The sequence below is a fragment of the Streptomyces sp. NPDC059002 genome (assembly GCF_042740435.1).
In the GTDB taxonomy this organism is placed as follows: domain Bacteria; phylum Actinomycetota; class Actinomycetes; order Streptomycetales; family Streptomycetaceae; genus Streptomyces.
On record NZ_JBHYJI010000005.1, the window covers coordinates 55,301 to 164,872 of the forward strand.

Consider the following 109,572-nt stretch of genomic DNA (forward strand, 5'->3'; position numbering starts at 1 on the left):
GCCGGCGGCCCGTCGTACGGCAGCAGCTCAGGACGCTTGGGCGGCCGACCGTCCCCGGACGACCGGCCGGTCAGACGGCGGCCGATCCACGGCACGAGGTGCTGCCGCGCGAACCGGGCGTCGGCGACGCGGCGCGCGGTCCAGTTCGGCGGCACGGCCGTCGGCAGCGGGGCGCGCCAGTCCTCCTGCGGAGGGTGGCCGAGCGCCTGCCACACGGCCTCGGCGACCCTGCGGTGCCCCTCGGCCGTCGGGTGCAGGCGGTCCACGTCCCAGAGCCGCTGGTCGCCGAGGACGGCCGCGCCGTAGAGGTCGACGACCACGGCGTCGTGCCGGGCGGCCAGCGTCTCGATGTGGGCGAAGAGCTCCTCCATGCGCGGGCGGAAGCGCTCCATGACGGGACCGTTCCGGCCGGGGCTGCGCATCAGGACGAGCTGCTTGCAGGAGGGGGCGAGGCGTTCGACGGCCTCTTCGAGCAGGCCGCGGACGCGCTGCATGTCGCACTTGGGGCGCAGGGTGTCGTTGAGCCCGCCCACCAGGGTGACCACATCGGCCCGCATCGCGGCCGCGGCGTCCACCTGCTCGGCGACGATCTGGCCGATGAGCTTGCCGCGTACGGCGAGGTTCGCGTAGCGGAAGCCGGGGCTCTGCGCCGCCATCCGGCCCGCGAGCAGATCGGCCCAGCCGCGGTAGCTGCCGTCGGGGAGCAGGTCAGACATGCCCTCGGTGAAGGAGTCGCCGACCGCGACGAGACTGGTGTAGTTGGCATTCATCTGCATGGCGGGAGCGATCGTATCCCGACGGGCCCTTCGGCGGCGGGCGTCGGGGTCGAAGGACCGTCCGCCGTCGGAGGTGGGGCGCACTCCGTTTCCCGGGGCGCGGGGGATCTGGGCAGCGTGTCGCGTCGGCGGTATGCCATAGGCACCCGTCGTCACGAGAGAGCGAGCCCGCCATGTGGACCGCAGCTTTCTGGAAGGCCACCGCGGAACGCGCGATCCGCACGTTCGCCCAGTCGCTGGCCGCCGTCCTGGTCGCCGGAGCGACCAGCCTCCTGGACGTGCCGTGGGTCCCGGCCCTCGCGACGGCGGGCATGGCCGCGGTCCTCGCGGTGCTCACGGCCGTCGGCGCCTCCGAGGCCGGGGCGGCGGGCCCCGGCCTCACCGAGCGACCCGCCCCGCCCGCGAGTGCGGGCAAACCGGTCCTCTGAGACCGGGCCCGCCCGCACCCCCGCGGCTATCCGCGCAGCACCCGCCCCGCGTCCACCCGCACCTGCGCCCCGCGGAAGCGCTCCCGCAGCCTGCGGTCGTGCGAGACGACGACCAGCGTCCCCGCATACCCGGCGAGCGCCTCGTCGAGCTCCTCGACCAGCGCGGGGGAGAGGTGGTTCGTCGGCTCGTCGAGGAGCAGCAGATCGGCGGGGCGGGTCACGAGGCGGGCCAGGGCGAGACGGCGGCGCTGCCCCACGGACAGCCCCTTCACCGGCACGGCCAGGTCCTCCTCGCGGAACAGCCCGAGGGACAGGAACGCCTCGGTGTGCTCCTCCGGCAGTCCGGGAAGCCCCGCGGCGAACGCTTCGAGGAGCGGCAGCGCCGTGTCGTCGTGCTCGATCTCCTGCGGCAGATGCCCGACGCGGGCCGGTCCGTCCACCGTGCCCCTGTCGGGGACGACGAGGCCCGCGAGGACGCGCAGGAGCGTCGACTTGCCCGCGCCGTTCGGCCCCGTCACCAGGGTCCGTGAGCCGGGTTCGAGGGTCAGTTCCCCGACGTCGAGCCGCTCGCCCACCCGTACGTCCGTGAGCGTGACCGGACGTACGAAGGGATGGTCGCCGCCCTCGACCGCCGCCGCGAACCGCAGCGGGTCCGGAGGCCGCGGCACCGGCTCGGCGCGCAGCCGACGCAGCCGCTCGCGCGCATTGCGTACGACGCCGGAGAGCTGCCCTTCCACCGACCGCTGATGCCCCGCGAACCGGGGCCGTTCGCTCATCCGCCAGCCCGTCGAGAGCCGGTCGGCGCCGCCCTGCGCGAGGCGCTCCTGGCGGGCCACCTCGTCGGCCCACTCGCGATGGCGCTCCTGCCAGCGGCGTCGTGCCGTGGTGCGCTGTTCCAGATAGCCGTGCCAGCCGCCGCCGTACCGCGCCACGGCCCTGCGGTCGCCGTCCACCTCGACGATCGCCTCGGCGACCCGGTCGAGGAAGACCCGGTCGTGGGTGACGGCGACGACCGTGCCGCGGTGGGCGCGAAGGCGCTCCTCCAGCCAGCCGAGCGCCTGGTCGTCCAGGTGGTTCGTCGGCTCGTCGAGCAGCAGCAGCTCCGGCTGCGGGGCGAGGACGCAGGCGAGCGCGAGCCGCGCGGCCTCGCCGCCGGACAGCGACCCGAGCGTCCGTGAACGCTCCAGGTGCGGTACGCCGAGTCCGTGCAGGGCCGCTTCCAGGCGGGCGTCGGCCCGATAGCCGTCCCGGGCCTCGAAGGCGGCGACGAGATCCCCGTACGCGGCGAGTTCGGCGCCGGAGGCGGCGGCCCCGAGCGAGGCCTCCGCCGCCCGGATCCGCCGCTCCAGGTCGCGCAGTTCGGTGAGGGCGTCGTCTACCGCGTCCTGCACGGTGGCGTGCGGTGGCAGCCTGAGCACCTGGGCGAGGTGGCCGATGCCGCCGTCGGACACGACGGCCACCTCGCCGTCGGCGGGCGCGTACTCACCCGCGATCAGCCGCAGCAGCGTCGACTTCCCCGAGCCGTTCTCGCCGATGACCCCGGCCTTCTCGCCGGGGCGCACCGAGAGGGACACGCGTTCCAGGACGGGCCGGTCCGGATAGCCGTACGACACGTCGCGCAGGACCAGTTGACTCAACTCGGGCATCCCCCTCGGTTGTGTACGGGCGGCTCACACGGGCTGGCCGAACAGCTCCCTGAGCACATCCTCCATGGTGACCATGCCGGCGAGCCTGCCGTCCGAGCCGAGCACCGCGGCCACGTGCGTACGGCTGCCGCGCATGGCGGTCAGGACGTCGTCCAGCGGGGTGTTCTCGCGGACCTGGGCGATCTTGCGCATGTCCGGGACCCGGAACGGCAGGTCCCGCGGCGACCGGTCGAGTGCGTCCTTGACGTGCAGATAGCCGACGATCCTGCGGCCCTCGTCGACGACGGGGAAGCGCGAGAACCCGGACTCGGCCGAGAGCCGCTCCAGTTGTTCCGGAGCGACGCCCACGCGCGCGTAGACCACGTCCTCCAGCGGCAGGACCACGTCCCTGACCGGACGGCGGCCCAGTTCGAGGGCGTCGTGCAGGCGCTCCTGCGCGCGGTCGTCGATCAGTCCCGCGTCACTGGAGTCCTTGACCATGCGGGCGAGTTCGTCGTCGGAGAAGCTCGCGGACACCTCGTCCTTGGCCTCGACGCGCAGCAGCTTCAGCAGGCCGTTGGCGAACGCGTTGATCGCGAAGATCACCGGGCGGAGCGCCCGCGCGAGGGCCACCAGCGGCGGCCCGAGCAGCAGCGCCGTGCGCACCGGCTCGGCGAGCGCGATGTTCTTGGGGACCATCTCGCCGAGCAGCATGTGCAGATACGTCGCCGCGGTGAGCGCGATGACGAAGGAGATCGGGTGCACCAGACCGTGCGGCACCCCGACGGCGTCGAAGACGGGCTCCAGGAGATGGGCGATGGCCGGTTCCGCGACGATGCCGAGGACGAGGGTGCACAGCGTGATGCCGAGCTGTGCCGCGGCGAGCAGCGCCGACACGTGCCGCAGCCCCCACATCACGCTCTTCGCGCGCTTGTTCCCCTCCTCCGCGTGCGGTTCGATCTGACTGCGGCGTACGGAGATGAGCGCGAACTCGGCGCCCACGAAGAAGGCGTTCACGACGAGCGTCGCGAAGCCGATCAGCAACTGGACGGCGATCATCGGGCATCCTCCTCCGGCTCGTCCGTGGTCAGGGGGGCGTGCAGGAGCACGCGCGCGGCGCGCCGCCCGGTGGCGTCCACGACGTCGAGCCGCCAGCCGCCGACCTCGACGCCGTCGCCGACGGCCGGGATCCTGCCGAGTTCGGTGGCGACGAGCCCGGCGAGCGTCTCGTAGGGGCCTTCGGGGACCCGCAGGCCGACCCGCGCGAGCTGGTCGGTGCGGGCGGCGCCGTCGGCGGAGTAGAGCGTCCTGCCCTCCTCGTCCGTGCCCGCCGCGGCGATGTCGGGCGTCTCGTGCGGGTCGTGCTCGTCCCGCACCTCGCCGACGACCTCCTCGACGATGTCCTCCAGCGTGGCCACTCCCGCGGTGCCGCCGTACTCGTCGATGACCACGGCCATCGTGCGCTTTCCGGACAGCCGGTCGAGGAGGCGGTCGACGGTCAGCGTCTCCGGTACGAGCAGCGGCTCGCGCATCAGCTCGGCCACGGGATAGCGGGCCCTGCGCTCGGCGGGCACGGCGAGCACGTCCTTGATGTGCGCGACGCCGACGACCGAGTCGAGGTTGCCGCGGTAGACGGGGAACCGGGACAGGCCGGTCGCGCGCGTGGCGTTCGCGACGTCCTCGCAGGTGGCGTGCGCGTCGAGGGCCATGACCTGGACGCGCGGCGTCATGACGTTCTCCGCGGTGAGGTCGGCGAGGTTCAGCGTGCGCATGAACAGCTCGGCGGTGTCCGCCTCCAGGGCGCCCTCCTTGGCGGAGTGGCGGGCCAGCGCGACCAGCTCCTTGGGGCCGCGCGCTGAGGCCAGCTCCTCGGCGGGCTCGATGCCGAAGCGGCGCACCGAACGGTTCGCGGTGTTGTTGAGATGCGTGATGAAGGGCCGGAAGGCGGCGCTGAACAGACGCTGCGGCGTCGCCACCCGCTTGGCGACGGCGAGCGGCGACGAGATCGCCCAGTTCTTGGGGACCAGCTCGCCGATGACCATCAGGAAGACGGTCGACAGGGCCGTGCCGATGACCAGGGCCACCGAGGACGCGGCCGACCGCGGCACGCCGATGTCGCCCAACGGGCCCGCGATCAGCTTGGCGATGGACGACTCGGAGAGCATGCCGACGACCAGATTGGTGACGGTGATGCCGAGCTGCGCGCCGGAGAGCTGGAAGGTGAGGTTCTTGACGGCCCGCAGGGCGCCGGCCGCGCCGCGCTCACCGCGTTCGACGGCCCGCTCGAGCTCGCTGCGCTCGACCGTCGTGAGGGAGAACTCCGCCGCGACGAAGACCCCACAGGTCAGACAGAGCAGCACCGCCACGAGGAGCAGGAGCACTTCGGTCATCGGGTCACCTCCGTCCCATGATCGTGCAGGGGCGGGCGGAACGCGCGATGTCGGGTACTGGGAGGCTCGCCCATGGGCGGACGCTCACACCTTTCAGTGGATACGAGTGGTGCCACCATGGTAAAGGCGCAGCAAAACAGCCTGGATGCCGGTCGGCTCGCCCACCACCGTCTTCGTGATCCAGCTCGGCTCGCCCACCAGCGTCGCCGTGCGGATCCCGGCAGGCTCAGCCGGCGAGCGGCTTCACCCAGCGGCTCCACTGCGGTTCGGGGGCGTAGCCCGCAGCGCGCCAGGCGTGGTGGGCGAGCTCGTTCCCGTCGAGGACCATCGCGTCGCCGCGGCGCCCGCCGAGTCGTACGAAGCGCTCCTCGGCGGCGGCGAGCAGGGCCGCCCCCACGCCCCTGCGGCGGTGGTCGGGATGGACGGCGAGGCGGTAGAGGTGACAGCGCCAGCCGTCGAATCCGGCGATGACCGTGCCCGCGAGCTGCCCCGCGCGCTCGGCGAGGATCAGCGCGTCGGGGTCGCGGGCGACGAGCCGCTCGACGCCGGAGCGGTCGTCGCTGATGCTGGTGCCCTCGGCGGCCACCTTCCAGAAGGCGAGCACGGCGTCGAGGTCGTCGGGCGTCGCGGCCCGGGTCCGAAGGTCGTCCATGGGGGCATCCCACCATCGACGGACGCCGTGGTGCGCGGGATTTTCGGCATACGGACGGGGTTCCGGAAGGCATGCGCACCACGACGGACCGTCGCCGTCAGCTCCCGGACAGTTCTTCGATGACGGGCCCGAACGTCTCGAAGTAGGGCTCGAGGACCGTGATGTACGAGAAGCCGTACCGCTCCCGCTGGGCGCGCAGCTGGTCGGCGATCTGCTGGACGGTGCCGATGAGGAGGAGCGGGAGTTCGAGCGCGGTGTCCTCGGTGAGGTGCGGGATGTAGTCGAGGACCGGGCGGATCGCGGCGCGCCGGTCGTCCGTCACCTCGACCATCTGGATGAGCAGGTTCAGCTCGGCCGGTTCGGTGCGGTGCGCGGCGAACCGGCGGTAGGCGGCGACCCGTTCGTCCAGTTCCTCGGCCGTGAGGTGCCGCATCGCGCCGCTGTTGTCGCCGGGGGTGGCCTTGGCTCCGGTGAAGGCGGCGATGTCGGCGTGTTCGGCGGTGAGTTTGAGCATGCGGTCGCCGTTGCCGCCGATCAGCAGGGGCGGGCGGGGCTTCTGGAGGGGCCGGGGCTGGTGTTCGTCGGAGCCGAGGAGTTCGTCCAACTTCTTGACGGCGTCCCGGAGATGGCTGACGCGTTCGCCCGGAGATCCCCACGGGAGCCCGGCTGCGTCGTGCTCGGCCTTCACATAGCCGGTGCCGAGGCCGAGTTCGAGGCGTCCGCCGGTCAGTGCGTCGGTCGTGGCCACCTCGCGGGCGAGGAGTGCGGGGTTCCAGAAGCCGGTGTTGAGGACGAAGGTGCCGACCCTGGGCCGTTCGGTGGCCTCGGCGGCGGCTACGAGGGAGGGGAACGGCGCCGGAGCGCCGAGGTGGTCGGGGACCAGGATCACGTCGTATCCCAGCTCCTCGGCCCTGCGGCATTTCTTGCGCCACTCGTCGCCGGTCGACAGGTTGACCATGTTGACGCCGAAACGGAACGGCCGGGTCATGGAGTCTCCTCGCGCATCGCATACTTGGCTGCTTCCGTGGCAAGTCCACCATCGGGTGCACCGCGGCCGCCAACGTATTCATGCGAGATGCAGGCACTCAGTCCCCGCTCAGCTCCTCGATCACCGGGCCGAACGCCTCCATGCCGGACTCCAGGACGCAGATGTACGAGAAGCCGAACCGCTCCCGCTGGGCGCGCAGTTGCTCCGCCATCTGCCGGACCGTGCCGAGCAGGACCACCGGCAGGTCGAGGGCCTGCTCCTCGGTGAGATGCGGGACGAGCCCGAGGGAGGGCCGGACGGTGGCCCGCCGGTCCTTGGTGACCTTGACCTGCTGGATCAGCAGATTCAGTTCGGCAGGGCGGCTGCGGGAGGAGGCGAAGCGCCGGTACGTGGCGACGCGTTCTTCGAGGTCCTCGGCGGAGAGCACGGTCAGCTTCCCCTCCGGCTCGCCGGGGGCCGGCCTGGCTCCGGTGAAGGCGGCGATGTCGGCGTGTTCGGCGGTGAGTTCGAGCATGCGGTCGCCGTTGCCGCCGATGAGGAGGGGCGGGCGGGGCTTCTGGGCGGGGTGGGGCTGGTGCTTGTCGGAGCCGAGGAGTTCGTCCAACTTCTTGATGGTGTCACGGAGATGGCTGACGCGTTCGCCCGGCGATCCCCAGGGCAGGTCGGCCGCGTCGTGTTCGGCCTTCACATAGCCGGTGCCGAGGCCGAGTTCGAGGCGTCCGCCGGTCAGTGCGTCGGTCGTGGCCACCTCGCGGGCGAGGAGCGCGGGGTTCCAGAATCCGGCGTTGAGGACGAAGGTGCCGACCCTCGGCCGCTCGGTGGCCTCGGCGGCCGCGACCATCGCGGGGAACGGCGCGGGCATCCCGAGATGGTCGGCGACCAGGATCACGTCGTATCCCAGCTCCTCGGCCCTGCGGCACTTCTTGCGCCACTCGTCGCCGGTCGAGGGGGCCATCATGGTGACGCCGAAGCGGAACGGCCGGGTCATGAACTCTCCTCGTGTGCCGAAGGTGGGGCCGGTCCCGAAGGCGGGGCCGACGCGTGGTGCGGATCGTCACTCGTGCGCGATGGCCGCCAGGACGTTCATGCGGGACGCGCGCAGCGCCGGGAGCAGCGCCGCGGCGAGCCCCACGACCACCGAGCCGATCACCACCGCGACGATGGTGGACCAGGGGATCGCGAGTTCCTTCATGCCCTGCAACGCAAGGACCTGTTGCACGGCGACCCCCCAGACCAGACCGAGCGCGAGCCCGAGCAGCGCGCCGAACACCGCGATGACCACCGACTCCAGGCGGATCATCCGCCGCAGCTGACGCCGCCCGAGGCCGATGGCGCGCAGCAGCCCGATCTCCCGGGTGCGCTCGACGACGGACAGGGCAAGGGTGTTGACCACGCCGAGCACCGCGATGACGATCGCCAGGCCGAGCAGGGCGTAGACGAGGTAGAGCATCACGGCGATCTGCTGGCGGATCAGGTCCTTGTAGTCGGCCTGGTCGCGCACCTGGACCTGCGGATACGGATCGAGGGTCTTCTCCAGCCGCTCGCGCAGGGTGTCCGCGTCCGTGCCCGAGGCCGCGTTGACGTACAGCGCGGAGTCCTGCCCGCCCGGCACGTACTTCTCGACCGTGCCGAACCCGACGAAGATGCCGCCCTCGATGCCGAAGCCCTCGGCCGTGTCCTGGTCGGTGAGCGCGCCCACCGTCAGCTTCGCCGTCTGCTCGCCGGGGAAGGTGATGGACAGCGTGTCGCCCATGCGCACCTTGTGCTTCTCGGCGAAGTCGACGTCCATGCCGATGTGGCCCGCCGCCAGCGCCGCACGGGAACTCCCTTGTGCGTACGGGATGTTGGCGACGTCGTCGAGGCGCGGATCGTAGCCGGACGCGGTCGTCTCGACCTTCTTGCCGTCGGGCAGCGCCAGTTTCATGGGCGTGAAGCGCTGGCGTACGACGAGGCCCGCGCCCTCGGTGTCCCTGACCTTCTCCGTGATCTCCTGCGGGAACGGCAGGAAGTTGCTGTTCTGCACGATGAAGTCGGCGCCGAGCGTCTTGTCGATCTGCCGGTCGAACGACTTGGTCATCGACGCGCTCGCCACGGAGAGGCCGCCCACGAGCGCGAGGCCCACCATCAGGGCGGCGGCCGTGGCGCCCGTGCGACGCGGGTTGCGCAGCGCGTTGCGCTGGCTCATCCGGCCGATCGATCCGAAGACCGCGGGGAACGCGCCGCCGAGCACGCGGATGACCGGGCGCACCAGGAGCGGCCCCGCGATGACGGTGGCGATCAGGGTCAGGACGATGCCGAGGCCGAGCAGCGAAGCGGCCGACGAGGTCTTCTCCGCGGTCGCGCAGCCCACCAGGGCGGCGGCCCCGGCCGCGGCGACGAGGGCGCCCGCCACGGCGCGTACCTTCAACGGCCGCCCCACACCGGCGATCTCGGCGTCCGCGAGCGCGGCCATCGGCGAGACGTGCGCGGCCCGGCGCGCCGGGAGGTACGCGGCGACGAACGTGACACCGACCCCGACGACGTACGAGGCGACCGGCGTCACCCAGCCGATCACCATCTCCGTGGACTTGAGGTTCATCCCGAGCAGGCCCATCAGCTGAATGAGCCCGAGGGCGAGGCCGATGCCGACGGCGAGGCCGAGCGTCGAGCCGACGAGGCCGAGCAGCAGCGCCTCGATGAGCACGGAGCGGCGCACCTGCCGCCGGTCGGCGCCGAGCGCGCGCAGCAGGCCCAGCTCGCGGGTGCGCTGGGCGATCAGCATCGAGAAGGTGTTGACGATCAGGAAGATGCCCACGAGGACGGCGACACCGGCGAAGCCGAGCATCACGTACTTGATGACGTCCAGGAAGCCGCCGAACTCGGACGCCGCGGACTCGGCCTGCTCGTCGGCGGTCTTCAGGTCGTAGCCGGAGCCGAGATCGGCGGCGATGCGGCGCTTGAGCGTCGTGTCGGGCACGCCGTCGGCCGCGCTCACGGAGATGCTCGTCGCCGCGTCCTTCGAGCCGAGCAGCTCGCGCTGGGCGGCCGCGGTGTCCAGGAAGACGAGGGCGGCGCCGGGGTTGGTGGTGGTGAAGGTGGCGATCCCGACGATCTTCACCTTGAACGAGCCGGGGCGCGCGAGAACGGTGAGGGTGTCGCCGATCTCCACGTCCTTCTTGTCGGCCGTGTCCGCGTCGATCATCGCCTGACCGCCGCCGCGCGGGGCATGGCCCGAGGTCAGCTCCACGGGACTGCGGTCGGTGGGGTACCAGTTGGTGGCGATCGTGGGCGCACCGGTGGTCGGCCCGACCGATTCGTTGTCGCGGTCGACGACGGTGATGTTGTCGACCGACACGTCGATGTGCGCGGCGGAGACCCCGTCGACCTTCGCCACGCGCTGCCGCAGGTCCGCGGGCACCGTCGGCGTCTGCCCGGAGGGCACCGCCTCGTCGAGGTCGTCCTTGGGGGCGACCGTCACATCGGCGGACGTCGAGGCGAAGAGCCGGTCGAAGGTGCGCGTCACCGTGTCCGAGAAGATCAGACTGCCCGCGACGAACGCGACCGAGAGGATGACGGCGAGGGCGGAGAGCAGCAGCCGGCCCTTGTGCGCGAGGAAGCTCCTGAGTGTCGCCTTCAGCACGGCGCCCCGCCTCAGCCCTGCTCGGTGGGGCCGTCGGAGGACCCGTGCGGCCCCGGCGTCATCGCGTGCAGCACGTCGTAGCGCTTCATGCGTTCCAGGACCGCGTCCGCCGTCGGCTGCGCCATGTCGTCCACGAGCCGTCCGTCGCCGAGGAAGAGGACCAGGTCGGAGTGGGCGGCCGCGCCGGGGTCGTGGGTCACCATCACGACGCTCTGGCCGAGTTGGTCGACCGCCTCGCGCAGGAAGCCGAGGACTTCGAGCCCGGCGCGCGAGTCGAGGTTGCCCGTCGGTTCGTCGGCGAAGATCAGCTCGGGTTTGGAGGCGAGCGCACGGGCGCACGCCACGCGCTGCTGCTGGCCGCCGGAGAGCTGGGAGGGGCGGTGCTTGAGGCGGTCCCGCAGGCCGAGCGTGTCGATGACGTGCTCCAGCCACTCGCGGTCGGGGCGCTGTCCCGCGATGTCCATCGGGAGCGTCATGTTCTCCAGGGCGTTGAGCGTGGGGATGAGGTTGAAGGACTGGAACATGAAGCCGATGCGGTCCCGCCGCAGCCGGGTCAGCTCGCGCTCCTTGAGGCCCGTGATCTCCGTGTCGCCGAGCCACACCTGGCCCGCCGACACATTGTCGAGCCCGGCCAGGCAGTGCATCAGCGTGGACTTTCCCGAGCCCGAAGGGCCCATGACGGCGGTGAACCGCTCGCGGGCGATGTCCACGTCGACCGAGTCGAGGGCGAGCACGGTCGTCTCGCCCGAGCCGTAGGCCTTGGTCAGGCCGCGGGCGCGGGCGGCGATCCCGGCGGGCCCCGAGTGCCCGGTGAACGGTGCCGAAGCAGGTGTGGACAAGGCCGCCTCCTGGGTTGTGGCCGTTCCAACTCCCGTAGTTCCGCCGAGAGTAGTGGGGCGGACAGGGTGTCCGGTATCCCTCCGAGGTCGGGCCCCGAAACGTATGTAGGGGGCAAGCTCCTGGCGTCCGGCAGGACGGGGTCCTGGCGCTCTTGCCGGTGCTAGCGCCCCGGCGCTAGCTTGAAGGCATGGCGAAGACTCAGCTGAACGTACGGGTGGACGAGGACACCGCCCGGGCCGCGCGGGAGCGCGCCCTGGCCCGGGGCATGAGCGTGAACCGCTACATCGAGGAACTGGTCAAACAGGACGCGGGCGAAGTGGGACACACCTTCGTCGAGGCCGCGGCCGACTTCATGAAGCAGTACGAAACCGTCTTCGCCGACGAGTTCGGCCCCGACCGCGAGGGCAGCCGCCCGGTGCGTGAAGGTCGTCGCTGAGCCCTTGAACCTCAGAATCGATCTTGCCTGGCTCTTGATGATCGCCGAACACAAGACGCCCGGAGACCCTCAAGTCACCGACTGGGGCGCCCTCGTGGCCGCCATCAGCCGCCACGAGGCGGAAATATTCGGCATGCCCGTCTACGAAACCCCGCACGACCGCGCCGCGGCCCTCCTGCAGGTGCTGCTCCACATCCCCGCACTCGAACGCTCGAACGCGCTCTTCGCCTCCTCCGTCGCGTACGCCTATCTCGTCTCCAGCGGACTGAAGGTCGTCACCTCGCCCGAGCAGGTGCGCGACCTGGCACGTTTGGTGAAGGAGGACGGCGTGAGCGTGCACGCCATAGCGGACCAGCTGCGGCTGTGGAGCCTGTGAGCGTCCGGGCCCGCGCATCGCGGGCCCGGCGGCCCGCCCGGCCCGGTCTCAGAGGTCGGTGGCCCGCTCGTGCCGGGGCTCGTACAGGCCGATCTCGCCGCCGCCCGGCAGCCGGAAGCGGGTCAGCAGACCCCAGCCCGCGTCGGTGACCGGCTGGGTGAACTCCACGCCCCGGTCGGTCAGTTCGGCCACCGTCCCCTCGACGTCGTCGCACATCAGATAGAGCTCGTGCGATTCGGGACCCTCGGTGGGATGCACGGCCGCCTCGGCCGGCGGGAGCTTGAAGATCAGCCAGCCGTGGCCCGCGTCGACATGCGGATACCTCAGTACGTCGGCGAAGAACACCCGGTCGGCCTCGGCGTCCCTGCTGTACACGATCACGTGCGCACCATTGATCATGCGGCGAGGATAGACAGGGATGCCGCCGGGTTCGGTGAGCGACCGCGCCGGTCCGCGGCCGGGCCGCGTGTCACGGGGCGTCGGGGCGGTGCGCCGTGCCGAGCACGCAGTACGACGTCGGCAGGCGCGGCCCCTTCGCGGGCACCAGGAACCGCCGGTGCGCGCCCAGTTCGAAGCCCGCGGCGCGCAGCTCCGCCAGGGTGTCCCGCGACACGTGGCAGCCGCCGAACAGCGGCGGCCACACCGTGCGATCGAGGGCGCGCTGAGTGGTGGCCATCAGCCTGCCAGGTGCCCGGCCGTGCTCGAAGAACCGCAGTTCGCCGCCGGGCCGCAGCACCCGGTGGATCTCGCCGAGCGCCCTGCGCACGTCGCGCACGCTGCACAGCACGAGTGAGACGACCGCGGCGTCGAACGCCTCGCTCTTGACGGGCAGCGCCTCGGCGGCGCCCGGCACGACATCGACGGGCACCTCGGCCCGCAGCGCCGCGGACCGGGCGAGCTTGCGCAGCAGGCGCTCCGGTTCGATCGCCACGACCTCGGAGACCGCACCCGGGTAGTACGCGAAGTTGAGGCCGTTGCCCGCGCCGATCTCGATGACCCGGCCCGAGAGGCCGGTGAGCAGCTCCCGGCGATGCGTGCCGATCACGGGTTCGGCGGCCACGCTCTGACGGGCGTAGAAGCGGGCGAAGACGGGGTGGTGCACGGCATCCCGGGGCACGGGCCCGGGGGAGCGAGGCGACATGGACCCTCCTCGACGGAGCGGGCGGATACCGCAATGGTGCCCCGATCGCGGGCATTCCCTTCCTGCTCGGGGCAGGCAGTCGCTCGGGGGCCTGCGTGCGGCAGGCCGTCACCCGGTGGTCCTGCGTGCGGCAGGCAGTCGCCCGGTGGTCCTGCGTGCCGCAGGCAGTCGCCCGCGAGGCACGGCGGGGCGGGCCGACCGGGAGGTCCCGCCCGCCCCGCGTCCGCACGGTCCGTGACGTCAGCGTGCCCGGGGCCTCAGCGCGCCCGCGCCGCCGGAGCCTCCCGCTCCGCGAAGGCCGCCGCGTCCCACGTGCCGCCGAGCTCGGGACCCAGCCAACTCCCGGCCGCCGCACGGAAGTCCGCGCCTTCGAGCGACCCGGCCCCCTCCGGCACCGCGCCGAGGAGCGGGGCGCCCGCGTCCTTCGGCAGGTCCGCGAGGTTGCAGCGGGACGCCAGGTCGGGGACGGCGGGCCAGCTGCCGACCAGCGGGCCCAACGGGCGTACCCCGCGCGCCCGCAGCGCCTCCGCCGTCAGCGCCGTCGCATTGAGCGTGCCGAGGCCCGCCGACACGACCATCAGGACCGGCGCGTCCAGCAGCCGTGCGGCGTCCGCGAGCGTGCCGCCCTCGTCGTCGAGGCGCACGAGCAGCCCGCCCGCGCCCTCGACCAGGACGAGATCGTGCTCGGTCGCCAGCTTCGCCGCCGCGTCGGCCACCTCGTGCGCGTGCACCTGCGCGAGACCGGCCCGGCGCGCCGCGACGTCAGGCGCCAACGGCTCGGGATAGCGGGCGAGTTCACGGGTGGTGATCCCGTCGCCCGCGAGCCGCGCCACCTCCTGGGCGTCGCCGGGATCGCCGGGCCCGACCCCGGTCTGCGCCGGTTTGAGCACGGCGACGCTGCGCCCGGCCGCGCGGGCCACGGCGGCCACCGCGGCCGTCGTCACCGTCTTGCCGATCTCCGTGCCCGTACCGGACACCACGATCACCGGCATGTCAGCCCTCCTTCGCCGCCGCGCACACCGCGCGCGCGATCCCGGCCACGTCGTCGTCGCCCGTGATGAACGGCGGCATCGTGTAGATCAGGTCGCGGAACGGCCGCACCCACACGCCCTCGCGCACCGCGGCGCGCGTCGCCGCCGCCATGTCCACCGGGTGGTCGAGCTGCACGACGCCGATCGCCCCGAGGACCCGGACCTCCCGCACCGAAGGCAGCGCGGCCGCCTCGGCGAGCCCCTCGCGCAGACCCGACTCGATGCGCTTGACCTCGGTCTGCCAGTCCTGCCCGAGCAGCAGGTCGATCGAGGCCCCGGCCACCGCCGCGGCCAGCGGATTGCCCATGAACGTCGGCCCGTGGGCCAGGACAGGCACCTCGCCCCGGGAGATGCCGTCCGCGACGCGGGCCGTGCAGAGCGTCGCCGCCATCGACAGATAGCCGCCGGTCAGCGCCTTGCCGACGCACATCACATCGGGTGTGACCGCCGCGTGGTCGGCCGCGAACAGCGCGCCCGTGCGGCCGAAGCCCGTCGCGATCTCGTCGAGGACCAGCAGGACGTCATGGGCGTCGCACGCCTCCCGCAGGGCGCGGAGATAGCGGGGTGAGTGGAACCGCATCCCGCCCGCGCCCTGCACCACGGGCTCCACGATCACGGCGGCCAGTTCGTGGGCGTGCGCCCCGATCAGCTCATGCAGGTGATCGGCGTACGACTCGTCGTACGCGTCGAAACCGGACGGCGGCGCGTCCGCGAACACCTGCTGCGGAAGCACCCCCTGCCACAGCTCGTGCATGCCCCCCTCGGGGTCGCACACGGCCATCGGCTGCCAGGTGTCCCCGTGGTAGCCGCCGCGCCAGGTCAGCATCCGGCGCTTCTCGGGGCGGCCGAGCGAGCGCCAGTGCTGCAGACACATCTTGACCGCGACCTCGACCGCGACCGAACCCGAGTCGGAGAGGAAGACGTGTTCGAGGCCGTCGGGCGTGATGTCGACGAGGCGTTTGGCGAGCGAGACGGCGGGCTCGTGCGTGAGCCCGCCGAACATCACATGGCTCATGCGGTCCAGCTGGCCGCGCACCGCGTCGTTGAGGACGGGGTGGTTGTAGCCGTGGATCGCCGACCACCAGGACGACATGCCGTCGATCAGCTCGGTCCCGCTGCCCGCCAGACGCATCCTGACGCCGCTGGCGGACTCGACGACCAGGGGTTCCTGGCGCCCCGGCATCGGTCCGTAGGGGTGCCAGACGTGCTTGCGGTCGAGCGCGAGCAGATCCGGCGTGGACAGCTCAGGCATTGGGCGCCAGGTCCGTTCCCGCGCCCCTGCGGCGCACCGCCACCAGGTCCGTGCGCGCCTCGTTCGCCTCGGCCACGGGCTCGGGCGTGGTCTCCGCCTGTGCCACCGGTTCGGAGCTCCCGCAGGGACCGCAGCCACCCGCGTCGTGCGTACCGCACCCGCCCTTGTCGTGCGAGCCGCAGCCCGCCGCGGCGGCGGCCGCGGCGGCCGCGTCGACGCGATGCCGCGGGAGCGTCACCTGGTCCGTGCCCTCGACCTCGAAACCGGCGTCCGCGATCATGTCCAGGTCCGCCTGGCCCGCCTGGCCCTCACTGGTCAGGTAGTCGCCCAGGAAGATCGAGTTCGCCAGGTTCAGGGCGAGCGGCTGCATCGAGCGCAGATGGACCTCGCGGCCGCCCGCGATGCGCACCTCGATGTCCGGGCAGACGAAGCGGGTCATCGCGAGGATGCGCAGACAGCGCTGCGGCGTGAGGTTCCACTCCTTGGCCAGCGGCGTGCCCTCGAAGGGGATCAGGAAGTTCACCGGCACCGAGTCCGCGTCGAGTTCGCGCAGTGCGTACACCACGTCGACCAGGTCCGCGTCGCTCTCGCCCATCCCCGCGATGAGCCCCGAGCAGGCGGAGAGGCCCGCCGCGTGCGCCTTCTGCACGGTGTCGACACGGTCGGCGTACGTGTGCGTCTTGGTGATGTCGCCGTACGTCGCCTCGGACGTATTGAGGTTGTGGTTGTACGCGTCGGCGCCCGCGCCGCGCAGGCGCTCGGCCTGACCGTCGGAGAGCAGGCCGAGACAGGCGCACACCTCGACGCCCTCGTTCTGCTCCTTGACCGCCGCGATGGTCTGCGCGACCCGGTCGACGTCGCGGTCCGTGGGCCCGCGGCCGCTGGCCACCAGACAGACCCGCTTGGCGCCGCCCGCGACCCCGGCGGCCGCCGCCTTCGACGCCTCGTCGGGCTTCAGCCAGGTGTACTTGAGGATCTCGGCCTTGGAGCCGAGCCGCTGCGAACAGTACGAACAGTCCTCGGGGCACAGGCCCGACTTGAGGTTGACCAGATAGTTGAGTTTCACCCGTCGCCCGAACCAGTGCCGCCGCACCTTCCCGGCGGCGGCCACTACGTCCAGGAGATCGTCGTCGGAGGTGGCCAGCACGGCCAGCGCCTCTTCACGGCTCGGCAGCTCGCGCCGAAGCCCCTTGTCCACCAGCGTGTTCAGCAGATCCATGGCGCTGATCCTTACGTACGGCGACCCCCCTGGCCAAGGAGAGTTCGCACAACAGAAACGGTTTGAGGTGTGGGTATTGCCACACCCTGGCCCGGTGGCCTGGCGACTAGGGTCTGTGCAATGTCTACAAACAGGCCCCGAGTGGCGGCATCGGCGAGCGCGCCGTTCGACTGGATCGACGAGCAGGCGAGGCTGCGGTCCGAGGCCGGGCTCGTCCGGACGCTGCGCCCCCGCGCCGCCGACGCGGGCGGCCTCCTCGATCTGGCGAGCAACGACTATCTGGGCCTGACCCGGCACCCGGCGATCGCCGAGGGCGCGGCCGCCGCCGCCCGGCGCTGGGGCGGCGGCGCGACCGGCTCGCGCCTCGTGACGGGCACGACGGAGCTGCACGCCGAGCTGGAGCGCGAACTCGCCGACTTCTGCGGCTTCGAGGCGGCGCTCGTCTTCTCCTCCGGCTATGCGGCGAACCTCGCCGCGGTCACCGCGCTCGCCCCGCACGGCTCACTGATCGTCTCCGACGCCGGCAACCACGCGTCCCTCATCGACGGCTGCCGCCTCGCGCGCGCCGCGACGCAGGTGGTGCCGCACGCCGACCCCGCGGCGGTGCGCAAGACCCTCGACGCGCACGACGGGCCCGCCGTCCTGGTCAGCGACTCGGTGTTCTCGGTGGACGGCGACGCGGCGCCGCTCGCCGAACTCGCCACTGCCTGCCGGGAGTTCGGGGCCGGGCTGATCGTCGACGACGCCCATGGGCTCGGTGTGCTCGGCGCCGGAGGGCGGGGCGCGCCGCAGGCCGCGGGACTCGCGGGCGCGCCCGACACCGTGGTCACGCTCACCCTCTCGAAGTCCTTCGGCAGCCAGGGCGGCGCCGTGCTCGGCCCGGCCAAGGTCATCGAGCATCTGGTGAACGCGGCCCGCACCTTCATCTTCGACACGGGGCTCGCCCCCGCATCGGTGGGTGCCGCGCTCGCCGCGCTGCGGCTGCTGCGCGCCGAGCCCGAGCGTGCCGCGCGGGCCCGTGCGGTTGCCGCTGAGCTGCATCAACTCCTCACGGCTGAAGGGCTGTTGGCGGTACGTCCCGACGCCGCCGTCGTCTCCGTGCGGGCGCCGTCTCCGGACGAGGCCGTGCAGTGGGCCGCCGACTGCCGGGCGGCGGGCCTCGCCGTGGGGTGCTTCCGGCCGCCGTCCGTGCCGGACGGGATCTCGCGACTGCGGCTGACCGCCCGTGCGGATCTCACCGGCGGACAGATCGCCGATGCCGTACGAGTGATCAGCCGCACCGCACCCAGGTGAAGATATGTTCCTGGCCCACAAGGGGCCGGGGTCTGCTCACCGGAGGCTGTCTACGAACGTCTCCCAGGGGCCGGGGGAGAAGAGCAGGGCGGGCCCTGCCGTGTCCTTCGAGTCACGCACGGCGCGCAGGCCGGATAGCGGACCCGAGTCGAGCGTGGCCGTCTCGACACAGTTGTTCATTCCATTACTGCGACTGCTGCGCTGCCACCGCGCAACATGCAGTGTGGCGCTGGAAGGTACGTGCCGAGGCAGTGCGGTCATGGTGCCTCCTTACACGCCGTCGCCTAGCCCGGCGATGAAATCCGTTGAGTCCTCTGGTGATAGCGCCTGTCCCTGAAGGGAGGTGAAGGCCTCCGTGTATGCCTGGAGGTCTTCTTTCCGCTCGAGGTAGAGGCTACTCGTCAAATGGTCGAGAACAACCAGATCCAGATCAGCAATGTTCGGAAATGAGAAAATAACGAAAGGACCGATGAGGCCCACATGCTCTCCGGCTGCGAACGGCAGTACCTGAAGCCGCACATGGGGCAGGTGTGCCGTGTCCCTTAACCGCGCGAGCTGCCCCGAGAAGACCTCATCACCGCCCACCGGACGTCTCAGCACCGCCTCGTCGAGGACCACGCTCAGCCGCAGCGGCGGATCCGCGCGCAGCACGTCCTGACGGGCGAGCCGCACCTCCACCAACGCCTCGACCTGCTCCTCCGGCAGCCCGCCGAGCGCCGCCCTGGTCACCGCGCGCGCGTAGTCCGGTGTCTGCAACAGGCCGGGTACGACACTGGTTTCCAGGGTGCGCACCCAACTCGCCTGTGATTCAAGGCTGATGAAGTCGCGATAGGTGGCGGGCAGCAGGTCGCGGTAGGCCTTCCACCAGTGGTGGCGGCCCGACCCCGCGTCGTCGGCGCCGCCCAACGCGGCCAGGCGCTCGATGAGGTGAGGGTCCTTCACGTCGTACGCCTCGAGCAGGAGCCGCACGTCGGCGGCCTTCACGCCGCTGCGGCCCGTCTCGATCCGGCTGACCTTCGACTGGTGCCAGCCGACCTTGGCCGCGGCCTCGCTGCTGGTGAGTCCGGCAAGGCCGCGCAGTGTGCGCAATTCTGCACCGAGTTGGCGGCGGCGCACCGCGGGCCCGTACTGCATGCCCGTCTCCTTCCGGACGGAGCCGTCGGTGTCCCGGCGGCTGTGCGGGGGACAGTAGGCGACAGTAGAGGAAGTGCCGGTCTCTCGCCCAAATACGGTCTGTCGTGGCAGAGTTCACCGCTTCGAGCGACAGATATATGCACATCTCGGTGGATCGCCACCCGTGACCGGCCAAGGAGTGGCAGGCTGGCGCGAAGCACCAGTCCGGGGTTGTCCTCGAGTCATCCGCCACGAGTCGGCGAGACCAGTCCCGGTGGGAAAGGGACAGCGTCGCCATGGCAGATCACCAGGAAGCATCCGTCACCCTGCCGAGCGATCCTGCCTCGGTTTCCGCGGCCAGGAAATTCGTCTCTCGGGTGCTCTTGGAATGGGGCCTGCCAGGGGAGGACGAAGTAACCGACACGATCAGGCTGATCGTCTCCGAGCTCGCCACGAACGCCGTGCAGCACACCCTCGGCCAGTCGCCGACCTTCACCGTGGACCTGGAGCTCGACCGGGACGAGCAGCTGCGCATCGGCGTCACCGACAGCCACCCCCGCTACCCCAAGCGGCTGCCCGCCGCCGTCCAGCAGGACAACGGCCGCGGCATGGTCATCATCCGCTGGCTGGCCGCCGAGTGCGGCGGCCGGCTGTCCGTCAGCCCCACCGAGGAGGGCGGCAAGACGGTCTGGATCGCCCTGCCCTGGACGGCGCCTGTGCAGGACAGACACCGCGACGCGGCCCGCTGACCCCCGCGCCGCCGGTTCAGCCCGCCGAGCGTCCATAGGCCCCGCGCAGCAGCGCACGGAAGGAGTCCGCCGCGGCGCCCGACTCGTCGGTGCGGTGGACGACGGAGATGGTGCGCCTCAGATCGCCGGGCGCCAGCGGCCGCATCCCGACCGGGGTCGCGGCGGTGCGTGCCACCATCTCCGGCACCACGGCGATGCCGAGCCCGGCGCTGACCAGCGCGCAGACCAGTGCGTAGCCCGGCGTCTCGACCACCACCGAGGGCGTCGCACCGGCCCGCGCGAGGGCGCGCTCCACGGCCTGCCGCGGCGGATGGTCCGGCGCCATGCTGATCAGCGGCTGCCCGGCGAGCGCGTCGAGCGGCAGCCGTGACGTGCCGCTCGCGAGCGCGTGCCCCGGCTGCGTCACCAGGACCAGCTCCTCGACAAGGACCGGCTCGGCCGACACGGAGGCGGGCAGCGGCGTCGCGTCGGCGGGTTCGTACGCGTGGGTGAGGGACAGGTCGACCTCGCCCGCCGCCACGGCCGCGACGCCGAGCGGCGGTTCATAGCCCGCGACCGTCAGTTCCACGTCCGGGTGGGCCCTGCGGAACGCGGTCAGGACGGGCGGCAGCAGATGGATGCCGCCCGTCGGGAAGGTGCCGACGCGCAGCCTGCCGCCGGACAGGCCCGCGACCTGCGCCAGTTCGTGCCGGGCGCGTTCCATCTCGTCGAGCACCCGGCGGGCCCTGGCCACGAGCAGCTCGCCCGCGCCGGTCAGCCGCGCCCCGCGATGGTGCCGCACGAGCAGCCCGGTCCCGGCCTCCCGCTCCAGCTTGGCGAGTTGCTGGGAGAGGGCGGGCACGGTGTAGCCGAGGCGCTCGGCGGCCCGGGTGATCGAACCGGCCTCGGAGACCGCGACGAGTGCGGCGAGCCGCGTGGGGTCGTACATGGCAGCTCCCTGCGGCGCGGAGTACGTGCGTACGGCGAAGGGCGGCGGGGCGCCCGGAAGCCGGAGCTTAAACGTCTGCTTAAGGCAGGCTCAGGATATTGCACATACCCGTTGAAGGCTCGGTCCCGGCAGTCTTGGCGCCATGGACGCACAACTGGTCGCCTTCACCCTGTTCGCGGCGGGCATGGTCGCCATGCCCGGCGCCGACTTCGCCGTCGTCGTACGCAACTCCCTCGCCTCACGGCGGGCCGGTGTGGCCAGCGCGGTCGGGGTCGCGGGCGGGCTCCTGGTGCACACGGCCCTCGCGGTCGCGGGCGTCGCGGCGGTGCTCGCCGCCGTGGCCGCGCTCTTCCGCGCGCTCCAACTGATCGGTGCCGCCTATGTGCTGTACCTCGCCTACCGCGCGCTGCGGTCCGCGGCGCGGCCGCGGGAAGCGGCGCCGGAGGCACCCGTGGTGCGGGGCGGGGCTCTGCGGGAGGGCTTCCTCACCAACGCCCTCAACCCGAAGGCGTCGATCACGTTCCTGAGCGTGCTGCCCCAGTTCGTGCCCGCGGGCAGTCCCGCGATGCCGCGGACGCTGCTGCTCGCGTCCATCGTCGTGGCGTTCGCCCTGCTGTGGTTCCCGGTGGTGGCGCTGCTGGTCGACCGGCTCGGCACGTGGCTGCGACGGCCTCGTACGGCCCGCGCCATCGAGGCGGCCACCGGTGCGGCGCTCGGCGCGCTGGGTCTGGTGCTCCTGGTGGAGCCGTTGCTGGCCTGAGGCCATCGGGGCGGTCGGGTGCGGCGGTTCGGAGCGTGCCCCCGAGCACTCCGGAGTGCTCGGGGACCGTCGGCGCGGCGCGGGTCAGCGGACCCGGCCGTACCAGACGCTCTTGGACCAGATCTTCTCCAGACGCACCACGGTTCCGCGCTTGGGCGCGTGCCATATGCGGCCGTCGCCCGCGTAGATCCCGACGTGGTAGACGTTCCGGCCGGAGTGGAAGAACACCAGGTCGCCCTTGGTGCGCTGCGACTTCTTGATGTGCTTGGTCTTGTTGTACTGCGCGGCGGCGGTGCGCGGGAGCTTCTTGCCCGTCTTCTTGAACGAATAGAGCGTGAGGCCCGAGCAGTCGAACCGGTTGGGCCCCGCGGCGCCGTAGCGGTAGGGGGAGCCCTTCTTGGACGCTGCGATCTTGAGCGCCTTCGTCCCGTGTGTTGCTGCCTCCGCTTCCGCGGTGAGCCCGGGGGCCACCATGGTGCCGCCTACTACGGCGAGCGTCAGGGCCGATGCGGCACCGGTCCTGGTGAGCAGCGACGGAACATGATTCAGCGCAGTCATGCGCAACCCTTCGTCAGCCGCCTGTGAAGGATGACCTGTCGGGTTCGGGCAGGCGAAGATGCCCGGCCGCGTCGTGCTCTGCGGCTTCACCCCAAGGGCGTCGTCCGGACTTCCCGGACGGGCCCGTCATGCCTGGGTCCTCCACTCCTGCCGTTGCACCCATGTCGACCGGTCATCCGGGTGGCGGCAGGACTCGGCGTCCGCCCGGACCGCCCCACCGCTGTGGCGGGGGCTTGTCGTCGGAAGGGATCTTGACCCGACAAGGGCGAAAAAACCGAGCCGAAACGGTGTTTTGTGAGGCTCCTCACGACTGACCCGTTCGGGTGGACACTGTCGAAATGGGGTCTGGGTCCCCGTGGCTGACGATGGTTCGACCAGCACCGGAATGAAGCATTCCGCGCGCGTCGTACACACCTGGCGCAACTCTCGACCACGGCCTGACGGACCCTCGGCTACGCCATACGGGGGACCCCGCCTGGTCCGTTTCGAAGGCGGCCCGGACGTTCCCGCGAGCGGTTCGCCGTGGTCAACTCCCCGGCAGCGGCGGCACGGTGACCCGCCGGGCCCGCCGCTCGCCGTCGAGCACGCGCAGCGCCTGGGCCAGCGTCGGCGCATGCACCTCGCTCTCGCCGCGCTGATGCATCAGCGTCAGTGCGTCCCGCAGAGCCGTCGCCCTGCTGACCAGGGCCTGGGCGGCGCGCAGCCCGCCGTAGGTGTGCTCGGCGCGGGCCGGATTGATCCGGCCGACCAGATCGACGACTTCGAGGTAGCGGTCGATCAGCTCGGCCTCGGCGCGCGTCAGCGCCGGCAGGGGCGGGAGTTCGGGCGGCAGCATCTCGGCCTCACCTCGGGTCGCGCGCGGCGAGCGAGGTCTTGCGGGTCGGGATGATGCGGTCCACGAGCCCGTACTCGACGGCCGCGGGGGCGTCGAGGATCTTGTCCCGTTCGATGTCGGCACTGATCCGCTCGGGGCTCTGCCCGGTGTGCCGTACGAGGAGTTCCTCCAGGAGCCGCCGGGTGCGCAGGATCTCGTCGGCCTGGATGGCCAGGTCGCTGGCCTGTCCCTGGATCGGCTCGGTGACGGACGGCTGGTGGATGAGCACACGCGCACCGGGCAGCGCGAACCGCTTGCCGGGCGTGCCCGCGGCGAGCAGCACGGCGGCGGCCGACGCCGCCTGGCCGAGGCAGGTCGTCTCCACGTCACAGCTGACGAACTGGATCGTGTCGTAGAGGGCGGTCATCGCGCTGAACGAGCCGCCGGGGGAGTTGATGTACAGCGAGATGTCGCGGTCCGGCGCCTGGTATTCGAGGTGCATGAACTGCGCCATCACGTCGTTCGCCGACGTGTCGTCGATGGGGGTGCCGAGGAAGACGATCCGCTCGTCGAGGAGCTTCGAGTACGGATCCAGGGTCCGCGTCCCCGAACTCGTGCGCTCGGTGAACTGGGGCAGGACATAACGGGCGGACGGACGGTTCATGGCACGCCTCTTTTCGTGGGGTCGACCTGGCGCCGTTCGTGGAGGGGCCAGGGCCTCTGTAAAAAATGTACAGGACGTACGTTCATGGAGGGAGTGGGGCCACCGGATCCGCGGCACGGGCGGTGCCCCGCGTACCCTCGACGGGCCATGCAAAAGGAAGAGAAGGATCTGCTCGCGCTCGAAGTCGACGTCATCCACGGCCTCGGCACCCGGCCGGTCGGCGACCGGGCGACCGTGACGGACCCGTCGGTGCGCGCCGTGTGGTCCTGGTCGCCGCGGGCACGTCTGCTGGCGCTGGGTCCCGGCGTAGAGGATCCGGGTCCGGTCGACGTCGCGGCACAGCCGTACACACCGGAAGAGATACCGGCCGCGCTGACCCGGCTCGCGGCGGCCCTGGAGACCCCGGGCGACGCGGCACGGATCCAGGGCGGCCCGTGCTTCACCTTCCCCGACCGCCTGGCCGAGCCCTCTCCCGCGCCCCTGCCGCTCCTGGTCTCGGACGCCGAAGGGCGGCGCGCCGCACGGCAGTTGAGCCGTCCGGGGAACTGGCAGCCCGGCGAATGGCAGGAGTTGATCTCCGGGGCCGCGGGGGAGTGGGCGATGGCCGTGCACGACAGCGAGCCCGTGTCGATCTGCCACACCCCGGCCGCGAACGCCCGCGCCGCGGAGGCCGGGATCTGGACCCGCGCGGACCACCGGGGCCGCGGCCTCGCACCGGCCGCGGTCGCCGCCTGGTCGCGGCGCGCGGGCAAGGGCAGGGACGTGCTCTTCTACAGCACCACCGTCGACAACCACGCCTCGCGCGCAGTGGCCCGCACCCTCGGCCTCAGGCCGCTCGGCTGGATCTGGGTGGTGCATTGAGGGTCTCGGTCCTGCCCGAGGCGCCCCGTCCCGATGGGTGTGCCGGGGACGGGACGCCGATGTGCGTCGGTCGCAGGGGCGTGGTTCAGCAGCTGGCGGTCCGCTCCAAGGGCGGCGCTGTCATGGATCCGTCGGACAGGCCCTAGCCCCGGCCCTGTTCGAGACCCGCCTCGTACGCGAAGTCCACGCCGTTCAGGGAATCGAGGCCCAGGACGGTCTGCTCCGGATGGACGCGCAGGAGGCGCAGGCCCGGATGACCGGCCAGGGTCGATACGTCGACGGGGCTGTCGGCGTGCTCCAGTTCGAGGGTGGCCAACCGGGTGGCCGACCTGAGCCACTCCCACGTCGCGGACAGATCAGCCGGTGCACGCAGTTCGGTGAGAGCTTCCCCGGTCAGTGCCAGGGCGAGCACGGGTGCGGGCAGCCCCGGATGCAGCCGCACGCGTGCGCGGCCGCCGAGGTCCCGCAGGGCCGCCAGCTCGTCCGTGGTCGTCACGGTGAAGCGGACCCCGTCGTCGTCGAGGTCGGCCAGGACGCCCTCCGCGTACGCACGTGTCGCGAACCGCGGCCATGAGGAAGCCAGCAGCTGCCGGATGCGCAGATCGGGAACACGCTGGTAGAGAGCCAGCAAGGGAATGGCCGCGTCGCCCCCGATCGCCACGGCGGTCTGCACGGTGCAGCGGGCCTCCTCGCTGGAGAGGCGATCGGGACCGGGCAACTGCTCCAGCACCACGCCGCCGAAGTCCACCAGGTCCGAGACGTCGGACGGGGTGCGGGGCGGGATGAGGTTCCTGGCGCAGCGCTCGACCTCCGCCCGTACGTTCGGATCGAGTTCAGTGGCGTATTCGAGGGCCGCGACGGCCAGCAGATGCAGATGCTTCCTGCGTCCGGTCGACATGGCGGTGTCACCGCTGCGCACCAGCGAGAGGAGGAACTCGGCACACTCCTTGGGCCGGGCGTGCGCCACCGCCATCCGTACGACGTCTTCCCACTGCGGCTCTTGGGCGCGCAGCAGCAACAGGGCCGTGTCGCCCTCCTCCACGGCCGCCTTCGCCCCCAGATAGTCCTGGAAAGTGCGGTGGATGAAGTCGATCGTGCCTTCGCTCGGCTCGCGGAGCAGCCCGCTGCGGAGCAGCAGATGCCGGAAGATCTCCTGGCCTCCGCCCTGCGCCGCGGCGACGGGCACACCGGGCAGCGCGTCGGAGACGATCCGCTCCGCGTGCCTGCGGTCGAGTTCGGCCTTGCCGTTCAGGATGAATTTGTAGGCGAGCCGCTGCAGCAGCCGGACCTTCGGCTCTTCGCTCAGCTCGATCCCGTCCGGCGGCCGCATGTCCCGCTCGCGGTCGCGGCGCGAGAGCAGCAGGGACAAGGCGGCGCTGTACAGCTCCTTGCGGGCGTGGGGCAGATAGCCGCGCCGGTCGCAGTGGAGCGCGCAGATCAGACCGCACATCAGCGGATTCGTGGCCAGGCGTGCCAGGTCGTGCTTGGTGCGGACCGCGACGATCAGCGAGGACTCGTACGCGTCCAGCTGCTCCGCGTCATCGGGCCTGACCGTGCTGCGTGCGGCCTTGTGCCAGCGGCGGATGAACGTGGTGACGTCGTCGCCGCGCATCGGCGCGAGGGAGAGCTCCGAGAACTTCATGCTGGTCAGCCACCCGTCCCGCACCGCCGACGGGCGGGACGTGACCAGCCAGAGGTTGTCCTCGTAGGTGCTCAGGAGCTCATGGAGCCAGCTGCGGGCCCGTTCGCGGACCACTTCCGGTGCCTCGTCGATGCCGTCGACGAGGATGAGGGCCCGATTGGCGAGCAGGACGCGGTCGACCCAGCCGGGCGGCTGGGCGGCGGCCAGGGGGTTGTTGCTGTGCCGGAGGAAGCCGTCGGGGGTCGGCAGCTCCGCGTCGTGGCGGGTGAGGGTGCGGATCGGCAGCACGAGGGGGATGCGGCCCGCCAAGGGGTCGAGGGCCGCACCTCCGTCACGGAAGGTCCCCGGGTTCTGCTGGGCCGTGGTCACCGCGAGCCACTGCACCAGCGTCGTCTTCCCGGAACCGGCGACTCCCCTGAGGAGAATGCGGCTCCGGCTGGCGAACGCGTCCTCCACGGGGATGGGCGCCTGCGTCGAGTAACCGCCGACTGCCGCCTGAAGACTCAGATAGGCGGTGTCGAGGGGCCACTGGTCCAGGGCGTTCGAGAGGTCGATCCCGTAGATCATGAGCATCCCGTACCTGCGGGCGATGTACGCGCGATAGCGGGTCTCGAACTCGACGTCCTGGGTGAACGGTGACCTCGACCGTTCAAGGAGCTGGTCGACCTTGGCCACGGTTTCTGTGAGCAAACGGCTCTGCTCCACGACCGTGCGCGGCACGAAGGTGGACCGCTGGGTGAAGAAGTGCAGGATGTGCAGGCATGCGGTCTCCATGACGGAGTCGTACAGCAGGGTTCCGCTCGCGGAGAGGGTGTGGGTGGCTCGGGGATCCGCCGCCTTCAGGTTCCTGGCGAGTGCGAGATGACCCAGGCCGACGGCCTGCACATCGTCCATGTCGAGATCGCCCAGGCAGTGCAGGGTGTTCGCCACGGCAAAGGCGACGGCGGACAGCTCGGAGTCCTCCACCGGCCGCTCGCCCGCCGCGGCGACGATCCGCTGCACCAGGTCGGCCGCCAGCTTCTCCAGATCGGCCCTGGTGAGGCTGCTCTTCTCGCCGCGGAAGGAGACGAGGGACGAGATCCGGGCGGCGCCGGGAGCCAGCCCGGCGCCTGCGCCCTCCTGGACGAAGAGCTTCTTCACGAGAGGTGCCGCGACCGCCGAAGCCAGCCGCCCGGCCACGAAACCTGCGTCCATGCCCCACCCTTCCCCTCCGCACGCCCCGAACAGCGCTCATGAGCGGCAACTCCCCTAGGGCAGTTGCTCATTGGCCGTTCGCGGGGTGGCGGACCGGTGCCTTCGCTGGGCAGCAACCTAGGCCGATTCGGATGCCGGGGCCAGCCGCCGGGCGAGGGGTGTGCCGGGCGCGGAACCGCCGGTCCGCCCCCGAGGTGGACGCCCGGCCCGCCACCGCTCACGGAACGGCTTCCTGAGGTGGCGTTTAAGCTGGGGAGCATGGCCTACGAGATTCCGGTGACGCAAGCCCGAGCAGAGCTCGCCGAGCTGATCAACCGCGTCGTCTACGGCGGTGAGCGGGTCGTCGTCACCCGGCACGGCAAGCCGCTCGTGGCCCTGGTCTCGGCCGCCGACCTGGAGCGCCTCGAAGGGCTCGCGGACGCCACGGAGGAGCGGACCATCAGCTCCGTCACCTCGATCGGCGCCGCCCCGCAGGCCTCCGGCGAACAGCAGCGGTTCGGCATCGCCGCGGAGCACCGGGGGCCCAACGCCACGTAGCGGCGCGGACGGTGAGGAGACGGCGCCCCGGCCGGCCGGAGCCGCCCGGGTCGACCGCCGCCGCTTCAGCCGACCGGCGCCGCCTCCGGCCGCACCACGGTCCGCTCGGCGGTGACCGGTGCGCGCCGCCCGCGCAGCGCGCCGAGCACGACGGCCGTGAGGCCGAGCGCGGCCCACAGGCCGAGGGTGAGGGCGGGGCCCGCGGCCCGCGCCCCGTCGAAGAAGGACACCGAGCGCAGCAGGGAGCCTCCCGCGCCCGGCGGCAGCAACTGGCCGATGAATCCCACCGGTTCGGGCAGCAGTTGAGGCGCCGAGGTCACGCCGGAGAACGGGTTGCCGAGCAGGACCATCGTCAGGGCGCCGACCCCTATCCCCGCCGGGCCGATCAGCGCCGCGAGTCCGGCGACGGTGGCGGCCACCGCGAGCGTGGACAGGCCCAACGCCCCGGCTTCCGCCCACCAGTTGCCGGTCAGGATGCCCAGCCAGCTGTCCGTGAGCGCGGCCGCGACGGCGCCGACGAGCACGGCCGCGGCGACGAGGGCGAGCACCGCGCGGCTGCCGCGGAGACCGAACAGGGTCACGAGCGACCCGGCCGCGACCCCCGCGATCGCGAGCGGCAGCACGCTGGACCCGAGGGCCGAGCCCCGCGGATCGGCCTGGGGCGCGGGCACCACGTCGACCGTCGGCACCGGCTTGCCCTCCGGGGCCTGGCTCTGCACGGCCTGCTGCAGGAGCTGGGCGACGACCGGGCTCGCGGCCGACGCGGTCAGCAGCTTCGGTCCCTGGGGTGTGGCGACGACCGCGCCGTACACGGTCCGGTCCTCGATGGCGGCACGGGCCGCGGCCTCGTCGGCGTAGCGGTGGATCTCGAACGCGCCCTGCTGCCGCTGGAGTTGCTGTGCGACGGGGCCCGCCGCCGCGGTCGGCCCCGCGACGCCGAGCGGCAGGTCGCGGGGCGCGGTGCGGGCGGCGGGCCAGGCGAAGGCCCAGAGCGCGAGGGTGACGAGCAGCGGAACGAGGACGGCCACCATCACGATGCGGCGCCCCTGCGGGGGTGCGGTGGCGGGCGGCGTGGGCATGTGTTCTTCCTCCACGAGAAGGGCGCCCGGGGCGGGGTCCCGGGCCGCGGCGCATAGAGAATGATCGTTCGTTTTACGTGAGTCACTGTCCTTCGGGGGCGGCTCGCTTGTCAAGAATGAATGTTCGTTTTACTTTGTGCGCATGGCCCGGGTATCCCAAGAACACCTCGACGCACGACGTCGGCAGATCCTCGACGGCGCGGCGCTCTGCTTCGCGCGCAACGGCTTTCACGCCGCGTCGATGCAGGACGTCCTGAAGGAGGTGGGCCTCTCGGCCGGTGCGGTCTACCGCTACTTCCGCGGCAAGGAAGAGCTGATCGAGGCCATCGTCTCCGAGGTGCTCGACGAGATCCGGGGCATTTTCGAGGCGGCCGCGGAGCAGAGCCCGCCGCCCCCGCCGCACGTCCTGGTCGGCAAGGTCCTCGGTGATGTGCTCGACCTCAAGCCCGGTCTCACGGACGGCGCCAAGTCGTACTACCCGCGGCTGATGATCCAGGTGTGGACGGAGACCCTCCGCAACGACGGCCTCTCGGCGATCCTCCAGGAGGGGTACGTCCAGGTGCGGGCCGCGTGGGTGCGCGTCGTCGAGGGGTATCAGAAGGCGGGCATGATGCGCTCCGACGTCCCCGCCGACCATGTCGCACGGACCATGATCGCCCTCGCGCAGGGATTCGCCGCGCAGTACGCCCTGTTCGACGATGTCGCCGTCGAGATGCTCCAGGACGGCCTGCGCGCACTGGTAAGTATGGATCTTCCCAGCTGACGGTCATGGGTCGGTCAATGGCTGGTTAACCTCGTTGAAACTCCTCCCAACTACCCTCCCGTGCCACGCCACCAGGGGATTTCGTAACCAGGGTGCGAAAGATCGAAGACTTTCGCTGTGTGTTACATCTATATCCGTCGCGGTGGCCGCGGCAGCCGAACCCCGCACGGTTCGGAGCGAGGACTGTGAGGTGGGACGCGTGCAACTGACCCCGCACGAGCAGGAGAGACTGCTCATCCATGTGGCCGCGGATGTGGCCGAGAAGCGAAGGGCGCGGGGGCTGCTGCTCAACCACCCCGAGGCGATCGCCCTCATCACCTCCCACATCCTCGAAGGCGCCCGCGACGGTCGCACCGTGGCCGAATTGATGTCCTCCGGGCGCCGGGTCCTCACCCGTGACGACGTCATGGAGGGCATCCCCGAGATGATCCACGACGTCCAGGTCGAGGCCACCTTCCCGGACGGCACGAAGCTCGTCACCGTCCACGATCCGATCGTCTGACGGGAGTTCGCGCCTCATGCATGCCGCAGCGCACGCTGTCACGGGCCAGGGAATGATCCCCGGAGAGATCCTCTTCGCCGACGAGCCCGTCCCCTTCAACGAAGGCCGCGAGGTCACCCGCCTCACCGTCCTCAACGCCGCCGACCGCCCCGTCCAGGTCGGCTCCCACTACCACTTCGCCGAGGCCAACCCGGGTCTGGACTTCGACCGCGGCGCCGCGCACGGAAAGCGGCTGAACATCGCCGCGGGAACCGCCGTGCGCTTCGAACCCGGAATCCCCGTCGACGTCGAACTCGTCCCGCTGGCCGGCAAGCGCATCGTGCCCGGCCTGCGCGGCGAGACCGGAGGTGCCCTCGATGCCTGAGCTGTCCCGTGCCGCGTACGCCGATCTGTTCGGCCCCACCACCGGCGACCGGATCCGGCTCGCCGACACGGATCTGCTGATCGAGATCGAGCAGGACCTCTCGGGCGGCCCCGGGCGCTCCGGCGACGAGTCGGTGTTCGGCGGCGGCAAGGTCATCCGCGAGTCGATGGGCCAGTCCAGGACGACCCGCGCCGAAGGCGCCCCCGACACCGTCATCACCGGTGCCGTGATCATCGACCACTGGGGCATCGTCAAGGCCGACATCGGTGTCAGGGACGGCCGCATCACCGGCATCGGCAAGTCCGGCAACCCCGACACGATGGACGGCGTCCACCCCGAGCTCGTCATCGGCCCGGAGACCGAGGTCATCGCGGGCAACGGCAAGATCCTCACCGCGGGCGGCATCGACACCCACATCCACTTCATCTCGCCGACCATCGTCGACGAGGCCCTCGCCTCCGGGGTGACCACCCTCTTCGGCGGCGGCACGGGCCCGGCCGAGGGCAGCAAGGCGACCACCATCACCCCGGGTGCCTGGCATCTGGCCCGGATGTTCGCGGCCCTCGAGTCGAGTCCGGTCAACATCGGCTTCCTCGGCAAGGGCAACACCGTCAACGCCGATTCGATGCACGCCCAGCTCCGCGCGGGCGCCGTCAGCTTCAAGATCCACGAGGACTGGGGTGCGACGCCCGCCACCATCGACGCCTGCCTCAACGTCTGCGAGGAGACCGGCGCCCAGCTCGCCGTCCACACCGACACGCTCAACGAGGCGGGCTTCGTCGACGCCACCTTCGACGCCGTCGCGGGCCGCACCCTGCACGCCTTCCACGTCGAGGGCGCGGGCGGCGGCCACGCCCCCGACATGATCACGGCCGTCTCGCTGCCCAACATGCTGCCGAGCTCGACCAACCCCACCCGGCCGCACACCGTCAACACCGTCGAGGAGCACCTCGACATGCTGATGGTCTGTCACCACCTCAACCCGGCCGTCCCCGAGGACCTCGCCTTCGCCGAGTCCCGCATCCGGCCCACGACCATCGGGGCGGAGGACATCCTGCACGACCTCGGCGCCATCTCGATCATGTCCTCCGACTCCCAGGCGATGGGCCGGATCGGCGAGGTGATCATGCGTACATGGCAGACCGCACACGTGATGAAGCGCCGCCGCGGCTTCCTGCCGGGGGACACCCGCGCCGACAACCACCGCGCACGTCGCTATGTCGCCAAGTACACGATCAACGCGGCCGTCGCCCAGGGCATCGACCACGAGATCGGCTCGGTGGAGACCGGCAAGCTCGCCGACCTGGTGCTGTGGGAACCGGCGTTCTTCGGCGTCAAGCCCCAAGTCGTCCTCAAGGGCGGGCAGATCGCGTACGCGCAGATGGGCGACGCCAACGCGTCCATCCCGACCCCGCAGCCCGTCCTGCCGCGCCGCATGTACGGCGCGCACGGCAAGGCCCCGGCGCTGAACTCGATCAACTTCGTGACCCAGTCTGCCCTCGACGACGGACTGCCCGAACGCCTCGGCCTGGACAAGGCGTTCGCCCCGATCCGCTCGACACGCGGACGCTCCAAGGCGGACATGCGCGAGAACGACGCGCTGCCCCGGGTCGAGGTCGCCCCCGACAGCTTCGCCGTGACCATCGACGGCGAACTCGTCGAGCCGTCGCCCGCCGCGGAACTGCCGCTCGCCCAGCGGTACTTCCTCTTCTGACGGCCGCGAAGGACCTGGCGACGATCACATGTCACGAGCAGCACTCCTCGTCCTGGCCGACGGCCGCTTCCCCGCCGGAGGGCACGCGCACTCCGGCGGGGCCGAAGCCGCGGTCAAGGCGGGCCGCGTCACCGGGGCGGCGAGCCTCGAGGCCTTCTGCCGGGGCCGGTTGCACACCAGCGGCCTGGTGTCCGCCGCCCTCGCGGCGGCCGCCGCCCTCGGCGTCGACCCGGTCGACCTGGACGCGGCGGCGGACGCCCGCACGCCCTCGCTCGCCCTGCGCACCGCCGCGCGGCGCCTGGGCCGGCAGCTGATGCGGGCCGCGCGCGCCACCTGGCCGCACCCCGAACTCGACGCGCTGGCACGGCAGTTCCCCAAGGGAGCCCATCAGCCCGTCGTGCTCGGCCTCACCGCCCGCGCGGCCGGGCTCGCGCCTGCGGACGCCGCGTACTGCTCCTTGTACGAAGGGGTCAGCGGGCCCGCGACCGCGACGGTGCGGTTGCTGAGCCTCGACCCCTTCGACGCGACCGCGGTCCTCGCGCGGCTGGCGCCCGAGCTCGACGGTGTGGCCTGCCAGGCCGTCGAGGCCGCGAGACGGGTCCTCGACGACGGCGTCGACGCGCTGCCCGCGGGGTCGGCGCCGCTGTTGGAGGTGGGGGCGGAGGCGCATGCGGCTTGGCCTGTGCGGTTGTTCGCGTCTTAGCGGTTGCTGTGGCTGATGTCTGGGGGCTCCGCCCCCAGGCCCCCGATCGGCCTGGACGGCCTCGTCCTCAAACGCCGGACGGGCTGAAGAGTCTCTCCGCGCCGGACGGGCTGAAGAGTCTCTCCGCGCCGGACGGGCTGAAGACCCGTGTCCCCATCGATCCCTACTCACTGAAATCTGGAGCCGTAACCATGCATCTCGACCACTCCCACGACGGCCCCGCCGCCGTATCCGCCGATGCCCACCGGCCCGACGGCAGCCGTCGCGCGCTGCGGATCGGGCTCGGTGGGCCCGTCGGTTCCGGGAAGACCGCGACCGTTGCCGCGCTCTGCCGGGAACTGCGCGACGAGCTGTCCCTCGCCGTCGTCACGAACGACATCTACACCCGCGAGGACGCCGAGTTCCTGCTGCGGGAGGCCGTGCTGCCGCCCGAGCGCATCACCGCGGTGGAGACCGGTGCCTGCCCGCACACCGCGATCCGCGACGACATCTCCGCCAACCTGGAGGCCGTGGAGGACCTGGAGGACGAGGTGGGGCCGGTCGACCTGATCCTCGTCGAGTCGGGCGGCGACAACCTCACCGCGACCTTCTCCAAGGGGCTCGTCGACGCGCAGATCTTCGTCATCGACGTCGCGGGCGGCGACGACATCCCGCGCAAGGGCGGTCCCGGCGTCTCCACCGCCGACCTGCTCGTCGTCAACAAGACCGACCTCGCCCCGCACGTCGGCTCCGACCTCGCCCGGATGGCCGCCGACGCGAAGGCGCAGCGCGCCGAACTGCCCGTCGCCTTCCAGTCGCTGAGGTCCGACGAGGGCGTCGGTCCCGTCGCCGCGTGGGTGCGGGAGCAGTACGCCGCGTGGACCGCGTCGGCGTGACGGTCGACCTCGCCCCCCGGGGCGTCACGCGAACGGGCGGCGGCGCGGGCGTCCGCGGCACCGCCCGCGTCGAGGCCCGCTCCGACGGGCGCGGCGGCACCGCGCTGCCGGTGCTCGACGGCGAGGGCCCGCTCGCCCTGCGCCGCACCCGCTCGTCCGGTCCCGCGGCGCACGTCACGCTCGTCGGCGCGATGAGCGGCCCCCTGGGCGGCGACCACCTCACCGTCGAGGCCGCCGTGCACGAGGGCGCGGCGCTCCGCATCGGTTCCGCGGCGGCCACCATCGCGCTGCCCGGCCAGACGGGCGACGCGGCGCGCTACGACGTACGCCTCACCGTCGCCGACGGCGCCGAACTGCGCTGGCTGCCCGAGCAGTTGATCTCCGTGTGCGGCAGCGACCTGCGCGTCACCACCCGCGCCGAACTCGCCGCGGGGGCCCGCCTCGTCCTGCGCGAGGAACAGGCACTCGGCCGGGTCGGCGAAGCGCCGGGCCGCCTCACCAGTCGCCTCACCGTGCACCGCGCGGGCCGCGCACTGCTCGACCAGGAACTGTCCTGCGGCCCCGGCGCACCCGGCGGCTGGGACGGCCCCGCGGTCCTGGCGGGCTGTCGCGGGGTAGGCCAACTCATCGTCGTACGACCGGAGTTCGCCCACGACATGCCGGAGCCCGCGGCATTGGGGGAGTGGGCCGCACTCACCCCGCTGGCCGGTCCCGCCGTGCTGGTCACCGCTGCCGCGCCGGACGCGCTTCAGGTGCGCAGGGCGCTGGACGAGGCGTTGCGCCGACTCGGATAGAAGCGGCCGTTCCTAGCCCAGCGTGCGAGCCCGTTCGAGTACCTCGGCCGGGGCCTTGGCCACCGAGCCGGTGTCGAACGGCGGCTGCGGGTCGTACTCGGTGTAGAGCTGGATCGCCTGGGCGGTGGTGTCGTCGCTGAGCAGGGCGGCCAGCTGGATCGCCATGTCGATGCCTGACGACACCCCGGCCGAGGTGATGATCCGGTCGTGGCGTACGACCCGTTCGGGGGTGTAGACCGCGCCGTACGACCGCAGTTCGTCGATCACACCCCAGTGGCTGGTCACGGTCAGCCCCTTCAGCAGACCGGCCGCCGCGAGCACCAGCGCTCCGGTGCACACCGAGGTGGTGAAGCGGGTGCCGGTGTGGATGCGCCGGATCCAGTCGAGGAAATCGGGATCCTCCGCCACGGTCCATGCGCCGCCCCCACCGGGGATCAGCAGGACGTCGCAGCGCTCCACCTCGGAGTACCTCGTCGGGACATGCACCGGCAGCGATCCCAACACGTCCTGCACCAGGCCGGGTTCGGGAGCGACGAAGCGCACGGTGGCGCCGGGCACATGGGACAGGATCTCGTAGGGTCCGATCGCGTCGAGCGGCTCGAAGCGGTCGAAGAGCGGTATCACGATGTCCATGCGCCGCATCCTAGGTCCTGCCCGGCGGATCAGGTCGCGCGAGGCCGCCGCCCGTGCTGCGGGACCGTCCGGCAGGTACATAAGCTGGCGCGCATGAGGATGCGACCCACGTTGACCTGGGAGCCCGAGGGCGACCTGCCTCCCGCTTCGAGTGACCCGTCCGCGGTCGTCGACGCCGTGCGGGCGGGCGGTGTCGTCGTACTCAGTGGAGCGGGTCTGTCGACGGAGTCGGGCATCCCCGACTACCGCGGGGAACACGGATCTCTGCGGCGCAACCACGTGCCCATGACGTTCCAGGAGTTCACCGGCAGCGAGCATGCGCGCCGACGGTACTGGGCCCGGAGCCAGCTGGGCTGGCGGGCGATGATCAGGGCGCGTCCGAACACCGGCCATCGGGCGGTCGCCACGCTGGCGGGAGCGGGGCTCGTCACCGGCGTGATCACGCAGAACGTGGACGGGCTGCAGCAGGCCGCGGGGGCGGGGGACGTGGTGGAACTGCACGGGAGCCTCAGCCGGGTGGTGTGTCTGGACTGCGGTCGGGTCAGCGCCCGTTCGGAGCTGGACGGCCGGTTGCGGGAGGCCAACCCGGGGTTCGAGGCCGTCGCCGGGCGGCACCGTGCGGCGCGGGTGAATCCGGACGGGGACGTGGAGCTGGCCGACGAGGCGGTCCGTGAGTTCCGGGTGGTGACGTGCGCGGCCTGCGGCACCGGGGTGCTCAAGCCGGACGTCGTGTTCTTCGGCGAGAACGTGCCCCCCGAGCGGGTGGCGGCGTGCCGCGATCTGGTCCAGGAGGCGGCGACGCTGCTCGTGCTGGGCTCGTCCCTGACGGTCATGTCCGGTCTGCGCTTCGTACGCCAGGCGGCGCAGGCCGGTATCCCGGTGCTGATCGTGAACCAGGGCCCCACGCGTGGCGACCGCTGGGCCGCCCGCCGCATCGACCTTCCACTGGGGCGCATGCTGACCGAGGTCGTGGCCCGGGTCGGGGTCTGACCGGCCGCGCAAAGGACAGAGCCTTCTGCCCGGTCGTGGAACGACTCGGGCCCCCCCGCTCAAGGCCGGTCCTGATCGACTCGGCACGCGCGGTCCTCGGTTTCGTCGACGGCTGCTGACGGGATCGCGAAGAAGGCCGCTGCCGCGAGGACCGCCACGCTCGCCGCAAGCATCAGCGCGCCCGGCAGGGACCAGGCCGCGAGCGGGCCGGCGACCGCCGCCCCCAGGGCGAATCCGGTGATCTTCAAGCTGGCGCCGGTGGTGAAGATCTGGCCGCGCAGCCGTTGCGGGGCCTCCCGATGACGCACCGCGAACAAGGCGGTCAGCTGGGGCCCTTCACCGATCCCCATGATGAGTACGGCCGCGATGAGCACGGCAGGTTGCCCCGTCGCGGCCAACGCCAACGCGGCAGCCTGAACAAGGGCACTGGCCCAGATGACGGTGTCGGGGGCGACCGAACGCGGAAACCGCGCAAGCAGGGCGTTGGCCACCAGGGCGGAGACCGCCGCGCAGGACAGGAGCACCGCGCCGCGGCCGGCCCCGCCCAGGACCCGTTCGCCCAGGAGCGCGATGCAGGCCGTCAGCATGCCCTGAGCGGCACAGGAGAGGACCGAGGTGAGGGTCGCCCGGGCCAAGGGCGGTCCTGTGACGATGACGCGCAGTCCGGCGGCGAGGTCGTCGATCACCGAGGTCGTCCGCGCGTTCCGCGTCCGGTCCGAACGGGCGGGCAGCAGCCATGCGGACGGCAGTGCCGCGGCGATGAGCGCCACGGAAACCCCCACGGCCGCCGGGGCTCCCAGCGCCTCCGCCGTGCCGCCCGCCAGCGCCGGACCGGCCAGACCGGCGAGGCTGAACGTCATGGCGTCGAGCGCGTTCGCCCGGGGCAGCTGATCGGCCGCCACCGCACGCGGGAGTTGGGCCGTCCACCCGCCGGACAGGGCCGGGCCGAGGAGCCCCGTCAATACGGCGATCAGAACGGTGAGGGTGAACGGCAACCGGCCGAGCCCCGCCAGCACCGTCCCGAGCCCCGCCGCATACAGGACGAGGGACACGGCCAGCAGACGGCCCGGTCGCCTTGCCCTGTCGAGAAGCACCCCGAGCACCGGCCCTCCCACCGCGGAGGAGACCGTGATGCCCGCGAGCAGCGCCGACGCGTCGGTGGCCGATCCGGCCAGGGCGAACCCTGCCAGCATCAACGCCGGACCAGACATCTCGTCCCCGGCGCGAGCTGCCACTGCTCCGACCAGATAGAAGCGGAGTGAGTAACGGCTAGTCATCAGCAAGACGTTACGGAGGTAACTCAAAACTCCGCAATATACGTTACATTCCACGGGTGTCATCCACCCACGACGACTGGTCCACCCGGCACTCCGTGCTGACGACGGCTCGGCGGACCGCCGCCCTGATCAACGCTCTCGCCGCCGACCACCCCGACCCGGCCGACGTCGCCGAAGTGCTCCGCGCCTACGGTGAGAACGACCCCATCGACCTCACGGGACGAGACGTCGCCCGGATGCGCGCGGCCGCCGCCCTGCTGCGAGAAGTGTTCGCCGCCGAGCACGCGGACGCCGCCGCCCACGCGCTCAACCGCCTCCTGCGGGAACACACCGGGCCCGTCCGCCTGACGTCGCACAAAGGCAGCAGCCCCTGGCATCCCCACCTCGACCGCGACGACGACGCCCCCTGGGACGAGTGGCTCCTCGCCTCCTCCTGCATGGCCCTGACGGTCCTCGTCTGGGACCGCCAGGGCCCACCCGGCAGGATCTGCGCGTCACCCAGCTGCCAGAACGTCTTCATCACCCAAGGCAGCGGGCCGGAACGCCGCTACTGCTCGCGCCGATGCGCCACCCGCGAAAGGGTCGCGGCCCACCGGCGCGCCCGCTCCACGGCGCGCGGCTGACGCGCCGTCGGGGGACACACGGGCGCATTGCCGCCCCCTTGCCCTGCCCTGCCTCGTCCTTCCTTGCCCTGCCTTGTCCTGCTCGACGCTCAGGCGGCGGGCCGCATGTGCTCCCGTGCCCATTCCTCGAAGCTGGTGAGGGGGATGCCGAGGTCCCTCGCGTACTGCGGGCGGCCCGGCTGACCGGCCACGTTCAGCCACGCGTGGCCGGCGCCCATCGCGGGCATTCCGGCGGCGACGGCTTCCCCCTCGGTCATCTCCGGTGCGGACAGCGGCATGTCCAGGGCGCGGGAGAGGACCTCGGCGATCTCCGTCATGGACAAGTAGTCGCTCGCCAGCTCCAGTTCGACCCCGTCGAAGCGCTCGGGCGCGGTGATGGCCGCGGCGGCCGCACTGCCGATGTCGTCCACCGCGACCAAGGACAGCCGGGTCTCGGGGTTGAGGACGCTCACCAGGCCGCCCTCCGTGCCGCGCGGGAACAGGAACTTCATGGACGGGAGGAAGTTCTCCATGAAGAAGCCCGGCTTGAGCAGCGTCCAGTGGGCGAAACCGGCCGCGCGGACCCGGTCCTGGATCGCCGTCTTGGCGTGCAAGGCGGGTTCCAGCAAAGCCCAACGGTCTCCGGTCCAGCCGGGAGTTCCGGTGTGCTGCCCGGCGCCGCTGGCGGAGGTGTGCACGAACTGCGGCACTCCGGCGGCCCGCGCGCCCTCGATGAGGTTGACGCCCTGGACCACCTCGCCTTCGAAGTCGAAGCCTTCCGCGGTCATGCCGGGCATCTGTACGGAGAAGACGGCGCGGGCGCCCTCGGCGGCCCGGACCACGGAAGCGCGGTCGTGCAGGTCGCCGGTGACCAGTTCGGCCCCCCACGCCTCGACGGCCTTGGCCCGTCCGGCAGTTGGGTCGCGCACCAGGGCGCGGACGGGCACGCCCGCCGCGAGCAGCGTGCGGGCGGTGGCCCCGCCCTGCCTGCCGGTGGCGCCGGTGACGAGGACGGGTGCGGAGTTTGTGGGCATGGAGCCACCTCGGGTTGCTCGCCGATGAAACGGCGGGGTCCGCCGTTTATGCTCCGGTACGATACGGCGGGCCCCGCCATTTATCAACGACCGGAGGTGATGGCATGCCCGAGCACCGGCGCGCGGACGCCCGACGCAACTACACGCGCATCCTCGCCGTGGCCGAGGAGGAGGTCGCCGCCCAAGGCGCCGACGCCTCCCTCGAACAGATCGCCCGCACCGCGGGGGTCGGCTCGGCAACGGTGCGCCGACACTTCCCCACGCGCCGCGCCCTGTTGGAAGCGGTCTCCCAGCACCGGATCGAGGCCCTGTGCGCCCGCGCCCACGAGCTGACCGACAAGGGCGACAGCCGAAAAGCCCTCCTGGAATGGCTCGATGACGTCGTCGCCTACTCCGTCTCCGCCCGAGGGCTGGCGGCCGCACTGGCCTACGACGGCCCGGTCCACGAGAACAGCTGCTCGGCGGCCCTGGAAGAGGCGGCAGCCCCGCTCCTGCAACGCGCCGCACGGGACGGCGCGTTGGCGACAGACATCACCGTCACCGACCTGATCACCCTGGTCGTCGGCATCGCCCTCGCCACGGAGCACTACCCCGACCCCACCGCCGAGGCGAACCGGCTGTTCCGGCTGACCGTGACGGGACTGAGCCCGCAGCACTGAACTTGTCGCTTCAGGGCTCCGGGCTCGGTCCGTCATCCCTTGCGGCACTCTTCGCCGCAGACGCCACCGGCGATCTGCTGCAGCTCCTGGCGCACGCGTTGGACAGGCGACCGGCCGGTTGACGCCCGAAGCCTCCTCCAGCGCACCGAAGCTCCCACGCCTCGCCGGCGCGGGGCCCATCACGCGGCTCTTCCTGGCGGTGCTCAAGGTCCCTGTGGGCAGGGCTTGTTGAAGCGCCGACGGACGGTCACGTCGCCGACTCAGTCGTTGACGTCGACGCCGTAGCCGCGCGCGAGGTCGGCGAGTCCGTGGTCGTAGCCCTGGCCGACGGCTCGCAGGCGCCAGACCGGACGCCACTGGCCCCGGGTTGAGCAGAGTGGAGAACTCCCCGGTCTGCTCGCCGTCCGGAGCGATCGTCACCACGGAGACCGACAGCACCCGGTCCCTCCGAGCCAGCAGCCCGGAGGTCTCACCCGCATGCCGGCGCCTGGCTGGCAGAGTTGGCGAGGTCTCGTACATTTCCACGCGCTGTGGTTGCGGCGATACAGTCCGGCAAGATCGGATCGGTGACAGGGGAGGGGGCCGACGTGCTGGAGATGGTGGCGCTGAGCGCGCTGACTGCGTTTCTCACCGCCGCGGGGAACGGTGCTGCGGGAGAGATGGGGAAGCAACTGCTCCAGTCGACCGGGGCGTTGGTGAGGAGGACCATGGGACGGGAGACGCCGTTGCCGACCGGCCCGGAGGAGTGGCGGGCGCTGGCGGGCCAGATGCACATACGACTTGGCGATGACCCCCAGCGGGCGGGTGAGTGGGCACTGCTCGTCCGAAACCTCCCGGAGCAGACGACGGCCTTACCCGCGGCCGGTGGACTGCCGCCCGCGCCACGGGACTTCACCAACCGTCAGAGGGCCGTGAAACAGCTGAAGCGGGAAGCGACCCGGCCTGCCGACGGGCGGCCGCGCGTCGCACTGCTGCACGGGCCGCCCGGAATCGGTACCACCGCGGTGGCCCTGCACTTGGCCGCCGCTCTCTACGCCCGATTCCACGACGGGCGCTTCTACGTCGACCTGCGAGACACCTCGGCGGGGCACGGGCCGGGTCCCGGCACTGTTCTGCTGCGTCTGCTGCGGCAGATGGGCGTCGCACCGGAGCGGATGCCGCCCACCACCTCAGGGCGTGAAGAGCTCTACCGTCAACTCACCGCGGGCCGCAGGGCCCTGGTGGTGGTCGACCACGCGTCGTCGGTCGCCCAGGTCCGGGGCCTGGTCCCGGCCACGCCCGACGTCTTCCTGCTGGTGGTCGTGTCCGGCCGACCGTTCGCGTTGGAGGCCGAACGTGTACCCGTTCCTCCTCTGAGCGACCGGTACGCGAAGCAAATGGTGAGCAAGGTCGCCGGGCAGGAGACGGTCGCGCGTGCCAAGGCACGGATGCCGCGACTGCTCGAGCATTGCGCGGGCAACGCCTTCGCGCTCAAGGCCGAGGCGACGCGCCTGCTGACGGAGGAGACCACCATGGGGCCGAGGCCCGAAGGAGCACCCCACCACCCGGTGCGCGACGCCGCCCGGAGCGCCTGCGAGAGGCTCCGACCGGAGACGGCACGGCTCGTTCGACTGACGGCATTGGGCGGCTGGCCTTCCATTGACGCCCACCTCGCCGCCGCAGCCGCTGATGTCGCGTACGACGAGGCCGCTCGGATGCTCACCGAGGCGGCAGACGTCCACCTCCTGGACGCTGACGCCGATGACCGCTACCGCTTCCGCACCGAGGTGCGGCGCTATCTGGCCGACACCGCCGGTCCGGAGCACGGTATCCCCGAATGTTCGGCCGCTATAGAGCGCGTGCTCGACGACCTGCTGAATCGTGCCCTGCACGCGGCTCATGCCGCCCTGCCGCAGAGTTGGCGCACGGAGCCGGCCCCGCAGCGGGGGGAGGCGTACGGCGGCGAGGCGCGAGGCGTGGCCGTGCTTGCGGCAGAGGTGGGCAATCTGGTCCGGGCGGTGTCCGTGGCCGAGGAGTACCAGCACGTCACGGTCGCGCTGCGTCTTGCCCGAGCCCTGTGGCCCCTTCAGCTGAAGGCCGGATACTGGGACGAGGTGCTGCCCGCACTGCGCGTCGCGACCCGGTGCGCCGACGAGCATCAGCCGAATTCGCGTACGGCGGCGGCGCTCCACTTCCAACTCGCCCATTGCCTGGGCGAATTGGAGCAGTGGGAGGAAGCCGAGCAGGAAGCGCACGCCGCTGCCGAGGGCGAGCGCGCGGCGGGCCACGAACGGGGCGAGGCGTCGTCCGTCGAGTTGCTGGGCCTCTTGAGCCTGCGTCAATGGAGGTACGGGCCGGCCCATGAGCGGTTCGTCGAGGCCGAGCGCGTCTACCGGCGGATCGCTCCCGGCCAGGAGGGGGAGCGGGACGTGCCGCGCGCTCTCGCACTGGCCGAGCGTCACCAGGGGCGTGCGCTGCGAGGCATGGGGCGGTTGACGGAGTCGCGGCAATGCCTGGAGGCCGCGGCGGAATTCTTCAAGGAGCAGGGGGAGCACTACAACCGGGCACGTGCCCTCACGGACCTGGCCGAGACACTCCACGACGCGGGCGAGGACGCCGCGGCGCTGACCACGATCGCCGAGGCCGAGCAGCTCCTCACTCCGGCGGCGGCTCCGCACCTGCGGTATCTCGCCGGGCTTCGGCTGCGCTGCGAGGGTGCCCGCCAGTGAGTTCCACGACCACCGGGTGCACGCCGTCGGCGGCATGCACCCGGAGCGTGACGCCGCCGGACGGCACCGTGCCGTCGGCGGCCAGCCATGCGTACAGCGACGAGGCGTACGCCGCCGGGTCGACGTCTGCGCCCGGGCCTGCGGACAGCCGCAACAGCCCTTGTCCCCGGCTGCGTGCGACGCAGCTGTCCGGGCCGCTCACGTACGCAGCGACCGAGCAGTGCACGTGGCGGTCCAGTATCTCGGCCGTCCACGCCTGGGGCCCACCCAGGCGCGGGTCGTCCGCGGGCCCGTCGCGCACGATCACGTCGGCCAGTTCGAGGCTGCCCCGGTCCCGGGTGTCCTCGTGCACGGAGAGGTGCACGTCACCGTCCGCGTCGTAGGGATGCTCGGTGGACCGCTCGATCGTGATGTCCGTGCCCCACACGCGCGTCAGTACGCGCAACGGGGCCGTGCGTCGCGGTGGCTCGTACGGAGGCAAGGGCAAGGGGTCGAGGAGGGCGGGGGCGGCGGGCTCGGGAAGGTCCATCAAGTGGTAGAAATGGCGCCGCAGGAGCGCTGCCGATGCGCCTGGAGCCGAGGTGACGAACTGGCCGGGATCGGCAGCAGGCCGGTGCCCGGCCAGGAGCTTCTCCACCTGCGCCCGCAACGGGCCGTGCGGATCGAGCCGCGGTGCGTCCCGCACGAAGGCCGCGAGTGGCGTATCCGGGTCCAGTCTGTCCTGCCCGGCGGCCGCCAACAGCACAGGGACTCCCAGGGCGGACGCGTAGTAGGAGGCGGCACCGAAGTCACCGAGCACGGCGTCGGCGGCCAGCAGAGCCTGCCGCCACGCGTGAGCGGGGTCGATCAGAGTCAGTCCGCTGCGGAGGGCCTGGTCGAGCCAGGCGCGCACCTGCCCCGGACCGTGTCCGTACCAAATGTTCGGGTGCAGTACGACGGCCAGTCGATAGTCGTCGGCGGGCAGCTCGGCGGTGAGCCGCGGCAGAAGACCCGGCAGGATGTCCTGACCGCCGCCGCTGCCGAAGAAGCCCTCCGGATTCCACGTGGAGTTCAGTACGACGAGGCGCTGGCCCCGCCGCACGCCCAGTGCGCGCCGGAAGCGGTCGCGGTACGGGCGCGCGGCGAGCATCCGGTCGAAGCATGGATCGCCGGCGAGCACGGAGACGTCCACCGCTTCCGGGCAGACGCGACGCAATCGTTCCAGTTGCTCCGGGTGCGACAGTACGAGGCCGTCCAGGTACGGTGTGCCGTCCTCCAGAAGCCACTCCGGCGACAGTCCGAACGTCGGCTCGCGGCTCCCGGCTCCCGGCTCCCGGCTCCCGGCTCCCGGCTCCCGGCTCCCGGCTCCCGGCTTGGCCAGCGTCTTAGTATATCCAGCCCCATGTGAAATAACGGACAATTTGCCCTGGAGGAGGGGGAGTTGCCCACCGAAGCTTGCGGAAATCGCGAGATCCACGGGTGTTGAGAGAGCTTGTTCCCAGGGGAGCACGGGGAGGCCCAGACCGGCGAGAAGTTCACCGATCCCGTCCTGAAAGGCGGATGACCCGGTCGACGCGACGAGCAGCTGAACACGGAAGTCGCCGTGAAACAACGGCAGCACGTCGAGCAGGCGACCCGCGGAGGTGGCGTTGTGAACCACGAGCAGAACCCGACGTCGAGTTGTCCGGCTCGCCCAGCGTTCGGACCCGTGCCCGACCGGCACTCGTATCGGCAGGGGTTCAGCTGCCCGCACTTGCGCCCCTCCCGAGAGTGTGTGGCACCATCGCCGATCACCTTAGCCGTCTGGCGGTGGTGCATCTTGTCGAGGTCGTGGAGCAGAAGATGGGGTGGTGACGGGCAGCGGGTGGCACGCGGTGGTGACGGAGGCATGGAGCGGCGGGGCGGCAGCCGGCAATGAAGCCGCTGGTCCTCTGACATGAGCCGACCGCTCACCGGGTCAGCCCAATCCGTTTATCGGATTGGTAAAGAAGACCTGCCGCATCTGTCGCGAGGAACCTCGTGCCGCCAGGATCCCTCGTACTGATCGAATCTGCTCGAATCGATGTGCGGGAGGCCCCACTTGCGACGGACCCCAGGAAACAGACGGACCGCGGTGCTCGGCTCCGCGGGTGCGGTGGTCACGGCGACGCTGATAGCGGGTGCCATGGCGGCGCCCTCGGCGAGTGCCGATGCGGGTGCCCGCTCCGGGAAGGACCGGGAGGCGCGCGGAGTCGCGCTGGCCGCGCAGCGTGCCGCCAAGGCAGGCATCGACTGGCGGGACTGCCCCGCCGACTGGGGCCTGGAGAAGCCGATTCAGTGCGGCTGGGTCACCGTGCCGCTCGACTACGCGAAGCCCAACGGCAAGAAGATCAAGATCGCCGTCGACCGCATCGGCAACACGGGTACGAAGGAGGAGCGGCAGGGCGCGCTGGTCTACAACCCGGGTGGCCCCGGCGGTTCGGGCATGCGTTTCCCGACGCGGGTGACCAAGAAGAACCCGCTGTGGACCAAGACGTCCAAGGCGTACGATTTCGTGGGCTTCGACCCGCGCGGCGTCGGTCACTCCACGCCGATCTCGTGTGTCGACCCGCAGGAGTACGTGAAGGCGCCCAAGGCCGACCCGGTGCCGGACTCCGAGGCCGACAAGCGCGCGCAGCGCAAGCTCGCCGCCGAGTACGCGGACGGCTGTGCCGAGCGCAGCGGCTGGATGCTGCCGCACATGACCACGCCGAACACCGCCCGCGACCTCGACGTGGTCCGCGCCGCCCTCGGTGAGAAGAAGCTCAACTACCTGGGCGTGTCCTACGGAACGTACCTGGGCGCCGTCTACGGCACGCTCTTCCCGAGCCACGTCCGCCGCATGATCATCGACAGCGTGGTCAACCCCTCCCGCGAGAAGATCTGGTACCAGGCCAACCTCGACCAGGACGTCGCCTTCGAGGGCCGCTGGAACGACTGGACCGCGTGGGTCGCCAAGAACGACGCTGCCTTCCACATCGGTGACACCCAGGCCAAGGTGCAGCAGCAGTGGGAGAAGCTGCGCGCCACCGCCAAGAAGAACCCGATCGGCGGTGTCGTCGGCCCCGCCGAGCTGACCTCCTTCTTCCAGAACGCGCCCTACTACGACTCGTCGTGGGTGCCGGTCGCGGAGACCTGGAGCAAGTACCTCGCCGGTGACACCAAGGCGCTCGTGGACGAGGCGGGCCCCGACATGTCGGACACCGCGGGCAACATCGCCGACGAGAACGGCAACGCCGTGTACACCGCGGTGGAGTGCGCCGACGCCAAGTGGCCGACCAGCTGGCGCAAGTGGGACCGGGACAACACCCGCCTCCACAAGGACAATCCGTTCATGACCTGGGCGAACGCCTGGATGAACCTGCCGTGCGCCACCTGGCCGACCAAGCAGCAGACCCCGCTGGACGTCAAGACGGGCAAGAGCCTGCCGGCCGTCCTCATCGTGCAGTCGCAGCGTGACGCGGCCACCCCGTACGACGGCGCCGTCGAGCTGCACAAGCGCTTCAAGGGCTCCCGCCTGATCACGGAGAAGGACGCGGGCTCCCACGGGGTCACCGGCCTGACCAACCCGTGCGTCAACGACCGGGTCGACAGCTACCTGCTCGAAGGGAAGACGGACGCCGAGGACGTGACGTGCGCGCCGCACGCCACGCCCAAGCCGTAGTGTCCCGCTTCTGACGGGTTCCCATCTGACGGGTTCCTACTGGGAGATCGCCTCGGTCCGAGGCCGGGCGATCTCCCGGTAGTCCGCCGTCCGCAGCGCCAGCGAACGGTCAAGGCGCGCGGCGTTGAAGAAGATCTCCTCGTGCGCCAACAGCGCCGGATCCACCACGAGTTCGAGCTCGGGGTCGAAGGAGAACGGCAGAATGGTGCCGCTCACGCTGCCCGAGAGCCGCTCCGCCACCTCCTGCGTCGCGAACCCCGCGTACGAACCCCCGAGCAGCGCCTTGAGTGCGTTGAGGTCGACGCGCCGGTCACCCGGCACCACGGCGAGGATGTACCGCTTCGTCTTCTTGCCGATCTTCACCATCACCACGATGCACTTGGCGGCCTGCTCCAGGGTGTTGCCGCGGAGCGCGCTCACCGCCTCCGTGGCGCCCTCTGCCTCGTGCTCGATGACGCGGTACGTCGCGCCCCGCTCATCAAGGAGGCCCACCAGCTTCGTGTACTGGGCGTGCTGCTCGCTCACTTAGTTCTCCCGCCGCGCCAACCAGGCGTCTTCCGCCGAGTAGTTGAAGAAATCATAGTTCGCGGCCATCTTCGGGAACGCCTCGCGCCAGTCGCGCTCGCGGAGGTGATCGACGAGCCAACGGACCGTCTCCTCAAGGGATTCGGCGTACGTCGTCACGGGCCGGTACCCCAACTCCCGCTCCGCGGCCCCCATGTCGTACACCACGGGGTGTGCGGTGGACCACGGCGTGACGCCGACACCGGGCTCCGGCGGCTCGCCCTCCACCAGCACCGTCTCCGTCTCGACCCCCATCACCGCGTCCACGGCGGCCCCGATCCCGGCCACCGTCGGCGCCTCGGGATCGCCCGCGTTGAGCACCCGGGAGCCGGGCCTGGCCGCGGCGAGCCGCACGAGCTCGGCCAGCGTGCGCACGCCCACCGGGTGGAAGCGGCTGCGCCCGCCGTGGGCGAGCACCCGGGTGCGCCTGCCGTCGAGGTTGCGCCGCACGAAGTACAGCTCACGGGGCCCGCGGCAGTGCGGCCCGTGGATCGCCCCGGCCCGCAGCAGCGTCACCGGCAGCCGGTCGCCCAGCGCGAGAAGTCCCCGCTCCAGATCGATCTTCCGGGTGCCGTACGTCGCGTCGCCCGGCGCCACCGTGGGCTGGCTCTCCGGGATCGGCACCGGGTACCGGGGGAAGCCGTCGGGATCGTCCTGGGTGTCGAAGCTGCGTCCCTGCGCGTCCGCGTAGACGGCACCGCTGGAGAGCACCACGGCCGACCCGATGCGATCGGCGAGCGAGGCGTACTGCCGGGCGTGCGCCGCGGTGAACGCCACCATGTCGACCACGAGGTCCACGCCGTCGCCGAGCACCCGGGCGAACTCCGCGTCGTCCTCCCGGTCGAGCGCGACCTCTCGTACGTCACCGGACCATCGCTCGTCGCGCCCGCCACTCCGCGACGCCGCCGTCACCGACCAGCCGTCCTCGGCGAGGGCCCGCACGGTCACGCGCCCGGTCTGTCCCGTCGCACCGATCACCACTGCTTTCTTCATGACCGGACCGTACGCCGGGGCGCCGCGCCACCGAAGGGCGATCTGCTCTCGGCAGAGGCGGGACGGGGCGGGGCGGTGGGGCGGGGCTGGGCGGCTCAGCTCAGCGGCATCCGCGGGAACTTGCGGGGCTCCTTGGCGCCCGCCGCCGCGCGCTCGGCCTCCTCCGCCTTCACGACGGCCGCGTACTTGTCGACGTACTCCTGACCGGAGAGCCCGAGGATCGCGTACATGATCTCGTCGGTGACGGCCCGCAGGACCGCCTTCTCGTTGTCCATGCCGACGTAGCGCGAGAAGTCGAGCGGCTCGCCGAAGCGGATCGTGACACGGCGGAAGTTGGGCACCTTCTGGCCGGGCGGCTGTGCCTCGAACGTGCCGATCATCGCGCAGGGGACCACCGGCACCTGGGCCTTGAGCGCCATCGCTGCGACGCCGACCTTGCCCTTGTAGAGCCGGCCGTCGTGCGAGCGGGTGCCCTCGGGATAGATGCCGAGCAGCTCGCCCTTGCGCAGCACGCCGAGCCCCTCACGGATCGCCGCCTGGCCCGCTTCCTTGCCGGAGCGGTCCACGGGGATCTGCCCGATGCTGTGGAAGAACGCGGCCGTCAGACGGCCCTTGATGCCGGGGCCGGTGAAGTACTCGGCCTTCGCGAGGAAGGTGATGCGGCGCTTGATGATGGCGGGCATCAGGAAGTGGTCGGAGAAGGACAGGTGGTTGCCCGCGACGATCGCCGCGCCGTTCTCCGGAACATGCTCCAGACCTTCGATCCTGGGCCGGAACATCAGCCGGAGGAGCGGGCCGAGGATCACGTACTTGAGCAGTAGATAGAACATGGCGGCTGCCTTCCCCCTGGTCCCGGTGCCGACGCAGAGTAGCCAATCGAAGGCGCGTACGCGAGAGCCCGTTCGGGTCCTTGCGCGCGGCCGGGCGGGGGACCCACCGGCGCGGCAGTCCGGCGTCGTGATCGGGGGGAGGGTGCGCTGGGCTGTCCCCGGCGTCCACGACGCCACCGAACGTCACCGCCCCCGGAGGATTCGCATGCGCCCGCTCACCGTCGCTGCCGCCGCCCTGATCACGCTCGGCGCGGCCGCCCCCGCCCATGCGGCGGACGGGATCCCCGCCCCGCAGCGCGGGCTGTTCCTGACCGTCTCGGGTTCGGAGAACACCTGGATCCGCGGCGTACTGCTGCGCTGTACGCCCGAGCCCACGGGCCATCACCCGCAGGCGGAGCTTGCCTGTGCGGCGATCGCCGAGGCCGGGGGCGATCTCGACGCGCTGCCCGACGATCCGCACGCGTGCACCAAGGAGTTCGACCCCGTGACCGTGAGCGCGACGGGCACCTTCCGGGGCCGGATGATCGGCTGGCACAAGACGTATCCGAACGCCTGCACCATGGACGCCGACACCGGGTACGTCTTCCGGTTCTGACGGCTCCGGCCGCCCTGATCACGCTCCGGCCCCGTGGGGTCTCATGTGGTGCTGCGGGACAGCACCATCGCGAGCGTGATCAGGCCGAGCACGACCCAGCCGAACCAGAGCCAGCCGTTGCTTCCGAGCGCCGCCGTATAGGCCGTCACCATGACGAGGCCTCCGATGGTGAACGCACCCATCGTCTTCGTGGAATCGGGCATCGCTGAGCCTCCTCCCGGCAGCCTGGTGCGCCGGGGCGCGGCGGCTGCGGTCCGGGGACCATCGTCTCCCGTACCGCCCGGTTGCCGCTAGCGTCCGCGTGACGCCAGTGAGGCCAGATAGGCGTTGTACGCCTCCAGCTCCTGGTCTCCGTCGCGGTCCGCGGCGCGGTCCTTGCGCCGGGCCTCGCGGTCCTCGGACTTGCGCCACTGGAAGAGCAGCGCCACCAGGACCACCACGGACGGGATCTCACTGAAGGCCCAGGCGATGCCGCCCGCCGCCTCCTGGTCGGAGAGCGGATCGATGCCCAGCGAGGCGGGCGGGTGCATATAGGTGCCGATCATCGGCTGGGTCGCCATCATCAGCGCGATGCCGAAGAACGCGTGGAACGGCATGCCCGCGAACAGCTCCAGCATCCGGAAGATGTGCCCGGGCCGGTGCGGCCCCGGGTCGACGCCCATGATCGGCCAGAAGAAGACGAGGCCGACGGCGAGGAAGTGCACCATCATCCCGATGTGGCCCGCCTTGGACTCCATCAGGGTGTCGAAGAGCGGCGTGAAGTAGAGCGCGTACAGGCTCGCGATGAACAGCGGGATCGTGAACGCGGGGTGCGTGATGATCTTGACGTAGCGGCTCTGCAGCAGCCAGAGCAGCCACTCGCGCGGGCCCTTGCGGCCGCGCCCCGCCACCGGCAGCGCCCGCAGCGCCAGCGTGATCGGCGCGCCGAGCAGCAGCAGGATCGGCGACAGCATGCTGATGATCATGTGCTGCACCATGTGCACGCTGAACATGACCATGCCGTAGTCGTTCAGCTTGGTGCACATCACCAAGAGGACGGTGAGGATGCCGATCACGAAGGAGACCGTGCGGCCCACCGGCCATTTGTCACCGCGCCGCACAAGCCGTGCGACGCCCCACCCGTACAGGGCGAGGGCCACCAGGCAGCCGATGAGGAAGAAGGGGTCGGCCGAGAGTTCAAGGCCTCGCCCCAGCGTGAACGGCGGCAGATCCATGTTCATGCCGTGCCCGCTGTGATCCATCCAGTGGCTCCTGATTCGTGCGAATTGTGCGACGTGTTCAGGCACCAGACTAGAACTGCCCCCGGCCGCTGGTGCGACCGGGGGCGGATAGTTCAACAGGTGATGACTTGGCCGGTGTGCGGGACGACCCGGCCGACGTGCGGGCGGAGTTAGAGCACGCACTCCGCTTCGGCGTACCGCTCGTCCGGCACGGTCTTCAGCGTCTCGACGGCCTCCGCGAGCGGCACCATCGTGATGTCCGTGCCGCGCAGCGCCGTCATCTTGCCGAACTCGCCGCGGTGCACGGCCTCCACGGCGTGCCAGCCGAAACGGGTCGCGAGCACACGGTCGTACGCGGTGGGGGTGCCGCCGCGCTGGACGTGCCCGAGGATCACCGGACGCGCCTCCTTGCCGAGGCGCTGCTCCAGTTCGAGGGAGAGCTGCCGGGCGATGCCGGCGAACCGCTCGTGGCCGTAGACGTCCTTGCCGCCCTCGTCGAACTCCATCGACCCCGCACGGGGCTTGGCGCCCTCGGCGGCCACGACGATCGCGAACTTCTTGCCCGCGGAGAAGCGTTCGCCGACCTTCTGCGCCAGCTCCTCGATGTCGAAGGGGCGCTCCGGCACGACGATCGCGTGCGCACCCGCGGCCATGCCGGAGTGCAGGGCGATCCAGCCCGTGTGCCGCCCCATGACCTCGACGATGAGGACGCGCTGATGCGACTCGGCGGTGGTCTTGAGCCGATCGAGTGCCTCGGTCGCGACGCCGACGGCCGTGTCGAAGCCGAAGGTGACGTCGGTGACCGCGATGTCGTTGTCGATGGTCTTCGGTACGCCGACGATGGGCAGGCCCCCGTCGGAGAGGAGCCGCGCGGCCTTCAGCGTGCCCTCGCCGCCGATCGGGATGACCGCGTCGAGGCCGAGGTCGACGAGGTGCCCCTTGGCGCGCTCGACGCCGTCACGCAGATGCGCGGGCTGGACGCGCGACGAGCCGAGAATCGTTCCGCCGCGGGCGAGGATGCCGCCCACCGCGTCCAGGTCGAGCTTGCGGTAGTCGCACTCGAGGAGGCCCTTCCAGCCGTCGTGGAAGCCGATGACCTCGTCGCCGTGGTCCACCACCGCGCGGTGCACGACGGAGCGGATGACGGCGTTCAGTCCGGGGCAGTCGCCTCCGGAGGTCAGGACACCAATGCGCATAGCCCGGAATACCTTTGCAACGTGGGCCGAGGTCCGGACCACGTCGTCCGGCTGGAATCCCCGCCACCCTATAGGCGTGAGGGGGCCGGGCCCTACCGGGCGTCCGCCTGCTGGACGCCCCCGCTCACATGTGCGGCAGGGGCGTCAAGCGGGCTTGGTGAACCGCCTTCGTGCGGGCCCTGAGCCGGGCCCGCACATGGGTCAGGCGGGCTGCTGTGCGGCGTTGATGCGCTCGTTGCGCAGCGCCTCGTACCACCGGTCGTCCGTCGGCGGCAGCGCGTTCACATCGAGGGCCAGCTTCAGGAGCAGGTCCGCGATGAGGGGGTTGCGGGCGAGGACGGGGCCGTGCATGTACGTGCCGAACACCGTGCCGTTGTAGGCGCCTTCGGTGCCGTCGCCCGTGCCGTTGCCCCGGCCGAGCCTGACCTGGGCGAGGGGGCGGGCGTTCGGGCCGACGTGCGTGACGCCCTGGTGGTTCTCGAAGCCGGTCAGCGGCGGCAGGCCGAGCTGCGGGTCGATGTCGCCGAGGACGTCGCCGACGCACCGCTCGCCCTCGCCGCGCGTGGACACCACATCGAGCAGGCCGAGGCCCGGCTCGCGCTGGCCGAGGTCGTTGATGAACTCGTTGCCGATGATCTGGTAGCCGGCGCAGACCGAGAAGACGATCGCGCCGTTGCCCACGGCGCGCTGCAGGCCGCCGTCGCGGCGCAGCCGCTCGGCCGCGAGGCGCTGCGGCCGGTCCTCGCCGCCACCGATCAGATAGATGTCGCCGGAGGTGGGCACCGGCTGGTCGCTGCGTACGTCGTAGCGCTCGACCTGGAGGCCGCGCTGGCGGGCGCGGCGCTCCACGACCAGGGCATTGCCCTGGTCCCCGTACGTGCTCAGGAGGTCGGGGTAGACCCAGACCAGACGCAGGCTGTTGTCGCTCATGCTCATTGTCCTTACCCGGGGTCAGTTGCCGACGCGGCGGCGCAGGTCCTGGAACGCGGTGTAGTTCGCGATGGTCTCGATGCGTCCCGGCGGGGCGAGCTGCACCGCCTCGTCGACGGACTCGCAGACCCGGAAGTCCAGACCCGCGACCTCGAGGCGCACGGCGAGGTCCAGCTTGCGGTCGCCGAGGACGAAGATCGGGTGGCCCGCGAGGCGGGTGTAGTCGACGTCCCACAGCCAGGAGGTGTCCGTGCCGTCCGCGCCGCGGGCGTTCACCGACAGGATCACCGGGGTCGGCGGCGGGTCGATCAGCGAGAACGTCTCGAGCCAGCCCGCGGGGTTCTTCGCGAGCAGCAGACGCAGGTCGCGGCCCTGGAACTGCACGACGTCATAGCGTCCCGCGACGGCCTGCACCTGGTACATGCGCTCCAGGGCGACCTGCGGCGGCACCCCGAAGACGGCGGCGACGGCCGCCGACGAGGTGGCGTTGGCCTTGTTCGCCCGGCCCGGCAGCTGCAGGTGGATCGGCCACGCGGAGCCGTGCGGGTCGAGGACGTGGTCGCCGGAGAGCACCCAGCTGGGCGCGGGGCGGCGGAAGCCGCACTCGCCGCAGAACCAGTCGTCCCCGGGGCGCTGCATGACGCCGCCGCAGGACGGGCACGACCAGGCGTCGTCCTTCCACTCCTGGCCCGCGGCCACCCACACCACGTTCGGCGAGGAGGAGGCCGCCCAGACGACCAGCGGGTCGTCGGCGTTGGCGATGACGACGGCCTTGGACCCGGCAAGGCCCTCGCGCCACTTCTCGGCGAGCATGCGGGTCTCCGCGGCGCGGTCCAGCTGGTCGCGGGAGAGGTTGAGCAGCGCGATCGCCTTCGGGTCGACGTCACGGGCGACGCCCGCGAGGTACTTCTCGTCGACCTCGATCACGCCGTACTTGGCGTCGGAGCCGCCGGCGAGCGCCGAGGTGATTCCGGCGGGCATGTTCGCACCGAGCGCGTTCGAGACGACCGGGCCGCTGGCCCGCAGCGCCTCGGCGATCAGTCGCGTGGTGGTCGTCTTGCCGTTGGTGGCCGACACGAGGACGACGTCCAGGTGCGTGGCGAGCCGCCCGAGCAGCTCGGGGTCGAGCTTGAGCGCGACCTTGCCGCCGATCACCGATCCGCTGCCGCGGCCCGCCGCGCGTGACACCGCCGCGGCCGCCTTGCCCGCCGTCACGGCCAGCTTGGCCCGCGGCGACAGCGGGTCCGTGTTGCCTGACATCTGTCGAGATCCTCCTTGCGTACGGCGCCGCGCCTGCCCCCGGCATCGTTTTTTTGGCTCAGCTCTTGGCTCAGCCTATCGAGATCCACTGACAAGCCCGAATTGCGGCACCACCCCGACACCGGGGCTGTTCAAGGACCGTACCCTTGCCGCCATGCGACACGGCTCGATCCCGGGCGCCTCGGGGCGCGTACGACCTCTGACCCTGCTCGGTGACCCCGTGCTGCACGCCCCCTGTGAGGAGGTCACCGAATTCGGCCCCGGACTGGCGCGGCTCGTCGAGGACATGTTCGCGACGATGTACGCCGCCCAGGGAGTGGGCCTGGCCGCGAACCAGATCGGCGTCGCGCAGCGGGTGTTCGTGTACGACTGCCCGGACGACGAGGACGTCCGGCATCTCGGGCACGTGGTGAACCCGCGCCTGGTCGAGGCGGACGGCGTGACGGTGCGCGGCCCCGAGGGCTGTCTCTCGCTGCCGGGCCTCGAAGCGGGTACCCCGCGCTTCGACCACGCCGTGGTCGAGGGCGTGGATCTGCGCGGGGAGCCCGTGCAGATCCACGGGACGGGCTGGTTCGCGCGCTGTCTCCAGCACGAGTGCGACCACCTGGAGGGCGGCGTCTACACCGACCGCGTCACCGGCTGGCGGCGCCGCAGGGTGCTGCGGGCCGCCGCCAAGGCGTCCTGGAACGTCTGAGGACCGGCACCCGGACGTCGGGGGCGGCTCAGAAGCCCGGGCCGCCGACGCGGTTGCCCGCGGCGGCGAGGCGCCCCCACAGCAGATCCGCGAGGCTGCTGACCAACTGCACGCGCGGGCACGGCCGTTCGCCGAGCCACCAGTCGCCCGCCGCGTGCATCATGCCGACGATGCCGTGCCCCCAGACCCGGGCGAGCTCCGCGCTCTGCGGGCCGAGGTCGACGCGCTCCTCGATGACCTCGGCGAGCTCCTCGCCGAGGCGGCGGAGCAGGGGAGCGGAGTGCAGGCCGACGTCGAAGCCCTGCTCGCCGGGGGTCGGGGCCTCCGACGGATGCATCAGGAACCGGTAGACCTGCGGACGGGCCTCGATCGCCGCGAGGTAGGTGTCGAGCGTCGCCTCGACCCGCTCCCTGCGCTCCGCGGGGGCGTCCAGCGCGGCGCGCAGGGCCTCCAGGAGCGCGTCCGTGTGCCGCTTGGCGAGCGCGGCGTAGAGTCCGCCCTTGTCGCCGAAGTGGCGGTAGAGGATCGGCTTGGTGATGCCCGCCTCCGCGGCGATGGCGTTCATCGAGGCGCCGGGTCCGTCGCGGAGCACCACCCGGTCCGCGGCTTCGAGCAACTCCCGTCGCCGGTGCTCGGCGGACCGCTGCTGATCGGTCCGCTGCGTGGTCTCCATGGCTTCTCCCCGCCCGTGCTGATTCGGTGACGCACGCGCAACGTAACACCCGGCGACCTGTGCCCATCGAACGGGCTGCCGGGAGTTGACATGGACTACTGGCCAGTAACAGACTTCTGTTACCGCAAGTAACGCCGCAGTTGATCGCTGGTCCTGGAGGGGTCATGGCCGAGTTCACCATGGAGCTCAACGACGAACAGAAGGAGGTCCGGGACTGGCTCCACGGTTTCGCCGCCGATGTGATCCGCCCCGCGGCCGCCGAGTGGGACGAGCGCGAAGAGACCCCTTGGCCGATCATCCAGGAAGCGGCCAAGCTCGGGATCTACTCCCTGGACTTCTACGCCCAGCAGTTCTTCGACCCCTCCGGGCTCGGCATCCCGATGGCGACCGAGGAGATCTTCTGGGGCGACGCGGGCATCGGCCTGTCGATCATGGGCACCGGCCTGGCCGCCGTGGGCGTTCTCGCCAACGGCACCGAGGAGCAGATCGGCACCTGGATCCCGCAGATGTACGGCGACGTGAACGACGTCAAGGTCGCCGCCTTCTGCTCCTCCGAGCCGGACGCGGGCTCCGACGTGGCGGCGATGCGCACCCGCGCCGTCTACGACGAGGCCAAGGACGAGTGGGTCCTCAACGGCACCAAGACCTGGGCGACCAACGGCGGCATAGCCAACGTCCACGTCGTCGTCGCGGTGGTCGACCCGGAGCTCGGCTCCAAGGGGCACGCCTCGTTCATCGTGCCGCCGGGCACGCCCGGCCTCGCGCAGGGCCAGAAGTTCAAGAAGCACGGCATCCGCGCCTCGCACACCGCCGAGGTCGTCCTGGAGGACGTGCGGGTGCCGGGCCACTGTCTGCTCGGCGGCAAGGACAAGCTCGACGAGCGCCTCGCCCGCGCCCGCGAGCGCGCCAAGTCCGGCGGCGAGCGCGTGAAGAACGCCGCGATGGCCACCTTCGAGGCGTCCCGCCCGGCCGTCGGCGCGATGGCCGTGGGCACCGCCCGCGCGGCGTACGAGGAGGCCCTGGAGTACGCCAAGACGCGTACACAGTTCGGTCGCCCGATCATCGACAATCAGGGCATCGCCTTCCAGCTCGCCGACATGCGTACGCAGATCGACGCGGCGCGTCTCCTGGTGTGGCGTGCGTCGTGGATGGCGACCACCGGCAAGAAGTTCGAGTCGGCCGAGGGCTCCATGTCGAAGCTGTACGCGAGCGAGGTCGCCAAGAAGGTCACGGCGCAGGCCGTGCAGATCCTCGGCGGCAACGGCTTCACCCGCGAGTACCCGGTCGAGCGCATGCACCGCGACGCCGCGATCTACACGATTTTCGAGGGCACGAGCGAGATCCAGCGCCTCGTGATCGCGCGCACGCTGTCGGGGATGCCGATCCGCTAGCGCGCGTGTTGCACGTGAAACATCCGCCTCTGTCGCTTTTGCGGCAGGGGCGGCTTTCTGTTCTGGCTCGGATCGTTTTGCCCGCGTGGAAGCGCGGATATCGACAGGCAAGTTTGCAAGTTTACCTGTCGATCTCGTACGGTGAAGAACATGAGCGCACTCTCTGGTGACCCCACCCCCGAGCAGGTCGCCGCCGATCTGACGGGTGTCGTACGGCGGCTCGTGCGGCGCCTGCGCGGCGCGGCGCCGGTGACCGGACTCAGCCCCTCGCAGCGTTCCGTGCTCGCCCGGCTCGACGGCGAGGGCCCCGCCACCACCGCGGGTCTCGCCCGCGCGGAGCTCGTGCGGCCCCAGTCGATGCGGATGACCGTGGGCGCCCTCGTGGACATGGGGCTCGTCGAGCGCGCGCCCGACCCCGACGACGGGCGGCAGTCCGTCGTCTCCGTGACCGATCAGGGGCGTCGCACGCTCGCCGAGCTGCGGGCCGCCAAGCACGACTGGCTCTCGGCGGCGCTCGCTGCGGAGTTCGACCCGGCGGAGCGCCGCCAACTGGCCGATGCCGTCGTGCTGTTGGAGCGGCTGGTGCGGAAGTGAACCCGTACAAGAAGCGCAAGAAGCAACAGCAGAAGCGCAAGAAGCACAAGTCGCGCAGGAATTACGAGAAAGACGACTTCCATGGCTGCCACCGTCCTTGACCCCACCACCGCCCTCGTCCTCGTCGACCTCCAGAAGGGCATCACCGGGCTGCCCACGGTCCACCCGGCGCACGAGGTCGTCGAGCGGGCCGCCCGGCTCGCGGACGCCTTCCGTGCGCGCGGTCTGCCCGTGGTCCTCGTGCGGGTCACCGGGGGCGCTCCCGGACGTACGGAAGGGCCCGCGCGCAGCGGGGAGTTGCCCGCCGACTGGGCGGAGCTCGTGCCCGAACTCGGCCGTGCGGACAGCGACATCGTCGTCACCAAGCAGCAGTGGGGCGCCTTCTACGGCACCGACCTCGATCTGCAGCTGCGCCGCAGGGGCGTCAGCCAGGTCGTGGTCGCCGGGATCGCGACGAGCCTCGGCGTGGAGTCGACGGCCCGTGCGGCGCACGAGCACGGCTATCACGTCACCGTGGCCGTCGACGCCGTGACCGACATCGACGCCGACGCCCACCGCAACAGCGTGGAGAAGATCTTCCCGAGGCTCGGCGAGACCGACACGGCGGAGGCCATCGCCGAGCTCCTCGGCTGAGCGGCCCCCGCAGGGGCGGCGGTCAGGGCTGGTACACGTACGGCGTGGTCGTGCACAGCGTGGTGAAGCCGAGCCGGTCCAGGATGGGGCGGCTGTCGTCCGAGGCGTCGACCTGCAGATAGCGGTAGCCGCGCTCGACGGCGATGCGGGCGCGGTAGGCGACCAGGGCGCGGTAGATGCCCTTGCCGCGCCACTCGGGGGCGGTGCCGCCGCCCCAGAGACCGGCGAACTCGGTCCCGGGGCAGAACTCGATGCGGGCGCCGCACACCGGCCGGTCACCGGCCATGGCGACGACCGCGACGATGTCGTCGGGCGCCTCCGCCAGCTGGGCGAGCACCCGCCTGCCGATCTGCTCGGCGAGGGCCGCGTCACCCTCGCCGAACGCCGCGAGATGCGCCTCGGACATGAGCCGCACCCCTTCCGCGTCCGTGACCGGCAGCAGGCGAAGGCCCTCGGCCAGTTCCGGCCCCGCGGGCAGGGCGGCGGCCTCGGCGACCATCACGGTCTCCGTCGGGTCGGCCCGGAAGCCCGCGGCGAGCAGCCGGTCGGCGAGGTCGGCGGGGCGGTCGTGGGAGTGCAGCTTCCACTCGAACTCCCGCCCCGCGGCGGTGTAGTCACGCACCTGGTCCGCGATCACGGCATCGGCGGTCGCCGCGTCGACGTCCGCCCACAGGACACCGTTCCAGTCGTGTTCCGAGCCGACCTGGCGCACCACGCCACCGAGCCGCTCGATCCGTGCGGTCGGGCTGTCGCTGTGCGCGTCGCGCCGCAGCTGCCGGTCGTACGCGACCCGTGCCTTCTCATGATCCATGCGGTCACTTCAACAGCTCGGACAACGGGACAGCAACTGGATTACGGGCGCCCCCGGCCCTTCTGGGACCCCGTCGTGGTGCCGGTGCCCTTGCGCACGTCCCACGCGGATTCGCGGAGCGCCGAACGCCCCGCGACGTGCCGGTCCGTGGCGACGGCACGCGTCACCGCGGCACTCCCGTACGTCATGTCGTTCCTCCTTCCCGTTCTCGTTTCCCTCGCCCACGGCCGACGCGTCCGTTCAGTGGCCCAGACCCGCCCCGCCCGTGACGGGAAGCACGGCGCCGTTGATGTAGGCCGCGTCCTCGGAGGCCAGGAAGTGCACCGCCGCCGCAATCTCGTGGGGCGCGGCCATCCGGCGGGCGGGGATCTGGTCGACCATGGACCGCCGCTGCCCGGGGGTGAGTTGCTGCGCCATCTCGGTGTCGGTCAGGCCGGGGGAGACCACGTTGAACGTGATGTTCCTGCTGGCCAGTTCGTGCGTCATGGAGCGGGCGAAGCCGATCAGGCCCGCCTTGGACGCCGCGTAGTTGGCCTGGCCCGCCTCGCCGCGCAGGGCGACGGCGGAGGAGATGAAGATGACGCGGCCGTTGCGGGCGCGCAGCATCGCGCGCGATGCGCGCTTGGTGACCCGGAAGGCGCCGGTGAGGTTCGTGTCCAGGACGGCCGCGAAGTCCTCCTCGGAGAGCCGCATCAGGAGCTGGTCCCGGGTGATTCCCGCGTTGGCGATGAGGACTTCGACGGGGCCGTGCTTCTCCTCGACCAGGGCGAAGGCGGCATCGACGTCCTCGCTCCTCGTGATGTCGCAGCGCACCCCGAAGTGGTCGGTCGGCGCGTCACCGGAACGGTAGGTGACGGCGACACGGTCCCCGTCCGCGGCGAACCGGTCGGCTATGGCCCGGCCGATGCCCCGGTTCCCGCCGGTCACCAGGATGGATCGACTCATGTGTCTTCTTCCTCGCGGCCGGTTCCGGTGCCCTCCTGCAGTCCCCTGTTCCGCAGGAAGGCCCGAACGCCGCGCTGTCGATGGGCGGTTGAATGGCATGGACACACGAATCAGTGCCGGAAGGTAGGCTCACCGGCACACAGAGTGTGGTTGCGGCCTCGATCATGGTGGATGGTCCCGCCGTGATCTAGGGGAAGGTTCTGGCACGTAATTCCGGTCGCCCGTGCGGCGACGCCCTCGCCTGGCCCCGGTCGCAGCAGCCGTCCGCGGGGGAGGTGCGGTGCAACCCCGAGCACTGCGACAGATGCTGAAGACACGACGCGCGCAGATGGACCGGGACATGGTCCGCCGCAGACATCCGGAGGCGGGGCTCGAGCCCCGTCCGTCACGGCGGCCCGGCAGACCCGTGCAGGGCCTGTCGCAGGAGGACTTGGACCGGCTGCTGTACTGCGCGCGCGGTGACTACGGCCGGTTCGAACGGGGCGCGCGCACGTTCAGGGACGAATTCCTGTACGCCGTCGGACAGATCCTGCTCCTCAGCGAGGAGGAGTTCACGGTCATGTGGGCGTTCGCGCGGGGCGGCCAGCCGCCGCACCCGCTGCATCCGCAGATCGGGCTGAGCAATCCCGAGGGATGGCAGCGTCTCCTCGACGGGCAGCGGGAGATCACCTATGTGACGGACTTCGCGTGGAACGTCTGGATGTACAACGAGCCGTTCCAGCGCATGTTCCAGGGCGGCAAAGCGCCGAAGAACACCCTGGAGTGGATGCTCCTGACCGACGAGGCGCGGCAGACGCTGATCGACTGGGACAAGGTCTGGGCGCCGAGCGTCATCGCGCAGATGGAGGGGGCGGTCGCCCGCCATCCCGAACATGCGACGCTGTCCCGCATACGACGGGCGGTCCTCGCGGACGAGAGGACAGGACCGATCCTCCGGGGCCTGTCCCAAGGGGCGCTCCATCCGGACGGCGCCCGGCGGCGGTTGCTGCACCCGGAGCACGGGCCGGGCGACGTGACCATGCTGGCGGCGATGCCGTACAGCACGCCGCAGGGCCGCTGCATCACGGTGATCTACGACGCCGACGAGGCGACCGGGCGGACCGCGAACTGAGGCACACCGCGCGGTGGTTCGGCAAGCCATGTGGTGATGTTCACAGAGTGTGACCGGCGGCCAGTGATCACAATGCCGCTATGCGTATACCCACTGAACTGACCAAGACCGCGGAAGGCCTCCACGTGTGGCTGCCGGAGGGCGCCGGACTGTGGGGGCTCGCCAACTGCGCCCTCATCACGTCCGAGGACGAGGCGCTGCTCGTCGACACCCCCTACACCACCGCTCTGACGGCGGCGCTCGCGGAGGCGGCGGGTGACGTGATGGCGCCGGGGACCGCCATCACCCGTGTCGTCAACACCCATCCCAATGGAGACCACACCTTTGGGAACGCGTACTTCACCGGCGCCGAGATCATCAGCACCGACATGAACCTCGAGCGGCTGTGCAGTGAGCCCACACCGCAGCAGACCCAATCGCTCGTCCGCGACAGCGCCTGCGACGAGCCCCTCGGGTGGTACGCGCGCAAGCACTTCGGAGACTACGACTACACGGGTCTCGACGTGGTCCCGCCGACCACGACGTTCAGTGGGGAGCACACTCTGCGGGTCGGCTCGACCGAGGTCCGCCTCATCGAGGCGGGCCCGGCGCACACCGCGGGCGATCTCCTGGTCCATCTCCCGGAACAGGGCGTCGTCCTCGCGGGGGACGTCCTGTTCATCGACGACCACCCGGTGCACTGGCAGGGACCTCTGTCCGGAGTGATCGCCGCCTGCGAGCGCCTCCTCGCCCTGCGCCCCGAGGTCGTCGTCCCGGGCCACGGTCCCGTCGTGGGGCCGGCGGAGGTGCGGGCGTATGTCGGGTATCTCCGGGAGCTGGAGGGGCTGATCCACGAGGGGTACGCCCGGGGGGTGGACGCCTATGCGGTGGCCTCGGAGATCCTGGCGGGGGGCTTCCATCCCCAACTCGGGCTCGCCGAGCGCATCGTGATCCTGACCGCTGTCGAATACCGTCACCTCGGCGGCGGCGGGGTGACGGTGCCCAACACCATCGGACTGCTCGCGGGCGCGGCGCGCTGGGCCTTCGAGCAGGCGCAGCCTACGCGTGCCAGCGGCACCGCAGGGCGGCCGTCGTGAAACCGGGGCCGTAGGCCACCGCCGCACCCAGCGCCTCGTTCTCCGGCGGTTCGCCATGTGTGCGTTCGAGGACGCGGAAGACGCTGACGCCGCCGAGGTTCCCCTCGTCGGAGAGGGTGGCGGTGGAGTGGCGGGCGGCGTGGTCGTCGAGGCCGAGGGCGGTCGCCGTGTCCTTGATGATGCGCGGGCTGCCGGGGTGGATGACCGCGAAGTCGCTGCGCCGTGGCCCGAACCAGTCCACGACGGCCGGCAGCACGTCGTCGGCGGCGTTGAGGGCCTTCTTGGTGGAGTCGAAGTGGAAACCGTCCGCGGAGATGCGTCCGTGGTAGCGATCGAGGCTGTTCGGCAGCACGTACTCGAAGGTGTCCTCGATCGCGATCCCCGGCTCCAGGGGAGTGCTGGTGACGACCGTGGCGGCGGCGGAGTCACCGAACAACGCCTTGTAGATCATGGATTCGATGCTGGTGTCACGGTGGCTGTAGACACTGGAGATGACCTCGGCGGCCACCACGAGCACCTTGCTGCCCGGCCGCGCGGCCACGAGGTCGGCGGCGCGGATCAACGCCTGGACACCACCGGCGCAGGCCAGCGTGGTGAGGGCGATATGTCGTGCGGTGGGCCGCAGGTTGAGCCGGTCCATGAGTCTGACGTCGAGGTTCGGTACCGCCCACCCCGTGCAGTGCGCCGTGACGATCGCGTCGATGTCCTCGCCCGCCAGCCCCGCGGCGTCGAGTGCCCCGGTCGCGGCGCGCTCGGCCATGGAGAGCGCATCCTCGAAGGCGCCGGTGGCACGCTCCTCGATGCCCGCGGAGCCCGCCACCGTCGGAGAGTCGACGGGGCGGGTGAAGTGCCGCGTGGTGACGCCGCAGTTGCCCACCACCCGCAGTATCGCGCCGAGACGCGGGTGATCGGGGTGGTGAGCACGGATGTCGTCGGCTATCTCACCGGTGGTGACTTTGTGGTCACCGAAGACGGTCAGAGGTCTGGAGACATAGGCAGGCACGGAGTTGCTCCCACGGGCTCGGTTGGATGTGGGGGATGCGGCACAACGTACTTCACCGCGCCGAGCCCGTCGCCCCTGGTGCATCAGGGTGCGTGAGGGTGCATGACATTTTGTGTACGGGTCAAAGGGCCCGCAGCATGGGGGAACGTGGATGCGCGCGCTTCTCGCCGGGATGGAACACCAGAATGATCAGCCGGGCCCCGGGGGCCGTCAAGGGCTGTGCCGCGCACATGGTGACCCAGCCGGGTCCGAACTCGGCGTGCAGCAGGGGACGCTCGTCACCGTCCGGGTGGGGGAAGGAGTCTCCGGCCTCATAGAGCCGGGCGGCTTCGGTGTCCTCGAGGACTTCCTTCTCGATCTGCCGCAGGACCTCGTCCTCGGGCCGGGCCGCGAGCGCGGCCCGCAGTTGCGGCAGGACCAGGGGAGCCCAGGCGGTGTACCAGTTCGTCAGGACCTCACGGCCGTCGAGCAGCATCCACCGCATGGTGTTGGCGGGGACGGCCCTGCCGGGGAACAGGGCGGCGAAGGGCTCGTTGTGGGCGAGGAGGTCCCACGAGGCGTCGGACACATAGGCGATGTGCCGGATGCCCTCCACGGCCTCCTGCCATACGCCGGGTATCTCCTTGCCCGACGTCGGGTGCAGCGGACCCGGCGGATCCTGCAGCAGTGCGTATCTGCACAGGGACACCCATTCCTGCTCATTGAGCCCGAAGAGCCGCGCGACGTCGCGGAGCAATGAGGTCGGCGGATTGGGGTAATTGCCCGATTCCAGGCGGTGGTACGTGCCGAGTGTCCGGTGCAGCAGCTGGTCGACCTGGTGCTGCGAAAGCCCGGGAGCCCGCCGTCCCTGCCCGGTGGGGCGGGCGAATCCGTGTGATTCGGGGGCTATGAGGGCGCGTCGTTCGCGGAGCAGAGCGCGGAGCGCCGTCTTGTTCATGGTGGGTAATCCCTCTTGATGCACGCCGAGTTGGAGCGTGATCAGTCTAAATATTCACATGGGCTTTGGTAGTAAACATTGCCCGAAGAAAACGATCAGTCCCTACGGCATCATGGAGTGCGCGAGCTCGTCGACCTGCAGCTTTGATCGTCGACGGGCGCGCGGGCACAACTGTGGGGCATCTTGTCCGGGGAGCGCGAAAATGGCTGAAATTCCCCGGCATTGGGTACCCCCTAGGCCCACTGGGCCGTTGCGGGAAGCGTGTGGGACGGTTGTTCGTATTCCGATCCGTGTGGTCGGAAACGGGACGGCACGGCATCGCACGGAGCTTCTTCCCGTTCCGGTTTCGTGGGTCCACCGGCTGCGGTCGGTGCCGTCACTCGCCATTACGTAGCGGCCACGGTACCGGCCGCCCGTGGTTGTCCCCGGGCGGATCACGCGGACGCGATCCGTTCCTCGGCCGCCGCCAGGATCTCCGTGACCCGCACTCCGAACCGGACGTCGCAGGCGTGCGGCGTGCCGGTCCGCGCGGACTCGACCAGTGCGTCGACCGCTGTCCTGAACGCGTCGCCGGGACCGTCCCACGACGGCAGCACGGCGGTGCCGATCTCGCTGCGCAGCTCCACGCTCAGGCCCGCGCACTTCACCGGCGCCGTCAGGCTCAGCGCCGCCGTGCTGGAGGCCCCGCTGGTGTGCCGCAGGATCAGATGGGCGGTGTCCCCGGCGCCCTGCGCGGCCGTCACCGAGGTGACGTCGCCGAGCACCGGCAGCAGGATCGACAGGGCGTGCGGGCCGACGTCCCACAGTCCGCCGCGTCCGGCGCGCCACGGTGACGAGAACGCGGGGTCGCCGCCGTCCGGCGCATAGAACGAGCCGTACCAGTCGGCGCGGCCCGTGAACCAGCCGCCCGCGGCCGTCTGTTCGGCGATCCAGGCCGAGGTGGCGGGCGCGAAGCGCACCGTGAAGAAGACCACGGAGGCCACCGAGGCCCGCTCGGCCGCCGCCGCGAGGCGCCGCGCCCCTTCGACGGTCGTCGCGACCGGTTTGTCGAGCAGCAGGTGGCAGCCCGCCGCCGCGGCCCGTTCGGCGAGCGGCGCCTGGACGTCGGGCGGCACCGCGAACGCCACGGCGTCGCTGGCCGCGAACAGCTCGTCCACGTCCGCGTACGCCGTGGTGGCATGCGTCGCGGCGAGCGCGGCGGCCGCCTCCGGGCGGCGGCCCCAGATGCCGCCGAGTTCCACGCCCGGGTGCCGGGCCAGCGCGGGGGCATGTGTGGCGGAGGCCCAGGGGCCCGTGCCCACCAGGCCGATACGGAGTCGGTTCATGGGCGGCAGTATGACCGAGAGAGCCCGGGGCTGACCTCTCCCGACCGAACTCGGGCCGAAGTCCGACCGGACGCGGGGCGAGGTCCGGGCCGATGCGGGAGCTGAAGTGCCGCTTCCGTAAGGTGAGTTGGGTCATCGGATCGGTCGGACAAGGGCAGTTGTCACGAAACGGCGGAGGCCGTTGTCCGGACATTCCGTCCCACTGGGCGCATTCCACCTCGCGCGAGTCGTCGCGCATCGCCCTATATGGGTCGTGAAGCGCCGCACGGAATGGTCGTGGCAGGGGGCATGTTCAAGAGGCACATGCCAACTCCCCTGCGGTGAATGCCCATTCACCGGCTATGGTGAATTTCAATTCACCTCAGGGCAGCTGGCAGCGGGGGAGTCTTGATGAAGCCCGTCCCGATATCCGGTGAGGCGTCGGGCGTGCGCGCCCGGCTGACCGTTCCCGTGCTGGCCTTCGGCGGCATCCTCATGGCCGTCATGCAGACGGTGGTCGTGCCGCTGCTGCCCGATCTGCCGCGGCTGACCGGCAGCTCGGCGGGTGCCGTCTCCTGGCTCGTCACCGCGACCCTGCTGGCCGGCGCGGTGCTCACCCCCGTGCTCGGCCGCGCGGGCGACATGTACGGCAAGCGCCGCGTCCTGCTCATCGCCCTCGGTCTGATGACCGCCGGGTCGGTGCTCTGCGCGCTGACCTCCGACATCCGGCTGCTGATCGCGGCGCGTGCGCTGCAGGGCGCGGCCGCCGCGGTGGTGCCGCTCTCCATCAGCATTCTGCGCGACGAACTCCCGCCGGAGCGCACGGGTTCGGCGGTCGCCCTGATGAGCTCCACGGTCGGGATCGGCGCCGCGCTCGGCCTGCCGCTGGCCGCGCTCGTCGTGCAGTACGCGGACTGGCACATGATGTTCTGGGCGACCGCGGGGCTCGGGGCCATCGGGTTCGCGCTCGCCTGGGGGGTCGTACGGGAGTCGCCCGTACGCTCGCCGGGGCGGTTCGACACCTGGGGTGCGCTGGGGCTCGCGGTCGGTCTCGTCTGTCTGCTGCTCGCGGTGTCGCAGGGCGGGCAGTGGGGGTGGGGGAGCGGTCCGGTGCTCGGGCTCTTCGCGGGCGCCGTCGTCGTCCTCTCCCTGTGGTGGCACCGGCAGCTGCGCACCGAGCAGCCGCTGGTGGACCTGCGTCTGGCGGTCGGCAGGAACGTGGCGCTTCCGCATGTGGCCGCGCTGCTCGCCGGGTTCGCCTTCTACGCCAACTCGCTGGTGACGGCGCAGCTGGTGCAGGCGCCCGCCGCGAGCGGCTACGGCCTGGAGCTGTCCATCGTGGCGACCGGCCTGTGCCTGCTGCCCAACGGCCTGATCATGCTGGTCCTCTCGCCGGTGTCGGCCCGCGTCTCGGCCGCGCGGGGCCCGCGTGTGACGCTGGCGATCGGGGCGGCCGTCATCGCCGTCGGATACGTCGTACGCATCGTCGACAGCCGTGACTTGTGGGTGATCCTCGTGGGCGCCGCGGTCGTGTCGACGGGGACGACCTTCGCGTACTCCGCGCTGCCCACCCTGATCCTGCGGGCGGTGCCGGTCGGGCAGACCGCTTCGGCGAACGGCGTGAACGTCCTGATGCGGACCATCGGGCAGAGCGTGTGCAGCGCGGCCGTGGCCGCCGTGCTCGTGCGGCACGCCAGCGCCGTCGGGTCGGCGCACGTCCCCACGCTGCGGGGCTATCAACTGGCCTTCGCCCTGGCCGGTACGGTCGCGCTCGTCGCCTGCGCCGCCGCTCTGGCCATACCCTCGGACACGGCACCGGAGGGTGGGCGGCCGCCCGCGGGGAGCGGCGGGACCGCCCAGGAGACGGCCCTGGAAGGAACCTGACCATGGGGAGCACGGCTTCGTCCTCGACACCGGCGTCGCCGAGGGGCCCGGACCGGGGATCGGCTTCGGCCCCGGCGCCCCCGCCTTCGGCGAGTGCCTCGTGCGCACCGCCCGGCCGCCGCGACGCCGAGGCCAGCAAGGCCGCCATCGTCCGGGCCGCCCGCCATCTCCTCGCCCGGCACGCGCACGGCGACATCACGCTCAAGGCGGTGGCCGAACGCGCCGGGGTGAGCCCGCCGTTGATCCTCAAGTACTTCGGGAACAAGGACGCGCTCTTCTCCCAGGTCATGTCGTTCGAGACGGACGCGGACGCCTTCTTCGACGCGCCCGTCGCCGGTCTCGGCCGCCACATGGTCCGCCATCTCCTGACCGGTCAGGCCGAGCGGGGCGCGGACCCCATCCTGCGCATCGTCTTCGCCCCGCTGCACGGCGAGCAGGGGGACATCCTGCGCGCCAACTTCCGTACGCAGGTGGCCCAGCGGCTCAGTGAACGCCTTCCGGGTCCCGACGCGGGCCTGCGGGCCGAGCTGGCCGTGGGCATGCTGATCGGGCTCGGTGTGATGTACGGCATCGCCCGCGGCCCCTGGGTGCGGGCTGCGGAGATCGACGAGATCACCGACCGGTACGCGCCCGCGGTGCAGGCCCTGCTGACGCCCGGGTGACCCGGGGCTCTACCGGAGCGGCGGCCGTCGGACGTTCCGCGCTCCGGCCGCGGCGTACGACCACGACCGCCGCGAGCCCGAGCGCGAGGCCCGCCGCCGTCTGCGCCCCGAAGGGTTCGCCGAACATGAGGGCGCCCCACAGGGCCGTCACCGGTGCCATGAGGAACATCAGCGTATTGACCTGGGTGACCCCGGAGCGGCGCAGGATCAGCCAGTACAGGCCGTACCCGCCGAACGTGGAGAGCGCCACCAGCCAGCCGATCGCCGTCCAGAACGACGCGTCGGCGGGCGGCACGACCGCGCCCGCCGCGGCCGCGAGTGCCGTGAAGATCACGGCACTTGTCGCGCAGTGGACCGTCATCGACACCGCGGGGCCCACCGGACGGGCCGAGCGCCGGTCCAGGAAGGTCGCCGCCACCAGCGACAGCATGCCGAGGAACGGCACGAGGTAGGCCCACCACGGCGCGTCGCCGCCGGTGAAGTCGGCCGCGGTGACGACGGCGACGCCGGTGACCCCGAGCACGAGGCCGAGCCACTGGGTGCGGGAGACGTACTGGCCGAGCAGCGGCCCGGCGAGCGCGCCCGCGACCAGCGGCTGGGTGCCGTCGATCAGCGCGGTCGTCCCGCTGGAGACGCCGAGTTGGATCGCGTAGTAGACGGTGAGGAGATAGCCGCTCTGCGACAGGGCGCCGACGGCCGTCTGGCGCCCGATGTCGCGGGCCGTCACGCCCCGCCAGGACGCTCTGGTCAGGGTGAGCGCGACGACGGCGAGGACGACGGCGAGGGGCAGGAAGCGCCACATCAGGACCGTCACCGCCGACGCGCTCCCCGCGCCCAGCTTGGCGCCGATGAAGCCGGAGCTCCAGGTCAGTACGAAGGCGATCGACAGCAGGACGTTCACGGTGGGCCTCCCCGCCGGGCCGGGTATACAGATCGGTCTACCTGGATCGAGTATACAGATCGGTCTACTATGGGTTCATGAGTGAGCAGGAGAAGGGCGGCGGGGAGCCGGGTGGTCCGCGTCGCATCGTCATGACGCCGGGCGCGCGGCGCGCCCTCGACGCCGCGGGGCGGCTGTTCTACGAGCGCGGCATCCATGCCGTCGGCGTGGATCTGATCGCCGCCGAGGCCGGGGTCACGAAGAAGACTCTCTACGACCGGTTCGGCTCCAAGGAGCAGCTCGTCGTCGAGTACCTCGCCGACCGCGACGAGCGCTGGCGGGCCTTCCTCGCCCCGTACCTGGCGGACGCGGGCACGGCGCGTGCCAGGATCCTGGCCGTCTTCGACGCCTCGCGCGACTGGGCGGAGGGCCGGTCGAGCAAGGGGTGCAGCATGGTCAACGCGCATGCGGAGATCAGCGATCCCGTGCACCCGGCGTACGCGGTCATCACGGGTCAGAAGACGTGGATGCTCGCGCTGTTCACCGATCTCGCGCGCGAGATCGCGCCGCGCGGGGCCCAACACCTCGGCAGGACCCTGATGTTGCTGCACGAGGGTGGTCTGGTCGCGCACGGCCTGCGCATCTTCCCCGGCGCCGTCGACCAGGCGCGCGCGGACGCCGAGGAGCTGTTGCGGGCCGCGGCGGCGGGGGATTCCGTGGATCGTTGACAAGTCTTTGCCCGTGGCCGGAATGTTTCGTTCCGTGATGCGTGACGTCCCTGCGGGGGTGCGGTGACGGGGTGTCAGGGCGCGGCGGAATGCCGTCTGGCCTTGGCAAAGGGCGGCCGAAATGGTGGGGGTGCGGGCGGCCGTCGGATCGTGAGCGCATTGACCGTACGCAATCGCAGGCGCACTCTCCTTATGTAGATGCTAGATACATCTAGTTCGGCAGTGCAGGAGGAAGCGCATGTGTGGCATCACCGGCTGGGTCTCCTTCGACCGTGACCTCAGGACCGCGTCCGAGACGCTGGACGCCATGACGGAGACGATGTCCTGCCGGGGCCCGGACGACCGCGGCACCTGGTTCGGCGGACCCGTCGGGCTCGGCCACCGGCGGCTCGCGATCATCGATCTGCCCGGCGGGCGCCAGCCCATGACCGCCGAGACGCCGACCGGCACGGTGGCCCTGGTGTACTCGGGGGAGACGTACAACTTCACCGAACTCCGCCGCGAACTGGCCGCCCGCGGGCACCGGTTCACCACCGAGTCCGACACCGAGGTCGTGCTGCGCGGCTACCTCGAATGGGGTGAGGCGCTCGCCGAGCGGCTCAACGGCATGTACGCCTTCGCGATCTGGGACGGCCGCCACGACAAGCTCGTCATGATCCGCGACCGCATGGGCATCAAGCCCTTCTACTACTACGAGACGCCGGACGGCGTCCTCTTCGGCTCCGAGCCCAAGGCGATCCTCGCCAACCCGCTGGCCCGCGCCCGCGTCGGCATCGACGGTCTGCGCGAGCTGTTCACCGTCGTCAAGACACCCGGGCACGCCGTGTGGGAGGGCATGCGCGAGGTCGAGCCCGGCACCGTCGTGACCGTCGACCGCTCGGGCCTGCGCCGGCACGTCTACTGGACGCTGGAGACCCGGCCGCACACCGACGACCGCGACGCGACGATCGCCAAGGTCCGCGCGCTGCTCGACGACATCGTGCGCCGCCAGCTCGTCTCGGACGTGCCGCGCTGCACCCTGCTCTCCGGCGGCCTCGACTCGTCGGCGATGACGGCGCTGGCCGCGCGGCAGCTCGCCGAGGCGGGTGAGACGGTGCGCAGCTTCGCCGTCGACTTCGTCGGCCAGACCGACAACTTCGTCGCCGACGAACTGCGCGGCACGCCCGACACCCCCTATGTGCACGACGTCGCCAAGCTCGCGGGTACCGAACACCGCGACATCGTCCTGGACTCGCACGCCCTCGCCGACCCCGACGTACGCGCGAAGATGATCGGCGCGCGGGACATCCCGATGGGCTTCGGCGACATGGACGCCTCCCTGTACCTCCTCTTCCGGGCCATCCGCGAACACTCCACGGTCGCGCTGTCCGGCGAGTCGGCGGACGAGGTCTTCGGCGGCTATCTGCAGTTCTTCGACGAGGAGGCGCGGGCGGCGGACACCTTCCCCTGGCTGGTGCGGTTCGCCGACCACTTCGGGGACGACGCGGGTGTGCTGCGCGCCGACGTGATGGGTGCGCTCGATCTCCCCTCGTACGTCAAGGAGGGCTATGCCACGGCCGTCGCGGGGATCCAACGCCTCGACGGCGAGAGCGACTTCGAGTACCGCATGCGCAAGATCAGCCATCTGCACCTGACCCGCTTCGTGCGCGTCCTGCTCGACCGCAAGGACCGCGCGAGCATGGCCGTCGGCCTTGAGGTGCGCGTGCCGTTCTGCGACCACCGGCTCGTCGAGTACGTCTACAACGCGCCCTGGGCGCTGAAGTCGTTCGACGGCAGGGAGAAGAGCCTGCTGCGCGAGGCGACCGCGGACGTCCTGCCGCGGTCGGTGTACGACCGGGTGAAGAGCCCCTACCCCTCCACTCAGGACCCCAAGTACGCCGTCGCCCTCCAGGGGCACGTCAAGGATCTGCTCGCCAGGCCGGGGCATCCGGTCTTCGAACTCGTCGACCGCGAGGTGGCGGCGCTGGCCGCCGAGCGGGAGGCGCCGCAGATCACCCAGGCGTCGCGGCGCGGCCTGGAACGCACCCTGGACCTCGCGCTCTGGCTCGACCTCTACAAGCCGGATCTCGCGCTGTCCTGATCGGCGGCGGCCAGCCCTTCGACGGCTTCGACGGGCTCCGCCGAGGTCGCGAGGGTGTCGAGGAACCGCCGGAGCGCGGGTATGCCGTCCGCTCCGAGGTCCCGCTTGACCGGTGGCACCGCCGCCCCGCGCCGGGAGTCGGTGCGCCGGCCGGGGCCGGGGCGCTCCTCGGCGCGGACGGTGACGGCACGGCGGATGAACTCGGCCACCGGCACCCCGAGTTGCTCCGCGAGCCGGAGGACCGCGTCGTACTCCTCGGGCGTGAACAAGACCTGCACAGGCTTGGCACCGTCCATGGACGCATGATGCCGCCCGGGCGTGTGTGACGCGGTGCGGTTGGCATATTCGCCCTCGAAGGCGTGAAATCCGCTCGGAGACCGACGCAGAGTGAGGGGCGACTGCTCAGACATGGGTGTGGCCCCGGCCGGACGGGGGAATCGCGGTCGGGGCCACATCATGTTCAACGGTGAACAAACGCGTGGTGTTCCCAGGTGAGAGGTCTGCCGGTGTGAGCTGCGTTACGCGGGAGTCGCCCTTCCGGCTGTTCTCGTGGTGTCACCGTCCGTAGCCGCGTGCCTCGGCCGTCAGGGGCGGGCAGCCCTAGCGCACCATCATCACCACGGACGCCGTCACGCCCACGACGACGATGAAGCCGCGCATCACGGTGGGCGGCAGCCTGCGGCCGTAGCGGGCGCCGACCAGGCCGCCCACCGTCGAACCCGCGGCGATCAGGCCCGCGGCCGTCCAGTCGACGTCCGCGACCACGATGAAGAGGACCGCGGCGACGCCGTTGACGATCGAGGCGAGGACGTTCTTCACGGCGTTCAGGCGCTGCAGGTCGTCGAGGAGCGAGGCGCCGAACAGGCCCATGAGCAGGACCCCTTGGGCCGCGCCGAAGTAGCCGCCGTAGACGCCGGTGGCGAGCACCCCGCACCACAGGAGCACGCCGCCGTGCTCCTTCGCCGGGCTCTCGCGCTCCTTGAGGCGCCGGTTGAGCCGGGGCTGCAGGAGTACGAGGACGCAGGCGGTCAGGATCAGCACCGGCACCACCGCCTGGAAGGCGTCCGCGGGCAGTTCGAGCAGGAGCAGCGCACCGATCAGACCGCCGATCAGCGAGGCGGTGCCGAACCGTACGAGACGCCTCGACTGCCCCTTCATCTCACGGCGATAGCCGTACGCGGCGCTCAGCGTGCCCGGCACCAGACCCAGGTTGTTCGACACATTGGCGAGCACCGGCGGGAACCCGAAGGCGAGCAGGGTGGGGAAGGTGATGAGGGTCCCGGACCCGACCACCGCGTTGAGCCCGCCGGCCGCGACACCGGCGGCCGCGACGGCCACCATCTCGAACGCTTCCACAGAACACCTTTCCCGCAGGGGTGTTGACCCGCGCCGGTACGGCGGGGCCAGGGCCCGCGCGCCGGGTCTCCGTCCGGGGGAACCCCGGGTCGACGCCCGTCACCGGGTCGCCGCCCGGGCCTGGTTCGATCTTGGTGCACGGTCAAAACCCAAGTCAATCCTCGGGTTTCCTTACGACTCTCCAAGGGATACCTTCACCCCTCGTGACCCTCGACGACCTCCGCGTCTTCATAGCCGTATGCCGGGCGGGCAGCCTCAGTGCCGTCGCCCGCGACCTGTCCTGCACCCAGTCCGCCGTGAGCCAGCACGTCAAACGCCTGGAACGGGAGCTGGGCGTGAGCCTCCTGGAACGGCATGCGCGGGGTGTCGTGCCCACATCGGCGGGGCGCGTGCTGCAGGCCGCCGCGGCCGACGGCATCGGCGGCATCGATCTCGCCGTGCGCCGCCTGCGCGACCTGGCGCGCGGCGACGGCGGCACGGTGCGGGTGACCACCGGAGCCACCTCGGTGCGGCACTTCATGGCGGAGGCCGTCGTCGACTTCCGGGAACGCTGCCCGCGGGTCAGCCTGGAGTTCCAGACCATGAGTTCCAGCAGCGGCTGCTTCGACGCGCTCGCCGCCGACGACCTCGACCTCGCCTGGATCACCATCGGCGCGCCCGTGCGCGGCATCGAACAGCGGCCCGTCGTCGAACTGCCCTGGGTGCTCGCCGTCCGCGCCGACGACCCGCTCGCCGGACGCGACCGCGCCGAACTCGCCGACCTGGCCGCGGGACAGCTCATCACGCCGCCGGGGAACTCGACGTCGCGCGGTCAACTCGACGTCCACCTCGGCGAGTCGGGGGAATCGCTGCCCACAGGAACCAGCGTCGCCGACTGGGACACGGCCGTCCTCCTCGCCGAACTCGGGCTCGGCCATGCCGTCGTGCCCGCACTGCCCGGCTGGCGCGACCAGGGGCCCGCCGGACTCCGCCTGGTCCCGGTCCCCGATCTGCCGCCGCTGCACGTCGGCTGGGCGGTACGCCGATGGGGCGCGCTGAGCCCGTCGGCGCGCGCCTTCGCCGACACCGTCGCCGCGCACTGCGCGCCGCTCGGCCCGCCGTCCGCTCAGGACGACAGCCTGGCAGCGCGCGTCTGAAGGTAGCGGGCCTCGGGCCTGCTGAGCGTGCCCCGCGCCGCCAACCGGTAGGCGGCGCACGCCTCTTCGACGTCACCCGCCCTCTCCAGGAGATGGGCCCGTACGGCATGGAGGCGGTAGTGCCCCTTCAACCGGTCTTCCAGCGCGGTCAGTTCACCGAGACCGGCCCGCGGCCCGTGCACCATCGCGAACGCCACGGCCCGCCCGAGCTCGGCCATCGGCTCGGGAGCGCGGCGTACGAGAAGGTCGTACAGCGCGAGGATCTGCGGCCAGTCCGTGGCGTCCGCGTCCGCCGCCTCGTCGTGCAGTGCCGCGATCGCCGCCTGCAACTGGTAGGCACCGGCCGGTCCTTGGGACAGCGCCTCCTCGACCAGCGCCGTGCCCTCGGCGATCGCACGCCGGTCCCAGCGGCCGCGGTCCTGTTCGTCGAGCGGGATCAGCTCGCCGTGCGGTCCTGTGCGGGCCGCACTGCGCGCCTCGGTGAGCAGCATCAGCGCGAGCAGGCCCGTCACCGCGCCGTCGCGGGGCAGCAGCCGACGCACGGAACGCGTGAGCCGGATGGCCTCGCGCGCGAGGTCCGCGCGGTGCAGCGCCTCGCCGGAGGTCGCCGTATAGCCCTCGTTGAAGATCAGGTAGAGCACCTGGAGGACGACACCGAGCCTGCTGTCCCGGTCCTCGGGCCCCGGCTGCCGGAACGACTCGCCCCTGATCCTCGTCTTGGCCCTGCTGATCCGCTGCGCCATGGTCGACTCGGGCACCAGATGGGCGCGGGCGATCTCGGCGGTGGTCAGACCGCCGACGGCCCGCAGCGTCAGGGCGACCTGCGCGGGCGGGCCGAGCAGCGGATGGCAGCACAGGAACAGCAGCGTGAGCGTGTCGTCGTCCGAGGGGGCGCGGCCCTCGCCCGGCGGGGGAGCGGTGAACGCGTCGCGCGGCGTGAGCAGTGCCGCGTCCTCCTCGCGGCGCCGCCGCGCCTCGTCCGAGCGCAGCTGGTCGGTGAGGCGGCGCGCCGCCACCTTGATCAGCCAGCCGCGCGGATTGTCCGGCACCCCCTGCTCGGGCCACTGCCGCGCCGCCGCGAGCAGCGCCTCCTGCACGGCGTCCTCGGCGGCGCCGAAGTGTCCGTAGCGACGTACGAGCGCGCCGAGGACCTGCGGCGCGTGGCGGCGCAGCAGGTCCTCGACCTCGGTCGTAGGTCTCAACATTCGCCTCCCGCGGACTGCACGGGCCGGATCACGACGGGCGGCTCGACCATGCCCTCGGGGCCGGGGCACTCGAGGATGCGCCGGGCGATCTCGGTCACCCGCTCCAGGCTCTCGCACTCGAGCAGCCAGTACCCGGCGAGCACTTCCTTCGTCTCGCCGTAGGGCCCGTCCGTGATCACCGGGCGGCCGTCCTTGTCCTTGCTGACGAACCGGGCCTGCGCGGGCTCGGTCAGGCCCTGCCCGTCGATGAGCTCACCGGACTCGGCCAGGTCGTTGTTGATCTCGCCCATGAAGGCGAACATCGCCTGCAGCTCCTGCTCGCTCCAGGCCGGGCTGTTTCCGGAGGGCTTGCCCGCCATCGCCTCGTAGTCGGCCTGCGAGCCCTGGACCATCACCAGATACTTCATGTCTTCGCTCCTCGGCTGCGCCGTCACCCCTCGTGGGCGACTCTCACAGGGGACGTCGGAGCGGACGGCGCGTTCTCGACACCTCGCGGAAAAGAATCCCGGAGAAATCCTATCGACGCACGGGAACGGGGTCCTGGCGAAGCTCCAGGGCATGGCGGGGCGGGCGCGGCACGGGTTCAGCCCAGGTGGACGGGGCCCGCGCCGTCGGCCGCCCGCTGGCTGCCCGCGGTGATGGCGAGGGCGGTGACGACGAGGCCCGCGAGGAACATGGCGCCCGCTCCGACGAAGGCCAGGTCGTAGCCGTGGGTCATGGCGTCGGCCGCCCGGGCGAGGAGACCGTGGTCCTCGGTGGCCGCGGCGCGGTAGAACGAGGCGGCCGCGTCGGGCAGCCGGTCGTCGGCCGCCGATGTGGAGATCGTCGCGAGGACGGCGAGGCCGAGGGCGCCGCCGATCTGCTGGGCGGTGTTGAGGAGGGCGGACGCGATGCCCGTCTCCTGGTGGCCGACGCCGCTGACGGCACCCAGGGTCATGGGTACGAAGCTCATCCCGAGGCCGAGCGCGGTGACGAACATCGCGGGCATCAGATGCCCGAAGTACGACGAGTGAGGCGTGAGCGTGGCGAACCAGAACATGCCGACGGCGGCCACCAGCAGGCCGGGCCCGGCGATCACGCGGGGCGCGAGGCGTGTGACGAGCTTGGCGCTGACGGTGGCCGCGACGCCCATGCCGAGGCTGAACGGCAGATTGGCGAAGCCCGTCCTGACCGCGCTGTAGCCGAGGATCAGCTGGAGGTAGAGGGTCAGGAAGTAGAAGGTGGCCATCATGCCCGCGCCGATGAACAGCATCGTCGCGTAGGAGCCGGAGCGATTGCGGTCCTTGAACAGGCGCAGCGGCAGCATCGGGTGCGCGGTGCGGCTCTGGATGAGCAGGAACGCGGCGAGCAGCACGGCGGCGACGGCGAAGCAGGTCAGGGTCAGGCCGTCGGTCCAGCCGTGTTCGCCGCCGCGGGTGATGCCGTACACCAGGGCGATCAGGCCGCCGGTGCCGGTGATGGTGCCGGGGATGTCGAGGCGGCCGCGGTGGCGTTCGGCCTCGACGAGCGTCCGTGTGCCCGCGAGCACCGCGAGGCCGATGGGGATGTTCACGAAGAACACCCATCGCCAGTCGAGGGCGTCGGTCAGGATGCCGCCGAGCAGGAGGCCGACGGTGGCGCCGATGCCGGCCATGGCGGCGTAGACGCCCATCGCCTTGTTGCGCGGCTTGCCCTCGGGGAACGTCGTGGCGATCAGCGACAGGGCGCTGGGTGCCGCGACGGCGGCGCCGACACCCTGCAGGACGCGCGCCCCGATCAGCAGCCCTTCGTTCGGGGCGAGGCCGCCGAGGAGGGAGGCGAGGGTGAACAGCGCGATACCCATCTGGAACATCAGCCGCCGCCCGAAGAGGTCTCCCGCCCGGCCGCCGAGCAGCAGCAGCCCGCCGAAGGCGAGCGCGTAGGAGTTCACGATCCATGCGAGGTCGGCGTCGGAGACATCCAGGGCGGTCTGGATGCTGGGCAGGGCGATGTTGGTGATCGTGCCGTCGAGGACCACCATCAGCTGGGCCGCGGCGATCACGAACAGGGCCAGGCCGAGATGCCGGCCTCGGGGCGCGGCACCGGAGGCGTCCGCCGGTGCGGGGGCGGTGACAGCCGTGCTGTCAGCAGACATGAAAGAGCTCCAGGACGAGGCGTGGACACAGTGCGCCGGAACAGCTGACAGACGCGGAAGAGCGTCTTCCATTTCGGCGTGAGAGGTCATGGTGGACCCCTTCGAAGAAAGGGATCACCGCAATGCAATCCGAGCGGGGAGCCGCCGACAATACGGCCACGACTCGGGACGAGTGGGAACCCTAACACTCGATAGTGCCTGGTCGGAGCATGGTTCGGGCATTTTCTTCCCGATCCCTTTTGCGCTTGACATTCCCCTTCTGGGTGTGGGCAATAAAAGGCGGCGGATTGATCGTGGGTCCACACTTTTCCCGGAAATGCAAATCGAGTGGCCGCTTCGATGGCTGAAGAAACTTTCCCGAACGGGCCGCGGATCGCCGTTCCTGGCACTAGCCTGCTGAGCGGTGGCGGACGGGTCGGGCGAGCCGGATGAGACGGACGGGGAGCGGGGGGCGTACGTGGTGGGGAGCGATCGTGCCCCGGCGCCGACCTCTCTGTGGGCCAACCCCGACTACCGCGCCTTCCTGGTGATTCAGACCCTCTCCGCCCTCGGCGACTCTTTCTCGTTCGTGGCGATACCCCTGCTCGTGCTGCACAGCACCGGATCCGTCGTCCAGATGGGGCTCGTCACCGGACTGACCGGCGTCTCGTCGATCGTCACCGGACTCTTCGCCGGGGTGATCGCCGACCGGGTCGACCGGCGCCGGCTGCTCATGCTCAGCGATGTGGCGCGCTGTCTGCTGTACGCGCTGATCCCGCTGGTCTGGTTCCACGCCACGCCGATGTGGCTGATCTACACGGTCGTTCCGCTCGCCGGCGTCTTCTCGATGCTCTTCCAGGTGACGTACGTGACCGTGGTCCCCGCCCTCGTCGAGCCCGACCAGATCACCCGGGCCAACGCCCATCTCTTCGGCGCGTTCGCCGTCGCGGCGGTCGGCGGACCGACCCTCGCGGGCTTCGTCGCCGCGGCGTTCGGACCCGTCGCCGCCATCGGGATCGACGCCGCGACCTTCGCCGCCTCCGCGGCCGGGCTCCTCCTCGTCAAGCTCCGTCCGGCCCCGCCGCCCACCGCCGAGGAGGCCGAGCGCGCCCAACACGGCGGTGTGCGCGGGGAGTTCCTCGCCGGAGTGCGCTTCCTGTGGGCGCATCCCGTGCTGCGGCCGCTGACGGTGCTGCTCTCCGTGTTCATCTTCCTCACGCACGGCCTGACCGACGTCATCATCTACCGCGTGAAGGAGGACCTCGGCCATGCGGACAGCACCGTCGGCTATGTCCTGAGCGCGGGGACCATCGGTACCTTCCTGGGGTCCTTCGTGGTCACCCGGCTGCGCAAGAGGCTGGGATTCGGGTGGAGTTGGACGGGGGCCGTCGCCCTGGCCGGTGTCGCCGTCGCGTGCCTCGGCATGACCGGGAGCGTGCCGGTGATCGGGCTCGCGTCGGCGGTGATGCTCCTGGCGACAGGGGTGTCCGGGATCTGCTCGATGTCCCTGCGGCAGGAAGTGACGCCCAGTCACCTCCTGGGGCGGGTCACCGCGGCGTTCTGGACCACGCACTACTCGCTCGGCCCGCTGGGCGCCGCCGCCGTCACCGCGGCGGCGGCCGGATTCGGCGTCCCCGCGGTCTGTCTGGCCGTCGGCGCGGGCGTGGTGTGCGTGGCCCTGAGCGGCACGCTGACGGGGATCGTGCGGGGCTGAACGGGGGCGCGACCGCGCTACGGAACCCGCTCGTCCGCACCGTCGGACGGCGGCCCCGCCGCCCCGCCGCCGCCGTTCCGCTTCTCGTCCCCGTGCCCGGGCCACCACGCCGCGTGCCCGATCAGCGCCGTCAGCGCGGGTGTGAAGATCATCGCCATCACGAACGCGGCGATCGCGATGCCGAACGACAGCGAGAAACCCATCTGCGACAGCGTCGAGTTGCCCGCGAGCATCAGCGTCGCGAACGTCCCCGCGAGGATCACGCCCGCCGAGCCGATGGTGGGCCCGGAGTGGCGCACTGCCGTGCCCGCCGCGTCGTGCGGGTCGCGGCCCTCGCGGGCCTCCTCGCGAAGGCGCGACACCATGAGGATGTTGTAGTCCGTGCCGAGCGCGACCACGAACAAGTACATGATCACGGGCAGCATGAACATCAACCCGGGCTGGCTGCCGATCTGTTGGAAGATCAGCGAGGTCGCCCCGAGCGTCGCGCCGAAGCCGAGCGCGACGGACAGCATGAGGTACCAGGGCGCCACCAGGCTGCGCAGGAGCAGGCCGAGGATCACCATGATGGCGAGCGCGGCCACCGGGAAGACCACCGAATAGTCGCGGTCCACCGCCTTGTTGATGTCGACGTACACCGCCGTGGTGCCGCCGACGAGCGCCTGTGTCCCGGGCGGCGCGTCGTCGTGGGCGGTCGGCCGCAGCTCGTCCTTGACCGTGGCGAGCGCCTTCTCGGAGGCCGGGGGATCGGCCAGGACCACGGAGTACGAGGCGGTCGTGCGGTCGGGGCTCAGCCGCGGCGGCGCCACCTCGCCCACGCCCTGGATCTCGGCGAGCTGCCTGCGGAACGCGCTCGCCTCGGCCTCGCCGACGGGCTTGTCGGTGGTCGAGGCCAGATAGACGAAGGTGGGGTCGGTGGTGCCCGCGGGGAAGCCCTTCTGGAGGTTCTTCAGGGCGACCATCGACTCCTTGTCCTTGGGCAGCGAGGAACCCGCGAGGTCGAAGTTGGCCTTGTAGCCGAGCGCGCCGAGTGCGAGCGCGCCCATGAAGAGCGCGGAGACCACGGCCCACACCGCGGGCCTGCGGGCGATGGCGCCGCCGAGCTTGGCGAACCCGGTGCCGTGCGGCTCGCGCTGCCAGGACTTCGAGGGCCAGAACACCTTCGTACCGAGCAGCGAGACCACGGCGGGGACCAGGGTGAGCCCGGCGAGCAGCGTCACGAACACGGCGATCGCGAGCGCCGGGCCCATCGACCGCAGCATGCCGAGCGAGGAGAGGGTGAGCGCGGCGAAGGCGACGATGACCGCGCCCGCCGCCGATGTGATGGCCTCGCCGACCCGTTCGACGGCGTGCACCATGGCGCCCTTGGGATCCTCGCCCGCGCGCAGCGCCTCCCGGTAGCGGAAGAGCAGGAACAGGATGTAGTCGGTGCCGACGCCGAACAGGACGACGGTGAGCAGCTCCTGGATGGAGGAGTCCGCCTTCATGTCGAACGCCTTGTTGGCGGAGGCGATCAGGCCCGTCGCCATGGGCGAGATCAGGCCGATGAGGACCACGGGCAGCAGCGCGATGATGGGGCTGCGGAAGATCACGAGCAGCAGCACGATGATGATCACGATGGTGCCGACGCCGACGAGGATGCCCGCCTTCTTGGACGCGTCGCTCTCGTCGAGCGCCTGCGCCGCGGAGCCGGTGATCCCGGCCGTCAGATCGGTGCCCTTCAGCTCCGGTTTGAGATCGGTCCGCAGCTGCTTCACCGCGTCCTGCTGGGCGGTGTCCTCGGGGTTGGTGATCTTCGGCATCGCCACGACGGACGTCTGCACGAGCCTGTTGGGCGACACCTCGCCCGGCACGACCGCCTGCACGTCGTCGATCTTCTGCGCCTGGAGGTCCTTGGAGATCCGTACGACGTCCGCGGAGTCGGCGGCGGTCAGTTCCTTGCCGTCGGAGCGCTGGAAGACGATGATCGCGCCGATGTTCTGCTGCTTGGGGAACTCCTTCTCCTGCAGATCGGCCGCGCGGATGGACTCGTAGTGGTCGGGAAGGAAGCTCGCCTCATCGCTGCTCGAGGTGAGCTTCGGCGCCAGCGAGATCACCGCGCCGGCCACCACCACCCACGCCAGGATGATCCACCAGGGGCGACGGACGACGAATCGGCCCAGGCCAGAGAACATCTGCTACTGCCTCTCCTCGCCCCCGAGGCACAACAGTCATGTTCCGACAGCATCGGCCGGTCCTGGCGGCCCCGCCACTTGAGCCACTCGACATCGGTCACTCGTGTCGTGGCGGGGCCGCGGGCGGGGTCAGAAGTTGATCATGTGTCCGGCCAGGCCGTGCACGGCCTCCTTGACGGCCTCGCCGAGCGTCGGGTGCGCGTGGACGTTGCGGGCGACCTCGTGGACGGTGAGGTCCCACTGCTGGGCCAGGGTGAGCTCGGGAAGCAGCTCGGTGACATCGGGGCCGATCAGGTGGGCGCCGATGATCTCGCCGTACTTCGCGTCGCTGATGATCTTCACAAAGCCGACGGTGTCGCCGAGGCCGTGCGCCTTGCCGTTCGCCTGGAACGGGAACTTGGCGACCTTGACGTCGAAGCCCTTCTCCTTGGCCTGGGCCTCGGTCCAGCCGAAGCTGGCGATCTGCGGCTGGGAGTAGGTGGCGCGCGGGATCATCGGGTAGTCGAGTTCCATCGTCTCGGCGTCCGCGAGGGTCTCCGCGGCCACCACGCCCATGGACTCGGCGGTGTGCGCGAGCATCAGCTTCGCGGTGACGTCACCGATGGCGAAGATGTGCGGGACGTTCGTGCGGCAGCGCCCGTCGACGTCGATCGCGCCGCGCTCGGTGAGCGCCACGCCCGTCGCCTCCAGGCCGTAGCCGGTGACGTTCGGGGCGAAGCCGATGGCCTGCAGAACCTTGTCGGTCTCCAGGATCTCCTGCTTGCCGTCCTTGCCGGTCACCGTGACCTTGACCTGCTGGCCCGAGTCGTCGATCGACTCCACCCGGGTCGAGGTGCGCACATCGATGCCGAGCTTGCGGTACTGCTTGGCGAGCTCCGCGGAGACGTCCGCGTCCTCCAGCGGCGCGACGCGGTCGAGGAACTCGACGATGGTGACCTTCACGCCGTAGTTGTGCAGGACGTACGCGAACTCGATGCCGATGGCGCCGGCACCCGCGATCACGATGGACTGCGGCAGTTCGTCGGCGAGGATCTGCTCCTCGTACGACACCACGCGCTCGCTCAGGCTGGTGCCGGGCAGCAGCCGGGGCGTGGCACCGGTGGCGATGATGCAGTGGTCGAAGGTGATGGTGCTCGTCGTGCCGTCCGACCCCGCGACCCGCAGCGTGTTCGCGTCCAGGAACGTGCCCCGGCCGTCGAACTCGGTGATCTTGTTCTTCTTCATCAGGAAGTGGACGCCCTTGACCCGGCCCTCCGCGACCCGGCGGCTGCGGCTGAACGCCTCGCCGTAGTCGAAGGACACCTGCCCGTCGACCTTGATGCCGTACGTCTTCTGCTCGTGCGTGAAGAGATGGGCCAGCTCGGCGTTGCGCAGCAGCGCCTTCGTCGGGATGCAGCCGACGTTGAGGCAGACACCGCCCCAGTACTTCTCCTCGACGACCGCTACGCGCTTGCCCAGCTGGGCGGCGCGAATGGCGGCCACATAGCCGCCGGGTCCTGCTCCGAGCACGACGACGTCGAAGCGGTCTTCCATGGGGAGGTCCTCTCTGGGTGGTACGGATCCGGTGGAGCGGATGGCTCTATGTGACGATCATGCGCCATGCGGGGGCCCGGGCGGCGGGCGGGTGTGGCACGCCACAGTCCGTGGCGGCCGCGGTCGCCGTCCCCGTCGGGTGCCCCCGTGCGGAGGCGTGGTACCGGGTGCCGCCAACCTCCTTCCGCCACAAGCCCGTTGGAGATATCGCACACGGTTCACCCGAACGTGGATCACCGGATAGTGTCACGGCAACGGATCACATTCCGTGAACCCCGCGGGAGAGGTGGAGAGCGCGCAGTGGACAGTGACAACCAGCCCGAGACGGCGGCCATTCCCTTCGACGTCCCGACGTCCGCCCGCGCCTACGGCTGGATGCTGGGCGGCAAGGACAACTACGAGGTGGACCGCAGCTTCCTGCTCTCCACCCTGCCCTCGTTCCCCGAGTGCGTCGACATCGCCCGGCAGAACCGCGAGTTCCTCTTCCGCGTGGTGCGGTATCTGACCCGCGAGGCGGGCATCCGCCAGTTCATCGACATGGGCTGCGGGCTGCCCACCGACGACAACGTCCACCAGGTCGCCCAGCGGTTCGCCCCGGACGCCCGCGTCGTCTACGTCGACGCCGACCCGATCGTCCTCGCGCACGGTCGCGCGCTGCTCGCCGACGACGCCTCCACCACCGTGATCACCGGCGACATGCGCGACCAGGAGGCGATCCTCGGCCATCCCGACGTGGCCCGCCTCATCGACTTCGACGAACCGGTCGCCGTGCTCTTCCTGTCCGTCGGCCACCACCTCACCGACGCCGACGGACCCACGCGGATCCTGCGCACCATCATCGACCGCGCGGCGCCCGGCAGCCTGCTCGGCTTCTCGCAGGTCGTCGCCGACGACCCGGCCCGTGGCGCGGCGATGACCGCGCACATCTCCGGCGGCGGCGTCCCGTGGCAGACCCGCACGCCCGCCGAGGTCGACGCGCTCCTTGAGGGCCTCGAACCTCTGGAGCCCGGCCTGGTGAACCTCGTCGACTGGCGCCCCGACGCCGACCAGCCGCCCCTCGCCCCGGTCCACGAGGACCTGCTCCCGTACCTCGGCGCCACCGAACTCAACAAGGGGATCTACGAGTACGGGGGCGTCCTGCGCAAGCCGCTCGGCAACGGCTGAGCCGGGCGAGGGCGGTCGCGCCCACCGGGGGACACGGTTGACCCGCAGCGAACGGCGTCCCACAATGACGACCATGATCCAGCACCTGACCGCCGCCGTACGGACGTTCAACGTTCCGTGGCGGTGCGGGTGCGAGCGATCGGGCCGCTAGCTGTACGGAGTCGCGTCCGCGCAGCTGTACGGAGGAGTTCGCCTCCGCAGCCGTACGGAGTCATCTCCGCACCGTCGCCCGCCCGTTCCCGCGCCCCGAAGGATCAGATCCCCATGACGGTCACCGAACCGACCTCGCCCCGGGCCCAGGCCCCCACGTCTCCCGCACTCCGCGCGGCCCGTGTCCCCGCCGACGGCATGTACGAAGGGCGGCGCGTCCTGCGCCGGTTGCCGGAGGGCTGGGAGGAGCGGCCCTACGAACGGATCGACGTCGTTCCGCAGGGCGCCCTCATCGGTGCCGAGATCCGCGGCGTCGACCTCGCGGGGCCCCTGACGCCCGTGCTGCGCGAGGAGTTGAACCGGGCCCTGCTCGAATGGAAGGTGCTGTTCTTCCGGGGCGCGGACATCACCCCGGAGCAGCAGCGCGCCTTCGCCCTCAACTGGGGCGAGCTGGAGACCAATCCGCTGCTCGCGCGCGGCTCCGCCGACGACGTCGTCCGCTTCGACAAGGGTGGCAGTGCCGCACCGACGTATGAGAACGTCTGGCACGCGGACGTCACCTTCCGCGAACGCCCCGCCCTGGGCGCCGTGTTGCAGCTGCGCGAGGTGCCGCCGTACGGCGGTGACACGCTGTGGGCGGACATGGCGGCCGCGTACGACAACCTCCCCGACGACATCAAGGCGTGCATCGAGGGCGCGCAGGCTGTGCACGATTTCATCCCCGGGTTCGCCCGCTTCTACGGTCCCGGCCAACTCGCCCCGCACCAGGACCGGTTCCCGCCCGTCACCCACCCCGTGGTGCGCAGGCACCCGGAGACCGGTCGCCGGATGCTGTTCGTCAACACGTCCTTCACCACGCACATCGTCGGCATGGACCGGGCGGAGAGCGACCGGCTGCTGGGGTTCCTCGTGCGACAGGCCCATGTGCCGGAGTACCAGGTGCGGTTCCACTGGCAGGCGGGCGACGTCGCCTTCTGGGACAACCGCGCCACACAGCACTACGCCGTCGACGACTACGCCCCGCACCGCCGCGTCGCCGAGCGGGTCGCCATCGCGGGCGACCGCCCGTACTGAACTCAGCCGTCCCTGCGCGCCTCCCAGCGCACCTCGCCGTCCTCGACCACGTCGGTGGCGGCGAGACCGGCCGCCGCCGCGACGGCTGCGGACGCCCCGTGATCGGGATGGACATGCGCCACGAACCTGCGCACGTGCCGCTCCGCCAGCCAGTCGACCAGGCCGCGCGCCGCCTCCGACGCGAAGCCACGCCCCTGCCAGGGCGTCCCGATCACCCAGGCGACCTCCGCGACAGAACCACCCTCACGGCCACCCCGCACAACCGTCGCCTGCACCGTCCCCACCAGACACGGCTCCCCGCCCCCGTCCCGAAGCCGCACCACCCAGTTGAGCCAGGAGACACCGGGGTCGGGGGACCCGGCGAGCATCCGCCGATAACGGACACGCAGCGCCGCCACGTCATCGGGCGCGCCCCCGATGAAGGTGTGCAACGCCCGGTCACCGAGCACCACGGCCATCTCCTCGGCGTGCCCGACACGCAACGGCACCAGGTCGAGACGGGCGGTACGGATCTCGGCGGGCGTGCACGCGGGGCCAGGGAAAGGGGTATTCATGAGGGCAGTGTGCCTGCGTCGGCGGTCGTTCCAGGCTTCGACTACGACCGCGCCGAGCGCTGCCCGAGAATCTTGTTGCGCTGTTCGTCCGGCGCGTGCTGCTCTGTCATGGTCGAAGACCGTGGACCCGGAGCCGCCGGGCGCGGATACGTTGGGGGAGTAGGCCATTTCACGTTCTGGGTCTGCCGAAGTCCTGCTGATGGCGGGGGCCTGCCGATGACGGGCGTGCCCAGTGGCGCCCTCGACGGGCTCAAGGTGCTGGACCTTTCGCGGGTCCTCGCCGGGCCGTACTGCGCGCAGATGCTCGCGGATCACGGTGCCGATGTCATCAAGGTCGAACCGCCGGCCGGTGACGAGACGCGGGGGTGGGGGCCGCCGTTCGTCGCGGCGGGCACCTCCGCGTACTACCGGAATCTCAACCGGGACAAGAAGAACATCGTCGTCGATCTGTCGGTGCCCGAAGGGCGGGACATCCTCGCCAGTCTGCTGCGCGACGCCGACGTGCTCGTGGAGAACTTCAAGGCGGGCACCCTGGCGAAGTGGGGTTACGGCGACGACGAGATCCAGCGCCGGTTCCCCGCGCTGATCCACTGCCGCATCACCGGCTTCGGCACGGACGGGCCGCTCGGCGGGCAGCCGGGATACGACGCCGTGCTGCAGGCGTACGGCGGCCTGATGAGCGTCAATGGGGAGGCCGATGGACCGCCGCTGCGGGTCGGTGTGCCGGTCGTCGACCAGGTCACCGGGATCCTCGCCTTCTCCGGCATCCTGCTCGCGCTGAACGAACGCCACCGCTCCGGAGTCGGTCAACTCGTCGACTGCACGCTCCTGGACACCGCCGTCAGCCTGCTCCATCCGCACTCGGCGACCTGGCTCGCGAACGGCACCGTGCCGCACCGCACCGGCTCCGCGCATCCCACCATCGCCCCCTACGACGCGTTCACCGCGGCCGACGGACCGGTCTTCATCGCGGTCGGCAACGACCGCCAGTTCGGCGCGCTCGCCGAGGTGTTGGGGGTGCCCGGCCTGGCGGACGACCCCCGCTTCCGTACGAACCCGGACCGCGTGCGCCACCAACAGGAGCTGCGCACCGCCCTGGAGAAGCCCGTCGCCGCCCACTCCCGCACCGAACTGACCGCACTCCTCACCTCCCGGGGCATCCCCGCCTCACCCGTGCATGACGTCGCCGAGGCCCTGACCGCACCGCAGGTCCGCCACCGGGGCCTGGTCGTCGAAGAAGGGGAGTACCGCGGGCTCGCCTCGCCCGTGTCGCTGTCCCGCACTCCGGCGCGGACAGGTCCGGAGGTGCGGGGCGCGGGGGCGGACACGTGGGAGGTGCTCGGCGCGGCCGGGTACGACGCGGCGGCCATCGAGGAGGCGGTGGCGCGGGGCGTCGTGCGGGGGCCCGCGGCGGGGCGCGACGACGGGTGAGGTGATGGTGTCGGGGGCGGGTCGGTACGGAGGGGTTCGCTCACGTCACGTCGTACGCGTCTCACGTCACGTCGTACGCGTCCTACGCCACGTCGTACACGTCCAGTCGGCCGCACATCCCGAACCTGCCGCGCGCGGCGGGCTGTTCGGACCGCACCGCGGCGCGCGCCAGATGGCCCGCGTCGCCGGCTTCGAGCCGGTCGAGCTGTGCGCCGGTCGCCTCGGCCGCGGCGGACGCACCCGCCCGCCAGCGGTCGCGCCACTCCGCGGCCAGCGGGCGGACCAGGGCGACGGCCGCCCGGTGGAAGGCGGCAAGGGGTTCCGGGTCCCCGGCCCCGGTCGCCTCGCGGAGCGCGGTGAACCCCTCGACGGCGAGGTCGCGGCGGCGCAGGGCCGCGGCCGCCAGCTCCTCCTCGGTGCCATCGGCGGGCAGCGTGACGGCCGCGCGGTAGGTGTCGGGGTCGGCGAGCAGCTGCGGCGGCAGGGTGAGGACCGCGTCGCCCGCCTCGGGGAGGCCGCAGTTCTGCATGAGGACGGTGATGGTCAACTCGCCCTCGTTGACCAGGCGGTGGATGGTGCCGGGCGTGAACCACACCAGCGCGCCCGGGGAGAGGGGCGTCTGCCGGAAGCCGGACGCGGTCAGGGTCTGTACGGCGCCGCGGCCGTCGTTCACCGCGTACCCCTCCGAACAGGTCAGGTGCAGATGGGGAGTTCCGCCGCGCAGTCCGTCCGCGGCGGGCCAGTCGTACACGCGGAGCCGCGACACTCCGATGCCGCCGGGCAGTCCCTCGTACGTCGTGGGCGCGTCGGGTGGTTTCGCCAGGTTCACCGGGGGCTCCTCGCGTCGTGGGCTGCGGCCGGGGAACGACACTACGGCCCCCGGTGTCCGAAGACACCGGGGGCCGCCCCGCGTCCCGACCGCCTTCCCCCACGAAAGGTGCCGGGACTCCCCTGAGTGTGGTCCAGGGTGAGGTCTCGTCAGAAGGTGAGTGCCGCACCCTCCCCGAGACCGGCCTTCATCATGCAGGCGTTGGAGAACGTGGCGGACCACTGGACGTGTCTGCCGCCCCAGACGCCCCCGGCCGTCACTACGACGGGCCGCCACTCCTTCGTACACGCCACGCTCGGCTCGGCACCGACCAGTTCACCGAACTGTCCGTCCACCATGGCCAGTTCGGCGCAGGCGGCGGCCGCGGCCGGGTGGCTGCCGGCGGGCCGGGGCGCACAGGTGAGCGTCACCGCGCGCTCCACGGTGGCCGTGGCGGTGTCTTCGCCGTGGCCGACCGTGAGAACGAGGGCGGAGGGCGCGTAGAGGCTCGTCGGCTTCGGGGCCTCGGCCTGTGCGATGCCTGCAGTCGTGCTGAGGACGCAGACCGCCGCGGCGGCGGCTGCGCCCGCTGCCTTGAGGGTGCGACGCATGGTGGACTCTCCTTCGATGGATGCGGGTGGTGACTGCGGTGAGGAGTCTCGCCGGTGCGGAGAGTGAGCGCCATATGGATGGTCGATTTCCGGATGTGCGCGTTCGGTAAGCGGTGGCCGTACGCTCGTTCGGGCAGCTCAGGGGCGGTGGCGCGGCCGCGCGCGATGTGTCCAGCATGTGGACGCGCGGCATTGGTATAAGCCCTAACTAAGTTCTGACCTGCGCGAACGGGGAATTGGTTCTTTCTTCGACCACCTGCATCGACCGGAAATGATCGCTGGTCATCGGTGTACGCTGCCCTGGGTCCGATGTGCCTGGTGCGCCCGGTGTTCCTGGAGCTGCGGGTTGGCCGCGGCGCCCTCGGTGCTCAGCAGCACGACGGTCGACGACGCGTCGACCCCGAGTGCGGCACGGCGCTCGGCGGCGCCCGCACCCGACAGGGCCGCCCGCACACCGGCGAGCGGAGCCGCGCCGCACGGCCCCGACGGGACGCCGAGACCCGTCAAGTCGCCCAGGGCCAGGGCGCTTTGGGGGTCGGTGACGGCGACGGCCGCGTCGAACCCCTCGCGCAGCGCGGGCCAGGCGAGCGCCGACGGAGTGCCGCAGTTCAGCCCGGCCATGGTCGTGACGCCGGTCGGCACGCTGGTCAGACGCCCGGCGCGCAGGCTGGCCAGCACGCAGGCGGCCGCGTCGGGCTCCACGGAAAGCAGCGCGGGAGCCGCCCCACCTGCGGAAGCGCCCGCCGAGGCACCCTCCGTAGTGCCTGCCGAAGCGCCCGCCGCCCGCCCGCGATAGTGCGTGACGGCGGCCTGTGCGAGCGACCCGACGCCCACCGGCACGGCGACGAGGTTGGGCGAATTCACGCCGACTTCGCCCAGTTGGGCATCGATCTCCGCGAAAAGCGTGGAGTATCCCTCGACGATCAGTGCGGGAATCTCCTCGTAGCCGTCCCACGCGGTGTCCTGGATGAGCACCGCGTCCGGTGCGTCGGCCGCGTCCGCCGCCCGGCGCACCGCGACGTCGTACGGCCCCGGCACCTCCGTCACTTCGGCGCCCTCGTCCCGGATGGCGGCGACGGCCACCGGATGCACGCCTTCGGGGACGAACACGTGCGCGTTCTGCCCGAGTTGCCGCGCCATCCGTGCCACGGCACGGCCGTGATTGCCGTCGGTGGCGGCGACCAGGCGCAGCGGCCCGCCCGCGCCGTCCGCCGCACCTCCGCCCGAGCGCTTCGCGAGGACCCGGTGGATCGCCCAGGACGCGCCGAGCGCCTTGAAGGCGGGCAGCCCGAGCCGCGCCGACTCGTCCTTGACGAAGACCCGCCCGACCTCCAACTCCTCGGCGAGGGCGGGCAGATCGTGCAGGGGAGTGGGGGCGTAGCCGGGCAGCGAGGCGTGGAAGTCCCGTGCGTCGGACGGCGTCGGGGCGCAGGTCCAGGAGCGCGCGGCGGGGCGCGCGTACCAGGGGAGGAGGGAGGCGGAACCGGTCGCGGAGTGAGTCTCTTGATCCATCACGGGATCAGCCTGCGGCGACCCCCTCCCTTTGGTCCAGCGCATGTTTCCGACCAATAATGATCAGCGAAACCGATGATTCGCCGAGACACGTACCGAGAAGCACCTGGAGAAGGACGCGGATGTTCGACCTGCACCGGCTGCGTCTCCTGCGCGAGCTGAAGCACCGGGGCACGCTCGCTGCGGTCGCCACCGCCCTGTCGTACAGCCCCTCTTCCGTCTCCCAGCAGCTCTCCCAGCTGGAGACCGAGGTGGGCGTGCCCCTTCTGGAACCGGTGGGGCGGCGGGTGCGGCTCACCCCGCAGGCCGAGATCCTCGTGACGCACACGGAGGCGGTGCTCGAACGGCTGGAGCGCGCGGAGGCGGACATCGCCACCTCCCTCTCCGGCCTGTCGGGAACGCTGCGCGTCGCCTCGTTCCAGACCGCGGCGCTGGCCCTGGTCCCTGCCGCACTGAACCTGCTGCGCGCCGCGCACCCCGCGCTGCGCCTCCACGTCACCCAGGCCGAACCGGAGGCCGCGCTGCCCGCGTTGCTCGCCCGCGACTTCGATCTGGTGATCGCCGAGGAGTACCCGGGCGATCCGAGCCCGCGCCCCGCCGAACTCCATCAGGAGGACCTCTGCGACGACCCGCTGCGTCTGGCGGTGCCCGCCGCCGACGACCGGGACACCCGCCGGGGGAGCGACCCGCGGGCCGAGCTGCGTGCGCACGCCGACCGGCCCTGGGTCATGGAGCCGGACGGCAGCGCGGCCCGGCGCTGGGCGACGACGCTGTGCCGCGCTGCCGGTTTCGAGCCCGACGTACGCTTCGAGTCCACCGACCTGCTGCTCCATCTGCGGCTCGTCGAACAGGGGCATGCGGTGGCACTGCTCCCCGACCTGGTGTGGAGCGACCGCGAACCGACCGTGGAGCTCGGCCAGTTGCCCACGGGGCAGCGCACCCGCCGCCTGTTCACCGCCGTCCGCGCGGGCCGCAGCGGCCATCCCGCGATCCTGGCCTGCCGCCGGGCACTGCGGCAGGCGGCCGCGCACCCCGAGCGCTGAGGCCGACCGTGCGCTGCCGACGAGGCCGCTGAGGCCGACCGTCCGCTGCTGACCAGGGCGCGCAGGCCGTGCGGCCGCTCAACTCCGGGTGAACGCCAGCACGGTCGCCAGGTTCATCGGCCTGCGCGTCGAGAGATAGACGTACGGAGCGCCGCCGTACGCGTTCCGCAACTCGATGCGCAGCGCGGTGGGGACGTACGAACGCAGGAGCAGCAGCGCGTACGGATTCGCCCTGACCGTGCGCCATTCGAAGGCCTCACGCTCGTCGAGGATCTCCGTCGCGCCGAGCGCCTCGATCGGGATCGTCCGCTCGCCGACGACGAGAGAGCCCGGGGTCACGAGGATGCGCACGCGGCCGTGCGCGTACACGACCGCGGCGGACACCGCGATGGCGACCGCGGCGGCCGTCAGTGCGGCGAACACGCCGAAGGGGAACGCCCCGAGCCCGAGACCGACTCCGCCGACGACGACCAGAGCCCACCAGGAGCGGGGCACGCTGAGCCGCTCTTCGTAGAGGTGCATGACCGCATCCTGGCAGGTCGGCACGGTGCCCCCGGCGGTGGGTTCCCGCCGAAGCGCGATCGGGAGGCAACGCGACGTCGTCGATTTCCGTCCTCGAAGGGGCAAGTGGGGCACGTGAGTTCGGTTGCGTGTCCTGAGGAGAGTGATGACGAGGAGGACCCCTTTGAGACGTGTCTCACGAGTGGTGACCACAGCACTCGCGGTGCTCACGCTCGCCGCGGTGTCACCCGGGGCGGCGCAGGCACTGCCCTTCGCCGACCCGCCGCCGCCCGCGCCACCCGCATCCGCCGGTGACGCGGACGACGACCTTCCGGACGGCTGGCGCCTCGCCGGTGAGGGCGACGGGAAGGAACTGGTCTGGGACTCGCCCGAGCCGGTCCCGATGGGCGACGCCAGGGTCGAGTTCTACTCCGGCGACAAGCTCATCGGCAGGCCCCTGGCCGCGCAGGACCGGCGATCGTTCCGGCTCCCGCTCAACGGCACGGCCGTCGGCCCGGCGAAGAAGCTCCGGGTGCTGGCCGGCGGGCGCCGCCTGGACGAGGCGGGGTCGGCAGGGAAGCCGGACACCCGGCGCCCCGCCACGCCCGCGAACCCCCTGCCCGCGAACGCGGTCGACCCCGGAAAGCCCGGCCGCTACCGCACCGTCACCGGCGAGTACACGCTGAAGTCGGTCCGGCTGCCCGGCTTCCCGGAGCCGGTGGAGATGCAGGCCAACGTGGTCGGCCCCACCGACGCGCCGGGCAAGCGGCCGCTGGCCCTCTTCCTGCACGGCCGCCACTACACCTGCTACGGAGCGGGCGACGAGGACGGCGGAAGCTGGCCCTGCAAGGCGGGCACGAAGCCGGTGCCGAGCCATCAGGGCTACCTCCGCGCCCAGAAACTCCTCGCCTCCCAGGGGTACGTCACGGTGTCCGTCGCCGCCAACGGCATCAACGGACAGGACCACCTCGCCGAGGACGGCGGCGCGCAGGCCCGCTCGTCGCTGGTGCGGCAGCACCTCGCCCGCTGGGCGGACTGGGCCAAGAACCGGTCGGGCGCCCCGGCCGCGGTGCGCGCCGTCGCCCCCGCCGATCTGGACCGCGTGCTCCTCGTCGGCCACTCCCGGGGCGGCGAAGGCGTCAACAGGGCCGCCCTGGACAGCCTTTACCGGCCGCCCGCCGACCAGGACGGCTACCGCGGCCCGGTGCGCTGGAAGATCCGCGGCAACGTCCTGATAGGCCCCACGATCTTCGGCCAGAACCCGGTCCCCGACGTGCCTTCCACGACGATCCTGCCGGGCTGCGACGGAGACGTCTCCGACCTGCAGGGCGAGATCTACGTCGACGGGACGCGCGGCATCAGCCGCGGCACCGCCCTGCACAGCGCGGCGTACGTGGTCGGCGCCAACCACAACTTCTTCAACAGCGAGTGGACTCCGGGTCAGTCGCAGGCGCCCTCCGACGACGACTTCCCGTCCGACGACACCACCGACCCGGTGTGCTCGAAGGGCGCCAAGACCCGGCTGAGCGCCACTCAGCAGCAGACCGTCGGCGCCACGTACATAGCCGCGGCGGCTCGGCTGTTCGTCGCGGGCGACGACCGGGTGCGCCCCCTCCTGGACGGCTCCGGCCGGCGTGCGCCGTCGGCGGACCCCGCGCGGGTGCTGACCCACGCCGTCGGCGCGCGCCGCACGGCCGCGTTCCTGCCGGACGCCTCGACCACGGTCAAGGGCGGAAAGATCTGCGCCCAGGTGGATCCCTCCGCGGCCCGCTCCTGCCTGCCGCCGGGCGCGGCAGGCGCGTCACCCCACTTCGCGAGCTGGGAGGTCTCGCCCGAACCCGGCCGTGACGCGGTGGCGATGCGCTGGTCGCGGGCCGGTGCACCGGTGCGGGTGAGCCCGAAACGCCCCGTCTCCCTCGCGGGCGCCAAGGACCTTGCGCTGCGGGTGATCGTGCCGCCCAACAGCACCGGGACCAAGCTCGACGTCTCCCTCGTCGACACCGCGGGACACCGGGCCAAGCTCGGCGCGGCCCGCGTCGACGGACTGCCGGGCAGTGCGCAGACCGCCTCCTACTGGGGGCGTGAGATCCGCGTGCCCCTGTCGGCCGCGGCCCGGTCGGGGCTCGACCTCAAGCGGGTGAAGACCCTGGAACTCACCCCGCGCAGCCGCTCCGGCAAGGCCTGGCTGATGGACGCCTGGGGCTGGCGCCCCGGCATGCCCGCGGTCAAGGCGGCCGAGCTGCCCCGTGTCGACTTCGGCAGGCTCACCGTCAAGGAAGGCGACTCCGGGGTGCGGACCTACCGCGTTCCCGTCCGCGTCTCCGGCAAGGGCAGCGGCAAGGTCCGCCTCTTCGTGCCCAAGCCCGGCACGGACGAGGTCTCCCACCGCACCGTGACGGTACGCCCGGGCGGCCACGACATCGACGTACCGGTCCAGGTGCGCGGTGACACCCGCTACGGCTACGACGCCATGTACGACGCGTTCGCCAAGTCGGTGCGCGGCGCGGTCATCGGCTCCCACCACGGTGGCGTGACCGCGAAGAACGACGACCCGATGCCCAAGGTCACGGTGAAGCCGGTCGCCGGCCGGGTCACCGAGGGCAAGCCGCTGAAGTGGCGGATCACGCTCTCGGAGGCCGTCGACGTGGACATCATGGGCGGGATCGCCTTCCAGCCGGTCAGCGACGGCGCGGAGCTCTCCACCCTGGACGTGGACCCGCGCTGGCTGCGCGACGAGATCGGCCAGGAGCCCGAACCCGGCCGGGCGCTGTCCAAGCTGGGCGAGGGCGAGTCCCTCTACGTCACGGTGCCCGCGGGCAAGAAGAGCGTCGACGTCAGCGTGCCCACGGTGAAGGACACCGTGCGCGAGCCCGAGGAGTCCCTGAAGGCCCAGCTGTTCGTGTACGACGAGAACTGGGAGCCCCAGGAGGGCCCGGTGTTCACCGGGACGGTCCTGGACGCTCCGTAGCCGCCTGAGGGGGCGGTCAACTCCGTGGCAGGACGCGGAGTTGACCGCCCTCGGCGCGAGCGGTGGCCCGGGCCTGCGTACAGTGCCCCCATGTGCGCCCCCTCGACCCCCGCCGACCTGCAGCTCCTCCGCGCCGACCACGCGCCCGCCCTGCTCGCCTTCGAAGAGACGAACCGCGCCTACTTCGCGGCGACGGTCCCCGACCGGGGCGACGCCTACTTCCGTGACTTCGGCGCACGGCACCGCGCCCTCCTCGCCGAACAGGCCGACGGTCTCTGCTACTTCCATGTGCTCGTGGGCGAGGCGGGCGAGATCCTCGGGCGGATCAACCTGGTCGACGTGGCCGAGGGCAGCGCCGAACTCGGCTACCGGATCGCCGAGAAGGCGGCGGGACGGGGCCTGGCCACCCGGGGCGTGCGGCAGGCGTGCGGCCTCGCCGCTTCGGCGTACGGTCTGACCGGGCTCCGCGCCACCACGACGCTCGACAATCCGGGCTCACGGGCGGTGCTTGCCCGCACCGGCTTTGTGCCCTGCGGCACCATCACGCTCGACGGCCGCCCGGGGACCGCCTACACGCTGACGCTCTGACGTCGCGGCGGGCGGCAGGGGCTGTTGGGCGCGTTCGAGGAAGCGCAGGAGTTCGACGGGGAAGGGCAGGACGAGGGTGGAGTTCTTCTCGGCGGCGACGGCCACCACGGTCTGCAGGAGGCGGAGTTGGAGGGCGGCGGGTTCCTCGGACATCTCGTGGGCGGCCTCGGCGAGTTTCTTGGAGGCCTGCAGTTCGGCGTCGGCGTTGATGACGCGGGCGCGGCGTTCCCGGTCGGCCTCGGCCTGGCGGGCCATGGAGCGTTTCATGGTCTCGGGCAGGGAGACGTCCTTGATCTCGACGCGGTCGATCTGCACGCCCCAACCGATCGCCGGGGAGTCGATCATCAACTCCAGGCCCTGGTTGAGCTTTTCGCGGTTGGAGAGCAGGTCGTCGAGGTCGCTCTTGCCGATGATGGAGCGCAGTGAGGTCTGCGCCATCTGGGAGACCGCGAAGCGGTAGTCCTCGACCTGGACGATCGCGTCCGAGGCGTCGACGACCTTGAAGTAGATGACGGCGTCCACCCGGACCGTGACGTTGTCGCGGGTGATGCCGTCCTGCGCGGGCACCGGCATCGTCACGATCTGCATGTTGACCTTGCGGAGCCGGTCGACGAAGGGAATCACCAGCGTGAAGCCGGGGCCGCGCACATCGCCGGTGAGCCGGCCGAGCCGGAAGACGACGCCCCGCTCGTACTGCTTGATCACACGGGCCGCCGCCGCGGCGTAGACGAGGCAGCCCGAGGCGACCGCGGCGCCTGCGGTGAGGAGCTCCTGAACCATGGCGACCCCCTGAGGTATGAGTCGGCCACTCATTTCACGATATGCCCGCAGATGTCCATCGGTCGAGCCCCGGGCCGCCCCGAACGCCGGTGCGGTCGGTCCGAGCGCGGTCGGTCCGCGCGCGGTCAGTCCGAGCGGGGCCGCGACTCGTGCAGCCGCGTGTGATAGCGGCCGTCCGCCTCGAAGCCGGTGGGATCCTCCCCGGCCAGGATCACCTGACGGACGGCGTCACGCCGCTCCTCGGGGCTGGTGAAAAGCCGCTGCGGATACGTCCGCGCGCTGTCCGTGACCGTGGCGAGGCCGTGGGCGGCGAGGGTGGCGGCGATCCGCCGGTAGGGCACGGTCCGCAGCACGAACGCGCTCACCCACACCGGCAGCCGCGCGCAGTCGAGCAGGGCGTCGAAGGTGCGGTGCGAGATGTAGCCGATACCCCCGGTGACGGTGATCAGCCCGGTGCGGGCGACCGCGCGCCGGAGCGGGGGGCTGGGCGGGTGCCGCTCCAGGTTCTCCGCATACGCCTCGTCGAGCAGCCCCACGTCCAGCGCGTAGCGGGTGGCGTTCTCCGCGGTGTCGAGCCCGATGACCGGGGTGGCGTCGGCGCGCCGCCGCGAGGCGTAGAACTCCTTGTCGCGCTCGACGAGTTCGGACCGGCTGAGCTCGGCGGTCCCGTCGGAGGTGTAGTGCGCGTACAGGTCGGCGAGCGTGAGGTCGTGGTTGAGCAGCGCCGCGTTGATCCCGTACGAGCAGCACAGATCGAGGACCGTCACCTCGCCCTCGGCGCCGGGCACCTGGGAGCGCAGCGCGCGCGTGCGGCGGAAGACCGCCTGGGCGTGCTGCGGGATCTCGTACTCGTAGGGCGCGAGTGTCCGGAAGTAGCCGCGCGGGTCCGGCTGGTCGTAGATGTCGTCGAATCGGGTCTTGCCCGATGCGGTCCTTGTCCTGTGCCGGTCTGTGGCCATGGAGCACCTCCGGGAACGGGGGGTCGGGTGTGGGGCCGACGTGCACCTCTACCCGACGCGTGCCACCCCCCGATAGACCTCATGGCGGTAACCGGCCAAGGGAGCACCCGGTCGTGGCACCCCGGCGACCGCCTCCCTGGCTACCCTGGAGCCGATGTTCACCTCCCAGGGTCCCACGCTGCGTGAGCTGGCCGTTCAGGCGCTCTCGTCCACCGAGCACGGCTACGACCTGCTCGCCCCGAAGTTCGACCACACGCCGTTCCGTACGCCTGGCCGGTTCCTGACGGCGACGGCCGACGCGCTGCGCCCGCTGGGGCCCTTCGACGCGGGGCTCGACGTGTGCTGCGGCACCGGCGCGGGCGTCGGGACGCTGCTTCCGCTGTGCCGTGACCGGGTCACAGGCGTGGACTTCAGCGCGGGGATGCTGGCCGCGGCAGCGCGGGCGGTCCCGGCGCCGCGGCCGCACGGCCCCGCGGTGGACTGGGTGCGCGCCGACGCCCGCGCCCTGCCGTTCACCGCGGCCTTCGACCTGGCCGTGAGCTTCGGGGCGTTCGGTCACTTCCTGCCCGCCGAGCGGCCCGCCCTGTTCGGCGGCGTCCACCGGGCGCTGCGCCCCGGCGGCCTCTTCGTCTTCCCGATCGGCGCCCCGCAGCCCTTCCGTTCCCCCTGGTACTGGGCGCTGCTCGGCTTCGACGGGGTGATGCGCGTCCGCAACGCGCTGTGGCGGCCGCCGTTCGTCATGTACTACCGCACGTTCGCGCTGGGCGGCGTGCGCGAGGACCTGACCGGGGCGGGCTTCGACGTCCGCACACAGCCCCTCGAGGAGTTCGGGCGGCGCCCCGACGGCAGCCCCCACTGGCGCCTGGTGGTGGCCAGGAAGGTGTGAGGGACGTAGGAATGTCGGTCCCTCCGGAGAGCTGTCCGGCAAGCGGCCGGTGAGCCATGCTCGAAAGCCACGGTCCTCCGTCAACTGCCGTGCAGGAGGTGCTCGATGGGCAACGACCAGGTCGCCGATCCGCCCGGAGCGATAGGCGATGAACCCTTCGTCCGCGGCGCCGATGAACTCCCGGCCCGGGCCCAGGAGGGCTCGCACGGCGAGGCGTGGCACAAGCCGGGTCCGGCCGTCGACCAGACGGTGCCGGAGCCCGCACCGGAGGGTTGACAGCGTGGGCCTGACGATCAGCAACAAGTACCGGACGCGGGTGTACGTCGCCATCGGCTTCTCCGACGACACCTGCCCGCGCGACACCGGTCCGCACATCATGGGCTGGTGGGGCATCGACCCGGGCCGCAGCGCCCTCGTCTACGCCAACGACGTCAACGAATACAGCCCGCTGTGGTTCTACGTCGCCGAAGCCGTGGACAACGGCCCCGTCTGGGCGGGCCAGCATGTCACACAGGTGCCGGACCAGGCGTTCAACCGGTGCTGGCGGCCCAGCGTCTCCGGCGGCAGCCCACGCGGCTTCCGCGAGCTGTACGTGGGCGACCACCAGAACTTCACGCTCAACCTCACCGGGTGACAGAAGGCCGGTGCGTACGTGCGCGGGCCCGGCCTATGCCGTGCCGTCGGCCGCCGCGCGGAGCGCCGCCACGTCGAGCTTCTTCATGCCGAACATCGCCTGCATGACGCGCTGGGCACGCTCCGCGTCGGGGTCGGCGAGAAGCTCGGGCAGCGCGGCGGGCACGACCTGCCAGGACAGTCCGTACTTGTCCTTCAGCCACCCGCAGGGGCCCTCCTCGCCGCCCTCGGAGAGCTTGGCCCAGTAGTGGTCGACCTCGTCCTGGTCGGCGCAGTCGATGGAGAAGGAGACGGCCTCGTCGAAGGTGAACTCGGGGCCGCCGTTGAGCGCGAGGAACTCCGCTCCGTCGAGCTTGAACTCCACGGTCAGGACGGTGCCCGCCGGACGCGGACTGCCCTCTCCGTAGTACGTGACGTTCGTGATCTCCGAGTTCGGGAAGACCGAGACGTAGAACTTGGCGGCGTCCTCGCTCTGCGTGTCGAACCAGAGGTTGGGCGTGATCCGGGGCATGGCTCTCTCCTGTCGTCGGCGCGGCGGTCCTCTCCGCCTCTCAGTTAGGACCGTCGCACCGCCCGGAACTCATCGCCACACGGACGCCGGTTCACCCGGCCCCGCGGACGGCGGGCTCCCGCTCCAGACGGATGCCGAAGTGCCGCTCGTACGCGGCGAGCGCCGCCTCCTCCGTGGCGAGCTCGGTGACTTGCCGTTCGCCGTCGACGGTGGTGGTGAGGGTGCGCCCGCTGAGGGTGACACGGCCGTTCTCCGTGATCAGCGAGCAGACCAGGGACCGTGTGAAGTGGGAGTCGGGCGATGTGCGGTGGTACCAGGCACCGGCGAGGAAGTCGGCGAGCTCGCGCGGGCGCGGCTCCACCAGGTACTGCGGCCTGCCGTCCTTGATGACCTCGACATCGCCCTCCGGGGTCTCCAGGAGCCGGAACGTGCCGCCCGGGTCCTTCTGCTCGCCCCGTTCCCCGAAGGCGAGCGGCAGGTGACTGTGCGTGCCGAAGCCGATGTCCGCGAGCCAGTCACCGCCGTCCTCGGTGCGCACGCGCAGCGCCAGATGGTCGTACGGGATGCCGAGCCGCCCCGTGTCGTCGTACACCCGGGCCTGGACGCGTGTGACACCGAAGCCGAGCGCGTCGAGCAGGGCACCGAAGGCGCCGTTGAGTTCGTAGCAGAAGCCGCCGCGGCGTGCGTCGACGACCTTCGCCACCAGGGCTGTGTCGGTGAGCTCGATCTCCTCTCCGAGGTGGATGGAGAGATTCTCGAAGGGGACGCTGCGCAGATGCGCGAGGTGCAGCTCGCGCAGGGCCTGCGCGGTGGGCGCCGCGGGGCGGCCGGCGCCGATGCGCCGCAGGTAGGCGTCGATCTGTTCGGAGTGCATGCGATCAGTCTGGTGGAGGTGCCGTGCCGGGACCACGGACCGTGGTCGGCCGTCGACCGCGTCGTCGGTCCTAGGGCCTGCGCCCGATCAAGTCCCGCCCGTGGCCGTGCCCGGCGCCGTCACCCTTCATGGCGCACGAGGAGCCCGAGCAGGCCGCGCGTGAACTGCGCACGTTCTTGTGCCCCTTGAGGTCCGAGGGCTGATCCGAGCCCGACTTCGCTGCGCCCCCGTGGCCAGCGACCGCGGGGGCTTCCGCGTTCCCCGGCGGCCCGTACACACACTGGGTACGGTGTACGCTTTTCTTTCGCCCGAACCGACAAGGAGTGCTCAGTGACGGCCATTCCCGCCGACAGCCACCACGTCATCCAGGTACGCGGAGCCCGCGAGAACAACCTCAAGGACGTCTCCGTCGATCTGCCCAAGCGGCGGCTCACCGTCTTCACCGGAGTCTCGGGATCAGGGAAGTCCTCGCTCGTCTTCGGCACCATCGCCGCCGAGTCGCAGCGCCTGATCAACGAGACGTACACCGCGTTCATCCAGTCGTTCATGCCGAGCCTCGGCCGCCCCGACGTCGACGCGCTGCGCAATCTCAGCGCCTCGATCGTCGTCGACCAGGAGCGGATGGGCGCCAACGCGCGCTCCACGGTGGGCACCGCCACCGACGCGTACACCATGCTGCGGATCATCTTCAGCCGCCTCGGCGTCCCCCGCATCGGCACATCGGGCGCCTTCAGCTTCAATCTGCCCGACGGCATGTGCCCCGACTGCGAGGGCACCGGCGAGGTCTCCACCGTCGACGTCGACCGGCTCGTGGACCGCGAACTCTCCCTGAACGAGGGCGCGATCACCGTCCCGTACTACGCGGTGGACTCCTGGAGCTGGCAGATCATGGTCAACTCCGGCTTCCACGACCCCGACAAGAAGCTCAAGGACTTCACGGAGCAGGAGTGGACCGACCTCCTCCACAAGGCCCCGGTCAAGGTGAAGGTGGGGTCCAACGGCTTCACGTACGAAGGCCTGATCGCCAAGATGCAGCGGACCTGGCTCGCCAAGGACCGCGCGTCGCTCCAGCCGCACATCAAGGCCTTCGTGGACCGCGCGGTCGTCTTCGCCCGGTGCCAGGGCTGTGCGGGCACCCGGCTCAACGCGGCCGCGCTCTCCTCGAGGATCGACGGCCGCAACATCGCCGAGTGCTCCGCGATGGAGATCAGGGATCTCGCCGCGTTCGTCCGCGGACTCGACGACCCCGCCGTCGCCCCGCTGATCGCGAGCCTGCGCGAACTCCTCGACTCGCTCGTCGAGATAGGGCTCGGCTATCTGAGCCTGGACCGCACCTCGGGCTCGCTCTCCGGCGGCGAGGCGCAGCGCGTCAAGATGGTCCGCCACCTCGGCTCCAGCATCACCGACGTGACGTACGTCTTCGACGAACCGACCATCGGACTGCACCCGCACGACATCCGCCGCATGAACGACCTGCTCCTGCGGCTGCGCGACAAGGGCAACACCGTGCTCGTGGTCGAGCACAAGCCCGAGGTCATCGAGATCGCCGACCACGTCGTCGACCTCGGCCCCGGCGCGGGCGAGGCGGGCGGGGAGATCCGCTACAGCGGTGACGTGCCGGGGCTGCGCGCGTCCGGCACGCTGACCGGACGCCACCTCGGCCACCGGGCCCGGCTGCGGGAGACCGTGCGCACCCCCAAGGGGCAACTGGCCATCAAGGGCGCCGGCCTGCACAACCTGAAGGACGTCGAGGTCGACATCCCGCTCGGCGTGCTCACCGTGGTGACCGGCGTCGCGGGCTCCGGCAAGAGCTCGCTGATCCACGGCTACCTCTCGGGACGGGACGGCGTGGTGGTCGCCGACCAGTCACCGATCCGCGGCTCGCGCCGCTCGAACCCGGCGACGTACACCGGACTCCTCGGCCCGATCCGCACCGCCTTCGCCAAGGCCAACGGCGCCAAGGCGGCGCTGTTCAGCGCCAATTCGGCGGGCGCGTGCCCCGCCTGCAACGGGCTCGGACTCATCTACACCGACCTGGCGATGATGGCCGGGGTGGCATCCGTGTGCGAGAAGTGCGAAGGGAAGCGGTTCACCGCGGAGGTGCTCACCCACCGGCTGCGCGGCAAGGACATCAGTGAGGTCCTCGGCATGTCGGTCGCCGAGGCGCACGACTTCTTCGCCGTCGGACAGGCGCACACGATTCTCGGCCGTCTCTTCGACGTCGGCCTCGGCTATCTGCGTCTCGGCCAGCCGCTCAACACCCTCTCCGGGGGCGAGCGCCAGCGGTTGAAACTGGCCATCCACATGGCGGAGAAGTCCTCGACGTACGTCCTGGACGAGCCGACCACCGGACTGCACCTGGCCGACGTCGACAAGCTCCTCGCGCTGCTCGACCGGCTCGTCGACGACGGCAACTCGGTGGTCGTCATCGAGCACCACCAGGCCGTCATGGCGCATGCCGACTGGATCGTCGATCTCGGTCCCGGCGGTGGTCACGACGGCGGGCGCGTGGTGTTCACCGGCACCCCCGCCGAACTCGTCGCCGGGGGCGACACCGTCACGGCCCGGCACCTGCGCGAGTACGTGGCGGGATGAGACGTACCTGCCGCGGCCCGACACCGGGCCGCGGGAGGGGCCCGCGGGCGGTCGGAAGCGAGGATCCCCGAGGGCAGGCGATGAAGAGGATTCGAAGGTTCCGCGCCAATGACGACGAAAGTGTTGACACGTGACTGCACCCTGTGGCCTAGACAGGGTGATCCGGCCTCCTCCCGGAGGATGACACCCCGTGCCGCGCAGTACAGCGACCGTGGGCCAAGACTCCGGCTCGCAGGCTGACTTCCCGCCCCTCATCGGCAGTGACTATGGAGGGGAATCCTGCTGGACGTCCTGACGTGCACCGATCGCACAGCCAGGAGTTCACCCCTGCCTGCCGAACCCGACGGGAGTCCCTTTCGCCGTGGCTACGTTCCTGTACAAACTAGGCCGACTCGCCTTCCGGCGGCGCCGTTATGTGGCGCTGTTGTGGGTGGCGTTGCTGGTCGGTGCCGGCTTCGCCGCCTCGGCCGCTCCCGCCCCGCCCGCCGACACCTTCTCGATGCCGGGCACGGAATCGCAGAAGGCCTTCGACGTCCTGGAGAAGCGCTTCCCGGACGCGAGCGCCGACGGCGCGAGCGCCCGCGTCGTCATACGCGCCCCCGAGGGCGAGAAGATCACCTCGGCCAAGCCCAAGGCCGAGGTCGAGAAGATGATCTCGGCCATCGGCAAGGGGTCGCAGGTCGCGAGCGTCGACGACCCGTACAAGGCGAAGACCGTCAGCAAGGACGGCACCACCGCCTATGCGTCGGTCACCTACAAGGTGCCCGCCACCGAGCTCACCGACGCGTCGCACGACGCGCTGACCAAGGCCACCGATCAGACCCGCGACGCGGGCCTGAAGGTCGAGACCGGCGGTGACGCCGTCATGGCCGAGCAGGAGATGGGCGGCAGCGCCGAACTCATCGGCATCGCCATCTCCGCGGTCGTCCTGATCCTGACCTTCGGCTCGCTGGTCGCCGCCGGCATGCCGCTGCTCACCGCCATCATCGGCGTCGGCATCGGCATCTCCAGCATCGCGGCGCTGGGCAGTGTCCTCGACCTCTCCAGCACGACGTCGACCCTCGCGATGATGATCGGCCTCGCCGTCGGCATCGACTACGCCCTCTTCATCGTCTCCCGCTACCGGGCGGAGATCGCCGAGGGACGCGAACCCGAGGAAGCGGCCGGACGCGCCGCCGGAACAGCAGGCTCCGCCGTGGTGTTCGCGGGTCTCACCGTCGTCGTCGCCCTCTCCGGCCTCGCGGTCGTCAACATCCCGATCCTCACCAAGATGGGTCTCGCCGCCGCGGGCACCGTCGTGATCGCCGTCCTCATCGCGCTCACCATGATCCCCGCGCTGCTCGGCTTCGCGGGGCGCAAGGTGCTGCGCCGCAAGGATCGCAAGAAGCCCGCGGGCGCCCTGCTCGACCCGCACGCCAAGCCCAAGCTCGGCACCCGCTGGTCCCGCTTCGTGCTGCGCCACCCGCTGGCCGTCCTGCTGGTCGCCGTCGTCGGCCTCGGCGCCGTGGCCGTCCCGGCCACCAGCCTGGAGCTCGGCCTGCCCGACGAGGGCTCCTCCGCGCCGGACACCACCCAGCGCAAGGCGTACGACATGCTGTCCGAGTCCTTCGGCGCGGGCTTCAACGGCCCCCTGATGGTCACCGTCAGCAAGGACGCCGACGTGGCGTCCGCGGCCAAGACCGTCGGCGACTCGCTCGCCAAGGTCGACGGCGTCGCCGCCGTCACCCCGGCCCAGCCCAACAAGGCGGGCGACACCGCGATCCTGAACGTCGTCCCGGAGACCGGGCCGAGCGACCACAAGACCGAGGAACTGGTCAAGTCGATCCGCTCGACCGCCGACGGCATCGGCGCCGACACCGGCTCCGAGATCCTGGTCACCGGCCAGACCGCCATGACCATCGACTTCTCGCAGACCCTGGACGACGCGCTCCTTCCCTACCTGGGTCTGGTCGTCGGCCTGGCGTTCCTGCTCCTGATGCTGGTCTTCCGCTCGGTCCTCGTCCCGCTCAAGGCCGCGCTCGGCTTCCTGCTCTCGGTGGCCGCCGCGCTCGGCGCCGTCGTCGCCGTCTTCCAGTGGGGCTGGCTCGCGGACATCGTGGGCGTCGACCAGCCCGGCCCGATCATGAGCATGATGCCGATCTTCATGATCGGCGTGGTGTTCGGCCTGGCGATGGACTACGAGGTCTTCCTCGTCACGCGGATGCGTGAGGCGTACGTCCACGGGGCGCGCCCCGACGAGGCGGTCGTCACCGGCTTCACGCACGGCGGACGGGTCGTGGCCGCGGCCGCGATCATCATGATCAGTGTCTTCTCCGGCTTCATCATGGAGAACGACGACATGATCAAGATGATGGGCTTCGGTCTCGCCATCGCCGTCCTCTTCGACGCCTTCGTGGTCCGTATGGCGATCGTCCCCGCGGTGCTCGCGCTGCTCGGCAAGTCCGCCTGGTGGCTGCCGCGCTGGCTGAACAAGATCCTGCCGAACGTGGACGTGGAGGGCGAGAAGCTGCACAAGAGCCTCGGCGACACCATGTCGCCCGGCGCGGAGGCGGAGCGGGAGCTGGAGCCCGTCCGCTGACACACCGTCGGTCCCGTCGAGCGGGCCGGGCGGGACACCCCTTCGGGGCGTGTCCTGTCCGGCCCGCTCGGCCGTTTCCGGGGCTCTCGGCGGGACGCGGGCGCTATGCCTCGTGCGTCTCGTCGTAGGAGGCGCGGGCGGCGGCGATGGCGGGCCGGTGGGCGATCGACCAGTCGGCCAGCTCCTTCACGAGGTACGTGAGGCTGTGCCCCATCGCGGTCAGCTCGTACTCGACCTGCGGCGGAATGGTGGGGTGCACCGTGCGTTTCACCAGGCCGTCGCGCTCCAGGCGGCGCACGGTGAGCGTCAGCATCCGCTGCGAGATGCCGCCGTGGATCCTGCGCTGCAGCTCCTTGAACCGCAGGACACCCGAGGCGAGTTCGACCACCACGTACACGGACCACTTGTCGCCGAGCCGGTCGAGGACGTCCCTGACCCCGCACTCGTCCTGCGGTGTCTCGCAGCTGATCACCGGCTCACCGGCCGCCGCGCCGAGGGTGGTTACCGCGGTGTGCCCTGCAGACATGAAAGTGCCTCCTTACGTGGCCCGATGCCGCCCATCATGATGGTCGTGAAGCCACCGGCCGCCCGGAAGGGCCGCGACGGCGGAACCATCAACCACGGGGGAACCATCCCATGCTCATGATCACCGGTGCCACGGGCGCCCTCGGCACACTCGTCACCGCCCGCCTCGCCGACCGCGACGACCTCGTCATCGGCACCCGCAACCCCGGCCCCGGCGAACGCCGCATCGACTTCGACGACCCGGCGTCCCTGGACTTCACCGGCGTCGACACGCTCCTGATGATCTCCGCGGGGGCCGCGGAGGACGACATCGTCACCGCCCGCCACGAGGCCGCGATATCCGCCGCCGAGAGGGCGGGCGTGCGCCACCTCGTCTACACCAGCCTCAGCGGTGACGGCGACCACCTGACGTACGCCCTGGCCCACCGCTGGACCGAGCGCAGACTGCGCGACTCCTCGCTGCGCTGGACCGTCCTGCGCAACGGCCTGTACGCGGAGTTCCTCGCCGCGATCGCCGCGCCCGGCCCCGACGGGACGATCGCCGCGCCGCTCGGCACCGGACGGCTCGCCGCGGTGGCCCGCGAGGACCTCGCGGAGGTCGCGGTGCGGGTGGCGACGGCGCCGGACGCGCACGCGGGCCGCACCTACGAACTCGTCGGCGAACAGGCCCTGGGCGGCGCCGAACTGGCGGCCGCGATCGGCGGCAGGTACGAACCCGGCGCCCTCGGCGAGACCCGCACGGCCATCGCAGCGGCGGGCCAGGCGCTGCCCTTCCAGGTACCGATGCTGCTCAGCACCTACTCGGCGATCGCCGGGGGCTTCCTGGACGGCACCGCCGTCCGGGACAACGCCCTGCGCACCCTGCTCGGCCGGGAGCCGCGCCCCGCGCTCGCGGCGTACGTCCGGGCGGTGCGGGGCTGAATCCGGCGTCCTGAGATGATCCAGCGGTGCCGAGAACCACGAAACTCAACGTCCTGGTGGGGACGCTGCTCCTGCTCGTCGTCGTGGGCGTGATCCTGGTCGCCACCGTGGGCCGGACGTTCGTGGACGACGTGCTCAACGGAACACGGACCCGCAGCTTCGAGGGCTGCGAGTACGTCGAGTCGAAGACCCCGGTGGACGCCGTCGACGGCGACGCGGGGACGGTGGCGGCGGGCAGGCTCGTGGTCCGCTGCGAGGTGCGGCCCGAGCACTTCAGACTGCGGCTCGCGATCGAACTGCGGGACAAGGACGGCCACTGGCGCACCGCCCCGGACGGCGCCGCGGAACGGGTCGGGGCGCTGGCCCGGCAGACGGTCGACCTGGGACGGTCCGACGCCCCGGGCGCGCAGGACGAGCACTACCTGGTCGTCACCCACTGCGACCCCCGCTCCACCGCACGCCTCGCCTACACGCTGCAGGTCACCCGCGACGGCCGCACCCACTCCACAGGACCGCACCGCACCGCTCCGGTGTCCCTGCGCGAGCACTGCTGATCCCGGGGCGACCCACGGCGGGAGGGCCGGACCCGTCGGGTGACGGGTCCGGCCCTCCCGGTCGGGTCAGACGCGGTCGGCCGCGATCAGGAGGTACTGGAAGGAGCCGTCCCTGTAGGAGTTGATGAACGCCTCCTCGATGCCGGTGACCAGGGACGAGGTGGCGCGCAGCTCCCAGTAGGGGAGGGTCTGCGGGGTCAGGTCGACGACGGCCTGCGGGACGAGCCGGTTGTCGGCCATGGCCTTCAGATACTCCCTGCGGGAGTGGATGTTGCACTCGAAGTGCGCGTTGATCTGGGAGACCCACTTCGAGGGCTGGCCGTACCGCGGGTTCCAGCAGCCGGTGATGGTCACATAGCGGCCGCCGCGCGCGAGGACGCGGGAGTGCTCGGCGAAGAGGTCGTCCAGGTCGACGTACATGCTGGACTCGTTGTTCCAGGAGGCCGCGGCCTGCCCGGTCTCGAAGGGGGTGTCGAGCATGTTGCACACGCGGGCGTGGACGTGGTCCTCGATGCCGAGCTCACGGGCGCGCCGGTTGGCGAAGTCGGCCTGCTTGGCCGAGAGGGTGACGCCCTCGGCCCTGCATCCGAAGCGCTGGTGGGCCATCACCAGCGAACCGCCCCTTCCGCAGCCCGCGTCCACGACCGTGTCGCCGCGCTCGACGGCGCCGAGGTTGTCCAGGAGAACATCGGTCTGCGCCGACTCCAGACGGTGCAGCTCGGCGATCAGCCGCTTCTCGTACGCGCTGTCGTCGGCCGATCCGAGGGCGGAGTGGTCGACGTCGCCGATGCCGTAGTGGTGGTGGTAGAGCCCGTCCACATCGCCGAGCCGAAGATTCACGGGCCTGGCTTCCTGGTCCCAGTAGCGCGCGATGTCACCTTGGTAGGGCGACGCCGGGGCGGGAATGGACAGGGAGACGCCGTTGGCGATTTCGGTGCTGGTCACAGTGCAGTCCGTTCCTTACCAAAAGTCGGGCAGGCTGTATCGGTACGTATTGGTCTGATGCCAGTAGTGGTTGCCGTCGACCCAGACGGCCACGCCCTTGAGGAAGCGCAGCACGTTCGGGACGGGGCAGGCGGCGGCCAGGGCCGCGGCCTCGGATTCGAAGTCGTGCATGAGGTCGTTGTGGACCTCGACCGCCTTGAGATAGGCGTCCCGGTCGGAGAGCCCCTCGCGTTCGGCGATCAGCACCGGCAGATTCAGGTGGCGGCCGGGACTTTCGAGCTCCTTGGTGTAGGAGTACAGGTCGTTCATGAGGGTGGTGGCGTTGCCCGCGAGGGCGATGACGCGCTGCATGGCGGGCTGGGCGTGCAGGTCGGCCGGCAGTTCGTAGCCGCCGACGGTGTCCGTGATCGTGGGGCAGGGGCGGAAGTTGTTGAACTGGCGCATCGCCAGGTACTCCCACACCTCGGGCACGTGCTCCGCCTCGGCCCAGGCGGCCTCGGCGAGATAGCCCAGGTGCAGCCGGGCCATGTCGTGCCGGAACCGGTCGGCCTGAGCGGCGGTGGCCTGCTGGAGGAAGTACGCCATGGCGGACTGGTAGGCCCGCCGGGGCGCGTCCGACTGGAGCGATGTGGCCCACTGCGGGTCGTACTCCTTCGTCGTGTGGACCGGGTCGAGTGCCGTATGGGCGAGCAGGAGACGGCTGCCGAGTCCGACGGGGGTGCCGCCGTGGTCCTCGCAGTAGCAGTCGTCGACCGCGTTCTCCGCGACCATGAGGCGGGTGGCGATCATCAGGTGGTCGACGGTGGGCGCGTCGGGGTGGCAGGCGACCATGTAGCGGCCGACGGAGAGGCCGTCGAACTGCTCCTCCCACTCCGGCGGGACCACCTGCACCTCGTCCACCGCCCAGGCCTTGATCCTGCGGCTGAGCTCCGCCACCCGCACCGGGTCGGGCTCCGGTACCGGGTGGTGGTAGAGCCCCGGGATGGGGGTGCCCGCCACCGGTGCCCCGGTCGGCACGGGTGCGTCGGTCGGCGTGGGCGCGTCGGCCGCCACGGGTTCCGCGGGCGCCGGGGGTTCCGCACGGCGGCCCAGGTGCAGGCCCGCCGTGCCCAGGCCGTTGGGGCCGCGCAGGACGCTTTCGAGGGCGGCGTAGGTCTGCGGACTCGGCGGGCTCGGTGGGCCCGGCGGGCTTGGCAGGCTCGGCGGGCTCGGATGCAGAGGTGAAAGCCCGGGCTCGGGCATCCGTGGCTCCTTGATGAGGTGGAGGGCGCTGATTGCCGCGCCTCGGCGGCGTGGTGGACGTGTGGTGCGGGTGCGCGCCGGAGCGGCGGGCGGCTCCGCCGTGCGGGCGCGGTCGGTCACGACGCACGCGCGGATGCGGACCGCGTCGCCCGCGGAGCGCTCAGCTGCCGCTGCGGGCGATCTGCACGTTCTCCAGGACGCCCAGGGCGTCGGGCAGCAGGATGGCGGCGGAGTAGTAGGTGCTGACCAGGTACGAGATGATCGCCTGCTCGCTCATGCCCATGAAGCGCACCGAGAGGCCGGGTTCGTACTCGTCCGGCAGTCCGGTCTGGTGCAGGCCGACGACGCCCTGGTTCTTCTCGCCGACGCGCATGGCGAGGATGGAGCTGGTGTTCTGCTCGGTGATGGGGATCTTGTTGCAGGGCAGGATCGGCACCCCGCGCCAGGCGGGGACCTGCTGGCCGCCGAGGTCGACGTTGTCGGGGTAGAGGCCGCAGGCGCTGAACCCGCGCCCGATGGCCGCGATCGTCCTGGGGTGGGCGAGGAAGAACTTGGTGCCGCGGCGGCGGCAGAGCAGTTCGTCCATGTCGTCCGGCGTGGGAGGGCCCGAGTGCGGCTGGATGCGCTGCTTGAAGTCGGCGTTGTGGAGCAGGCCGAACTCCCGGTTGTTCACCATCTCGTGCTCCTGGCGCTCGCGCAACGCCTCGATGGTGAGCC

108 protein-coding genes and 1 riboswitch (2 of these 109 only partly in view) are annotated in these 109,572 nt (G+C 71.3%); of the genes, 46 read left to right on the top strand and 62 right to left on the bottom strand.

Annotation, left to right across the window (positions count from 1 at the left end; translation table 11 throughout):
- Window positions 1-776 carry the 5' portion of an SGNH/GDSL hydrolase family protein gene (locus tag ACFWZ2_RS06885; protein ID WP_384542923.1) on the bottom strand. It extends 4 nt beyond the left edge of the window, so the window shows 776 of its 780 coding nt (coding positions 1-776); it begins with the start codon at window positions 774-776; its stop codon lies beyond the left edge, outside the window.
- 173 nt (window positions 777-949) lie between these two features.
- Between ACFWZ2_RS06885 and ACFWZ2_RS06890 the strand changes: the two genes are divergently transcribed.
- Window positions 950-1,204: a holin gene (locus ACFWZ2_RS06890; protein WP_384542926.1), complete on the top strand. Its 255-nt coding sequence runs from the start codon at window positions 950-952 to the stop codon at window positions 1,202-1,204.
- Between the two features lie 26 nt (window positions 1,205-1,230).
- Here ACFWZ2_RS06890 and abc-f read toward each other — a convergent pair whose 3' ends face one another.
- From abc-f to ACFWZ2_RS06930, 8 genes are all read right to left on the bottom strand, one after another.
- Window positions 1,231-2,850: a ribosomal protection-like ABC-F family protein gene (abc-f, locus tag ACFWZ2_RS06895; protein ID WP_384542929.1), complete on the bottom strand. Its 1,620-nt coding sequence runs from the start codon at window positions 2,848-2,850 to the stop codon at window positions 1,231-1,233.
- Between the two features lie 24 nt (window positions 2,851-2,874).
- A complete protein-coding gene (locus ACFWZ2_RS06900; protein WP_384542932.1) occupies window positions 2,875-3,888 on the bottom strand; it encodes a hemolysin family protein in 1,014 nt (337 codons plus the stop codon).
- Window positions 3,885-5,219 carry a hemolysin family protein gene (locus ACFWZ2_RS06905; protein WP_384542935.1) on the bottom strand — a complete coding sequence of 445 codons (1,335 nt, stop codon included), beginning with the start codon at window positions 5,217-5,219 and terminating at the stop codon, window positions 3,885-3,887. The genes ACFWZ2_RS06900 and ACFWZ2_RS06905 overlap by 4 nt, the downstream gene beginning before the upstream one ends.
- Window positions 5,220-5,445: 226 nt before the next feature.
- Complete coding sequence (locus ACFWZ2_RS06910) at window positions 5,446-5,871, bottom strand: GNAT family N-acetyltransferase (protein WP_384542938.1); 426 nt, start codon at window positions 5,869-5,871, stop codon at window positions 5,446-5,448.
- A gap of 97 nt (window positions 5,872-5,968) precedes the next feature.
- On the bottom strand, window positions 5,969-6,859 hold the full coding sequence (locus ACFWZ2_RS06915) for an LLM class F420-dependent oxidoreductase (RefSeq protein ID WP_384542941.1): 891 nt from the start codon (window positions 6,857-6,859) through the stop codon (window positions 5,969-5,971).
- Window positions 6,860-6,956: 97 nt separating this feature from the next.
- A complete protein-coding gene (locus ACFWZ2_RS06920; protein WP_384542944.1) occupies window positions 6,957-7,847 on the bottom strand; it encodes an LLM class F420-dependent oxidoreductase in 891 nt (296 codons plus the stop codon).
- 66 nt (window positions 7,848-7,913) lie between these two features.
- Window positions 7,914-10,478, bottom strand: coding sequence for an ABC transporter permease (locus ACFWZ2_RS06925; RefSeq protein ID WP_384542947.1), 2,565 nt, complete (start codon window positions 10,476-10,478; stop codon window positions 7,914-7,916).
- Between the two features lie 11 nt (window positions 10,479-10,489).
- Window positions 10,490-11,317: an ABC transporter ATP-binding protein gene (locus tag ACFWZ2_RS06930; RefSeq protein WP_384542950.1), complete on the bottom strand. Its 828-nt coding sequence runs from the start codon at window positions 11,315-11,317 to the stop codon at window positions 10,490-10,492.
- A 188-nt stretch (window positions 11,318-11,505) separates the two neighbouring features.
- Between ACFWZ2_RS06930 and ACFWZ2_RS06935 the strand changes: the two genes are divergently transcribed.
- Both ACFWZ2_RS06935 and ACFWZ2_RS06940 read left to right on the top strand, forming a co-directional pair.
- A complete protein-coding gene (locus ACFWZ2_RS06935) occupies window positions 11,506-11,754 on the top strand; it encodes a toxin-antitoxin system HicB family antitoxin (RefSeq protein ID WP_384542953.1) in 249 nt (82 codons plus the stop codon).
- 4 nt (window positions 11,755-11,758) lie between these two features.
- On the top strand, window positions 11,759-12,130 hold the full coding sequence (locus ACFWZ2_RS06940; RefSeq protein ID WP_384542955.1) for a fic family toxin-antitoxin system, toxin component: 372 nt from the start codon (window positions 11,759-11,761) through the stop codon (window positions 12,128-12,130).
- Between the two features lie 48 nt (window positions 12,131-12,178).
- On the opposite strand, the gene ACFWZ2_RS06945 is transcribed toward ACFWZ2_RS06940, so the two are convergent.
- The 5 genes from ACFWZ2_RS06945 to bioB form a co-directional block, all read right to left on the bottom strand.
- The gene (locus tag ACFWZ2_RS06945) at window positions 12,179-12,529 is read right to left on the bottom strand and encodes a VOC family protein (protein WP_384542958.1); all 351 of its coding nucleotides are present in this window, start codon (window positions 12,527-12,529) and stop codon (window positions 12,179-12,181) included.
- A 70-nt stretch (window positions 12,530-12,599) separates the two neighbouring features.
- Window positions 12,600-13,271 (bottom strand): class I SAM-dependent methyltransferase, encoded by a 672-nt coding sequence (locus ACFWZ2_RS06950; protein WP_384542961.1) that lies wholly within the window; start codon window positions 13,269-13,271, stop codon window positions 12,600-12,602.
- Between the two features lie 257 nt (window positions 13,272-13,528).
- The gene (gene bioD / locus ACFWZ2_RS06955; RefSeq protein WP_384542963.1) at window positions 13,529-14,263 is read right to left on the bottom strand and encodes a dethiobiotin synthase; all 735 of its coding nucleotides are present in this window, start codon (window positions 14,261-14,263) and stop codon (window positions 13,529-13,531) included.
- Between the two features lies 1 nt (window position 14,264).
- Window positions 14,265-15,554: an adenosylmethionine--8-amino-7-oxononanoate transaminase gene (locus ACFWZ2_RS06960; protein WP_384542966.1), complete on the bottom strand. Its 1,290-nt coding sequence runs from the start codon at window positions 15,552-15,554 to the stop codon at window positions 14,265-14,267.
- On the bottom strand, window positions 15,547-16,773 hold the full coding sequence (gene bioB, locus ACFWZ2_RS06965; RefSeq protein WP_384542969.1) for a biotin synthase BioB: 1,227 nt from the start codon (window positions 16,771-16,773) through the stop codon (window positions 15,547-15,549). The genes ACFWZ2_RS06960 and bioB overlap by 8 nt, the downstream gene beginning before the upstream one ends.
- A gap of 120 nt (window positions 16,774-16,893) precedes the next feature.
- Between bioB and ACFWZ2_RS06970 the strand changes: the two genes are divergently transcribed.
- Window positions 16,894-18,066 carry an 8-amino-7-oxononanoate synthase gene (locus ACFWZ2_RS06970; RefSeq protein WP_384542972.1) on the top strand — a complete coding sequence of 391 codons (1,173 nt, stop codon included), beginning with the start codon at window positions 16,894-16,896 and terminating at the stop codon, window positions 18,064-18,066.
- A 36-nt stretch (window positions 18,067-18,102) separates the two neighbouring features.
- Here ACFWZ2_RS06970 and ACFWZ2_RS06975 read toward each other — a convergent pair whose 3' ends face one another.
- Window positions 18,103-18,327: a DUF397 domain-containing protein gene (locus tag ACFWZ2_RS06975; RefSeq protein WP_384542974.1), complete on the bottom strand. Its 225-nt coding sequence runs from the start codon at window positions 18,325-18,327 to the stop codon at window positions 18,103-18,105.
- 9 nt (window positions 18,328-18,336) lie between these two features.
- Window positions 18,337-19,200, bottom strand: a complete 864-nt coding sequence (locus ACFWZ2_RS06980; RefSeq protein ID WP_384542977.1) for a helix-turn-helix domain-containing protein — start codon at window positions 19,198-19,200, stop codon at window positions 18,337-18,339.
- 275 nt (window positions 19,201-19,475) lie between these two features.
- Between ACFWZ2_RS06980 and ACFWZ2_RS06985 the strand changes: the two genes are divergently transcribed.
- Entirely contained in the window at window positions 19,476-19,928 is a 453-nt protein-coding gene (locus ACFWZ2_RS06985; protein WP_384542979.1) for an ATP-binding protein, read from the top strand.
- A gap of 16 nt (window positions 19,929-19,944) precedes the next feature.
- Here the strand turns inward: ACFWZ2_RS06985 and ACFWZ2_RS06990 are convergent, their stop codons facing one another.
- Window positions 19,945-20,856 (bottom strand): LysR family transcriptional regulator, encoded by a 912-nt coding sequence (locus ACFWZ2_RS06990; protein ID WP_384542981.1) that lies wholly within the window; start codon window positions 20,854-20,856, stop codon window positions 19,945-19,947.
- A gap of 142 nt (window positions 20,857-20,998) precedes the next feature.
- Between ACFWZ2_RS06990 and ACFWZ2_RS06995 the strand changes: the two genes are divergently transcribed.
- On the top strand, window positions 20,999-21,616 hold the full coding sequence (locus ACFWZ2_RS06995; protein ID WP_384542983.1) for a LysE family translocator: 618 nt from the start codon (window positions 20,999-21,001) through the stop codon (window positions 21,614-21,616).
- Between the two features lie 84 nt (window positions 21,617-21,700).
- On the opposite strand, the gene ACFWZ2_RS07000 is transcribed toward ACFWZ2_RS06995, so the two are convergent.
- From ACFWZ2_RS07000 to ACFWZ2_RS07010, 3 genes are all read right to left on the bottom strand, one after another.
- Window positions 21,701-22,174 carry a C40 family peptidase gene (locus ACFWZ2_RS07000; protein WP_384542986.1) on the bottom strand — a complete coding sequence of 158 codons (474 nt, stop codon included), beginning with the start codon at window positions 22,172-22,174 and terminating at the stop codon, window positions 21,701-21,703.
- A 3-nt stretch (window positions 22,175-22,177) separates the two neighbouring features.
- Window positions 22,178-22,383, bottom strand: a riboswitch (cyclic di-AMP (ydaO/yuaA leader).
- 317 nt (window positions 22,384-22,700) lie between these two features.
- Complete coding sequence (locus ACFWZ2_RS07005; RefSeq protein ID WP_384542988.1) at window positions 22,701-23,009, bottom strand: hypothetical protein; 309 nt, start codon at window positions 23,007-23,009, stop codon at window positions 22,701-22,703.
- Between the two features lie 7 nt (window positions 23,010-23,016).
- Window positions 23,017-23,652 carry an ATP-dependent Clp protease proteolytic subunit gene (locus ACFWZ2_RS07010; protein WP_384542990.1) on the bottom strand — a complete coding sequence of 212 codons (636 nt, stop codon included), beginning with the start codon at window positions 23,650-23,652 and terminating at the stop codon, window positions 23,017-23,019.
- A gap of 147 nt (window positions 23,653-23,799) precedes the next feature.
- Here ACFWZ2_RS07010 and ACFWZ2_RS07015 point away from each other — a divergent pair, with 147 nt between their 5' ends.
- Window positions 23,800-24,513, top strand: a complete 714-nt coding sequence (locus ACFWZ2_RS07015) for a GNAT family N-acetyltransferase (RefSeq protein WP_384542993.1) — start codon at window positions 23,800-23,802, stop codon at window positions 24,511-24,513.
- A 142-nt stretch (window positions 24,514-24,655) separates the two neighbouring features.
- On the opposite strand, the gene ACFWZ2_RS07020 is transcribed toward ACFWZ2_RS07015, so the two are convergent.
- On the bottom strand, window positions 24,656-27,349 hold the full coding sequence (locus ACFWZ2_RS07020) for an NACHT domain-containing protein (RefSeq protein WP_384542995.1): 2,694 nt from the start codon (window positions 27,347-27,349) through the stop codon (window positions 24,656-24,658).
- Window positions 27,350-27,607: 258 nt separating this feature from the next.
- On the opposite strand from ACFWZ2_RS07020, the gene ACFWZ2_RS07025 reads away from it, so the two are divergent.
- The gene (locus tag ACFWZ2_RS07025) at window positions 27,608-27,886 is read left to right on the top strand and encodes a type II toxin-antitoxin system Phd/YefM family antitoxin (protein ID WP_384542998.1); all 279 of its coding nucleotides are present in this window, start codon (window positions 27,608-27,610) and stop codon (window positions 27,884-27,886) included.
- Window positions 27,887-27,951: 65 nt separating this feature from the next.
- Here ACFWZ2_RS07025 and ACFWZ2_RS07030 read toward each other — a convergent pair whose 3' ends face one another.
- A complete protein-coding gene (locus ACFWZ2_RS07030; protein WP_384543001.1) occupies window positions 27,952-28,965 on the bottom strand; it encodes an ABC transporter permease in 1,014 nt (337 codons plus the stop codon).
- Window positions 28,966-29,107: 142 nt separating this feature from the next.
- Between ACFWZ2_RS07030 and ACFWZ2_RS07035 the strand changes: the two genes are divergently transcribed.
- From ACFWZ2_RS07035 to ACFWZ2_RS07065, 7 genes are all read left to right on the top strand, one after another.
- Window positions 29,108-29,728 (top strand): TetR/AcrR family transcriptional regulator, encoded by a 621-nt coding sequence (locus tag ACFWZ2_RS07035; RefSeq protein WP_384543003.1) that lies wholly within the window; start codon window positions 29,108-29,110, stop codon window positions 29,726-29,728.
- A gap of 199 nt (window positions 29,729-29,927) precedes the next feature.
- A complete protein-coding gene (locus ACFWZ2_RS07040; protein WP_384543005.1) occupies window positions 29,928-30,230 on the top strand; it encodes an urease subunit gamma in 303 nt (100 codons plus the stop codon).
- Window positions 30,231-30,282: 52 nt separating this feature from the next.
- Window positions 30,283-30,594: an urease subunit beta gene (locus ACFWZ2_RS07045; protein WP_384543364.1), complete on the top strand. Its 312-nt coding sequence runs from the start codon at window positions 30,283-30,285 to the stop codon at window positions 30,592-30,594.
- Window positions 30,587-32,308 (top strand): urease subunit alpha, encoded by a 1,722-nt coding sequence (locus ACFWZ2_RS07050; protein ID WP_384543007.1) that lies wholly within the window; start codon window positions 30,587-30,589, stop codon window positions 32,306-32,308. Before ACFWZ2_RS07045 ends, ACFWZ2_RS07050 begins: the two co-directional genes overlap by 8 nt.
- Before the next feature lie 28 nt (window positions 32,309-32,336).
- Window positions 32,337-33,011, top strand: a complete 675-nt coding sequence (locus ACFWZ2_RS07055; RefSeq protein WP_384543013.1) for an urease accessory protein UreF — start codon at window positions 32,337-32,339, stop codon at window positions 33,009-33,011.
- 191 nt (window positions 33,012-33,202) lie between these two features.
- Entirely contained in the window at window positions 33,203-33,886 is a 684-nt protein-coding gene (gene ureG / locus ACFWZ2_RS07060) for an urease accessory protein UreG (RefSeq protein WP_384543016.1), read from the top strand.
- Window positions 33,883-34,680 (top strand): urease accessory protein UreD, encoded by a 798-nt coding sequence (locus ACFWZ2_RS07065; RefSeq protein ID WP_384543367.1) that lies wholly within the window; start codon window positions 33,883-33,885, stop codon window positions 34,678-34,680. The genes ureG and ACFWZ2_RS07065 overlap by 4 nt, the downstream gene beginning before the upstream one ends.
- A gap of 12 nt (window positions 34,681-34,692) precedes the next feature.
- On the opposite strand, the gene ACFWZ2_RS07070 is transcribed toward ACFWZ2_RS07065, so the two are convergent.
- Window positions 34,693-35,313 (bottom strand): DJ-1/PfpI family protein, encoded by a 621-nt coding sequence (locus tag ACFWZ2_RS07070; RefSeq protein ID WP_384543018.1) that lies wholly within the window; start codon window positions 35,311-35,313, stop codon window positions 34,693-34,695.
- A gap of 93 nt (window positions 35,314-35,406) precedes the next feature.
- Here ACFWZ2_RS07070 and ACFWZ2_RS07075 point away from each other — a divergent pair, with 93 nt between their 5' ends.
- Complete coding sequence (locus ACFWZ2_RS07075) at window positions 35,407-36,303, top strand: NAD-dependent protein deacetylase (RefSeq protein ID WP_384543021.1); 897 nt, start codon at window positions 35,407-35,409, stop codon at window positions 36,301-36,303.
- Between the two features lie 59 nt (window positions 36,304-36,362).
- Here the strand turns inward: ACFWZ2_RS07075 and ACFWZ2_RS07080 are convergent, their stop codons facing one another.
- Window positions 36,363-37,580, bottom strand: coding sequence for an MFS transporter (locus tag ACFWZ2_RS07080; RefSeq protein WP_384543024.1), 1,218 nt, complete (start codon window positions 37,578-37,580; stop codon window positions 36,363-36,365).
- Between the two features lie 56 nt (window positions 37,581-37,636).
- On the opposite strand from ACFWZ2_RS07080, the gene ACFWZ2_RS07085 reads away from it, so the two are divergent.
- Window positions 37,637-38,203 (top strand): CGNR zinc finger domain-containing protein, encoded by a 567-nt coding sequence (locus tag ACFWZ2_RS07085; protein WP_384543027.1) that lies wholly within the window; start codon window positions 37,637-37,639, stop codon window positions 38,201-38,203.
- A gap of 89 nt (window positions 38,204-38,292) precedes the next feature.
- Here ACFWZ2_RS07085 and ACFWZ2_RS07090 read toward each other — a convergent pair whose 3' ends face one another.
- Window positions 38,293-39,216: an NmrA family NAD(P)-binding protein gene (locus tag ACFWZ2_RS07090; RefSeq protein WP_384543030.1), complete on the bottom strand. Its 924-nt coding sequence runs from the start codon at window positions 39,214-39,216 to the stop codon at window positions 38,293-38,295.
- 104 nt (window positions 39,217-39,320) lie between these two features.
- On the opposite strand from ACFWZ2_RS07090, the gene ACFWZ2_RS07095 reads away from it, so the two are divergent.
- Together ACFWZ2_RS07095 and ACFWZ2_RS07100 are read left to right on the top strand one after the other, a co-directional pair.
- On the top strand, window positions 39,321-39,875 hold the full coding sequence (locus tag ACFWZ2_RS07095; protein WP_384543033.1) for a TetR/AcrR family transcriptional regulator: 555 nt from the start codon (window positions 39,321-39,323) through the stop codon (window positions 39,873-39,875).
- A gap of 911 nt (window positions 39,876-40,786) precedes the next feature.
- Window positions 40,787-42,583, top strand: a complete 1,797-nt coding sequence (locus ACFWZ2_RS07100; RefSeq protein WP_384543036.1) for an ATP-binding protein — start codon at window positions 40,787-40,789, stop codon at window positions 42,581-42,583.
- On the opposite strand, the gene ACFWZ2_RS07105 is transcribed toward ACFWZ2_RS07100, so the two are convergent.
- Window positions 42,510-44,222 (bottom strand): hypothetical protein, encoded by a 1,713-nt coding sequence (locus ACFWZ2_RS07105; RefSeq protein ID WP_384543038.1) that lies wholly within the window; start codon window positions 44,220-44,222, stop codon window positions 42,510-42,512. The two genes, ACFWZ2_RS07100 and ACFWZ2_RS07105, sit on opposite strands and share 74 nt — an antisense overlap.
- Before the next feature lie 504 nt (window positions 44,223-44,726).
- Between ACFWZ2_RS07105 and ACFWZ2_RS07110 the strand changes: the two genes are divergently transcribed.
- The gene (locus ACFWZ2_RS07110; RefSeq protein ID WP_384543370.1) at window positions 44,727-46,244 is read left to right on the top strand and encodes an alpha/beta hydrolase; all 1,518 of its coding nucleotides are present in this window, start codon (window positions 44,727-44,729) and stop codon (window positions 46,242-46,244) included.
- 36 nt (window positions 46,245-46,280) lie between these two features.
- Here ACFWZ2_RS07110 and ACFWZ2_RS07115 read toward each other — a convergent pair whose 3' ends face one another.
- The 3 genes from ACFWZ2_RS07115 to ACFWZ2_RS07125 form a co-directional block, all read right to left on the bottom strand.
- On the bottom strand, window positions 46,281-46,769 hold the full coding sequence (locus ACFWZ2_RS07115; RefSeq protein WP_384543041.1) for a YbaK/EbsC family protein: 489 nt from the start codon (window positions 46,767-46,769) through the stop codon (window positions 46,281-46,283).
- Window positions 46,770-47,801: an NAD-dependent epimerase/dehydratase family protein gene (locus tag ACFWZ2_RS07120; protein ID WP_384543044.1), complete on the bottom strand. Its 1,032-nt coding sequence runs from the start codon at window positions 47,799-47,801 to the stop codon at window positions 46,770-46,772.
- Between the two features lie 95 nt (window positions 47,802-47,896).
- Window positions 47,897-48,631, bottom strand: a complete 735-nt coding sequence (locus ACFWZ2_RS07125) for a lysophospholipid acyltransferase family protein (protein WP_384543046.1) — start codon at window positions 48,629-48,631, stop codon at window positions 47,897-47,899.
- Between the two features lie 205 nt (window positions 48,632-48,836).
- Between ACFWZ2_RS07125 and ACFWZ2_RS07130 the strand changes: the two genes are divergently transcribed.
- On the top strand, window positions 48,837-49,226 hold the full coding sequence (locus ACFWZ2_RS07130) for an SSI family serine proteinase inhibitor (RefSeq protein ID WP_384543049.1): 390 nt from the start codon (window positions 48,837-48,839) through the stop codon (window positions 49,224-49,226).
- Window positions 49,227-49,267: 41 nt separating this feature from the next.
- On the opposite strand, the gene ACFWZ2_RS07135 is transcribed toward ACFWZ2_RS07130, so the two are convergent.
- From ACFWZ2_RS07135 to ACFWZ2_RS07155, 5 genes are all read right to left on the bottom strand, one after another.
- Window positions 49,268-49,429, bottom strand: a complete 162-nt coding sequence (locus ACFWZ2_RS07135; RefSeq protein ID WP_384543051.1) for a hypothetical protein — start codon at window positions 49,427-49,429, stop codon at window positions 49,268-49,270.
- A gap of 87 nt (window positions 49,430-49,516) precedes the next feature.
- Window positions 49,517-50,467 (bottom strand): cytochrome c oxidase assembly protein, encoded by a 951-nt coding sequence (locus ACFWZ2_RS07140; protein WP_384543054.1) that lies wholly within the window; start codon window positions 50,465-50,467, stop codon window positions 49,517-49,519.
- A gap of 149 nt (window positions 50,468-50,616) precedes the next feature.
- On the bottom strand, window positions 50,617-51,642 hold the full coding sequence (locus tag ACFWZ2_RS07145) for a 6-phosphofructokinase (protein ID WP_384543056.1): 1,026 nt from the start codon (window positions 51,640-51,642) through the stop codon (window positions 50,617-50,619).
- A gap of 201 nt (window positions 51,643-51,843) precedes the next feature.
- Complete coding sequence (locus tag ACFWZ2_RS07150) at window positions 51,844-52,572, bottom strand: type 1 glutamine amidotransferase (protein ID WP_384543060.1); 729 nt, start codon at window positions 52,570-52,572, stop codon at window positions 51,844-51,846.
- A 21-nt stretch (window positions 52,573-52,593) separates the two neighbouring features.
- Window positions 52,594-53,832 carry a MurT ligase domain-containing protein gene (locus ACFWZ2_RS07155; protein WP_384543062.1) on the bottom strand — a complete coding sequence of 413 codons (1,239 nt, stop codon included), beginning with the start codon at window positions 53,830-53,832 and terminating at the stop codon, window positions 52,594-52,596.
- 154 nt (window positions 53,833-53,986) lie between these two features.
- On the opposite strand from ACFWZ2_RS07155, the gene def reads away from it, so the two are divergent.
- On the top strand, window positions 53,987-54,526 hold the full coding sequence (gene def, locus ACFWZ2_RS07160) for a peptide deformylase (protein ID WP_384543065.1): 540 nt from the start codon (window positions 53,987-53,989) through the stop codon (window positions 54,524-54,526).
- A gap of 28 nt (window positions 54,527-54,554) precedes the next feature.
- Here the strand turns inward: def and ACFWZ2_RS07165 are convergent, their stop codons facing one another.
- Window positions 54,555-55,199, bottom strand: a complete 645-nt coding sequence (locus ACFWZ2_RS07165) for a TetR family transcriptional regulator (RefSeq protein WP_384543067.1) — start codon at window positions 55,197-55,199, stop codon at window positions 54,555-54,557.
- Between the two features lie 164 nt (window positions 55,200-55,363).
- On the opposite strand from ACFWZ2_RS07165, the gene ACFWZ2_RS07170 reads away from it, so the two are divergent.
- The 3 genes from ACFWZ2_RS07170 to ACFWZ2_RS07180 all read left to right on the top strand — a co-directional run bounded on the left by ACFWZ2_RS07170 (window position 55,364) and on the right by ACFWZ2_RS07180 (window position 57,817).
- Window positions 55,364-56,590, top strand: a complete 1,227-nt coding sequence (locus ACFWZ2_RS07170; RefSeq protein WP_384543069.1) for an acyl-CoA dehydrogenase family protein — start codon at window positions 55,364-55,366, stop codon at window positions 56,588-56,590.
- Between the two features lie 150 nt (window positions 56,591-56,740).
- Window positions 56,741-57,184 carry a MarR family winged helix-turn-helix transcriptional regulator gene (locus tag ACFWZ2_RS07175; RefSeq protein ID WP_384543072.1) on the top strand — a complete coding sequence of 148 codons (444 nt, stop codon included), beginning with the start codon at window positions 56,741-56,743 and terminating at the stop codon, window positions 57,182-57,184.
- An 81-nt stretch (window positions 57,185-57,265) separates the two neighbouring features.
- The gene (locus tag ACFWZ2_RS07180) at window positions 57,266-57,817 is read left to right on the top strand and encodes an isochorismatase family protein (protein WP_384543074.1); all 552 of its coding nucleotides are present in this window, start codon (window positions 57,266-57,268) and stop codon (window positions 57,815-57,817) included.
- 22 nt (window positions 57,818-57,839) lie between these two features.
- On the opposite strand, the gene ACFWZ2_RS07185 is transcribed toward ACFWZ2_RS07180, so the two are convergent.
- From ACFWZ2_RS07185 to fabG, 3 genes are read right to left on the bottom strand one after another with little or no spacing between them, the layout of a single operon-like run.
- Complete coding sequence (locus tag ACFWZ2_RS07185) at window positions 57,840-58,628, bottom strand: GNAT family N-acetyltransferase (RefSeq protein ID WP_384543076.1); 789 nt, start codon at window positions 58,626-58,628, stop codon at window positions 57,840-57,842.
- Window positions 58,629-58,669: 41 nt separating this feature from the next.
- Window positions 58,670-58,816, bottom strand: a complete 147-nt coding sequence (locus tag ACFWZ2_RS07190) for a hypothetical protein (RefSeq protein WP_384543079.1) — start codon at window positions 58,814-58,816, stop codon at window positions 58,670-58,672.
- Window positions 58,817-58,868: 52 nt separating this feature from the next.
- Window positions 58,869-59,573 (bottom strand): 3-oxoacyl-ACP reductase FabG, encoded by a 705-nt coding sequence (gene fabG, locus ACFWZ2_RS07195; protein ID WP_384543082.1) that lies wholly within the window; start codon window positions 59,571-59,573, stop codon window positions 58,869-58,871.
- A gap of 304 nt (window positions 59,574-59,877) precedes the next feature.
- Between fabG and ACFWZ2_RS07200 the strand changes: the two genes are divergently transcribed.
- Window positions 59,878-60,684, top strand: coding sequence for a helix-turn-helix domain-containing protein (locus ACFWZ2_RS07200; RefSeq protein WP_384543084.1), 807 nt, complete (start codon window positions 59,878-59,880; stop codon window positions 60,682-60,684).
- Between the two features lie 80 nt (window positions 60,685-60,764).
- Complete coding sequence (locus ACFWZ2_RS07205; protein WP_384543087.1) at window positions 60,765-61,760, top strand: MBL fold metallo-hydrolase; 996 nt, start codon at window positions 60,765-60,767, stop codon at window positions 61,758-61,760.
- Here ACFWZ2_RS07205 and ACFWZ2_RS07210 read toward each other — a convergent pair.
- The 3 genes from ACFWZ2_RS07210 to ACFWZ2_RS07220 form a co-directional block, all read right to left on the bottom strand.
- A complete protein-coding gene (locus tag ACFWZ2_RS07210; protein WP_384543090.1) occupies window positions 61,723-62,763 on the bottom strand; it encodes a PhlD in 1,041 nt (346 codons plus the stop codon). The two genes, ACFWZ2_RS07205 and ACFWZ2_RS07210, sit on opposite strands and share 38 nt — an antisense overlap.
- Window positions 62,764-62,884: 121 nt before the next feature.
- Window positions 62,885-63,700 (bottom strand): helix-turn-helix domain-containing protein, encoded by an 816-nt coding sequence (locus tag ACFWZ2_RS07215; protein WP_384543092.1) that lies wholly within the window; start codon window positions 63,698-63,700, stop codon window positions 62,885-62,887.
- Between the two features lie 434 nt (window positions 63,701-64,134).
- A complete protein-coding gene (locus ACFWZ2_RS07220; protein WP_384543095.1) occupies window positions 64,135-65,025 on the bottom strand; it encodes a Gfo/Idh/MocA family protein in 891 nt (296 codons plus the stop codon).
- Between the two features lie 390 nt (window positions 65,026-65,415).
- Between ACFWZ2_RS07220 and ACFWZ2_RS07225 the strand changes: the two genes are divergently transcribed.
- A complete protein-coding gene (locus ACFWZ2_RS07225; protein ID WP_384543098.1) occupies window positions 65,416-66,888 on the top strand; it encodes an MFS transporter in 1,473 nt (490 codons plus the stop codon).
- Window positions 66,889-66,890: 2 nt separating this feature from the next.
- Window positions 66,891-67,550 carry a TetR family transcriptional regulator gene (locus tag ACFWZ2_RS07230; protein ID WP_384543100.1) on the top strand — a complete coding sequence of 220 codons (660 nt, stop codon included), beginning with the start codon at window positions 66,891-66,893 and terminating at the stop codon, window positions 67,548-67,550.
- On the opposite strand, the gene ACFWZ2_RS07235 is transcribed toward ACFWZ2_RS07230, so the two are convergent.
- A complete protein-coding gene (locus tag ACFWZ2_RS07235; protein WP_384543103.1) occupies window positions 67,501-68,451 on the bottom strand; it encodes a DMT family transporter in 951 nt (316 codons plus the stop codon). The genes ACFWZ2_RS07230 and ACFWZ2_RS07235 overlap by 50 nt on opposite strands.
- Before the next feature lie 77 nt (window positions 68,452-68,528).
- On the opposite strand from ACFWZ2_RS07235, the gene ACFWZ2_RS07240 reads away from it, so the two are divergent.
- On the top strand, window positions 68,529-69,158 hold the full coding sequence (locus ACFWZ2_RS07240; RefSeq protein WP_384543105.1) for a TetR/AcrR family transcriptional regulator: 630 nt from the start codon (window positions 68,529-68,531) through the stop codon (window positions 69,156-69,158).
- Between the two features lie 238 nt (window positions 69,159-69,396).
- Window positions 69,397-71,238, top strand: coding sequence for an asparagine synthase (glutamine-hydrolyzing) (gene asnB, locus ACFWZ2_RS07245; protein ID WP_384543108.1), 1,842 nt, complete (start codon window positions 69,397-69,399; stop codon window positions 71,236-71,238).
- On the opposite strand, the gene ACFWZ2_RS07250 is transcribed toward asnB, so the two are convergent.
- Both ACFWZ2_RS07250 and ACFWZ2_RS07255 read right to left on the bottom strand, forming a co-directional pair.
- Window positions 71,211-71,534, bottom strand: coding sequence for a hypothetical protein (locus ACFWZ2_RS07250; protein ID WP_384543111.1), 324 nt, complete (start codon window positions 71,532-71,534; stop codon window positions 71,211-71,213). The genes asnB and ACFWZ2_RS07250 overlap by 28 nt on opposite strands.
- 304 nt (window positions 71,535-71,838) lie before the next feature.
- A complete protein-coding gene (locus ACFWZ2_RS07255; RefSeq protein ID WP_384543114.1) occupies window positions 71,839-72,594 on the bottom strand; it encodes a sulfite exporter TauE/SafE family protein in 756 nt (251 codons plus the stop codon).
- A 203-nt stretch (window positions 72,595-72,797) separates the two neighbouring features.
- On the opposite strand from ACFWZ2_RS07255, the gene ACFWZ2_RS07260 reads away from it, so the two are divergent.
- Window positions 72,798-73,730: a LysR family transcriptional regulator gene (locus ACFWZ2_RS07260; RefSeq protein WP_384543117.1), complete on the top strand. Its 933-nt coding sequence runs from the start codon at window positions 72,798-72,800 to the stop codon at window positions 73,728-73,730.
- On the opposite strand, the gene ACFWZ2_RS07265 is transcribed toward ACFWZ2_RS07260, so the two are convergent.
- The 3 genes from ACFWZ2_RS07265 to ACFWZ2_RS07275 all read right to left on the bottom strand — a co-directional run bounded on the left by ACFWZ2_RS07265 (window position 73,700) and on the right by ACFWZ2_RS07275 (window position 77,048).
- Window positions 73,700-74,935: an RNA polymerase sigma factor gene (locus tag ACFWZ2_RS07265; protein ID WP_384543120.1), complete on the bottom strand. Its 1,236-nt coding sequence runs from the start codon at window positions 74,933-74,935 to the stop codon at window positions 73,700-73,702. The genes ACFWZ2_RS07260 and ACFWZ2_RS07265 overlap by 31 nt on opposite strands.
- Window positions 74,929-75,342, bottom strand: coding sequence for a YciI family protein (locus tag ACFWZ2_RS07270; protein ID WP_384543122.1), 414 nt, complete (start codon window positions 75,340-75,342; stop codon window positions 74,929-74,931). The genes ACFWZ2_RS07265 and ACFWZ2_RS07270 overlap by 7 nt, the downstream gene beginning before the upstream one ends.
- A 176-nt stretch (window positions 75,343-75,518) precedes the next feature.
- Window positions 75,519-77,048 (bottom strand): MFS transporter, encoded by a 1,530-nt coding sequence (locus ACFWZ2_RS07275; protein ID WP_384543125.1) that lies wholly within the window; start codon window positions 77,046-77,048, stop codon window positions 75,519-75,521.
- 403 nt (window positions 77,049-77,451) lie between these two features.
- Between ACFWZ2_RS07275 and ACFWZ2_RS07280 the strand changes: the two genes are divergently transcribed.
- Window positions 77,452-78,741, top strand: coding sequence for an MFS transporter (locus ACFWZ2_RS07280; RefSeq protein ID WP_384543128.1), 1,290 nt, complete (start codon window positions 77,452-77,454; stop codon window positions 78,739-78,741).
- 17 nt (window positions 78,742-78,758) lie between these two features.
- Here the strand turns inward: ACFWZ2_RS07280 and ACFWZ2_RS07285 are convergent, their stop codons facing one another.
- Window positions 78,759-80,915: an MMPL family transporter gene (locus ACFWZ2_RS07285; protein WP_384543131.1), complete on the bottom strand. Its 2,157-nt coding sequence runs from the start codon at window positions 80,913-80,915 to the stop codon at window positions 78,759-78,761.
- 129 nt (window positions 80,916-81,044) lie between these two features.
- Window positions 81,045-82,448 carry a dihydrolipoyl dehydrogenase gene (gene lpdA, locus ACFWZ2_RS07290; RefSeq protein ID WP_384543133.1) on the bottom strand — a complete coding sequence of 468 codons (1,404 nt, stop codon included), beginning with the start codon at window positions 82,446-82,448 and terminating at the stop codon, window positions 81,045-81,047.
- Between the two features lie 300 nt (window positions 82,449-82,748).
- Between lpdA and ACFWZ2_RS07295 the strand changes: the two genes are divergently transcribed.
- Together ACFWZ2_RS07295 and ACFWZ2_RS07300 are read left to right on the top strand one after the other, a co-directional pair.
- Window positions 82,749-83,612, top strand: a complete 864-nt coding sequence (locus tag ACFWZ2_RS07295) for an SAM-dependent methyltransferase (protein ID WP_384543135.1) — start codon at window positions 82,749-82,751, stop codon at window positions 83,610-83,612.
- Between the two features lie 264 nt (window positions 83,613-83,876).
- Window positions 83,877-84,836, top strand: coding sequence for a TauD/TfdA dioxygenase family protein (locus ACFWZ2_RS07300; RefSeq protein ID WP_384543137.1), 960 nt, complete (start codon window positions 83,877-83,879; stop codon window positions 84,834-84,836).
- 2 nt (window positions 84,837-84,838) lie between these two features.
- Here ACFWZ2_RS07300 and ACFWZ2_RS07305 read toward each other — a convergent pair whose 3' ends face one another.
- Complete coding sequence (locus ACFWZ2_RS07305) at window positions 84,839-85,390, bottom strand: GNAT family N-acetyltransferase (protein WP_384543140.1); 552 nt, start codon at window positions 85,388-85,390, stop codon at window positions 84,839-84,841.
- A gap of 216 nt (window positions 85,391-85,606) precedes the next feature.
- Between ACFWZ2_RS07305 and ACFWZ2_RS07310 the strand changes: the two genes are divergently transcribed.
- Entirely contained in the window at window positions 85,607-86,821 is a 1,215-nt protein-coding gene (locus tag ACFWZ2_RS07310) for a CaiB/BaiF CoA transferase family protein (protein WP_384543143.1), read from the top strand.
- Between the two features lie 82 nt (window positions 86,822-86,903).
- On the opposite strand, the gene ACFWZ2_RS07315 is transcribed toward ACFWZ2_RS07310, so the two are convergent.
- The 3 genes from ACFWZ2_RS07315 to ACFWZ2_RS07325 form a co-directional block, all read right to left on the bottom strand.
- Window positions 86,904-87,650: a cupin domain-containing protein gene (locus ACFWZ2_RS07315; RefSeq protein WP_384543145.1), complete on the bottom strand. Its 747-nt coding sequence runs from the start codon at window positions 87,648-87,650 to the stop codon at window positions 86,904-86,906.
- Between the two features lie 149 nt (window positions 87,651-87,799).
- Window positions 87,800-88,240 (bottom strand): SSI family serine proteinase inhibitor, encoded by a 441-nt coding sequence (locus ACFWZ2_RS07320; RefSeq protein WP_384543147.1) that lies wholly within the window; start codon window positions 88,238-88,240, stop codon window positions 87,800-87,802.
- A 282-nt stretch (window positions 88,241-88,522) separates the two neighbouring features.
- Window positions 88,523-89,752, bottom strand: a complete 1,230-nt coding sequence (locus ACFWZ2_RS07325) for a diaminopropionate ammonia-lyase (protein WP_384543150.1) — start codon at window positions 89,750-89,752, stop codon at window positions 88,523-88,525.
- Window positions 89,753-89,874: 122 nt separating this feature from the next.
- On the opposite strand from ACFWZ2_RS07325, the gene ACFWZ2_RS07330 reads away from it, so the two are divergent.
- Window positions 89,875-90,795, top strand: a complete 921-nt coding sequence (locus ACFWZ2_RS07330; RefSeq protein ID WP_384543153.1) for a LysR family transcriptional regulator — start codon at window positions 89,875-89,877, stop codon at window positions 90,793-90,795.
- 78 nt (window positions 90,796-90,873) lie between these two features.
- Here the strand turns inward: ACFWZ2_RS07330 and ACFWZ2_RS07335 are convergent, their stop codons facing one another.
- A complete protein-coding gene (locus ACFWZ2_RS07335; RefSeq protein WP_384543155.1) occupies window positions 90,874-91,317 on the bottom strand; it encodes a DUF3093 family protein in 444 nt (147 codons plus the stop codon).
- Window positions 91,318-91,462: 145 nt separating this feature from the next.
- On the opposite strand from ACFWZ2_RS07335, the gene ACFWZ2_RS07340 reads away from it, so the two are divergent.
- Together ACFWZ2_RS07340 and ACFWZ2_RS07345 are read left to right on the top strand one after the other, a co-directional pair.
- Window positions 91,463-94,264, top strand: coding sequence for an alpha/beta hydrolase family protein (locus tag ACFWZ2_RS07340; RefSeq protein WP_384543158.1), 2,802 nt, complete (start codon window positions 91,463-91,465; stop codon window positions 94,262-94,264).
- 90 nt (window positions 94,265-94,354) lie between these two features.
- Window positions 94,355-94,852: a GNAT family N-acetyltransferase gene (locus ACFWZ2_RS07345; protein WP_384543160.1), complete on the top strand. Its 498-nt coding sequence runs from the start codon at window positions 94,355-94,357 to the stop codon at window positions 94,850-94,852.
- On the opposite strand, the gene ACFWZ2_RS07350 is transcribed toward ACFWZ2_RS07345, so the two are convergent.
- Together ACFWZ2_RS07350 and ACFWZ2_RS07355 are read right to left on the bottom strand one after the other, a co-directional pair.
- On the bottom strand, window positions 94,760-95,632 hold the full coding sequence (locus ACFWZ2_RS07350) for a slipin family protein (protein ID WP_384543162.1): 873 nt from the start codon (window positions 95,630-95,632) through the stop codon (window positions 94,760-94,762). The genes ACFWZ2_RS07345 and ACFWZ2_RS07350 overlap by 93 nt on opposite strands.
- A gap of 125 nt (window positions 95,633-95,757) precedes the next feature.
- Window positions 95,758-96,591: a hypothetical protein gene (locus tag ACFWZ2_RS07355; protein ID WP_384543165.1), complete on the bottom strand. Its 834-nt coding sequence runs from the start codon at window positions 96,589-96,591 to the stop codon at window positions 95,758-95,760.
- Window positions 96,592-96,745: 154 nt separating this feature from the next.
- Here ACFWZ2_RS07355 and ACFWZ2_RS07360 point away from each other — a divergent pair, with 154 nt between their 5' ends.
- The 3 genes from ACFWZ2_RS07360 to ACFWZ2_RS07370 all read left to right on the top strand — a co-directional run bounded on the left by ACFWZ2_RS07360 (window position 96,746) and on the right by ACFWZ2_RS07370 (window position 98,111).
- Complete coding sequence (locus ACFWZ2_RS07360) at window positions 96,746-97,477, top strand: class I SAM-dependent methyltransferase (RefSeq protein WP_384543168.1); 732 nt, start codon at window positions 96,746-96,748, stop codon at window positions 97,475-97,477.
- 105 nt (window positions 97,478-97,582) lie between these two features.
- A complete protein-coding gene (locus ACFWZ2_RS07365) occupies window positions 97,583-97,753 on the top strand; it encodes a hypothetical protein (protein WP_384543170.1) in 171 nt (56 codons plus the stop codon).
- Window positions 97,754-97,757: 4 nt separating this feature from the next.
- On the top strand, window positions 97,758-98,111 hold the full coding sequence (locus tag ACFWZ2_RS07370; RefSeq protein ID WP_384543172.1) for a DUF1036 domain-containing protein: 354 nt from the start codon (window positions 97,758-97,760) through the stop codon (window positions 98,109-98,111).
- Window positions 98,112-98,144: 33 nt separating this feature from the next.
- Here the strand turns inward: ACFWZ2_RS07370 and ACFWZ2_RS07375 are convergent, their stop codons facing one another.
- Entirely contained in the window at window positions 98,145-98,621 is a 477-nt protein-coding gene (locus ACFWZ2_RS07375) for a VOC family protein (protein ID WP_384543175.1), read from the bottom strand.
- A 91-nt stretch (window positions 98,622-98,712) separates the two neighbouring features.
- Window positions 98,713-99,495, bottom strand: coding sequence for an arylamine N-acetyltransferase (locus tag ACFWZ2_RS07380; RefSeq protein ID WP_384543178.1), 783 nt, complete (start codon window positions 99,493-99,495; stop codon window positions 98,713-98,715).
- 330 nt (window positions 99,496-99,825) lie between these two features.
- Here ACFWZ2_RS07380 and ACFWZ2_RS07385 point away from each other — a divergent pair, with 330 nt between their 5' ends.
- Window positions 99,826-102,090 (top strand): ATP-binding cassette domain-containing protein, encoded by a 2,265-nt coding sequence (locus tag ACFWZ2_RS07385; RefSeq protein ID WP_384543180.1) that lies wholly within the window; start codon window positions 99,826-99,828, stop codon window positions 102,088-102,090.
- A gap of 361 nt (window positions 102,091-102,451) precedes the next feature.
- On the top strand, window positions 102,452-104,668 hold the full coding sequence (locus ACFWZ2_RS07390; protein WP_384543183.1) for an MMPL family transporter: 2,217 nt from the start codon (window positions 102,452-102,454) through the stop codon (window positions 104,666-104,668).
- A gap of 103 nt (window positions 104,669-104,771) precedes the next feature.
- On the opposite strand, the gene ACFWZ2_RS07395 is transcribed toward ACFWZ2_RS07390, so the two are convergent.
- On the bottom strand, window positions 104,772-105,194 hold the full coding sequence (locus ACFWZ2_RS07395; RefSeq protein ID WP_384543186.1) for a winged helix-turn-helix transcriptional regulator: 423 nt from the start codon (window positions 105,192-105,194) through the stop codon (window positions 104,772-104,774).
- A gap of 110 nt (window positions 105,195-105,304) precedes the next feature.
- Between ACFWZ2_RS07395 and ACFWZ2_RS07400 the strand changes: the two genes are divergently transcribed.
- Window positions 105,305-106,114 carry an NAD(P)H-binding protein gene (locus tag ACFWZ2_RS07400; RefSeq protein ID WP_384543189.1) on the top strand — a complete coding sequence of 270 codons (810 nt, stop codon included), beginning with the start codon at window positions 105,305-105,307 and terminating at the stop codon, window positions 106,112-106,114.
- Window positions 106,115-106,140: 26 nt separating this feature from the next.
- A complete protein-coding gene (locus tag ACFWZ2_RS07405) occupies window positions 106,141-106,668 on the top strand; it encodes a hypothetical protein (protein ID WP_384543191.1) in 528 nt (175 codons plus the stop codon).
- A 66-nt stretch (window positions 106,669-106,734) separates the two neighbouring features.
- On the opposite strand, the gene ACFWZ2_RS07410 is transcribed toward ACFWZ2_RS07405, so the two are convergent.
- The 3 genes from ACFWZ2_RS07410 to ACFWZ2_RS07420 all read right to left on the bottom strand — a co-directional run.
- Entirely contained in the window at window positions 106,735-107,613 is an 879-nt protein-coding gene (locus tag ACFWZ2_RS07410; protein WP_384543194.1) for a geranyl diphosphate 2-C-methyltransferase, read from the bottom strand.
- A gap of 15 nt (window positions 107,614-107,628) precedes the next feature.
- A complete protein-coding gene (locus ACFWZ2_RS07415; RefSeq protein ID WP_384543197.1) occupies window positions 107,629-108,855 on the bottom strand; it encodes a family 2 encapsulin nanocompartment cargo protein terpene cyclase in 1,227 nt (408 codons plus the stop codon).
- Between the two features lie 160 nt (window positions 108,856-109,015).
- Window positions 109,016-109,572 carry the 3' end of a family 2B encapsulin nanocompartment shell protein gene (locus tag ACFWZ2_RS07420; protein WP_384543200.1) on the bottom strand. 856 nt of this gene lie beyond the right edge of the window, so only the last 557 of its 1,413 coding nucleotides appear in the window; its start codon lies beyond the right edge, outside the window; the stop codon is at window positions 109,016-109,018.

What these genes read in the sequence shown, in the direction of transcription:
- ACFWZ2_RS06890 (WP_384542926.1), top strand. Translation starts at nt 950, where the DNA reads ATGTGGACCGCAGCTTTCTGGAAGGCCACCGCGGAACGCGCGATCCGC.
- abc-f (WP_384542929.1), bottom strand. Translation starts at nt 2,850, where the DNA reads ATGCCCGAGTTGAGTCAACTGGTCCTGCGCGACGTGTCGTACGGCTAT.
- ACFWZ2_RS06900 (WP_384542932.1), bottom strand. Translation starts at nt 3,888, where the DNA reads ATGATCGCCGTCCAGTTGCTGATCGGCTTCGCGACGCTCGTCGTGAAC.
- ACFWZ2_RS06905 (WP_384542935.1), bottom strand. Translation starts at nt 5,219, where the DNA reads ATGACCGAAGTGCTCCTGCTCCTCGTGGCGGTGCTGCTCTGTCTGACC.
- ACFWZ2_RS06910 (WP_384542938.1), bottom strand. Translation starts at nt 5,871, where the DNA reads ATGGACGACCTTCGGACCCGGGCCGCGACGCCCGACGACCTCGACGCC.
- ACFWZ2_RS06915 (WP_384542941.1), bottom strand. Translation starts at nt 6,859, where the DNA reads ATGACCCGGCCGTTCCGTTTCGGCGTCAACATGGTCAACCTGTCGACC.
- ACFWZ2_RS06920 (WP_384542944.1), bottom strand. Translation starts at nt 7,847, where the DNA reads ATGACCCGGCCGTTCCGCTTCGGCGTCACCATGATGGCCCCCTCGACC.
- ACFWZ2_RS06935 (WP_384542953.1), top strand. Translation starts at nt 11,506, where the DNA reads ATGGCGAAGACTCAGCTGAACGTACGGGTGGACGAGGACACCGCCCGG.
- ACFWZ2_RS06945 (WP_384542958.1), bottom strand. Translation starts at nt 12,529, where the DNA reads ATGATCAATGGTGCGCACGTGATCGTGTACAGCAGGGACGCCGAGGCC.
- ACFWZ2_RS06950 (WP_384542961.1), bottom strand. Translation starts at nt 13,271, where the DNA reads ATGTCGCCTCGCTCCCCCGGGCCCGTGCCCCGGGATGCCGTGCACCAC.
- bioD (WP_384542963.1), bottom strand. Translation starts at nt 14,263, where the DNA reads ATGCCGGTGATCGTGGTGTCCGGTACGGGCACGGAGATCGGCAAGACG.
- ACFWZ2_RS06960 (WP_384542966.1), bottom strand. Translation starts at nt 15,554, where the DNA reads ATGCCTGAGCTGTCCACGCCGGATCTGCTCGCGCTCGACCGCAAGCAC.
- bioB (WP_384542969.1), bottom strand. Translation starts at nt 16,773, where the DNA reads ATGGATCTGCTGAACACGCTGGTGGACAAGGGGCTTCGGCGCGAGCTG.
- ACFWZ2_RS06970 (WP_384542972.1), top strand. Translation starts at nt 16,894, where the DNA reads ATGTCTACAAACAGGCCCCGAGTGGCGGCATCGGCGAGCGCGCCGTTC.
- ACFWZ2_RS06975 (WP_384542974.1), bottom strand. Translation starts at nt 18,327, where the DNA reads ATGACCGCACTGCCTCGGCACGTACCTTCCAGCGCCACACTGCATGTT.
- ACFWZ2_RS06980 (WP_384542977.1), bottom strand. Translation starts at nt 19,200, where the DNA reads ATGCAGTACGGGCCCGCGGTGCGCCGCCGCCAACTCGGTGCAGAATTG.
- ACFWZ2_RS06985 (WP_384542979.1), top strand. Translation starts at nt 19,476, where the DNA reads ATGGCAGATCACCAGGAAGCATCCGTCACCCTGCCGAGCGATCCTGCC.
- ACFWZ2_RS06990 (WP_384542981.1), bottom strand. Translation starts at nt 20,856, where the DNA reads ATGTACGACCCCACGCGGCTCGCCGCACTCGTCGCGGTCTCCGAGGCC.
- ACFWZ2_RS06995 (WP_384542983.1), top strand. Translation starts at nt 20,999, where the DNA reads ATGGACGCACAACTGGTCGCCTTCACCCTGTTCGCGGCGGGCATGGTC.
- ACFWZ2_RS07000 (WP_384542986.1), bottom strand. Translation starts at nt 22,174, where the DNA reads ATGACTGCGCTGAATCATGTTCCGTCGCTGCTCACCAGGACCGGTGCC.
- ACFWZ2_RS07005 (WP_384542988.1), bottom strand. Translation starts at nt 23,009, where the DNA reads ATGCTGCCGCCCGAACTCCCGCCCCTGCCGGCGCTGACGCGCGCCGAG.
- ACFWZ2_RS07010 (WP_384542990.1), bottom strand. Translation starts at nt 23,652, where the DNA reads ATGAACCGTCCGTCCGCCCGTTATGTCCTGCCCCAGTTCACCGAGCGC.
- ACFWZ2_RS07015 (WP_384542993.1), top strand. Translation starts at nt 23,800, where the DNA reads ATGCAAAAGGAAGAGAAGGATCTGCTCGCGCTCGAAGTCGACGTCATC.
- ACFWZ2_RS07020 (WP_384542995.1), bottom strand. Translation starts at nt 27,349, where the DNA reads ATGGACGCAGGTTTCGTGGCCGGGCGGCTGGCTTCGGCGGTCGCGGCA.
- ACFWZ2_RS07025 (WP_384542998.1), top strand. Translation starts at nt 27,608, where the DNA reads ATGGCCTACGAGATTCCGGTGACGCAAGCCCGAGCAGAGCTCGCCGAG.
- ACFWZ2_RS07030 (WP_384543001.1), bottom strand. Translation starts at nt 28,965, where the DNA reads ATGCCCACGCCGCCCGCCACCGCACCCCCGCAGGGGCGCCGCATCGTG.
- ACFWZ2_RS07035 (WP_384543003.1), top strand. Translation starts at nt 29,108, where the DNA reads ATGGCCCGGGTATCCCAAGAACACCTCGACGCACGACGTCGGCAGATC.
- ACFWZ2_RS07045 (WP_384543364.1), top strand. Translation starts at nt 30,283, where the DNA reads ATGATCCCCGGAGAGATCCTCTTCGCCGACGAGCCCGTCCCCTTCAAC.
- ACFWZ2_RS07050 (WP_384543007.1), top strand. Translation starts at nt 30,587, where the DNA reads ATGCCTGAGCTGTCCCGTGCCGCGTACGCCGATCTGTTCGGCCCCACC.
- ACFWZ2_RS07055 (WP_384543013.1), top strand. Translation starts at nt 32,337, where the DNA reads ATGTCACGAGCAGCACTCCTCGTCCTGGCCGACGGCCGCTTCCCCGCC.
- ureG (WP_384543016.1), top strand. Translation starts at nt 33,203, where the DNA reads ATGCATCTCGACCACTCCCACGACGGCCCCGCCGCCGTATCCGCCGAT.
- ACFWZ2_RS07070 (WP_384543018.1), bottom strand. Translation starts at nt 35,313, where the DNA reads ATGGACATCGTGATACCGCTCTTCGACCGCTTCGAGCCGCTCGACGCG.
- ACFWZ2_RS07075 (WP_384543021.1), top strand. Translation starts at nt 35,407, where the DNA reads ATGAGGATGCGACCCACGTTGACCTGGGAGCCCGAGGGCGACCTGCCT.
- ACFWZ2_RS07080 (WP_384543024.1), bottom strand. Translation starts at nt 37,580, where the DNA reads ATGACTAGCCGTTACTCACTCCGCTTCTATCTGGTCGGAGCAGTGGCA.
- ACFWZ2_RS07090 (WP_384543030.1), bottom strand. Translation starts at nt 39,216, where the DNA reads ATGCCCACAAACTCCGCACCCGTCCTCGTCACCGGCGCCACCGGCAGG.
- ACFWZ2_RS07095 (WP_384543033.1), top strand. Translation starts at nt 39,321, where the DNA reads ATGCCCGAGCACCGGCGCGCGGACGCCCGACGCAACTACACGCGCATC.
- ACFWZ2_RS07110 (WP_384543370.1), top strand. Translation starts at nt 44,727, where the DNA reads ATGGCGGCGCCCTCGGCGAGTGCCGATGCGGGTGCCCGCTCCGGGAAG.
- ACFWZ2_RS07120 (WP_384543044.1), bottom strand. Translation starts at nt 47,801, where the DNA reads ATGAAGAAAGCAGTGGTGATCGGTGCGACGGGACAGACCGGGCGCGTG.
- ACFWZ2_RS07125 (WP_384543046.1), bottom strand. Translation starts at nt 48,631, where the DNA reads ATGTTCTATCTACTGCTCAAGTACGTGATCCTCGGCCCGCTCCTCCGG.
- ACFWZ2_RS07130 (WP_384543049.1), top strand. Translation starts at nt 48,837, where the DNA reads ATGCGCCCGCTCACCGTCGCTGCCGCCGCCCTGATCACGCTCGGCGCG.
- ACFWZ2_RS07135 (WP_384543051.1), bottom strand. Translation starts at nt 49,429, where the DNA reads ATGCCCGATTCCACGAAGACGATGGGTGCGTTCACCATCGGAGGCCTC.
- ACFWZ2_RS07140 (WP_384543054.1), bottom strand. Translation starts at nt 50,467, where the DNA reads ATGGATCACAGCGGGCACGGCATGAACATGGATCTGCCGCCGTTCACG.
- ACFWZ2_RS07145 (WP_384543056.1), bottom strand. Translation starts at nt 51,642, where the DNA reads ATGCGCATTGGTGTCCTGACCTCCGGAGGCGACTGCCCCGGACTGAAC.
- ACFWZ2_RS07150 (WP_384543060.1), bottom strand. Translation starts at nt 52,572, where the DNA reads ATGAGCGACAACAGCCTGCGTCTGGTCTGGGTCTACCCCGACCTCCTG.
- ACFWZ2_RS07155 (WP_384543062.1), bottom strand. Translation starts at nt 53,832, where the DNA reads ATGTCAGGCAACACGGACCCGCTGTCGCCGCGGGCCAAGCTGGCCGTG.
- def (WP_384543065.1), top strand. Translation starts at nt 53,987, where the DNA reads ATGCGACACGGCTCGATCCCGGGCGCCTCGGGGCGCGTACGACCTCTG.
- ACFWZ2_RS07165 (WP_384543067.1), bottom strand. Translation starts at nt 55,199, where the DNA reads ATGGAGACCACGCAGCGGACCGATCAGCAGCGGTCCGCCGAGCACCGG.
- ACFWZ2_RS07170 (WP_384543069.1), top strand. Translation starts at nt 55,364, where the DNA reads ATGGCCGAGTTCACCATGGAGCTCAACGACGAACAGAAGGAGGTCCGG.
- ACFWZ2_RS07175 (WP_384543072.1), top strand. Translation starts at nt 56,741, where the DNA reads ATGAGCGCACTCTCTGGTGACCCCACCCCCGAGCAGGTCGCCGCCGAT.
- ACFWZ2_RS07180 (WP_384543074.1), top strand. Translation starts at nt 57,266, where the DNA reads ATGGCTGCCACCGTCCTTGACCCCACCACCGCCCTCGTCCTCGTCGAC.
- ACFWZ2_RS07185 (WP_384543076.1), bottom strand. Translation starts at nt 58,628, where the DNA reads ATGGATCATGAGAAGGCACGGGTCGCGTACGACCGGCAGCTGCGGCGC.
- ACFWZ2_RS07190 (WP_384543079.1), bottom strand. Translation starts at nt 58,816, where the DNA reads ATGACGTACGGGAGTGCCGCGGTGACGCGTGCCGTCGCCACGGACCGG.
- fabG (WP_384543082.1), bottom strand. Translation starts at nt 59,573, where the DNA reads ATGAGTCGATCCATCCTGGTGACCGGCGGGAACCGGGGCATCGGCCGG.
- ACFWZ2_RS07200 (WP_384543084.1), top strand. Translation starts at nt 59,878, where the DNA reads ATGCTGAAGACACGACGCGCGCAGATGGACCGGGACATGGTCCGCCGC.
- ACFWZ2_RS07205 (WP_384543087.1), top strand. Translation starts at nt 60,765, where the DNA reads ATGCGTATACCCACTGAACTGACCAAGACCGCGGAAGGCCTCCACGTG.
- ACFWZ2_RS07215 (WP_384543092.1), bottom strand. Translation starts at nt 63,700, where the DNA reads ATGAACAAGACGGCGCTCCGCGCTCTGCTCCGCGAACGACGCGCCCTC.
- ACFWZ2_RS07220 (WP_384543095.1), bottom strand. Translation starts at nt 65,025, where the DNA reads ATGAACCGACTCCGTATCGGCCTGGTGGGCACGGGCCCCTGGGCCTCC.
- ACFWZ2_RS07225 (WP_384543098.1), top strand. Translation starts at nt 65,416, where the DNA reads ATGAAGCCCGTCCCGATATCCGGTGAGGCGTCGGGCGTGCGCGCCCGG.
- ACFWZ2_RS07230 (WP_384543100.1), top strand. Translation starts at nt 66,891, where the DNA reads ATGGGGAGCACGGCTTCGTCCTCGACACCGGCGTCGCCGAGGGGCCCG.
- ACFWZ2_RS07240 (WP_384543105.1), top strand. Translation starts at nt 68,529, where the DNA reads ATGAGTGAGCAGGAGAAGGGCGGCGGGGAGCCGGGTGGTCCGCGTCGC.
- asnB (WP_384543108.1), top strand. Translation starts at nt 69,397, where the DNA reads ATGTGTGGCATCACCGGCTGGGTCTCCTTCGACCGTGACCTCAGGACC.
- ACFWZ2_RS07250 (WP_384543111.1), bottom strand. Translation starts at nt 71,534, where the DNA reads ATGGACGGTGCCAAGCCTGTGCAGGTCTTGTTCACGCCCGAGGAGTAC.
- ACFWZ2_RS07265 (WP_384543120.1), bottom strand. Translation starts at nt 74,935, where the DNA reads ATGTTGAGACCTACGACCGAGGTCGAGGACCTGCTGCGCCGCCACGCG.
- ACFWZ2_RS07270 (WP_384543122.1), bottom strand. Translation starts at nt 75,342, where the DNA reads ATGAAGTATCTGGTGATGGTCCAGGGCTCGCAGGCCGACTACGAGGCG.
- ACFWZ2_RS07275 (WP_384543125.1), bottom strand. Translation starts at nt 77,048, where the DNA reads ATGTCTGCTGACAGCACGGCTGTCACCGCCCCCGCACCGGCGGACGCC.
- ACFWZ2_RS07285 (WP_384543131.1), bottom strand. Translation starts at nt 80,915, where the DNA reads ATGTTCTCTGGCCTGGGCCGATTCGTCGTCCGTCGCCCCTGGTGGATC.
- lpdA (WP_384543133.1), bottom strand. Translation starts at nt 82,448, where the DNA reads ATGGAAGACCGCTTCGACGTCGTCGTGCTCGGAGCAGGACCCGGCGGC.
- ACFWZ2_RS07300 (WP_384543137.1), top strand. Translation starts at nt 83,877, where the DNA reads ATGACGGTCACCGAACCGACCTCGCCCCGGGCCCAGGCCCCCACGTCT.
- ACFWZ2_RS07305 (WP_384543140.1), bottom strand. Translation starts at nt 85,390, where the DNA reads ATGAATACCCCTTTCCCTGGCCCCGCGTGCACGCCCGCCGAGATCCGT.
- ACFWZ2_RS07310 (WP_384543143.1), top strand. Translation starts at nt 85,607, where the DNA reads ATGACGGGCGTGCCCAGTGGCGCCCTCGACGGGCTCAAGGTGCTGGAC.
- ACFWZ2_RS07320 (WP_384543147.1), bottom strand. Translation starts at nt 88,240, where the DNA reads ATGCGTCGCACCCTCAAGGCAGCGGGCGCAGCCGCCGCCGCGGCGGTC.
- ACFWZ2_RS07325 (WP_384543150.1), bottom strand. Translation starts at nt 89,752, where the DNA reads ATGGATCAAGAGACTCACTCCGCGACCGGTTCCGCCTCCCTCCTCCCC.
- ACFWZ2_RS07330 (WP_384543153.1), top strand. Translation starts at nt 89,875, where the DNA reads ATGTTCGACCTGCACCGGCTGCGTCTCCTGCGCGAGCTGAAGCACCGG.
- ACFWZ2_RS07335 (WP_384543155.1), bottom strand. Translation starts at nt 91,317, where the DNA reads ATGCACCTCTACGAAGAGCGGCTCAGCGTGCCCCGCTCCTGGTGGGCT.
- ACFWZ2_RS07340 (WP_384543158.1), top strand. Translation starts at nt 91,463, where the DNA reads ATGACGAGGAGGACCCCTTTGAGACGTGTCTCACGAGTGGTGACCACA.
- ACFWZ2_RS07345 (WP_384543160.1), top strand. Translation starts at nt 94,355, where the DNA reads ATGTGCGCCCCCTCGACCCCCGCCGACCTGCAGCTCCTCCGCGCCGAC.
- ACFWZ2_RS07350 (WP_384543162.1), bottom strand. Translation starts at nt 95,632, where the DNA reads ATGGTTCAGGAGCTCCTCACCGCAGGCGCCGCGGTCGCCTCGGGCTGC.
- ACFWZ2_RS07355 (WP_384543165.1), bottom strand. Translation starts at nt 96,591, where the DNA reads ATGGCCACAGACCGGCACAGGACAAGGACCGCATCGGGCAAGACCCGA.
- ACFWZ2_RS07360 (WP_384543168.1), top strand. Translation starts at nt 96,746, where the DNA reads ATGTTCACCTCCCAGGGTCCCACGCTGCGTGAGCTGGCCGTTCAGGCG.
- ACFWZ2_RS07365 (WP_384543170.1), top strand. Translation starts at nt 97,583, where the DNA reads ATGGGCAACGACCAGGTCGCCGATCCGCCCGGAGCGATAGGCGATGAA.
- ACFWZ2_RS07375 (WP_384543175.1), bottom strand. Translation starts at nt 98,621, where the DNA reads ATGCCCCGGATCACGCCCAACCTCTGGTTCGACACGCAGAGCGAGGAC.
- ACFWZ2_RS07380 (WP_384543178.1), bottom strand. Translation starts at nt 99,495, where the DNA reads ATGCACTCCGAACAGATCGACGCCTACCTGCGGCGCATCGGCGCCGGC.
- ACFWZ2_RS07395 (WP_384543186.1), bottom strand. Translation starts at nt 105,194, where the DNA reads ATGTCTGCAGGGCACACCGCGGTAACCACCCTCGGCGCGGCGGCCGGT.
- ACFWZ2_RS07400 (WP_384543189.1), top strand. Translation starts at nt 105,305, where the DNA reads ATGCTCATGATCACCGGTGCCACGGGCGCCCTCGGCACACTCGTCACC.
- ACFWZ2_RS07415 (WP_384543197.1), bottom strand. Translation starts at nt 108,855, where the DNA reads ATGCCCGAGCCCGGGCTTTCACCTCTGCATCCGAGCCCGCCGAGCCTG.